This window comes from Pseudomonas sp. Root401 (genome assembly GCF_001425105.1).
GTDB lineage: Bacteria > Pseudomonadota > Gammaproteobacteria > Pseudomonadales > Pseudomonadaceae > Aquipseudomonas > Aquipseudomonas brassicacearum.
Genome location: NZ_LMDO01000012.1, coordinates 512,136 through 623,055 on the forward strand (window position 1 = coordinate 512,136; position 110,920 = coordinate 623,055).

108 protein-coding genes (2 of these 108 only partly in view) are annotated in these 110,920 nt (G+C 62.1%); 55 read left to right on the forward strand and 53 right to left on the reverse strand.

Annotated features, from left to right (window positions below; all coding sequences use genetic code 11):
* A protein-coding gene (locus ASC85_RS12220; RefSeq protein ID WP_057449493.1) for an OprD family porin crosses the window boundary here: on the forward strand, positions 1–1,223 show its 3' portion. It extends 97 nt beyond the left edge of the window; the window shows 1,223 of its 1,320 coding nt (coding positions 98–1,320); its start codon lies beyond the left edge, outside the window; it ends in the stop codon at positions 1,221–1,223.
* 84 nt (positions 1,224–1,307) lie between these two features.
* Here ASC85_RS12220 and hepT read toward each other — a convergent pair whose 3' ends face one another.
* Both hepT and mntA read right to left on the reverse strand, forming a co-directional pair.
* Positions 1,308–1,736, reverse strand: coding sequence for a type VII toxin-antitoxin system HepT family RNase toxin (gene hepT, locus ASC85_RS12225; RefSeq protein ID WP_057449494.1), 429 nt, complete (start codon positions 1,734–1,736; stop codon positions 1,308–1,310).
* Positions 1,726–2,121, reverse strand: coding sequence for a type VII toxin-antitoxin system MntA family adenylyltransferase antitoxin (mntA, locus tag ASC85_RS12230; protein ID WP_057449495.1), 396 nt, complete (start codon positions 2,119–2,121; stop codon positions 1,726–1,728). Before mntA ends, hepT begins: the two co-directional genes overlap by 11 nt.
* Positions 2,122–2,454: 333 nt before the next feature.
* On the opposite strand from mntA, the gene ASC85_RS12235 reads away from it, so the two are divergent.
* The 7 genes from ASC85_RS12235 to ASC85_RS12265 all read left to right on the forward strand — a co-directional run bounded on the left by ASC85_RS12235 (position 2,455) and on the right by ASC85_RS12265 (position 8,147).
* Positions 2,455–3,093 carry a peroxiredoxin gene (locus ASC85_RS12235; protein ID WP_003206652.1) on the forward strand — a complete coding sequence of 213 codons (639 nt, stop codon included), beginning with the start codon at positions 2,455–2,457 and terminating at the stop codon, positions 3,091–3,093.
* Between the two features lie 316 nt (positions 3,094–3,409).
* Positions 3,410–4,003, forward strand: coding sequence for an NADPH-dependent FMN reductase (gene ssuE, locus ASC85_RS12240; RefSeq protein ID WP_057449496.1), 594 nt, complete (start codon positions 3,410–3,412; stop codon positions 4,001–4,003).
* A 90-nt stretch (positions 4,004–4,093) separates the two neighbouring features.
* A complete protein-coding gene (locus ASC85_RS12245) occupies positions 4,094–5,059 on the forward strand; it encodes a sulfonate ABC transporter substrate-binding protein (protein WP_057449497.1) in 966 nt (321 codons plus the stop codon).
* A 24-nt stretch (positions 5,060–5,083) separates the two neighbouring features.
* Positions 5,084–6,232, forward strand: a complete 1,149-nt coding sequence (ssuD, locus tag ASC85_RS12250; protein ID WP_003206647.1) for an FMNH2-dependent alkanesulfonate monooxygenase — start codon at positions 5,084–5,086, stop codon at positions 6,230–6,232.
* Positions 6,233–6,239: 7 nt separating this feature from the next.
* Positions 6,240–7,022, forward strand: a complete 783-nt coding sequence (ssuC, locus tag ASC85_RS12255; protein ID WP_057449498.1) for an aliphatic sulfonate ABC transporter permease SsuC — start codon at positions 6,240–6,242, stop codon at positions 7,020–7,022.
* Positions 7,019–7,825, forward strand: coding sequence for an aliphatic sulfonates ABC transporter ATP-binding protein (ssuB, locus tag ASC85_RS12260; RefSeq protein WP_057449499.1), 807 nt, complete (start codon positions 7,019–7,021; stop codon positions 7,823–7,825). The genes ssuC and ssuB overlap by 4 nt, the downstream gene beginning before the upstream one ends.
* 106 nt (positions 7,826–7,931) lie before the next feature.
* A complete protein-coding gene (locus ASC85_RS12265) occupies positions 7,932–8,147 on the forward strand; it encodes a TOBE domain-containing protein (RefSeq protein ID WP_003177394.1) in 216 nt (71 codons plus the stop codon).
* Between the two features lie 160 nt (positions 8,148–8,307).
* Here the strand turns inward: ASC85_RS12265 and ASC85_RS12270 are convergent, their stop codons facing one another.
* Both ASC85_RS12270 and ASC85_RS12275 read right to left on the reverse strand, forming a co-directional pair.
* Positions 8,308–8,940 (reverse strand): TetR/AcrR family transcriptional regulator, encoded by a 633-nt coding sequence (locus ASC85_RS12270; RefSeq protein WP_057449500.1) that lies wholly within the window; start codon positions 8,938–8,940, stop codon positions 8,308–8,310.
* Positions 8,941–9,270: 330 nt separating this feature from the next.
* On the reverse strand, positions 9,271–10,647 hold the full coding sequence (locus ASC85_RS12275) for a glutamine synthetase family protein (RefSeq protein WP_003177396.1): 1,377 nt from the start codon (positions 10,645–10,647) through the stop codon (positions 9,271–9,273).
* A 278-nt stretch (positions 10,648–10,925) separates the two neighbouring features.
* Here ASC85_RS12275 and ASC85_RS12280 point away from each other — a divergent pair, with 278 nt between their 5' ends.
* The 8 genes from ASC85_RS12280 (at position 10,926) to ASC85_RS12315 (ending at position 20,090) form a co-directional block, all read left to right on the forward strand.
* A complete protein-coding gene (locus tag ASC85_RS12280; RefSeq protein WP_057449501.1) occupies positions 10,926–11,702 on the forward strand; it encodes a gamma-glutamyl-gamma-aminobutyrate hydrolase family protein in 777 nt (258 codons plus the stop codon).
* Positions 11,703–11,742: 40 nt separating this feature from the next.
* Positions 11,743–13,101 (forward strand): glutamine synthetase family protein, encoded by a 1,359-nt coding sequence (locus tag ASC85_RS12285; RefSeq protein WP_018610575.1) that lies wholly within the window; start codon positions 11,743–11,745, stop codon positions 13,099–13,101.
* A 57-nt stretch (positions 13,102–13,158) separates the two neighbouring features.
* Positions 13,159–14,523, forward strand: coding sequence for an aspartate aminotransferase family protein (locus tag ASC85_RS12290; protein WP_057449502.1), 1,365 nt, complete (start codon positions 13,159–13,161; stop codon positions 14,521–14,523).
* Between the two features lie 182 nt (positions 14,524–14,705).
* Complete coding sequence (locus tag ASC85_RS12295) at positions 14,706–15,803, forward strand: polyamine ABC transporter substrate-binding protein (RefSeq protein ID WP_057449503.1); 1,098 nt, start codon at positions 14,706–14,708, stop codon at positions 15,801–15,803.
* A gap of 184 nt (positions 15,804–15,987) precedes the next feature.
* On the forward strand, positions 15,988–17,085 hold the full coding sequence (locus ASC85_RS12300; protein WP_057449504.1) for a polyamine ABC transporter substrate-binding protein: 1,098 nt from the start codon (positions 15,988–15,990) through the stop codon (positions 17,083–17,085).
* Positions 17,086–17,146: 61 nt separating this feature from the next.
* Positions 17,147–18,289, forward strand: a complete 1,143-nt coding sequence (locus tag ASC85_RS12305) for an ABC transporter ATP-binding protein (RefSeq protein ID WP_014340741.1) — start codon at positions 17,147–17,149, stop codon at positions 18,287–18,289.
* Positions 18,286–19,206, forward strand: a complete 921-nt coding sequence (locus ASC85_RS12310) for an ABC transporter permease subunit (RefSeq protein WP_057449505.1) — start codon at positions 18,286–18,288, stop codon at positions 19,204–19,206. Before ASC85_RS12305 ends, ASC85_RS12310 begins: the two co-directional genes overlap by 4 nt.
* On the forward strand, positions 19,203–20,090 hold the full coding sequence (locus tag ASC85_RS12315) for an ABC transporter permease subunit (RefSeq protein ID WP_057449506.1): 888 nt from the start codon (positions 19,203–19,205) through the stop codon (positions 20,088–20,090). Before ASC85_RS12310 ends, ASC85_RS12315 begins: the two co-directional genes overlap by 4 nt.
* 835 nt (positions 20,091–20,925) lie before the next feature.
* Here the strand turns inward: ASC85_RS12315 and ASC85_RS12325 are convergent.
* From ASC85_RS12325 to ASC85_RS12335, 3 genes are all read right to left on the reverse strand, one after another.
* A complete protein-coding gene (locus tag ASC85_RS12325) occupies positions 20,926–21,267 on the reverse strand; it encodes a carboxymuconolactone decarboxylase family protein (protein WP_003206631.1) in 342 nt (113 codons plus the stop codon).
* 102 nt (positions 21,268–21,369) lie between these two features.
* Positions 21,370–23,775 carry a penicillin acylase family protein gene (locus tag ASC85_RS12330; RefSeq protein WP_057449508.1) on the reverse strand — a complete coding sequence of 802 codons (2,406 nt, stop codon included), beginning with the start codon at positions 23,773–23,775 and terminating at the stop codon, positions 21,370–21,372.
* A 118-nt stretch (positions 23,776–23,893) separates the two neighbouring features.
* Complete coding sequence (locus ASC85_RS12335; protein ID WP_057449509.1) at positions 23,894–24,469, reverse strand: DUF6436 domain-containing protein; 576 nt, start codon at positions 24,467–24,469, stop codon at positions 23,894–23,896.
* Positions 24,470–24,577: 108 nt separating this feature from the next.
* On the opposite strand from ASC85_RS12335, the gene ASC85_RS12340 reads away from it, so the two are divergent.
* The gene (locus ASC85_RS12340) at positions 24,578–25,525 is read left to right on the forward strand and encodes an alpha/beta hydrolase (RefSeq protein ID WP_057449510.1); all 948 of its coding nucleotides are present in this window, start codon (positions 24,578–24,580) and stop codon (positions 25,523–25,525) included.
* 96 nt (positions 25,526–25,621) lie between these two features.
* Here ASC85_RS12340 and ASC85_RS12345 read toward each other — a convergent pair whose 3' ends face one another.
* Positions 25,622–26,365: a DUF2059 domain-containing protein gene (locus tag ASC85_RS12345; protein WP_057449511.1), complete on the reverse strand. Its 744-nt coding sequence runs from the start codon at positions 26,363–26,365 to the stop codon at positions 25,622–25,624.
* A gap of 153 nt (positions 26,366–26,518) precedes the next feature.
* On the opposite strand from ASC85_RS12345, the gene ASC85_RS12350 reads away from it, so the two are divergent.
* Together ASC85_RS12350 and ASC85_RS12355 are read left to right on the forward strand one after the other, a co-directional pair.
* Positions 26,519–27,151, forward strand: coding sequence for a 2OG-Fe(II) oxygenase (locus ASC85_RS12350; RefSeq protein ID WP_057449512.1), 633 nt, complete (start codon positions 26,519–26,521; stop codon positions 27,149–27,151).
* Positions 27,152–27,153: 2 nt separating this feature from the next.
* The gene (locus ASC85_RS12355; protein WP_057449513.1) at positions 27,154–27,645 is read left to right on the forward strand and encodes a DUF523 domain-containing protein; all 492 of its coding nucleotides are present in this window, start codon (positions 27,154–27,156) and stop codon (positions 27,643–27,645) included.
* Positions 27,646–27,788: 143 nt separating this feature from the next.
* Here the strand turns inward: ASC85_RS12355 and ASC85_RS12360 are convergent, their stop codons facing one another.
* Both ASC85_RS12360 and ASC85_RS12365 read right to left on the reverse strand, forming a co-directional pair.
* The gene (locus ASC85_RS12360; RefSeq protein ID WP_057449514.1) at positions 27,789–29,162 is read right to left on the reverse strand and encodes a GTPase/DUF3482 domain-containing protein; all 1,374 of its coding nucleotides are present in this window, start codon (positions 29,160–29,162) and stop codon (positions 27,789–27,791) included.
* Positions 29,155–30,522, reverse strand: coding sequence for a DUF2868 domain-containing protein (locus ASC85_RS12365; protein ID WP_057449515.1), 1,368 nt, complete (start codon positions 30,520–30,522; stop codon positions 29,155–29,157). Before ASC85_RS12365 ends, ASC85_RS12360 begins: the two co-directional genes overlap by 8 nt.
* Positions 30,523–30,608: 86 nt before the next feature.
* Between ASC85_RS12365 and ASC85_RS12370 the strand changes: the two genes are divergently transcribed.
* Positions 30,609–31,121: a dihydrofolate reductase gene (locus ASC85_RS12370; protein ID WP_046063218.1), complete on the forward strand. Its 513-nt coding sequence runs from the start codon at positions 30,609–30,611 to the stop codon at positions 31,119–31,121.
* 119 nt (positions 31,122–31,240) lie between these two features.
* Here the strand turns inward: ASC85_RS12370 and ASC85_RS12375 are convergent, their stop codons facing one another.
* Positions 31,241–32,632 (reverse strand): L-cystine transporter, encoded by a 1,392-nt coding sequence (locus ASC85_RS12375; RefSeq protein ID WP_057449516.1) that lies wholly within the window; start codon positions 32,630–32,632, stop codon positions 31,241–31,243.
* 243 nt (positions 32,633–32,875) lie between these two features.
* On the opposite strand from ASC85_RS12375, the gene ASC85_RS12380 reads away from it, so the two are divergent.
* Positions 32,876–33,931: a phosphorylcholine phosphatase gene (locus tag ASC85_RS12380; protein ID WP_057449517.1), complete on the forward strand. Its 1,056-nt coding sequence runs from the start codon at positions 32,876–32,878 to the stop codon at positions 33,929–33,931.
* 145 nt (positions 33,932–34,076) lie between these two features.
* Here the strand turns inward: ASC85_RS12380 and ilvD are convergent, their stop codons facing one another.
* The 6 genes from ilvD to ASC85_RS12410 form a co-directional block, all read right to left on the reverse strand.
* Positions 34,077–35,918, reverse strand: coding sequence for a dihydroxy-acid dehydratase (ilvD, locus tag ASC85_RS12385; protein ID WP_057449518.1), 1,842 nt, complete (start codon positions 35,916–35,918; stop codon positions 34,077–34,079).
* A gap of 268 nt (positions 35,919–36,186) precedes the next feature.
* The gene (locus ASC85_RS12390; protein ID WP_057449519.1) at positions 36,187–37,392 is read right to left on the reverse strand and encodes an MFS transporter; all 1,206 of its coding nucleotides are present in this window, start codon (positions 37,390–37,392) and stop codon (positions 36,187–36,189) included.
* On the reverse strand, positions 37,385–38,338 hold the full coding sequence (locus ASC85_RS12395) for a diiron oxygenase (RefSeq protein ID WP_057449520.1): 954 nt from the start codon (positions 38,336–38,338) through the stop codon (positions 37,385–37,387). The genes ASC85_RS12390 and ASC85_RS12395 overlap by 8 nt, the downstream gene beginning before the upstream one ends.
* Positions 38,335–39,417, reverse strand: a complete 1,083-nt coding sequence (locus tag ASC85_RS12400) for a SagB/ThcOx family dehydrogenase (protein ID WP_057449521.1) — start codon at positions 39,415–39,417, stop codon at positions 38,335–38,337. Before ASC85_RS12400 ends, ASC85_RS12395 begins: the two co-directional genes overlap by 4 nt.
* A 406-nt stretch (positions 39,418–39,823) precedes the next feature.
* Positions 39,824–41,020 (reverse strand): class I SAM-dependent rRNA methyltransferase, encoded by a 1,197-nt coding sequence (locus tag ASC85_RS12405; protein WP_003206543.1) that lies wholly within the window; start codon positions 41,018–41,020, stop codon positions 39,824–39,826.
* Between the two features lie 312 nt (positions 41,021–41,332).
* Positions 41,333–41,872, reverse strand: a complete 540-nt coding sequence (locus tag ASC85_RS12410) for a type 1 glutamine amidotransferase domain-containing protein (RefSeq protein ID WP_057449522.1) — start codon at positions 41,870–41,872, stop codon at positions 41,333–41,335.
* A 232-nt stretch (positions 41,873–42,104) separates the two neighbouring features.
* Between ASC85_RS12410 and ASC85_RS12415 the strand changes: the two genes are divergently transcribed.
* From ASC85_RS12415 to ASC85_RS12425, 3 genes are read left to right on the forward strand one after another with little or no spacing between them, the layout of a single operon-like run.
* A complete protein-coding gene (locus tag ASC85_RS12415) occupies positions 42,105–42,920 on the forward strand; it encodes an HDOD domain-containing protein (RefSeq protein ID WP_172681424.1) in 816 nt (271 codons plus the stop codon).
* A 30-nt stretch (positions 42,921–42,950) separates the two neighbouring features.
* A complete protein-coding gene (gene mutM, locus ASC85_RS12420; RefSeq protein WP_057449523.1) occupies positions 42,951–43,763 on the forward strand; it encodes a bifunctional DNA-formamidopyrimidine glycosylase/DNA-(apurinic or apyrimidinic site) lyase in 813 nt (270 codons plus the stop codon).
* A gap of 47 nt (positions 43,764–43,810) precedes the next feature.
* Positions 43,811–44,131, forward strand: a complete 321-nt coding sequence (locus tag ASC85_RS12425) for a hypothetical protein (RefSeq protein ID WP_014340695.1) — start codon at positions 43,811–43,813, stop codon at positions 44,129–44,131.
* 164 nt (positions 44,132–44,295) lie between these two features.
* Here ASC85_RS12425 and ASC85_RS12430 read toward each other — a convergent pair whose 3' ends face one another.
* From ASC85_RS12430 to ASC85_RS12450, 5 genes are all read right to left on the reverse strand, one after another.
* Positions 44,296–44,547: a YfhL family 4Fe-4S dicluster ferredoxin gene (locus ASC85_RS12430; protein ID WP_003206534.1), complete on the reverse strand. Its 252-nt coding sequence runs from the start codon at positions 44,545–44,547 to the stop codon at positions 44,296–44,298.
* A 137-nt stretch (positions 44,548–44,684) separates the two neighbouring features.
* A complete protein-coding gene (coaD, locus tag ASC85_RS12435; protein ID WP_003177462.1) occupies positions 44,685–45,164 on the reverse strand; it encodes a pantetheine-phosphate adenylyltransferase in 480 nt (159 codons plus the stop codon).
* Positions 45,165–45,279: 115 nt separating this feature from the next.
* Positions 45,280–46,875, reverse strand: coding sequence for a GMC family oxidoreductase (locus ASC85_RS12440; protein WP_057449524.1), 1,596 nt, complete (start codon positions 46,873–46,875; stop codon positions 45,280–45,282).
* A gap of 144 nt (positions 46,876–47,019) precedes the next feature.
* Positions 47,020–47,565, reverse strand: a complete 546-nt coding sequence (locus ASC85_RS12445; protein ID WP_057449525.1) for a hypothetical protein — start codon at positions 47,563–47,565, stop codon at positions 47,020–47,022.
* Positions 47,566–47,592: 27 nt separating this feature from the next.
* Positions 47,593–49,023, reverse strand: a complete 1,431-nt coding sequence (locus tag ASC85_RS12450) for a coniferyl aldehyde dehydrogenase (RefSeq protein ID WP_057449526.1) — start codon at positions 49,021–49,023, stop codon at positions 47,593–47,595.
* Positions 49,024–49,171: 148 nt separating this feature from the next.
* Here ASC85_RS12450 and ASC85_RS12455 point away from each other — a divergent pair, with 148 nt between their 5' ends.
* Both ASC85_RS12455 and ASC85_RS12460 read left to right on the forward strand, forming a co-directional pair.
* Positions 49,172–49,843 carry a TetR/AcrR family transcriptional regulator gene (locus ASC85_RS12455; RefSeq protein WP_003206524.1) on the forward strand — a complete coding sequence of 224 codons (672 nt, stop codon included), beginning with the start codon at positions 49,172–49,174 and terminating at the stop codon, positions 49,841–49,843.
* Between the two features lie 33 nt (positions 49,844–49,876).
* Entirely contained in the window at positions 49,877–50,731 is an 855-nt protein-coding gene (locus tag ASC85_RS12460; RefSeq protein ID WP_057449527.1) for a sulfurtransferase, read from the forward strand.
* Between the two features lie 185 nt (positions 50,732–50,916).
* Here the strand turns inward: ASC85_RS12460 and ASC85_RS12465 are convergent, their stop codons facing one another.
* Genes ASC85_RS12465 through ASC85_RS12480 form a run of 4 tightly spaced genes read right to left on the reverse strand, consistent with a single transcriptional unit; the run spans position 50,917 to position 55,396 of the window.
* On the reverse strand, positions 50,917–51,915 hold the full coding sequence (locus ASC85_RS12465) for a hydrolase (protein WP_057449589.1): 999 nt from the start codon (positions 51,913–51,915) through the stop codon (positions 50,917–50,919).
* Positions 51,916–51,946: 31 nt separating this feature from the next.
* Positions 51,947–52,558 (reverse strand): 16S rRNA (guanine(966)-N(2))-methyltransferase RsmD, encoded by a 612-nt coding sequence (gene rsmD / locus ASC85_RS12470; protein WP_057449528.1) that lies wholly within the window; start codon positions 52,556–52,558, stop codon positions 51,947–51,949.
* A complete protein-coding gene (locus ASC85_RS12475; protein ID WP_057449529.1) occupies positions 52,558–54,048 on the reverse strand; it encodes a M16 family metallopeptidase in 1,491 nt (496 codons plus the stop codon). Before ASC85_RS12475 ends, rsmD begins: the two co-directional genes overlap by 1 nt.
* Complete coding sequence (locus tag ASC85_RS12480) at positions 54,041–55,396, reverse strand: M16 family metallopeptidase (RefSeq protein ID WP_057449530.1); 1,356 nt, start codon at positions 55,394–55,396, stop codon at positions 54,041–54,043. The genes ASC85_RS12475 and ASC85_RS12480 overlap by 8 nt, the downstream gene beginning before the upstream one ends.
* 344 nt (positions 55,397–55,740) lie before the next feature.
* Between ASC85_RS12480 and ftsY the strand changes: the two genes are divergently transcribed.
* From ftsY to rpoH, 4 genes are all read left to right on the forward strand, one after another.
* Positions 55,741–57,174: a signal recognition particle-docking protein FtsY gene (gene ftsY, locus ASC85_RS12485; protein WP_057449531.1), complete on the forward strand. Its 1,434-nt coding sequence runs from the start codon at positions 55,741–55,743 to the stop codon at positions 57,172–57,174.
* Positions 57,171–57,842 (forward strand): cell division ATP-binding protein FtsE, encoded by a 672-nt coding sequence (ftsE, locus tag ASC85_RS12490; RefSeq protein ID WP_003177474.1) that lies wholly within the window; start codon positions 57,171–57,173, stop codon positions 57,840–57,842. Before ftsY ends, ftsE begins: the two co-directional genes overlap by 4 nt.
* Positions 57,839–58,861, forward strand: a complete 1,023-nt coding sequence (gene ftsX, locus ASC85_RS12495) for a permease-like cell division protein FtsX (protein ID WP_014340685.1) — start codon at positions 57,839–57,841, stop codon at positions 58,859–58,861. The genes ftsE and ftsX overlap by 4 nt, the downstream gene beginning before the upstream one ends.
* Before the next feature lie 114 nt (positions 58,862–58,975).
* Positions 58,976–59,830, forward strand: coding sequence for an RNA polymerase sigma factor RpoH (gene rpoH / locus ASC85_RS12500; RefSeq protein WP_003177476.1), 855 nt, complete (start codon positions 58,976–58,978; stop codon positions 59,828–59,830).
* 203 nt (positions 59,831–60,033) lie between these two features.
* On the opposite strand, the gene mtgA is transcribed toward rpoH, so the two are convergent.
* On the reverse strand, positions 60,034–60,756 hold the full coding sequence (gene mtgA, locus ASC85_RS12505) for a monofunctional biosynthetic peptidoglycan transglycosylase (RefSeq protein ID WP_057449532.1): 723 nt from the start codon (positions 60,754–60,756) through the stop codon (positions 60,034–60,036).
* 73 nt (positions 60,757–60,829) lie between these two features.
* Here mtgA and ASC85_RS12510 point away from each other — a divergent pair, with 73 nt between their 5' ends.
* The 4 genes from ASC85_RS12510 to trmB all read left to right on the forward strand — a co-directional run bounded on the left by ASC85_RS12510 (position 60,830) and on the right by trmB (position 63,086).
* Positions 60,830–61,210 (forward strand): DUF423 domain-containing protein, encoded by a 381-nt coding sequence (locus ASC85_RS12510; protein WP_057449533.1) that lies wholly within the window; start codon positions 60,830–60,832, stop codon positions 61,208–61,210.
* Positions 61,211–61,301: 91 nt separating this feature from the next.
* Positions 61,302–61,502, forward strand: coding sequence for a sulfur carrier protein ThiS (gene thiS, locus ASC85_RS12515; protein ID WP_018609493.1), 201 nt, complete (start codon positions 61,302–61,304; stop codon positions 61,500–61,502).
* 54 nt (positions 61,503–61,556) lie between these two features.
* Positions 61,557–62,351, forward strand: coding sequence for a thiazole synthase (locus ASC85_RS12520; protein WP_003177480.1), 795 nt, complete (start codon positions 61,557–61,559; stop codon positions 62,349–62,351).
* A gap of 9 nt (positions 62,352–62,360) precedes the next feature.
* Positions 62,361–63,086, forward strand: a complete 726-nt coding sequence (gene trmB / locus ASC85_RS12525) for a tRNA (guanosine(46)-N7)-methyltransferase TrmB (protein ID WP_014340682.1) — start codon at positions 62,361–62,363, stop codon at positions 63,084–63,086.
* A gap of 164 nt (positions 63,087–63,250) precedes the next feature.
* On the opposite strand, the gene ASC85_RS12530 is transcribed toward trmB, so the two are convergent.
* The 10 genes from ASC85_RS12530 to ASC85_RS12575 form a co-directional block, all read right to left on the reverse strand.
* A complete protein-coding gene (locus ASC85_RS12530; RefSeq protein ID WP_014340681.1) occupies positions 63,251–63,574 on the reverse strand; it encodes a DUF3392 domain-containing protein in 324 nt (107 codons plus the stop codon).
* Positions 63,575–63,592: 18 nt separating this feature from the next.
* Positions 63,593–64,792 (reverse strand): radical SAM family heme chaperone HemW, encoded by a 1,200-nt coding sequence (gene hemW / locus ASC85_RS12535; protein ID WP_057449534.1) that lies wholly within the window; start codon positions 64,790–64,792, stop codon positions 63,593–63,595.
* A complete protein-coding gene (gene rdgB / locus ASC85_RS12540; protein ID WP_057449535.1) occupies positions 64,789–65,385 on the reverse strand; it encodes an RdgB/HAM1 family non-canonical purine NTP pyrophosphatase in 597 nt (198 codons plus the stop codon). The genes hemW and rdgB overlap by 4 nt, the downstream gene beginning before the upstream one ends.
* Positions 65,382–65,816, reverse strand: a complete 435-nt coding sequence (locus ASC85_RS12545; protein ID WP_057449536.1) for a DUF4426 domain-containing protein — start codon at positions 65,814–65,816, stop codon at positions 65,382–65,384. The genes rdgB and ASC85_RS12545 overlap by 4 nt, the downstream gene beginning before the upstream one ends.
* Positions 65,817–65,842: 26 nt before the next feature.
* The gene (gene metW / locus ASC85_RS12550; RefSeq protein WP_057449537.1) at positions 65,843–66,463 is read right to left on the reverse strand and encodes a methionine biosynthesis protein MetW; all 621 of its coding nucleotides are present in this window, start codon (positions 66,461–66,463) and stop codon (positions 65,843–65,845) included.
* Positions 66,464–66,470: 7 nt separating this feature from the next.
* The gene (gene metX / locus ASC85_RS12555) at positions 66,471–67,610 is read right to left on the reverse strand and encodes a homoserine O-succinyltransferase MetX (protein WP_057449538.1); all 1,140 of its coding nucleotides are present in this window, start codon (positions 67,608–67,610) and stop codon (positions 66,471–66,473) included.
* Between the two features lie 190 nt (positions 67,611–67,800).
* A complete protein-coding gene (locus ASC85_RS12560; protein WP_057449539.1) occupies positions 67,801–68,094 on the reverse strand; it encodes a DUF167 domain-containing protein in 294 nt (97 codons plus the stop codon).
* A 5-nt stretch (positions 68,095–68,099) separates the two neighbouring features.
* The gene (locus ASC85_RS12565) at positions 68,100–68,690 is read right to left on the reverse strand and encodes a YggT family protein (RefSeq protein ID WP_057449540.1); all 591 of its coding nucleotides are present in this window, start codon (positions 68,688–68,690) and stop codon (positions 68,100–68,102) included.
* A 10-nt stretch (positions 68,691–68,700) separates the two neighbouring features.
* Complete coding sequence (gene proC / locus ASC85_RS12570) at positions 68,701–69,519, reverse strand: pyrroline-5-carboxylate reductase (protein ID WP_046063239.1); 819 nt, start codon at positions 69,517–69,519, stop codon at positions 68,701–68,703.
* Positions 69,520–69,554: 35 nt separating this feature from the next.
* Positions 69,555–70,241, reverse strand: coding sequence for a YggS family pyridoxal phosphate-dependent enzyme (locus ASC85_RS12575; protein WP_057449541.1), 687 nt, complete (start codon positions 70,239–70,241; stop codon positions 69,555–69,557).
* 53 nt (positions 70,242–70,294) lie between these two features.
* On the opposite strand from ASC85_RS12575, the gene ASC85_RS12580 reads away from it, so the two are divergent.
* Positions 70,295–71,329 carry a type IV pilus twitching motility protein PilT gene (locus tag ASC85_RS12580; protein WP_057449542.1) on the forward strand — a complete coding sequence of 345 codons (1,035 nt, stop codon included), beginning with the start codon at positions 70,295–70,297 and terminating at the stop codon, positions 71,327–71,329.
* Positions 71,330–71,507: 178 nt separating this feature from the next.
* Here the strand turns inward: ASC85_RS12580 and ASC85_RS12585 are convergent, their stop codons facing one another.
* Positions 71,508–72,119, reverse strand: a complete 612-nt coding sequence (locus ASC85_RS12585) for a C40 family peptidase (protein WP_057449543.1) — start codon at positions 72,117–72,119, stop codon at positions 71,508–71,510.
* Positions 72,120–72,368: 249 nt separating this feature from the next.
* Here ASC85_RS12585 and ASC85_RS12590 point away from each other — a divergent pair, with 249 nt between their 5' ends.
* Positions 72,369–72,797 (forward strand): NINE protein, encoded by a 429-nt coding sequence (locus tag ASC85_RS12590; RefSeq protein WP_057449544.1) that lies wholly within the window; start codon positions 72,369–72,371, stop codon positions 72,795–72,797.
* A 133-nt stretch (positions 72,798–72,930) separates the two neighbouring features.
* Here ASC85_RS12590 and ASC85_RS12595 read toward each other — a convergent pair whose 3' ends face one another.
* From ASC85_RS12595 to gshB, 7 genes are all read right to left on the reverse strand, one after another.
* Positions 72,931–74,202 (reverse strand): dihydroorotase, encoded by a 1,272-nt coding sequence (locus tag ASC85_RS12595; protein WP_057449545.1) that lies wholly within the window; start codon positions 74,200–74,202, stop codon positions 72,931–72,933.
* Positions 74,199–75,203 carry an aspartate carbamoyltransferase catalytic subunit gene (locus ASC85_RS12600; RefSeq protein ID WP_003177495.1) on the reverse strand — a complete coding sequence of 335 codons (1,005 nt, stop codon included), beginning with the start codon at positions 75,201–75,203 and terminating at the stop codon, positions 74,199–74,201. The genes ASC85_RS12595 and ASC85_RS12600 overlap by 4 nt, the downstream gene beginning before the upstream one ends.
* A gap of 24 nt (positions 75,204–75,227) precedes the next feature.
* Positions 75,228–75,734: a bifunctional pyr operon transcriptional regulator/uracil phosphoribosyltransferase PyrR gene (gene pyrR / locus ASC85_RS12605; RefSeq protein ID WP_003206474.1), complete on the reverse strand. Its 507-nt coding sequence runs from the start codon at positions 75,732–75,734 to the stop codon at positions 75,228–75,230.
* An 84-nt stretch (positions 75,735–75,818) separates the two neighbouring features.
* Positions 75,819–76,256, reverse strand: a complete 438-nt coding sequence (ruvX, locus tag ASC85_RS12610; RefSeq protein ID WP_003177497.1) for a Holliday junction resolvase RuvX — start codon at positions 76,254–76,256, stop codon at positions 75,819–75,821.
* A complete protein-coding gene (locus ASC85_RS12615) occupies positions 76,256–76,825 on the reverse strand; it encodes a YqgE/AlgH family protein (RefSeq protein WP_003206472.1) in 570 nt (189 codons plus the stop codon). Before ASC85_RS12615 ends, ruvX begins: the two co-directional genes overlap by 1 nt.
* Before the next feature lie 223 nt (positions 76,826–77,048).
* Entirely contained in the window at positions 77,049–77,945 is an 897-nt protein-coding gene (locus ASC85_RS12620; protein ID WP_057449546.1) for an energy transducer TonB, read from the reverse strand.
* Between the two features lie 96 nt (positions 77,946–78,041).
* Entirely contained in the window at positions 78,042–79,013 is a 972-nt protein-coding gene (gene gshB / locus ASC85_RS12625) for a glutathione synthase (protein WP_057449547.1), read from the reverse strand.
* A 224-nt stretch (positions 79,014–79,237) separates the two neighbouring features.
* Here gshB and ASC85_RS12630 point away from each other — a divergent pair, with 224 nt between their 5' ends.
* The 6 genes from ASC85_RS12630 to ASC85_RS12655 all read left to right on the forward strand — a co-directional run bounded on the left by ASC85_RS12630 (position 79,238) and on the right by ASC85_RS12655 (position 89,461).
* Positions 79,238–79,666 (forward strand): response regulator, encoded by a 429-nt coding sequence (locus ASC85_RS12630; protein ID WP_003206467.1) that lies wholly within the window; start codon positions 79,238–79,240, stop codon positions 79,664–79,666.
* A 48-nt stretch (positions 79,667–79,714) separates the two neighbouring features.
* Positions 79,715–80,080, forward strand: coding sequence for a twitching motility response regulator PilH (gene pilH, locus ASC85_RS12635; protein WP_003206465.1), 366 nt, complete (start codon positions 79,715–79,717; stop codon positions 80,078–80,080).
* 10 nt (positions 80,081–80,090) lie between these two features.
* The gene (locus ASC85_RS12640; RefSeq protein WP_014340665.1) at positions 80,091–80,630 is read left to right on the forward strand and encodes a chemotaxis protein CheW; all 540 of its coding nucleotides are present in this window, start codon (positions 80,091–80,093) and stop codon (positions 80,628–80,630) included.
* Between the two features lie 172 nt (positions 80,631–80,802).
* Positions 80,803–82,866 (forward strand): methyl-accepting chemotaxis protein, encoded by a 2,064-nt coding sequence (locus ASC85_RS12645; protein ID WP_057449548.1) that lies wholly within the window; start codon positions 80,803–80,805, stop codon positions 82,864–82,866.
* A 186-nt stretch (positions 82,867–83,052) separates the two neighbouring features.
* The gene (locus ASC85_RS12650) at positions 83,053–88,986 is read left to right on the forward strand and encodes an Hpt domain-containing protein (protein WP_057449549.1); all 5,934 of its coding nucleotides are present in this window, start codon (positions 83,053–83,055) and stop codon (positions 88,984–88,986) included.
* Complete coding sequence (locus ASC85_RS12655) at positions 88,979–89,461, forward strand: chemotaxis protein CheW (protein WP_046063247.1); 483 nt, start codon at positions 88,979–88,981, stop codon at positions 89,459–89,461. Before ASC85_RS12650 ends, ASC85_RS12655 begins: the two co-directional genes overlap by 8 nt.
* 450 nt (positions 89,462–89,911) lie before the next feature.
* On the opposite strand, the gene ASC85_RS12660 is transcribed toward ASC85_RS12655, so the two are convergent.
* On the reverse strand, positions 89,912–90,406 hold the full coding sequence (locus ASC85_RS12660) for a hypothetical protein (RefSeq protein WP_057449550.1): 495 nt from the start codon (positions 90,404–90,406) through the stop codon (positions 89,912–89,914).
* 969 nt (positions 90,407–91,375) lie between these two features.
* Here ASC85_RS12660 and mdcA point away from each other — a divergent pair.
* The 9 genes from mdcA (at position 91,376) to madM (ending at position 98,629) form a co-directional block, all read left to right on the forward strand.
* Positions 91,376–93,046 carry a malonate decarboxylase subunit alpha gene (gene mdcA / locus ASC85_RS12665; RefSeq protein WP_057449551.1) on the forward strand — a complete coding sequence of 557 codons (1,671 nt, stop codon included), beginning with the start codon at positions 91,376–91,378 and terminating at the stop codon, positions 93,044–93,046.
* On the forward strand, positions 93,047–93,922 hold the full coding sequence (locus tag ASC85_RS12670) for a triphosphoribosyl-dephospho-CoA synthase (RefSeq protein WP_046063249.1): 876 nt from the start codon (positions 93,047–93,049) through the stop codon (positions 93,920–93,922).
* Positions 93,922–94,221, forward strand: a complete 300-nt coding sequence (locus ASC85_RS12675) for a malonate decarboxylase subunit delta (protein ID WP_003206454.1) — start codon at positions 93,922–93,924, stop codon at positions 94,219–94,221. The genes ASC85_RS12670 and ASC85_RS12675 overlap by 1 nt, the downstream gene beginning before the upstream one ends.
* Positions 94,214–95,065 carry a biotin-independent malonate decarboxylase subunit beta gene (locus ASC85_RS12680; RefSeq protein ID WP_057449552.1) on the forward strand — a complete coding sequence of 284 codons (852 nt, stop codon included), beginning with the start codon at positions 94,214–94,216 and terminating at the stop codon, positions 95,063–95,065. The genes ASC85_RS12675 and ASC85_RS12680 overlap by 8 nt, the downstream gene beginning before the upstream one ends.
* A complete protein-coding gene (gene mdcE, locus ASC85_RS12685; protein ID WP_057449553.1) occupies positions 95,062–95,865 on the forward strand; it encodes a biotin-independent malonate decarboxylase subunit gamma in 804 nt (267 codons plus the stop codon). Before ASC85_RS12680 ends, mdcE begins: the two co-directional genes overlap by 4 nt.
* Entirely contained in the window at positions 95,862–96,482 is a 621-nt protein-coding gene (locus tag ASC85_RS12690) for a malonate decarboxylase holo-ACP synthase (protein ID WP_057449591.1), read from the forward strand. Before mdcE ends, ASC85_RS12690 begins: the two co-directional genes overlap by 4 nt.
* Complete coding sequence (gene mdcH, locus ASC85_RS12695) at positions 96,479–97,399, forward strand: malonate decarboxylase subunit epsilon (RefSeq protein WP_057449554.1); 921 nt, start codon at positions 96,479–96,481, stop codon at positions 97,397–97,399. The genes ASC85_RS12690 and mdcH overlap by 4 nt, the downstream gene beginning before the upstream one ends.
* Positions 97,400–97,466: 67 nt before the next feature.
* A complete protein-coding gene (gene madL / locus ASC85_RS12700) occupies positions 97,467–97,859 on the forward strand; it encodes a malonate transporter subunit MadL (protein ID WP_014340653.1) in 393 nt (130 codons plus the stop codon).
* A 5-nt stretch (positions 97,860–97,864) separates the two neighbouring features.
* Positions 97,865–98,629 (forward strand): malonate transporter subunit MadM, encoded by a 765-nt coding sequence (gene madM / locus ASC85_RS12705; protein WP_046063311.1) that lies wholly within the window; start codon positions 97,865–97,867, stop codon positions 98,627–98,629.
* A gap of 111 nt (positions 98,630–98,740) precedes the next feature.
* Here madM and ASC85_RS12710 read toward each other — a convergent pair whose 3' ends face one another.
* On the reverse strand, positions 98,741–99,655 hold the full coding sequence (locus ASC85_RS12710; RefSeq protein ID WP_046063253.1) for a LysR family transcriptional regulator: 915 nt from the start codon (positions 99,653–99,655) through the stop codon (positions 98,741–98,743).
* Positions 99,656–99,907: 252 nt separating this feature from the next.
* Between ASC85_RS12710 and trhA the strand changes: the two genes are divergently transcribed.
* Positions 99,908–100,525: a PAQR family membrane homeostasis protein TrhA gene (gene trhA / locus ASC85_RS12715; protein ID WP_018609564.1), complete on the forward strand. Its 618-nt coding sequence runs from the start codon at positions 99,908–99,910 to the stop codon at positions 100,523–100,525.
* A 23-nt stretch (positions 100,526–100,548) separates the two neighbouring features.
* Here the strand turns inward: trhA and ASC85_RS12720 are convergent, their stop codons facing one another.
* Positions 100,549–101,268 carry a 16S rRNA (uracil(1498)-N(3))-methyltransferase gene (locus ASC85_RS12720; RefSeq protein ID WP_057449555.1) on the reverse strand — a complete coding sequence of 240 codons (720 nt, stop codon included), beginning with the start codon at positions 101,266–101,268 and terminating at the stop codon, positions 100,549–100,551.
* 133 nt (positions 101,269–101,401) lie between these two features.
* Entirely contained in the window at positions 101,402–102,808 is a 1,407-nt protein-coding gene (locus tag ASC85_RS12725; RefSeq protein WP_057449556.1) for an adenosylmethionine--8-amino-7-oxononanoate transaminase, read from the reverse strand.
* 247 nt (positions 102,809–103,055) lie between these two features.
* Here ASC85_RS12725 and ASC85_RS12730 point away from each other — a divergent pair, with 247 nt between their 5' ends.
* The 3 genes from ASC85_RS12730 (at position 103,056) to ASC85_RS12740 (ending at position 106,284) form a co-directional block, all read left to right on the forward strand.
* Positions 103,056–104,813: a flavin monoamine oxidase family protein gene (locus ASC85_RS12730; RefSeq protein WP_057449557.1), complete on the forward strand. Its 1,758-nt coding sequence runs from the start codon at positions 103,056–103,058 to the stop codon at positions 104,811–104,813.
* Positions 104,814–105,103: 290 nt separating this feature from the next.
* On the forward strand, positions 105,104–105,655 hold the full coding sequence (locus ASC85_RS12735; RefSeq protein ID WP_057449558.1) for a cytochrome b: 552 nt from the start codon (positions 105,104–105,106) through the stop codon (positions 105,653–105,655).
* Positions 105,656–105,687: 32 nt separating this feature from the next.
* A complete protein-coding gene (locus ASC85_RS12740) occupies positions 105,688–106,284 on the forward strand; it encodes a YceI family protein (RefSeq protein ID WP_003206427.1) in 597 nt (198 codons plus the stop codon).
* A 246-nt stretch (positions 106,285–106,530) separates the two neighbouring features.
* Here the strand turns inward: ASC85_RS12740 and ASC85_RS12745 are convergent, their stop codons facing one another.
* From ASC85_RS12745 to ahcY, 4 genes are all read right to left on the reverse strand, one after another.
* Positions 106,531–108,399, reverse strand: a complete 1,869-nt coding sequence (locus ASC85_RS12745; protein WP_057449559.1) for a DEAD/DEAH box helicase — start codon at positions 108,397–108,399, stop codon at positions 106,531–106,533.
* Positions 108,400–108,665: 266 nt separating this feature from the next.
* Positions 108,666–109,442 (reverse strand): substrate-binding periplasmic protein, encoded by a 777-nt coding sequence (locus ASC85_RS12750; RefSeq protein WP_057449560.1) that lies wholly within the window; start codon positions 109,440–109,442, stop codon positions 108,666–108,668.
* A 198-nt stretch (positions 109,443–109,640) separates the two neighbouring features.
* Positions 109,641–110,486, reverse strand: coding sequence for a methylenetetrahydrofolate reductase [NAD(P)H] (metF, locus tag ASC85_RS12755; protein ID WP_057449561.1), 846 nt, complete (start codon positions 110,484–110,486; stop codon positions 109,641–109,643).
* A gap of 186 nt (positions 110,487–110,672) precedes the next feature.
* A protein-coding gene (gene ahcY / locus ASC85_RS12760; protein ID WP_057449562.1) for an adenosylhomocysteinase crosses the window boundary here: on the reverse strand, positions 110,673–110,920 show its end. 1,162 nt of this gene lie beyond the right edge of the window; only the last 248 of its 1,410 coding nucleotides appear in the window; its start codon lies beyond the right edge, outside the window; its stop codon occupies positions 110,673–110,675.

A 110,920-nucleotide genomic window follows, 5' to 3' on the forward strand; every position in this document is an offset into this window, starting at 1 on the left:
GTTCTCGTACGTTGTATTTCAATAACGATAACCGTGAGACGGGCAAAGAGGACCTGCGCGAAACGGGTACCGGCCTCAAGTTCGACTACAAGTCCGGCTTCACGCAAGGTGTTGTGGGTTTCGGTATCGACGCTCAGGCGCTGGTGGGTATTCGTCTCGATGGGGGGGACGGGCGTAACAACGGTTCCTATATGCCAGCCGATACTGATGGTTCGGCGGTACATGAATGGAGCCGTTTGTCCGGTAACGTAAAGGCGCTTTTCTCCAAGACCGAAGCTCACGTGGGTGGCGCACTGGCGCCTAACCTGCCGATTCTGGTGGCCAACGATGCCCGTCTGCTGCCGCAGACCTTTGAAGGTGGCACCATCACCTCCAAGGAAATCGACAACGTAACCTTCAATGCCGGTCAACTGGAACATGCCACTGGTCGTGCGTCGAGCAACAGCACCGGTCTGGCAGTGGCAGGTGGTACTCAGGACAGCAACCAGTTCCGTTACGCCGGTGCTGACTGGAAGGTCACCAAGGACCTGACCCTGCAGTACTACTACGCCAACCTGCAGGATTACTACAAGCAGCACTTCCTGGGTGCGGTTCATGTGTTCCCGATCAGCGAAGGCCAGTCGTTCAAGACTGACCTGCGTTACTTCGACAGCAGTTCGGATGGCCGTAACGGGGACTCCACCCATTTTTTCAACAATAACCTCGGATATGCCAAGAACCCGGGCGAGGTCGATAACAAGACCTGGAGCGCCATGTTCACTTACACCTTGGGCGGCAGCGCCTTCCTGCTGGGTCACCAGCAAGTCGGTGATGACGGTGGCTTCGTATACCTGAACCAGGCCAACGTAGTTGACGGCAACGGTCGTCCGGAAGGTGCCGGTGGCGCGAGCTTCTACCTGTTCACCGACAGCATGATCAACGGGTTTGTCCGTGCCGGTGAAAACACCACCTTCGGCCAATACTCCTACGACTTCGCTTCCTTGGGCGTTCCTGGCCTGAAAGCCTCGGTTTCCTACCTGCGTGGTGACGACGTCAAAACCACCAGCGGCGCAAGCGATTACTCCGAGTGGGAACGCGACATGCGCGTGGATTACGTCATCCAGCAGGGCGCGTTGAAGGGCTTCGGCACCACTCTGCGTCAGGGTACCTACCGCAGCAGCGGTGCAGGCGACAGCCAGGATCAGACCCGCCTGATCTTCAACTACACTTACAACTTCATGTAAGACGTAGCGAAGTAAAAAAAGCCCCGCCCGGCAGCACGCCGGGCGGGGCTTTTGCGTTTTCTGGGAACGCGAGAGGGTTCTCCGCTATCCTGCAGACTTCGCCGCGTCCTTAAGCAGGATGAATGAACTGAACGCTAGAAAATCATCCAAATGTCCGGTAATGATCGCGACCATGATCGGCAATTGCAGGGCTTGGTAGTCATGCACGGCGATATTCCTGAAACCCACCATGTTCTTCAGGTTTTTCACCAGACCTTCTTCCACCCAACCTCCTTGGAAAAGCAACTCGAATGTATCGCGGGCACTTTGCGGGACACCCAATCGCTCACGTCGAATCAAATGCTGTCCCATATCCAGTGCCGCTTCACACGCACGCTGGATGTTCAGGACTGCCGAGTCCTGGCGAGTGAAATCGGTGGCAAACGTAGCGGGATCTTTCGCGTATTCCTCCCGCACCCTGGCGACGCAACGCTCGATGCTCGCAGCTTTGTTGATCAGTACGTCATCGGCCATACACGCTGCCTTCTTCCTGAATATCCTTGAGCAGGCCTGCCCGAGCCTCGTCGAGAGCGGTTTTTTCGCTGAGAATAAAACACTCGAACAACCCCGCCTGTACGTCGCGGGCCCAGAGTCTCTGGCCTCGGGTCACGATCTGATATTGCATGACGGTGCTTGCCGCACGTAGGTCAATCAGATCCACCGGACTGCCGGCGATATCCGCCAAATCCCCTGAAAGCTGCCATAACGATACAGGGTCGATCTCGCCGGACAAGAGCACGGCCAAATCGACATCACTGTCAGGCCCGGCCGTCCCCTGTGCATGGCTACCAAACAGGTAAACCGCCAGCAGACCAGGGAGTTGGTTTTGCAGATGAGTCAACAAGGCTTGAGTGTTCATGCTGCCTATCCTAGCCGCTCGTCCTGAAATCGCGTCAATAATTTCCGTAGTGTGGGTACAAAACAAAAAAAGCCCCGCCCGGCAACACGCCGGGCGGGGCTTTTGCGTTTCGGGTCTGGCCCACCCCTGTAGCCTTCCCCGAACCTTCTCCTCTTTTCAGCAACTCGAGGCCTTCTCGAACCTCGGAAATGATCTTGGGCCGCTATGCGCCAGGGCGCCAGTGAACAGTTTTTTATATTCACTAATGATCTAAATAAATGGGTATTCATTCTTTTTAAAGCAATGAAAACCGGTGCACAGTTGGTCCCACAACAACCATCCAGGAGCCGCACCATGAGCCTCAGACTCGGCGACATCGCCCCCGACTTCGAACAGGATTCCAGCGCCGGCAAGATCCGCTTCCACGAATGGCTCGGTGACAGCTGGGGTGTGCTGTTTTCCCATCCGGCGGATTTCACGCCCGTATGCACCACCGAGTTGGGCCTCACCGCCAAGCTCAAGGACGAGTTCGCAAAGCGCGGGGTCAAGGCCATTGCCCTTTCGGTCGACCCGGTGGACTCGCACCACAAGTGGATCGAGGACATCAACGAGACCCAGAACGCCGTGGTCAATTTTCCGATCCTGGCCGACGCCGACCGCAAGGTGTCGGACCTGTACGACCTGATCCATCCCAACGCCAGCGACACTTTGACTGTGCGCTCCTTGTTCGTGATCGACCCGAACAAGAAGATCCGCCTGACCATTACCTACCCGGCCAGCACCGGGCGCAATTTCAATGAGATCCTGCGGGTGATCGACTCGCTCCAACTGACCGACAACTACAAAGTCGCCACCCCGGCCAACTGGCAGGACGGTGATGAAGTGGTGATCGTGCCGTCGCTCAAGGACGAAGAGGAACTCAAGCAGCGCTTTCCCAAGGGCTACCGCGCCGTGAAGCCTTACCTGCGCCTGACCCCGCAGCCCAACAGGTAGCCATCGACGACGATCGTTCCCACGCTCTGCGTGGGTACGCCTCAACGGACGCTCCGCGTTCGGCTTTCGGGACGCAGAGCGTCCCTGGCTGCATTCCCACGCAGAGCGTGGGAACGATCAGTACCTGTGCACCAAGGGTTTTGGCCGTTTCGACGGCCTTTTTTATTGCGTCAAGGAAAGTGAATTTCATATCTCTAAATTGAATAACCAAATGAATAAATATGATTTAAAGATATATTGATCCCCTGTTATGGTTTGACCCATACAGCGAGATCGCCCACCGCGAATCGCACGTGACAGTTAAGGAATAGCAGGCATGTTGGTCGTCTCACTCGGTGGCAGTCCCAGCCAACGCTCCCGCTCCGGGGTGCTGCTGGAGCGCTCGCAACGCTGGTTGCAGCAGCAAGGTGTGGAAGTGGTGAGCTATCAGGTGCGCGACTTCCCGGCCGAAGATCTGCTCCATGCCCGTTTCGACAGCCCGAAGGTGATCGACCTGCTCCAGCAGATCGAAAATGCCGACGGCCTGTTGATTGCCACGCCGGTGTACAAGGCGTCTTTTTCCGGTGCGCTGAAGACTGTGCTGGACCTGCTGCCTGAGCGCGCCCTGGCCCATAAAGTGGTGTTGCCGATGGCAACCGGCGGCAGCATCGCCCACATGCTGGCGGTGGATTACGCCCTCAAGCCAGTGTTGTCGGCGCTCAAGGCCCAGGAAATGCTCCACGGGATCTTTGCCGAAGACAACCAGATCGCTTACGGCGAAGGCAGCGCCCAGGCGCAATTGGCACCGGCCCTGCAACAGCGCCTGGACGAGGCGCTGGAACAGTTTTTCAGCGCCATGGCCCGTCGGCCCAGGCCGCTGGACCCCAGTGTATTGAACGAACGTTTGTTGAGTGCTCGCTGGAGCATTTGACCCCCGAACACCCTGATTCAACTCACCTTACTCAGCCGCCAACGGCCCAGCAGGTGCAGCCAAAACCCCACAGCAAAAAGGAGAGGCGCCATGCGCACTGTCATTTTGCGTCGCGGGCTGGTCGCTCTGTTTGCTGCGGCTGTGTCCCTCGGCGTCATTACTCAAGCTCAAGCCGAGACCTTGCGGATCGGTTATCAGAAATACGGCACCCTGGTGCTGCTCAAGGCCAAGGGAACATTGGAAAAACGCCTCGCCGCCCAAGGCGTGGACGTGCAATGGACCGAGTTCCCCGGCGGCCCGCAGCTGCTTGAAGGCTTGAACGTCGGCTCCATCGACTTTGGCGTGACCGGTGAAACCCCACCGGTGTTTGCCCAGGCCGCAGGCGCCGACCTGCTTTATGTCGCCTACGAACCACCGGCGCCCACCAGCGAGGCGATCCTGGTGCCCAAAGGCTCGGCGATCCAGTCGGTGCAGGACCTCAAGGGCAAGAAAGTCGTGTTGAACAAAGGCTCCAACGTCCACTACCTGCTGGTGCGGGCGCTGGAAGATGCTGGCCTGAAGTATTCCGATATCCAGACCGTTTTCCTGCCGCCGGCCGACGCCCGCGCCGCGTTCGAGCGGGGCAGCGTCGACGCCTGGGTGATCTGGGATCCGTACCAGGCGGCCGCCGAACAGCAGTTGCAGGCGCGCACCCTGCGTGACGGCAAAGGCATCGTCGACAACCACCAGTTCTACCTCGCCACCAAACCCTATGCGCAAAAAAATCCCCAGGTCATCACGACCCTGGTGGAAGAAGTGCGCGCAGTGGGGGAGTGGTCCAAGGCCAATCCTGATGACGTGACCAAGCAGGTCTCGCCGCTGCTTGGCCTACCGGCGGACATCACCCTGACGGCGGTGAAACGCCAAGGCTACGGGGCGTTGTTCCTCACGCCGGAAGTGGTGGCGGCGCAGCAGAAAATCGCCGACAGCTTCTATCAGCTCAAATTGATTCCCAAGCCCTTGAGCATCAAGGACGTGATCTGGACGCCGCCGGCGGCCGTTGCGAACGCGCAGTAATTCGACCCCTTAGGAGACCACTCCATGAGCCTCAATATTTTCTGGTTCCTGCCTACCCATGGCGACGGCCATTACCTTGGTACTGCCGAAGGCGCTCGCGCCGTCGATCACGGTTACTTGCAACAGGTCGCTCAAGCAGCGGATCGACTGGGTTTCGGCGGCGTGTTGATCCCCACCGGGCGTTCCTGCGAGGACTCCTGGTTGGTGGCTGCCTCGTTGATTCCGGTGACCCAGCGCCTGAAATTCCTCGTTGCCCTGCGCCCCGGGATCATTTCCCCGACGGTGGCCGCGCGTCAGGCCGCGACCCTCGACCGGTTGTCCGGCGGACGTGCGTTGTTCAACCTGGTGACCGGTGGCGACCCGGATGAGTTGGCCGGCGACGGCCTGTTCCTCGACCACGAGCAACGCTACCAGGCGTCGGTGGAGTTCACCCGCATCTGGCGCCGCGTGCTGGAAGGCGAAACCGTGGATTACGACGGTGAGCACATCAGTGTGAAAGGCGCCAAGCTGCTCTATCCACCGATCCAGCAACCGCGTCCGCCGCTGTATTTCGGTGGTTCGTCGGAAGCCGCCCAGGACTTGGCAGCCGAGCAGGTGGAAATGGTGCTGACCTGGGGCGAGCCGCCCGCAGCCGTGGCGGAAAAGATCGAACAAGTGCGGGCCAAGGCTGCGAAATTGGGACGCACGGTACGCTTCGGCATCCGCCTGCATGTGATCGTGCGGGAAACCAACGCCGAGGCCTGGCAAGCGGCCGACCGGCTGATTTCCCACCTGGACGACGACACCATCGCCCGTGCCCAGGCGTCCCTGGCGCGCTTCGACTCGGTGGGTCAGCAACGCATGGCTGCCCTGCACGGTGGCCGTCGCGACAAGCTGGAGGTCAGCCCCAACCTCTGGGCCGGTGTCGGCCTGGTTCGCGGCGGTGCCGGTACGGCGCTGGTGGGTGATGGCCCGACCGTGGCGGCGCGGGTCAAGGAATACGCCGATCTTGGCATCGACACCTTTATCTTCTCCGGTTATCCACACCTGGAAGAGTCCTACCGCGTGGCGGAACTGCTGTTCCCTCACCTGGACGTGGAGCGCCCGGAGTTGCCCAAGAGCCAGGGCTATGTGAGCCCGTTCGGTGAAATGGTCGCCAACGATATTCTTCCCAAAGCCGCGTCCCAGAGCTGAGGCGGCCATGAAGAAAATCATCCACACCCTCGCGCCCTGGGCGGTGCCGCTGCTGTTGCTGGCGGTATGGCAACTGTCGGTATCGGCCGGTTGGTTGTCCACGCGGATCCTGCCAGCACCCGTGGCCGTGATCGAGGCCGGAGTCGATCTGGTGCGCAGCGGCGAGATCTGGACGCACCTGGCAATCAGCGGTTGGCGCGCAGCGGTGGGCTTTCTGATCGGCGGTGGCATCGGCCTGGCCCTGGGCTTCATCACCGGTTTGTCGAAATGGGGCGAACGTCTGTTGGACAGTTCCGTGCAAATGCTCCGGAACATCCCGCACCTGGCGCTGATTCCGTTGGTGATCCTGTGGTTTGGCATCGATGAGTCGGCGAAGATTTTCCTGGTGGCCCTGGGCACGTTGTTCCCGATCTACCTCAACACCTACCACGGCATTCGCAACGTCGACCCGGCGCTGGTGGAAATGTCCCGCAGCTACGGCTTGTCCGGCTTCAGGCTGTTTCGCCAGGTGATCCTGCCGGGCGCCCTGCCTTCGATCCTGGTGGGCGTGCGCTTTGCCCTGGGTTTCATGTGGTTGACGCTGATCGTAGCGGAAACCATCTCGGCCAGCGCCGGCATCGGCTATCTGGCGATGAATGCCCGGGAGTTCCTGCAAACCGATGTGGTGGTGCTGGCGATCCTCCTGTACGCCGTGCTGGGCAAATTGGCCGACCTTGCCGCCCGTGGGCTTGAGCGGGTCTGGCTGCGCTGGCACCCGGCCTACCAAGTGAGCAAGGGAGGTGCCGCATGACCGCCCAACAACCTCCGCGCCTGCTGCGTGGCATCCCGCTGGCGGTGTGCAAGCTGCAAAAAACCTTCGGCACGCGCCAGGTGTTGCGCGACATCGACCTGCATATCCCGGCCGGGCAGTTCGTGGCCGTGGTCGGTCGCAGTGGCTGTGGCAAAAGTACCTTGCTGCGGTTGCTGGCCGGCCTCGATCAACCCACCGATGGCCAACTGTTGGCGGGCTCGGCAGCGTTGAGTGCCGCGCAACAGGACACGCGGTTGATGTTCCAGGAAGCGCGTTTGCTGCCCTGGAAAAAAGTCATCGACAACGTCGGCCTTGGACTAAAGGGCGACTGGCGCCCGCAGGCGCTGCAGGCACTGGAAGCCGTCGGCTTGGCCGACCGTGCCCATGAGTGGCCGGCGGCGCTGTCCGGCGGGCAGAAACAACGAGTGGCCCTGGCCCGCGCGCTGATTCATCAGCCACGGTTGTTGCTGCTCGACGAACCCTTGGGGGCGCTGGACGCACTGACCCGTATCGAGATGCAGCAACTGATCGAAAACCTCTGGCAGCAGCACGGCTTCACGGTGTTGCTGGTGACCCACGACGTCAGCGAGGCGGTAGCGATTGCCGACAGGGTGATCCTGATCGAGGACGGCCAGATCGGCCTCGACCTGCCCATCGACCTGCCGCGCCCACGGGCTCGCGGTTCTCATCGCCTGGCGAGCCTGGAAACCGAAGTCCTCAACCGTGTGCTGTCCTTGCCCGGCCAACCGCCGGAACCGGAACCCGTTTCACCCTTGCCTACGCAATTGCGTTGGGCGCAATGAAGCAGCTTCAAGCGGCAAGCTACAAGCCGCAAGAAGAAATGCGGTGCTTTTACTTGCAGCTTGTAACTCGAAGCTTGCAGCTCATTTCTACCCCAGGAGAAATCGTATGACCATCAAAGCCATCAACGTACGCAACCAGTTCAAAGGCACCATCAAGGAAATCGTCGAAGGCGACGTGCTGTCGGAAATCGACGTGCAGACCGCGTCGGGCATCGTCACTTCGGTCATCACCACTCGCTCGGTCAAGGAGTTGGAACTGGCGATCGGCAGCGAAGTGATCGCCTTCGTCAAATCCACCGAGGTGTCTATCGCCAAGTTGTGAGCGATGCGTCACCCACAGCCCCGGATGGCGTGAGCCCTTCGGGGCTTATCGTTCCCACGCTCTGCGTGGGAATGCCTCTACGGACGCTCCGCGTTCGGCTCTTGGGGACGCGGAGCGTCCCTGGCTGCATTCCCACGCGGAGCGTGGGAACGATCAACGATCAAGCGGAGCGCTTGGGCAGATACGGCGGCAGATACAGCCCCAGGTACGCGTCGAACACCCGCATGCCTTCTTCGGCCATGCGCGGGGTGATCTGGCCGTGTTGTTGTACCGAGCGGGCGTAGACGCGGTCGCCCAGTTCCATGGCCAGGGCGAACACGTCGACGTCTTTGGGCAAGCTCGGCAGTTCGAAATGGTGGTTGAACACCTTATGCATCAGGTCGCCCAGCTCGAGGTCGTGCTGGCGGTCGGCCTGGGTGACTTCGGTCAGGCCGTGCTGGGCCAGGATCAATTGGCGAGCGGCGGCGTCCTGGCTGTAGATGGTGAGCATGCGCTGTTCCACCAGCCGTGACAGGTCGTGCCAATGGTTCAACGCCCCATGATCGATCGGTGCTTGCAGGCAGGCGCGAAAGGCGGCGTGGACGTCGGCGGTCAGGGCTTCGAGCAGGGCCGGGACGCTGGCGAAGAAGTGGTACACGGAAGAGGGCGGGATCCCGGCGCGCTCGGCGACGCTGTAGATCGACAGGCTGGCCACGCCTTCGGCGGCAAGCAGCGTACGGGCGGCATCAAGAATGGTGTCGATCCGGGCCTGGCTGCGTGCGCGGGGTTTGCGGGGGGTGGCGATGCGCGTCATGGACGTCTCCTGCGGGGCTGCCGGGCATTGTACGAGTCGATTTCTGTGTTGTCTGCCAGGCCCTCATCGCGGGCAAGCCTTGCTCCCACAGAGCAATACATTGTGAATCAGACCAAATGACCACAAAGCCCCCCTGTGGGAGCTTCGTGAATGAGACCAAATGATCACAAAACCCCCCTGTGGGAGCTTTGTGAATGAGACCAAATGATCACGAAGAACCCCTGTGGGAGCTGAGCTTGCTCGCGATCCGCCGAAGGCGGCCATCCCCCCAGATACAAAAAAACGCCGCAGGCCATAAGGCCTGCGGCGTTTCTTGTTTACCACAACCGCTTACACGGTATGCAGGTACCAGTTGTACTCGAGGTCGGAGATGGAGTGTTCGAACTCCTCCAGCTCGCTCTCCTTGCAGGCCACGAAGATATCGATGTATTTCGGGTCGATGTACTTGGCCATGACTTCGCTGTCGTCCAGCTCGCGCAGGGCATCGCGCAAGTTGTTCGGCAGGCTTTGCTCGTTCTGCTCGTAGCTGTTGCCTTCCACCGGCGCACCGGGCTCGATCTTGTTGGTCAGGCCATGGTGTACGCCCGCCAGCACGGCGGCCATCAACAGATAGGGGTTGGCATCGGCACCGGCGACGCGGTGCTCCAGGCGCACGGCATCGGCCGAACCGGTAGGGACGCGCAAGGCCACGGTGCGGTTGTCCAGGCCCCAGGTCGGCGAGTTCGGCACGTAGAACTGTGCGCCGAAACGACGGTAGGAGTTGACGTTCGGGCAGAGGAAAGCCATCTGCGCGGGCAGGGTCTCGAGCACACCGCCGATCGCGTGACGCAGTGCGGCGTTCTGCTCGGGATCCTCGCTGGCAAAGATATTCTTGCCATCTTTATCAAGAATCGAGATGTGGACGTGCAGACCATTACCCGCCTGGCCCGGATAAGGCTTGGCCATGAAGGTGGTGTCCATTTCATGGTCGTAGGCGATGTTCTTGATCAGCCGCTTGAGCAGGACCGCATAGTCGCAGGCCTTGATCGGGTCGGCCACGTGGTGCAGGTTCACTTCGAACTGCGCCGGGGCACTTTCCTTGACGATGGCGTCGGCGGGAATGCCTTGCTCCTTGGCCCCTTCCAGAATGTCCTGGAGGCAATCGACGTATTCGTCGAGGTCATCGATCAGGTAGACCTGGGTCGAGTGCGGGCGTTTGCCGGAGATCGGCGAGCGAGGCGGTTGTGGGCGTCCATTCACGTTCTCCTGGTCGATCAGGTAGAACTCCAGCTCGAATGCGGCGCAGATGGTCAGGCCCAGTTCATCAAACTTGGTCACGACTTGGCGCAGGACTTCACGCGGGTCGGCGAAGAAAGGTTCGCCTTCGAGTTCGTGCATGGTCATCAACAGTTGCGCAGTAGGGCGCTTCTGCCAAGGTTCGTTGCACAGGGTGTCAGGGATTGGATAGCAGATCCGGTCGGCATCGCCGATGTCCAGACCCAGGCCGGTGCTTTCCACCGTAGAGCCGTTGATATCCAGGGCAAATAAAGAGGCCGGCAGGTTGATGCCTTTCTCGTAAACCTTGTGGAGGCTGGTGCGTTCTATGCGCTTGCCGCGCACCACACCATTCATATCCGCAATCAGAAGGTCAACGTACAGAACCTCAGGATGTTCCTTAAGGAACGCGTTCGCTTCGTTAAGCTGAACGGCACGCGGGGGTACCGACATGATGCAACACCTTTGTTGTTAAAAATATCAATCATTGATCTCTTCGAAAGCCAGTCAACCCGAACGGCATGCCGAAGTCAAGCAGGGCCTTTTTTGCCCTAAAAAAGCACCTTCAGGGCTTTTTTGAGGCAATTTAGGGCGTTTTTTTCCCTTTAAGGGTCTTGGCGCCCGCGGGCTTGAGCGGGCCGTGTTGTATTTTTTACGGGGGTGTTGTGTAAAAAAATGAACAAGGCTAAGCTCGATTCAAACCCATAACAGCAATAATACCGGGGTGCTTCATGTCTCGCCTGCCGTTAATCGGCGTCACCACCTGCTCCAGGCAGATTGGTCTGCATGCATATCACATCAGTGGCAATAAATATTCCCGGGCTGTCGCGACAGCCGCCAAGGGCCTGCCCGTGCTGCTCCCGTCCCTGGCGGATCTGTTCCCACCGTCCGATATTCTGGACGCCCTGGACGGTATTCTCTTTACCGGCTCTCCTTCCAATGTAGAACCTTTTCATTACCAGGGCCCGGCCAGTTCGCCGGGCACTGCTCATGATCCTGCACGGGATGCCACCACCTTGCCGCTGATCCGCGCCGCTGTCGAGGCGGGCATCCCGGTGCTGGGCATTTGCCGAGGCTTCCAGGAGATGAACGTAGCCTTTGGCGGCAGCCTGCATCAGAAAGTTCATGAAGTCGGAACGTTCATCGATCATCGTGAAGACGATACTCAAGCGGTGGATGTTCAATACGGCCCGGCCCACGCCGTGCATATCCAGCCTGGCGGCGTACTTGCAGGGCTGGGACTGCCCCAGCTAATAGAGGTCAACTCGATCCACAGCCAAGGCATCGAGCGCCTGGCACCGGGGTTGCGGGCCGAAGCGGTGGCCCCCGATGGCCTGATCGAGGCTGTTTCGGTGCCAGAAGGCAAGGCTTTTGCTTTAGGTGTGCAATGGCACCCCGAATGGGAGGTAAGCTCTAACCCGCACTACCTTGCGATTTTCCAGGCATTTGGCGATGCCTGCCGAGCAAGGGCAATACAACGCGACGCCGATGCGTCAAACAACGCCTGACGACTAATAGCAGTCAGGAAACTCACGCCTAGAGGCATTTATGAGTAACAACCTCGACCAGCTCACCGATTGGTTGAAAGACCACAAGATCACAGAAGTCGAATGCATGATTGGCGACCTCACCGGTATCACCCGGGGCAAGATCTCGCCGACCAACAAGTTCATTGCCGAGAAAGGCATGCGCCTGCCCGAGAGCGTTCTGCTCCAGACCGTTACGGGCGACTATGTCGAAGACGACATCTATTACGAACTGCTCGACCCCGCCGACATCGACATGATCTGCCGCCCGGACGAGAACGCAGTCTTCCTTGTGCCCTGGGCCATCGAGCCCACAGCCCAGGTTATCCACGACGCCTACGACAAGCAGGGCAACCCCATCGAGCTGTCGCCGCGCAACGTGCTCAAGAAAGTGCTCAAGCTCTACGCCGACAAGGGTTGGCAGCCGATCGTCGCGCCGGAAATGGAGTTCTACCTGACCAAGCGCAGCGACGACCCGGACTTTCCGCTGCAACCGCCCGTTGGCCGCTCCGGTCGCCCGGAAACCGGTCGCCAGTCCTTTTCTATCGAAGCGGCCAACGAATTCGACCCGCTGTTCGAAGACGTCTACGACTGGTGCGAACTGCAGGAGCTGGACCTCGATACCCTGATCCACGAGGACGGCACGGCGCAGATGGAAATCAATTTCCGTCATGGCGATGCCCTGTCCCTGGCTGATCAGATCCTGGTGTTCAAGCGCACCATGCGCGAAGCGGCACTCAAGCACGACGTGGCCGCCACCTTCATGGCCAAGCCCATGACCGGCGAGCCGGGCAGTGCGATGCACCTGCACCAGAGCATCATCGACAAGGAAACCGGCAAGAACGTCTTCTCCAATGAAGACGGGACCATGAGCGATCTGTTCCTGCACCACATCGGTGGCCTGCAGAAATTCATCCCCGAGCTGTTGCCGCTGTTCGCCCCCAACGTCAACTCGTTCCGCCGCTTCCTGCCGGACACGTCGGCGCCGGTGAACGTGGAGTGGGGCGAAGAGAACCGCACCGTGGGCCTGCGCGTGCCGGATGCCGGGCCGCAGAACCGTCGGGTGGAAAACCGCTTGCCGGGTGCCGATGCCAACCCGTACCTGGCGATTGCCGCCAGCCTGCTGTGTGGCTTCATTGGCATGGTCGAAGGCATCAACCCGAGCGCGCCGGTGGTGGGCCGAGGCTACGAGCGCCGCAACCTGCGTTTGCCGCTGACCATCGAAGACGCTCTGGAACGCATGGAAAACAGCACCACCATCGAGAAATACCTGGGCAAGAAATTCATCACAGGCTACGTCGCGGTCAAGCGGGCCGAGCATGAAAACTTCAAGCGCGTCATCAGTTCGTGGGAGCGGGAATTCCTGCTCTTCGCCGTCTGAAGCGCCGGGCGGGGCTGCCTCGGCAGCTTCGCCCTCACCGATAAAAGGAGAATTGGCATGACCCGCAACAATCCGCAAACCCGTGAATGGCAGGCCCTGAGCAACGATCACCACCTGGCGCCGTTCAGTGACTTCAAGCAGCTCAAAGAGAAAGGCCCGCGCATCATCACCCACGCCAAGGGTGTCTACCTCTGGGACAGTGAAGGCAACAAGATCCTCGACGGCATGGCCGGCCTCTGGTGCGTGGCCGTCGGTTATGGCCGCGAGGAACTGGCCGACGCCGCCAGCCAACAGATGCGCGAGCTGCCGTACTACAACCTGTTCTTCCAGACGGCCCACCCGCCGGTGCTGGAATTGTCCAAAGCCATCGCCGACATCGCCCCTGAAGGCATGAACCACGTGTTCTTCACCGGTTCCGGCTCCGAAGGCAACGACACCATGTTGCGGATGGTCCGCCACTATTGGGCGATCAAGGGGCAGCCGAACAAGAAAGTCATCATCAGCCGCAAGAACGGTTATCACGGTTCGACCGTGGCCGGCGCGAGCCTGGGCGGCATGACCTATATGCATGAACAGGGCGACTTGCCGATCCCGGGCATTGTCCACATCGCCCAGCCTTACTGGTTCGGTGAAGGCGGCGACATGAGCCCCGAAGAGTTCGGTGTGTGGGCGGCCAACCAGTTGGAAGAAAAGATCCTGGAGCTCGGCGTGGACAACGTCGGCGCCTTCATCGCCGAGCCGATCCAGGGCGCCGGCGGCGTGATCGTGCCGCCGGACAGCTACTGGCCGCGCATGAAGGAAATCCTCGCCAAGTACGACATCCTGTTCGTGGCCGACGAAGTGATCTGCGGCTTCGGTCGTACCGGTGAGTGGTTCGGTACCGACCATTACGGGTTGAAACCGCACATGATGACCATCGCCAAGGGCCTGACCTCCGGCTACATCCCCATGGGCGGGCTGATCGTGCGTGACGACGTGGTCGCGGTGCTCAACGAAGGCGGCGACTTCAACCACGGGTTTACCTATTCCGGTCACCCGGTGGCCGCTGCGGTGGCCCTGGAAAACATCCGCATCCTGCGCGACGAAAAGATCATCGAGCGCGTCCATGCTGAAACGGCACCCTATTTGCAGAAGCGTTTGCGGGAACTGAACGATCATCCGCTGGTGGGTGAAGTGCGCGGTGTCGGTTTGCTGGGGGCGATCGAGCTGGTTGAGGACAAGGCCACGCGCAAGCGCTACGAAGGCAAGGGTGTGGGCATGATCTGCCGGCAGTTCTGTTTCGATAACGGGCTGATCATGCGCGCGGTGGGCGACACCATGATCATTGCGCCGCCGCTGGTGATCAGCAAGGCCGAGATCGATGAATTGGTGACCAAGGCGCGGCAGTGCCTGGACCTGACGCTCAGTGCGTTGCAAGGCTAAGTGCTAGGCTCTGAGCGAGGCGCCTGCAAGGGCCTCGCCCAGCGAGAATAAAAGGCTGGGCTTGTGTTGAAAGCCTGGCCTGTAACTTGCCAGACTACCGGCTGTTCAAGTCGCCCGTGAGCCGGCTACTGAACTGTGGCTAAGAAGAATAACTGGAGCATTTTTTCATGAAGGCATTAGGTATGAAGATAGCTGGCAAGACCCTCCTCGCCATGTCCCTGATGGGCGTGATGGCGGGTGCTGTTCAGGCGGACGACAAAGTGCTGCACGTCTATAACTGGTCCGACTACATTGCGCCGGACACCGTCGCCAAGTTCGAGAAAGAATCGGGGATCAAAGTCGTCTACGACGTGTTCGACAGCAACGAAACCCTGGAAGCCAAGTTGCTGGCCGGCAAATCCGGTTATGACATCGTGGTGCCGTCGAACAACTTCCTGGCCAAGCAGATCAAGGCCGGGGTCTACCAGAAACTCGACAAGTCCAAGTTGCCCAACTGGAAAAACCTGAACACCGACCTGCTCAAGGCTGTTTCGGTGAGCGATCCGGGCAACGAACACGCCTTCCCGTACATGTGGGGTTCGATCGGCATTGGTTTCAACGCCGAGAAGGTCAAGGCGGCCCTGGGTGCCGACGCGCCGACCAACTCGTGGGACCTGCTGTTCAAGCCGGAAAACGCCGCCAAGCTGAAAGCCTGCGGCATCAGCTTCCTCGACTCGCCGACCGAGATGATCCCGGTGGCGCTGCACTACCTGGGCTATCCGACCGACAGCCAGGACAAGAAACAACTGGCTGAAGCCGAGGCACTGTTCCTCAAGATCCGTCCTTCGATCGGCTACTTCCACTCTTCCAAGTACATCTCCGACCTGGCCAACGGCAACATCTGTGTAGCGGTCGGCTACTCGGGCGACATCTACCAGGCCAAGTCCCGTGCTGCCGAAGCCGGCGGCAAGGTTAAAGTCAGCTACAACATTCCGAAGGAAGGTGCTGGCAGCTTCTTCGACATGGTCGCCATCCCCAAGGATGCCGAGAACGTCGAGGGTGCCTACAAGTTCATGACCTTCCTGCAAAAGCCGGAAATCATGGCTGAAATCACCGACACCGTGAGCTTCCCGAACGGCAACGCGGCCTCTACGCCGCTGGTCAGCAAGGAAATCACCAGCGACCCGGGCATCTACCCGCCGGCGGACGTGCAAGCCAAGCTCTACGCGATTGCCGACCTGCCAGCCGTGACCCAGCGGATCATGACTCGCAGCTGGACCAAGATCAAATCCGGTAAATAAGCCGGCCTGAAGCATCTTCCTGTTGTCGCTGCCATCGCGGCGGCGGCAACAGGAGCAATTAAATAATTAAAAGTTTTGCTGGATCGGTTTATCGAGGGTAAGTTGCGCGCCGGTTTTGTTGCAGGGCCTCTCTTGGCCAAGTAACGGGGGCAACTTGGGCCCAACTATTTAAGAGGACCTCCACGTGCCAGTCTTTTCTTTGTTACGCAACGCCTTGCTGGTCGGCGCCGGCTTGACGCTCGCCGTCAGCGTCCAGGCCGCCTCCACCGTGCATATTTATAATTGGTCGGACTACATCGGCGAGACCACCCTGGCGGATTTCGAAAAAGCCACTGGCATCAAGCCGGTGTATGACGTGTTCGACTCCAACGAAACCCTGGAAGGCAAGTTGCTGGCCGGGCGCACCGGTTACGACGTGGTGGTGCCGTCCAACCACTTCCTGGGCAAGCAGATCAAGGCCGGGGCGTTCCAGAAGCTCGACAAGGCGCAGTTGCCCAACTACGCCAACCTCGACCCTGTGCTGCTCAAGCGCCTGGAAAAGAACGATCCGGGCAACCAGTACGCCGTGCCTTACCTGTGGGGCACCAACGGCATCGGCTACAACGTCGAGAAGATCAAGGCAGTCCTGGGCGTCGACAAGATCGATTCGTGGGCCATGCTGTTCGAGCCGGAAAACATCAAGAAGCTGTCCAGTTGCGGCGTTTCGTTCCTCGACTCGGGCGACGAGATGATCCCGGCGATGCTCAATTACCTGGGCCTGAATCCCAACAGCGAAGACCCTGAAGACTACAAGAAGGCCGAGGCCCAGCTCCTCAAGATCCGCCCTTACGTGACCTACTTCAATTCCTCCAAATACATCTCCGATCTGGCCAATGGCGAGATCTGCGTGGCCGCCGGTTTCTCCGGCGACATCTTCCAGGCCCGCGAACGTGCCAGCGAAGCCGGCAAGGGCGTCGATATCGCCTACGTGATTCCCAAGGAAGGTGGCAACCTGTGGTTTGACATGCTGGCGATCCCGCGCGACGCCAGCAACGTCAAGCAAGCGCTCGCGTTCATCAACTACCTGCTCAAGCCTGAGGTGATCGCCCAGGTCAGCGATGTCGTCGGTTATGCCAACCCGAACCCCAAGGCTGGCGAACTGATGGACCAGAAAGTACGCACCGACGAAGCGGTTTATCCACCGCAAGCGGTCGTCGACAAGCTCTACGTCAACTCCGAGTTGCCGCCCAAGATCCAACGACTCATGACTCGCAGCTGGACCAAGGTCAAGTCGGGTAAATAACGTCAACACTCTTAGGTTCGTCCGCGTGGGGCGAACTGCAAATTCTGTGGGAGTTTCGTAAATGGCAGTTGCCTCCGGCGCCTATAAGAAAGCCCTCGAGGGCGACCAGACACCCAAGCAGGTGTTGGTCAAAATCGACCGGGTCACGAAAAAGTTCGACGAGACGATTGCCGTGGACGATGTGTCCCTGGAAATCAAGAAAGGTGAGATCTTCGCCTTGCTCGGCGGTTCGGGATCGGGCAAATCCACCTTGCTGCGCATGCTGGCCGGTTTCGAGCGGCCTACCGAAGGGCGGATTTTCCTCGATGGCGTGGACATCACCGATATGCCGCCCTACGAGCGGCCGATCAACATGATGTTCCAGTCCTACGCTTTGTTCCCCCACATGACTGTGGCGCAGAACATCGCCTTTGGCTTGCAACAGGACAAGATCCCGAAAGCCGAGGTCGATGCCCGCGTGGCTGAAATGCTCAAGCTGGTGCAGATGAGCCAGTACGCCAAGCGCAAGCCGCACCAGCTCTCCGGCGGCCAGCGCCAGCGTGTAGCCCTGGCCCGTTCCCTGGCCAAGCGGCCGAAGCTGTTGTTGCTCGACGAGCCGATGGGGGCGCTGGACAAGAAGCTGCGCTCGCAAATGCAACTTGAGCTGGTGGAGATCATCGAGCGGGTTGGCGTGACCTGCGTCATGGTGACCCACGACCAGGAAGAGGCCATGACCATGGCCGAGCGCATCGCGATCATGCACCTGGGCTGGATCGCCCAGATAGGCAGCCCGATCGACATCTACGAAACCCCGACCAGCCGGCTGGTCTGCGAGTTCATCGGCAACGTCAACATCTTCGAGACCGAAGTGGTGGACGACGCCGAAGGCCACGCGGTGCTGACCTGCAAGGACCTGGACCGCAACATCTACGTGGGCCACGGCATCAGCACCTCGGTGCAGGACAAGTCTGTGACCTACGCCATTCGCCCGGAAAAGCTGCTGGTCACGTCCGAGCAGCCGACCTGTGAGCACAACTGGTCCAGCGGCAAGGTCCATGACATCGCCTACCTGGGCGGCCATTCGGTGTTCTACGTCGAGTTGCCGAGCGGCAAGCTGGTGCAGTCCTTCGTCGCCAACGCCGAACGCCGCGGCCAGCGTCCGACTTGGGGCGACCAGGTATTCGTCTGGTGGGAAGACGACAGCGGCGTGGTACTTCGCTCATGAACATGCGCAAACTCAAACGCCGACTCGATCGAATAACGCCCGGTGGCCGCCAGTTGGTCATCGGGGTGCCCTTCATCTGGCTGTTCCTGTTCTTCATGCTGCCGTTCTTCATTGTCCTGAAGATCAGCTTCGCCGAAGCCGACGTAGCCATCCCGCCGTACACCGAGATCTACAGCTACGTCGACCAGAAGCTGCAGGTGCTGCTCAACCTCGCCAACTACGCGATGCTGAGCGAGGACGAGCTGTACATCGCCGCCTACCTTGGCTCGCTGAAGATGGCGCTGATCAGCACCGTCTTGTGCCTGCTGATCGGTTATCCGATGGCCTACGGCATCGCCAATGCCCGCAAAGAGATGCAGACGGTGCTGGTGCTGCTGATCATGATGCCGACTTGGACCGCGATCCTGATCCGCGTCTATGCGTGGATGGGCATCCTCAGTAACAACGGTTTGCTCAACGGCTTTTTGCTGAGCATGGGTTGGATCAGCGAACCGCTGCAAATCCTCAACACCAACCTGGCGGTGTATATCGGGGTGGTCTACTCCTATCTGCCGTTCATGATCCTGCCGTTGTACGCCAACCTGGTGAAACATGACGCCAGCCTGTTGGAGGCCGCGTCGGACCTGGGTTCGAGCACCTTCAACAGCTTCTGGAAAATCACCGTGCCGCTGTCCAAGAACGGCATCGTCGCCGGTTGCATGCTGGTGTTCATCCCCGTGGTGGGCGAGTTCGTGATCCCGGAACTGCTGGGCGGCCCGGAAACCCTGATGATCGGCAAAGTGCTGTGGCAGGAATTCTTCAACAACCGTGACTGGCCGGTGGCATCCGCCCTGGCGGTGGTGATGCTGGCGATCCTGATCGTGCCCATCATCCTGTTCAACCGCAGTCAGGCCAAAGAAATGGAGGGCAAGGAATGAAGCGCTTCAGTTTTTCAAGCCTGATGCTGGTGCTGGGTTTGCTGTTCATCTACGCGCCAATGTTGATCCTGGTGATCTACTCGTTCAACGCCTCGAAACTGGTGACGGTATGGGGCGGCTGGTCGATCAAGTGGTACGTCGGCCTGCTGGACAACAGCCAACTGATGGGTTCGGTGTTGCGCTCGCTGGAAATCGCCTGCTACACGGCGATTGCCGCGGTGGCCCTGGGTACGCTGGCGGCTTTCGTGCTGACCCGCATCACCCACTTCAAGGGCCGCACGCTGTTCGGCGGCCTGGTCACCGCGCCGTTGGTGATGCCGGAAGTGATTACCGGTCTGTCGCTGTTGCTGCTGTTCGTGGCCATGGCCCAGATGATCGGCTGGCCCCAGGAGCGTGGCATCGTCACGATCTGGATCGCCCACACCACGTTTTGCGCGGCCTATGTGGCGGTGGTGGTCTCGGCGCGCTTGCGTGAGCTGGACCTGTCCATCGAAGAAGCGGCCATGGACCTCGGTGCGCGGCCGTGGAAGGTGTTCTTTTTGATCACCATCCCGATGATCGCGCCGTCACTGGCGGCGGGGGGCATGATGTCGTTCGCGCTGTCCCTGGATGACCTGGTACTGGCGAGCTTCGTCTCCGGCCCCGGCTCGACGACCTTGCCGATGGAAGTCTTCTCGGCGGTGCGCCTGGGGGTGAAACCGGAAATCAACGCCGTGGCGAGCCTGATCCTGCTGGCGGTGTCGCTGGTGACTTTCCTGGTCTGGTTCTTCAGCCGCCGCGCCGAAGAAAATCGCAAGCGCGCGATCCAGCAAGCCATCGAAGAAAGCGCCGCCGACTCCTGGAAACAACCGGAAGTACGCCGGGCAGAGACCGCGCCGGTCTAAGTGTGGGAGCGAGCCTGCTCGCGATAGCGGTGTGTCAGTCAGCGAAGATGCTGAATGTCAGGCCGCCATCGCGAGCAAGCTTTGCTCCCACAGGTTTTTTGGGGCGCCTATAAATCTGCGGCCAAACGCAGATCCCATTGTGGGAGCGAGCCTGCTCGCGAAAGCGGTGTGGCAGTCAATGAAGAGTTGAATGTCAGGCCGCCATCGCGAGCAAGCTTTGCTCCCACAGGGTTTTTGGGGCGCCTATAAATCCGTGGCCAAACGCAGATCCAATGTGGGAGCGAGCCTGCTCGCGATGTCAGGCCGCCATCGCGAGCAAGCTTTGCTCCCACAGGGTTTTTGGGGCGCCTATAAATCTGCGGCCAAACGCAGGTCCCATTGTGGGAGCGAGCCTGCTCGCGATAGCGGTGTGTCAGTCAGCGAAGATGCTGAATGTCAGGCCGCCATCGCGAGCGAGCTCGGCTCCCACAGGTTTTTTGGGGCGCCTATAAATCTGCGGCCAAACGCAGATCCCATTGTGGGAGCGAGCCTGCTCGCGATAGCGGTGTGGCAGTCAATGAAGAGTTGAATGTCAGGCCGCCATCGCGAGCAAGCTTTGCTCCCACAGGTTTTTTGGGGCGCCTATAAATCCGCGGCCAAACGCAGATCCAATGTGGGAGCGAGCCTGCTCGCGATAGCGGTGTGTCAGTCAGCGAAGATGCTGAATGTCAGGCCGCCATCGCGAGCAAGCTCGGCTCCCACAGGTTTTTTGGGGCGCCTACAAATCCGCGGCCAAACGCAGATCCCATTGTGGGAGCGAGCTCGCTCGCGATAGCGGTGGGCAGGTATTGGCCTTTCACTTCTTCAACGCGTCATGGGCCTCCAGCGCGCGCAGGGAGTAGATGTACGCCGCGCCGGCATTCAGGGACACCGCGGTGGCCAGGGTGGCGGCGATTTCTTCGCGGGTGGCGCCGGCCTTGATGGCGGCGTCGGTGTGTACGCCGATGCAACCGTCACAGCGCGTGGTGATGGCGACGGCGATGGAGATCAGCTCACGGGTCTTGGCATCGAGCACGTCGTTTTCAGCCGCGGCTTCATCCAGGGCCATATAGGCCTTGACCATCTTCGGATTGCTTTTGCCCAGGGCGCCAAAGGCGCTCTTGATGGTAGGCAGCAGCTCGGACCAATTGTTGAACATAGCGTTGACTCCTAGTGGGAAAGGCGGGATTGCGCCCTTGTAGTCTTGACCATCAATGACGACCAAGCCCGGGTGGCGATGAAAAAGACTTGCGCGCCCGCTTCAGGGCGCCCGGGCCGGCAACAGTTTCAAGGTGCCATGGGTATTGGCCGTCACTTCTTCCTCGGCCAGGTGCGCCTGGTGATACAGCCCCTCTATGTACGCCTCGGCCTGGTCTTCGTAATGCTTGTCGAACGGCACGCCGCTCTGGCCGACGGGGTTGATGGTGACGCTGTGGGTCGGGTCGGCGAAGTCGATGATGCGCCGCGTCGAAGGCCCATAGGTCACCGGCCACGGCGCCGGGCCGATTTTGGCGGAGAGGTTGTTGGGCACCTCGTGGGTGCCCGGTGCCGCGAACGGGCCGACGTTGAAGATCCGGTCCAGCGGCTTTTGCAGGCCCAGCGGGTGGCCGTGGGTCAGGGTATGGGCCATGCCCCATTGCCATTGCGTGGCATCGTCGCCGAAGGTGGCCTTCAGGTGCGCCAGGCTCTTGTCCCAGGCCTTTTTCACGGTGTCGGCGCGGGTCTCCGTGCCAAGGGTCGTGCGGTCATCCCACCACGGTGAGTCTTCGGAGGCCGCCAGGCGTGGAAGGGCTGCGTCGATCACCCGGGTCGACAGGGCGGTTTCGAAGAAGCCGTCGCCCAGTTCATCGTGCAGGGCCGCGTCGGCCAGGTTGAACAGGAACTGGTTGAACAGCGTGGCGCTGGTGGAGTCCAGGGGGTAATCGCCCGGCCATTGGGCCAGTTGTTCCACCCATTTGCGTTCCTGTGGGTCGTTGACCACCTCACGCAGCACCGGCAGCAAAGGCGCGAGCAGGCGAGGGCCGTAGGCGGTGGTGGTGCCCAGTTGCAGTTTCTGGGTGCTCTCCAGGTCCCACTTCGCCTGCTTGTCGCTGAGCTGCTGGTTGAGTTGCTGGCCGCGGTCGGCGAGGTTGTAGTAACCCGGGATCTCGATGCCGCTGGCCGACACCGGCTGGAAATTGGCCGAGACGATGTAGCCCCGCGCCGGGTTCTCTTCCTGCGGGTTGCTGCTGAACGGATAGAAACCTTCCTTTTCCGCCTCCGGGCTGCTGCCGTCGAGGATGAAGCCAGGCTTCACGTCGGCTGGCCGCTTGGGCAGTTGCGCGGCGGCCCACCAGCCGATGTCCCCCTTGGCGTTGGCCCACACCACGTTCAGCCCGGGTGCGTGGATCTTGGCCGAAGCGCCGCGAGCCTTGGTGAGGGTGTCGGCGCGGTTGAGCTGGTAAAAGGCCTCGAGGATCGGGTTGCGGCTTTCCAGGAATCCCCACCACATGGCGACCGGGGTCTTGCCGGCGTTCGCACCGAGGGCATCGTTGACGATCGGACCATGGGGCGACTGGCGCAGCACCAGCGTCATCGGCGCCTGGCCCTTGACCGCGATCTGCTGCTCGCTGCGGGTCATGTCCACCCATTGGTCGCGATACCAGACCTGTTCGGGATTGTCCGGGTTGACCTTCTCGGCGATCAGGTCCAGGTCGTCGTTCTGGAACATGGTGACGCTCCAGCCGAAATCCCGGTTCATGCCCAGCGTCGCAAAGGGCAGCAGCGCCTGGTACTGCCCATAGAGTTCGAACCCCGGGGCCGACAAGTGCGCCTCGTACCACACCGAAGGCGTGGAGAAACGGATGTGCGGGTCACCCGCCAGCAACGGCTTGCCGCTGTGGGTGCGGCTGCCGGAAACCGCCCAGGCATTGCTGCCCTCGAACTGCGGCAGGCCGTTGTCGGCCAGGGCCTGCTCGCTCAGGCGGGCCAGGGCATTAAGGTCTTTCCAGTCGGCGGCCGCCAGCGGCAGGCCGCTTTTGCGACCTTCGGCCAGCACGCCCTGAGGCTGCCAGTCGAGGTCGAAAATGTTCAGGTAGTTGGCACCCAGCACATCGCGCACGTAGGTCAGCAGGGGTTCGGTGCGAAAGGCCGCGGCGAAGCTGTAGGCCATGTAGCCGGTAACGCTCACGGTGTCTTCGGCGGTGAACGGGCGCTTGGGAATGCCCAGCACATCGAACTCCACGGGCCGGGTGTGGCTGTCCTGGTAGGCGTTGATGCCGTCCAGATAGGCTTGCATGGCGATCCAGGCCGGGGATTGTGGGTCCTGCTCGGTCACGTAGGCCGCGGCACGCTCACGGATGCGCAGGCTGCGCATCAGCTTGTCGGTGTCGAGCAGTTTCGGCCCCAGCACCTCGGCCAGCTCACCACGGGCGAGGCGGCGCATGATCTCCATCTGGAACAGCCGATCCTGGGCATGGACGTAACCGAGGGCGCGGTACAGGTCGGTTTCGTTCTCGGCGCGGATATGCGGCACACCGCGTTCGTCGTAGCGCACTGTCACCGAGCCATGCAGCCCTTGCAACTGCACCGTGCCTTGGCGGGTGGGCTGCTTGCTGTAGAGGTAGCCGCCCGCGACGATGATCGCGGTGACGACCAATGACAGGAAGGCGATGAGGGTGCGTTTCATGGTGATTCCTTATTCTGGTGACAGCGGTCCCAGGGCCTCGCTGTTTATTCCATGTTTAACATGTCGCTACGCGACTTCGCATCGCTCCTCGGGGGGATTCGCCGTCTTATTCCTTTCCCTATTTGTCCTGGGCCCACGGACAATAGCAACCCACCGCCATTGTGTGGGTTGCATTGACCGCTCGACCACCGCTCAACGCCTCGAGAATCGGCTCGATGAAGCTGTTGCTCGAATTGCAGGTCAAACCTTCGCTGTAGGGACCGAAATACGCGAGCTGGCCGCTGCGATCCCAGATCGCCACGGCCGGGCTGGCGGGAATCTGGTTTGAGCCGGGCAGGCTCGGGAGCGGCTTGAGGCTATTCAAGGTGGCCGGCAATTGACCCTGGCTGCCGGGCTTTTGTACCGCATAGAACTCGACGCCTTGCGGTACATATTTATCGACCAGCTCGGAAAGGTGTTGCTGGTTGCCGACGTTGCACGGGCACGCTGGGTCCCAGAAATGCACCAGGCGTATCGCGCCAGGGCCGGCCAGATCGGCAGGCAGACGCAGCGGGTCGCCGGAAAACACCGCCGTGTGTTGGCTGAAGGCCCGCAGGAAACGGCCTTGGAACCAGTCATAGGCCGTCCACAAGACGACGGCGCATCCGAGGGCAAGCAGGCTGGCAAGCAAGGTCGTGCGGTGGGACGGGCGCATGGAGTCGATCCTCTGAAGCCGCGTAGCTTGCCATGCCTGCCGCGACAGATGAATATCGCAGGCCTACAAAGTCTGTTTCGCGCGATGCGCCTATGCCTGGAAATCTTGATGCCTGCCACTTTCGACCCCGATCTCCTGCGAGCCAGCCTGCAGCCGCTGGCCCAGTGGCAAGCCCTGTCCGAGCAAGCCCAGGCCTACCAGCGGTTCTATGGCCTGGACTTTCCCCAGCGCAGCGTGCGCAAGGGATTGGGGCGTTTCGAGGTGGGTGGGTATGAGTTGGTCAGCCAGGTCTGGTGGCCGGAAAAAGCCGTGGCGACCTTGTTTGTGTTCCACGGTTATTACGATCACATGGGGCTGTATCGCCACTTGATCGAGTGGGCCCTGGAGCAGAAATTCGCAGTGATCGCCTGCGACCTGCCGGGCCACGGCCTGTCCAGTGGCGAGCGCGCCAGTATCGAGGATTTTGCCGAGTACCAGGCCACCTTGCAGGGCCTGTTGGCCGAGGCCGGGACGCTGGGCCTGCCGCAACCCTGGCATCTGTGCGGGCAAAGCACCGGCGGGGCCATCGTCGTCGATCACGTGCTCAACCAGGGTGCGCAGAGCCCGGCCCAGGGCCAGGTCATCCTGCTGTCGCCCCTGGTGCGGCCGCGGGCCTGGGGCTGGTCGCGCCTGAGTTATTACCTGCTCAAGCCCTTCGTGAGGGGGATTGCGCGACGCTTCAGCGAGAACTCCACCGACCCGGACTTCCTGCCGTTCCTGCAAGCCGACCCGCTGCAACCGCTGCGCCTGCCCACCGCCTGGGTGGGCGCGCTGGGGCAATGGATCAAACGTATCGAAGCCGCCCCGAGCAGCCAGCGCCAACCGTTGATCGTGCAGGGGCAGGCGGACATGACGGTGGATTGGGCGCACAACCTGCAAGTGCTGCGCAGCAAGTTCGACCGGCCGCAGGTGTTGATGTTGCCCGAGGGACGCCATCATCTGGCGAATGAGGCGCTGGCGTTGCGGCAGGAGATGTTTGGTTTTCTGACGAAGCGGATGAGCCGAGTTCGGCGGTGACTGGGTTATTGCTATCGCGAGCAAGCTCGCTCCCACAGGGTATTGAGCTGCTAGATCCAATGTGGGAGCGAGCTTGCTCGCGATGGCGGCGCTGAACTACTGCCCAAGATTCTGCCCCACCGCCAACCCCGCCCGAATCGCCGCCAGGGCCGCTTGATAATAAGCCTGGCCCTCGGTCGATTCGGCGAAGGTGGCGAACTCTTCCAGCTCGGTATCCGTGAGGTCACGGTAGACGTACAACAGCGTGTTGTTCAGGTCCGCGCCGATCTGTTCCATTAACCGTTGGCGTTGTCCATTCAACATGCCCTGGGCCTGGCCTGCACCCAAGAGCCCCGGGATCATCGAACTGAGGCTGTCGGCCGCCACGCCGGCGATCGCCAGGCTGACTTCGGCGCCGGCCTCGCGTGCTGGCAGGGCCTGGGCCAGGTGGCCGATGATCAACAGGCGGTTGTCGCTGGCGGGCATCTTCGGCAGGCCCTTGGCGTTTTTCGCCAATTGATCACGCCGGGTCGCCAGCAACTCAGCCGCGACGACCTTGCGGCCCAGGGGTGACTGGAAAAAGCTCAGGGCCGGGCTGGGGTCACGCAGATTCTTGCGCATCTGCGTCTCGGCCCGCTGGTCCATGGCCTGGGGGGCGAAACGTTGATTGCTGTTGTTCACCAGGGCCTGGAACACTGCCGGCGGGAGGCTGCTCTGATAGCGCTGCTGGGCGGCGCTCAAGGCGTCATTGAAATGCGCCCGCTGTTCCGGCCAGCCGGCGACCTTGTACAACTGGTCGTAGCTGTCTGCCCAGGCGGGCAAAACGCAGAACATCAACAGTGAGAAAAGCAAACGGCGCATAGGGACTCCTGTCAGCAGCCGACTATTCTCCGTGGGGTGTGGGGTCTTGTCGAGAATTCGTATCAAGTTCGTACGGCGGTGCAATTTGACGCAGCGAACCGACACAGCGAACCCGCTGCGTGGCGCTGTCGGTTTTGCAGGCACAGGCATACTATGCGCGCCATGCAAATACCTTCTGATCACCCGCTGCTGTTACGTATCGTCGACGACCTGGCCGAGCGCGGCTGGTCGCAGCAGAACCTCTTCCTGCCGGATGCGCTGACGCGCGCCCTGGCGGCCGAATGCCGCCAGCGTGCCGTCGAGGGCGAACTCGCCCCGGCAGCGGTCGGGCGCGGGCCGTTCTCGGAGATCCGCGAAGGGATCCGGGGTGATCACATCCAGTGGATCGAACCCGGCCAGGCGCAAGCCTGCGACCATTACCTGGCGCTGATGGACAGCCTGCGCGAGGCGATGAATCGCGGGTTGTTCCTGGGCCTGGAAGACTTCGAAAGCCACTTTGCCCTCTATCCACCCGGCGCGTTCTACCTCAGGCACGTCGACCGCTTCCGCGATGACGACCGCCGCATGGTCTCGGCGGTGCTCTACCTCAATGATGACTGGTTGCCGGAACACGGCGGCCAGTTGCGCATGTACCTGGACGAAAGCCTCGAACAGGACGTGGTGCCCATTGGCGGTTGCCTGGTGGTGTTCCTGTCGGGGGACATTCCCCATGAAGTACTGCCGGCCACGCGCGATCGCCTGTCCTTGACCGGTTGGTTCCGCCGTCGCGGCAACGAGTTGTTCTGACGATGGAAAAGATCCTGGTCAGTCGCTGCCTGCTCGGGCATCGCGTGCGTTACGACGGCGGTGCCAGCGGGCCGTTCGATCAACTTCAGCAGTGGCTCGACGAAGGCCGGATCGTGCCGCTGTGCCCGGAAGTCGCCGGCGGCTTGCCCACGCCTCGGGCGGCGGCGGAGATTCCAGGCGGGCAGGGCGGACAAGTGCTCGACGGCCAGGCACTGGTTATCACCACCGACGGCGAGGATGTGAGTGCGCAGTTCCTGTCGGGCGCGTATCAAGCGCTGGAACGGGTGCGTGAAAACGGCATCCGCATCGCCGTGCTCAAGGCCAACAGCCCGTCGTGCGGCAACCTGTTGACCTATGACGGAACGTTCAGCGGGGTGAAGGTCAGCGGCGAAGGCGTGACGGCGGCGTTGCTCAAGCGGCATGGCGTGAAGGTGTTCAGTGAGCTGGAGTTGCCTGAAGCGGCGGCGGCCCTCAAGGCCCTGAACAACAAGTAACCTTGAGCCGCGCAGTTCTCAGCGGCAAGGAACTCTCTGTGGGAGCAAGGCTTGCCCGCGATACAGGCGCCTCGGTCTCTGAAAGACCGCATCGCTTTCATCGCGGGCAAGCCTTGCTCCCACAAAATCTCTTGCTACAGGGGCTATAGCTGCTCAGCCAACTGCTCAATCAGCTCCTGGCGTTCTGCCTGGCTCAATCGCGGTTGAGTATTCAGGGATGACCATTGCGGATGTGCCCGCGCCTTGTTCAAGGCTTCGGGCAGCTTGCCTTCGCGCCAGGTCTTGTCCTGGGGCGTGGCGATGCGGATGCTGTCCATTGCCGCATGGCCGCGCTGGTTGAGGGCTTGCAGCAGTTGGCATTGGCGCAGGGCCAACAGGCGCAGCACGCTGTCGTCCACCGTCAATTCCCGTTGCCCCTTGAGCTTGCCCATCAGCCGGTTGCCATAGCTGCGGGCGGTTTGCAGGGTGCCGCCGACAATGGCCCCGGCCAGGGCGGCGGCGCCAAGGGTCAGGCCGCCCACCAGCAAATCCACGCCGGCCCCGGCCGCCGCACCCGCCGCGATCCCGCCACCGACGCGTACGCCCAGTTGCTTGAGGGTCTCGGGGTTGAACAGATCATCGCCCCAACGCCCGTCGAGCAGCGGCAAATCGCTGGCGGCGGCGTCCTGAGGACGGAAAGCATAGAGCTTGAGCAGGGCCTCGACGCAGCGCTGCTCGCGCTGACGCACCGCGTTGCGCAGTTCGCTAATGGCCTCGCGTTCCAGTTCGGCGTCGCTGGCGACGCTGCGTCGGCAGGCGGCGCAGTCAATCAGCAGTTCGGCGATCAAGCGTGCCGCGCTCTGCTGGCGGGCCAGGCGTTGGGCTTGTTGGTCGGCGACCAGGCGTTCCAGCTGCCCGCGGGCGCTTTCCAGCAACAGCGCGAGGCTCTCATACAGACGTCGCTCGCCGTCCTCGGGCGGGGCGACGCTGTCAAAGCGCACCAGGGCGTGCAGCCCCAGTCGCGCCAGGGCTTCGCGCCAGTCGGGCTCGCGATGGTGGGCGCTGCTGACGAAATTCAACACCGGCAGCAGCGGCTTGCCACAACTGGCGAGGACTTCCAATTCGTCGCGGTACTTGGCCAGCACCGGTTCCCGGGCGTCGATCACATACAGCCCGGCGTCGCTGGCGAGCAGTTGCCGCAGCACTTTGGCTTCCTGTTCGAAGCGTTGCCGCGCCTCGCTGCCCTCGAGGAAGCGGGCCAGGCGCGCCGGACCGTCGAGGCGTTCGCCAGGACGCTCAAGACGCTCGAGGTAATCGAGCAGGGCGATGGCGTCTTCCAGGCCCGGCGTGTCGTACAGCTCCAGCAGCGCTTCGCCGTCCACCGACAGGCGCGCACCCTCGACATGCCGGGTGGTGCTCGGGCGATGGGACACTTCGCCGAAGCCGACGTCGCGGGTCAAGGTACGCAGCAGCGAGGTCTTGCCGACATTGGTGTGGCCGACCACGGCCAGCTTCAGCGGCTTCATGGGCTCAGTCATGGCCGGTCTCCAGCCAGTTCAAGGGCATGCAGTCGGCGAAGGGCAACTGCAACTGTTGCAGTGCGGTGTGCCAGTCGCCCAGGCGCTCGGCATCCAGCGCTTCGCCGGGCGGCGCCTGCAACAGCCAGACGCGGGTGGCGCTGGCGCTGCGGGCCAGCTCGGCGATCAGCGCCAGGCTGCCGCGGTCCGGTGAACGGCGTGGGTCGCAGGCAATTGCCAGGCGTGCCGGCGGAAAGCGCGACAGTTGTTCGAGGAGTTTGTGGCGCGACTCGCGGCTGTCGAGAATGCCGGCGCTTTTTACGGTTTCGGGCAGCTTGGGCGGCCAGGGCCGGTCGTCCAACTCGATTGCCACCAGCAGCGCGCCGTCGCTGTTCATGGCGCTGACAGCACTTTCGATGGGATGCAGTTGCGCGGGGGCGGCGTCGTTGACGCCCAGTCGCTCGCTGCTGGGCATCAGCCGTTCACGCAATTGGGCGTAGCCCGGCAGGTTCAGGTCCAGGCGCAGCGTGGCGCGGCCGCGCCGCCAACGCCACAGGCACAGCAGTGCCAGGCCCAGGCGCGGCAACAGGCCATAGACCAGCAGCACACCGACCAGCCAGCCAGCCCAGGCCTGGCGGGCGCTCTCGATGTTCAGGGCGGCGTCGCCACTGGCGCGGATCATTTCCACCGTCGGCACGCTGAAGCCCAGCAGGGCGGGCAGCGCGCCGAGGGCCTGGGTCATGGCGACGAAGGTCTCGCCGCCGAGGATGGTGGTTTCCCAGACGAAGCCATAGCGCCGGGTCGCCATCAGCAGCAGGACGATGACCAGCGCGCTGAGCATCGCCAGCAGCCACAGGCCATTGACCAACACGCCGAGGGCCCAGCGATTGAGTTTGTGCCGTTGCAGCAACAGCAGCAGGGCCGGCGCCAGTTGGGCGGCCTTGGCGTCGCGGGCGAATTTTTCGCTGAGCCACAGCCACAGGCGTCCCAACGTGGCACCTTGCTCGCCAGCGAAGATCAGGCCCAAGGCCCAGCCGCTGAGCAGGATCAGGTTCAGCCCCAACAGGCTGCCCAAGGCCCAGAACACATTGACCGTTGCCTGCCCGTTGCCAAGTGCGGCAAAGCCCAGGCCGGCGCCGCTGACGACGGCGAGCAGCGCCAATGCGATCAGCGCCAGGCGCGCCCCTTGCAGCCAATGGCGCAGGGCTTCGGTGAGGCCATCGCGTTCGGCCAGCCAGCGGGCGCGGTGGCGGATGCGCGTGGCTAAGTCGCCGCCGGCCCCACGGGCCAGGCGATTGGCTTCCTGGTCCTCGAGCGGGCCGGCGTGTTCTTCACGCAGGCGTATCGTCTCGGTCAACCAGAGGTTCTGCAGTACTGTCACGAGTGCTTCCGTTGCTCGAATGAGGGTTGAGCATAACCGCTGTGATGCCTGTCGGGGTACGCCGAGCCTCTGGTATCCTCGCGGCCATGAACAAAACTCTCCCCTTAAGCCTGATCGCAGCCCTCGGTGAAAACCGTGTGATCGGCGTCGACAACAGCATGCCCTGGCACCTGCCGGGGGATTTCAAATACTTCAAGGCCACCACCCTGGGCAAGCCGATCATCATGGGGCGCAAGACCTGGGACTCCCTCGGTCGACCGTTGCCGGGACGCCTGAACATCGTGGTCAGCCGCCAGTCGGGCCTGGTGCTGGAAGGCGCGCAAGTGTTCTCCACCCTGGAGGCTGCGGTGGCGCGGGCCGAGGCGTGGGCACTGGAACAGGGCGTCGACGAGTTGATGTTGATCGGCGGTGCCCAACTGTACGCCCAGGCCCTGGAACAGGCGGATCGACTGTACCTGACCCGCGTGGCGCTGAGTCCTGAGGGTGACGCGTGGTTTCCTGAGTTCGATTCGAGCCAGTGGACGCTGGTTTCGAACCAGCCGAACCCGGCCGAAGGGGACAAGCCGGCCTATAGCTTTGAGGTGTGGGAAAAGCTGTAAGCCCTGTGTGAGCAATGCCTGTGGGAGCAAGGCTTGCCCGCGATCCGGGCGCCTCGATCCATGGAAGACCGCGTCGCTTTCATCGCGGGCAAGCCTTGCTCCCACAGGTATCAGGGCAATCAAGCGTGCACCAGCTCCCCATGCTCCTCGGTATCGAGCAACGCCTTGTCAGTCTGCTGCATCACCTGGCTGGTAATCGCCCCGGCGGTGATTGAGCCGCTGACGTTCAACGCTGTACGGCCCATGTCGATCAGCGGTTCGACGGAAATCAGCAACGCCACCAGCGAGACCGGCAAGCCCATGGCCGGCAGCACGATCAGCGCGGCGAACGTCGCGCCGCCACCGACCCCGGCCACCCCGGCCGAACTCAACGTCACGATCGCCACCAGCGTCGCGATCCACACCGGATCCAGCGGATTGATGCCCACCGTCGGCGCGACCATCACCGCCAGCATGGCCGGATAAAGGCCGGCACAACCGTTCTGGCCGATGGTGGCGCCGAACGAGGCGCTGAAGCTGGCAATCGCCCGTGGAATGCCGAGGCGGCTGGTCTGGGCTTCGATACTCAACGGGATGGTGGCCGCGCTGGAGCGGCTGGTGAAGGCGAAGGTCAGCACCGGCCAGATCTTGCGGAAAAAGCGCAACGGGTTGATCCCGGCAGCGGACACCAGCAGGCCATGGACCACGAACATCAGGCCCAGCCCCAGGTACGACACCACGACAAAACTGCCGAGCTTGATGATGTCCTGCAGGTTGGAACCAGCCACCACCTTGGTCATCAGCGCCAGTACACCGTACGGCGTCAATTTCATCACCAGGCGCACCAGGCGCGTCACCCAGCTTTGCAGGGTGTCGATGGCGTTGATCACTTTCTGGCCTTTCTCCACGTCGTCCTTGAGCAACTGCAACGCCGCGACCCCGAGGAACGCGGCGAAGATCACCACGCTGATGATCGAGGTCGGCTTGGCCCGGGCCAGGTCGGCAAAGGGGTTCTGTGGGATGAATGAAAGCAGTAATTGCGGGATGTTCAGGTCGGCGACCTTGCCGGCGTAGTCGTTCTGGATCACTTGCAGGCGCGCCAGTTCCTGGGTGCCGGCCACCAGGCCTTCGGCGGTGAGGCCGAACAGGTTGGTCAGGCCAATGCCGATCAGCGCGGCGATGGCGGTGGTGAACAGCAGCGTGCCGATGGTCAGGAAGCTGATCTTGCCCAGGGACGAGGCGTTATGCAGGCGGGCCACGGCGCTGAGGATCGAGGCGAAGACCAGCGGGATTACGATCATTTGCAGCAACTGTACGTAGCCGTTGCCCACCAGGTCGAACCAGCCGATCGAGGCCTTGAGCACCGGGTTGCCGGCGCCATAAATCGTGTGCAGGGCGAGACCGAACACCACGCCCAGTACCAATGCCAGCAGGACTTTCTTGGCCAGGCTCCAGGTGCGGTGACGGGTTTGTGCCAGGCCGAACAGCAAGGCGAGGAACACCAGAAGATTGAGGATCAGCGGCAGATTCATCAAAAGAGACTCCGATAAGACGTGCCAGTCGCCCGAAGCCGCGACTGTGAGCCGGGAAGCCTAACAGCCTGATAACTAATGAATTAATACTAAAAACGCATGTGGATTGTCGTTTATGGAATAAGGCTGCGACGTTTACGGATATGTCGCTGGCGCAATCAAGACGCAAGCGGTCGCGGGTAGGCGAGGACTGTCACAAGCATTTGTTAGCGTCGAGTTCTTTTGAACCCGGGAGAAATGCCGATGAAGCTCGTACCTCGTTTTCTTGCTGTCGCCTTGAGTCTTGGTCTCGCCGGCCAGGCACTCGCCACCGATCTCAAACACTGGCCGGCGGAACAAGCCAAGGCCCTGGAGACGATGATCGCGGCCAACGCCAACAAGGGTAACTACGCGGTGTTCGACATGGACAACACCAGTTACCGCTACGATCTGGAAGAGTCGTTGCTGCCGTTCATGGAGAACAAGGGCCTCATCACCCGGGAAACCCTGGACCCGTCTTTGAAGCTGATGCCGTTCAAGGACACCGCCGACCACAAGGAAAGCCTGTTCAGCTACTACTACCGCCTGTGCGAAGTCGATGACATGGTCTGCTACCCGTGGGTGGCCCAGGTGTTTTCCGGCTTTACCCTCAAGGAGCTCAAGGGCTATGTCGACGAGCTGATGGCGTCCGGCAAGCCGGTGCCGACCACCTATTACGATGGCGACAAGGTGGTCCAGTACAACGTCAACCCGCCGAAAATCTTCACCGGCCAGGCCGAGCTGTACAACAAGCTGATGGAAAACGGCATCGAGGTCTATGTCATGACCGCCGCTTCCGAAGAGTTGGTGCGCATGGTCGCCTCGGATCCGAAGTACGGCTACAACCTCAAGCCGCAGAACGTGATCGGCGTGACCACGCTGCTCAAGGACCGCAAGAGTGGCGAGCTGACCACCGCCCGCAAGCAAATCACCGCGGGCAAATATGACGAGAAGGCCAACCTTGGCCTGGAGTACACACCTTACCTGTGGACCCCGGCGACCTGGATGGCCGGCAAGCACGCGGCGATCCTGACGTACATCGATGAATGGAAAAAACCGGTGCTGGTGGCGGGTGACACGCCGAGCAGTGACGGCTACATGCTGTTCCACGATGTGGACGTGGCCAAGGGCGGTATCCACCTGTGGGTCAACCGCAAGGACAAATACATGACCCAGATTAACGGCATGATGGCCAAGCACGCTGCCGCCCAGGCCAAGGAAGGACTGCCGGTGACGGCGGACAAGAACTGGGTGATCGTCAAACCGGAAGATATCCAGTAAGCCAGCAATGATCGTTCCCACGCTCTGCGTGGGAATGCATACCGTGACGCTCCGCGTCACTGGACGCAGAGCGTCCCTTGAGGCATCCCCACGCAGAGCGTGGGAACGATCAGAATCCGCCTCCTACTCGATGCGTTGTCGACGCTTACAAGCCGTCAAGCATCGCCTTGTTACGCACCGCGCCCTTGTCGGCGCTGGTGGCGAGCAGGGCGTAGGCCTTGAGGGCCGTGGTGACTTTGCGTGGACGCACTTCCACCGGTTTCCAGCCCTTGTTGTCCTGTTCGACGCGGCGCCCGGCCAGTTCTTCGTCGCTGATCAACAGGTTGATCGAGCGGTTCGGAATGTCGATCAGGACCTTGTCACCGTCCCGTACCAGACCGATGGCGCCGCCAGCGGCTGCCTCCGGCGAAGCGTGGCCGATGGACAGGCCCGAGGTGCCGCCGGAGAACCGGCCGTCGGTCAGCAAGGCGCAGGCTTTGCCCAGGCCCTTGGACTTCAGGTAGGAGGTTGGGTAGAGCATTTCCTGCATGCCCGGGCCGCCTTTCGGACCTTCGTAGCGAATGATCACGATGTCGCCGGCCTTCACTTCGTCAGCGAGGATGCCGCGCACGGCGCTGTCCTGGCTTTCGAAAATCTTCGCGTTGCCTTCGAACACATGGATCGACTCGTCGACGCCTGCGGTTTTCACCACGCAGCCATCCAGGGCGATGTTGCCGTACAGCACGGCCAGGCCACCTTCCTTGGAGTACGCGTGCTCGACGCTGCGGATGCAGCCGTTTTCACGGTCGTCGTCCAGGGTTTCCCAACGGGTCGACTGGCTGAACGCGGTTTGCGTCGGAATGCCCGCCGGGCCGGCCTTGAAGAAGTGATGCACGGCCTCGTCGGTGGTCTGGGTGATGTCCCACTTGGCGATGCCTTCGGCCATGGTCTTGCTGTGCACGGTCGGCAGGTCGGTGTGCAACAGGCCGCCACGGGCCAGGGAGCCGAGGATGCTGAAGATCCCGCCGGCACGGTGCACGTCTTCCATGTGGTACTTCTGGATGTTCGGCGCGACCTTGCACAGTTGCGGCACGTGACGGGACAGGCGGTCGATGTCGCGCAGGTCGAAATCGATCTCGGCTTCCTGGGCAGCGGCCAGCAAGTGGAGGATGGTGTTGGTGGAACCGCCCATGGCGATGTCCAGGGTCATGGCGTTTTCGAACGCCTTGAAGTTGGCGATGTTGCGCGGCAGCACCGACTCGTCGTTCTCACCGTAGTAGCGCTTGCACAGCTCGACGATGGTCCGGCCGGCCTGGAGGAACAGCTGTTCGCGATCGCTGTGGGTGGCGAGGGTCGAACCGTTGCCCGGCAGGGCCAGGCCCAGGGCTTCGGTCAGGCAGTTCATCGAGTTGGCGGTGAACATGCCGGAGCACGAACCGCAGGTCGGGCAGGCGCTGCGCTCGTACTCGGCAACCTTCTCGTCAGAAGCGCTGGAGTCGGCGGCGATCACCATGGCGTCGACCAGGTCGAGGCCGTGGCTGGCGAGCTTGGTCTTGCCGGCTTCCATCGGGCCGCCGGAGACGAAGATCACCGGGATGTTCAGGCGCAGGGCGGCCATGAGCATGCCCGGGGTGATCTTGTCGCAGTTGGAGATGCACACGATGGCGTCGGCGCAATGGGCGTTGACCATGTATTCGACGGAGTCGGCGATGATCTCGCGGCTCGGCAGCGAATAGAGCATGCCGTCGTGGCCCATGGCGATGCCGTCGTCCACGGCGATGGTATTGAATTCTTTCGCTACGCCGCCGACACGTTCGATTTCCCGGGCAACCAGTTGGCCGAGGTCCTTGAGGTGGACGTGGCCCGGTACGAACTGGGTGAAGGAGTTGGCAATGGCGATGATCGGCTTCTTGAAGTCGTCATCCTTCATCCCCGTGGCGCGCCACAAGGCACGGGCGCCGGCCATGTTGCGGCCATGGGTGGATGTTTTCGAGCGGTAATCAGGCATGGAGCACTCCGGGCGGCTAATCAGGTACTTATCAGGTATCAATGGGGAAGTGAGCTTCTGTCGACGTCTGGAGCACCCGGGTTTGGCCGTGTGTCCGCAAGTGGCTGATGACTTTGCAGGATCACTGCGCGCCTCAGCATGAGCTCATAAACCCGCCGGGGATGAATGGCGATGAATGTCGCGATTCTACACCGCTGGCGCCAGGATGAAATGACGCAAAGCGCTGATCGGGCGCCAATGTCGTGCGCGGGATGACGACTGGCAGGCTTCAGTCGGCCAACAACCCCCGGTAGCGATGCCGGACCAGGGCATTGAGTGCCAGCCCCAGCAGGCTAAGCAGGATCAGGCAGAGGGCCAGGGCCAGCTGTAAGTCCAGCGGGGTGAGGCTGATCACGGCACTGGTTAGCCCGCCGACAATAAAGATCAGTACGCTACCGGCCGAGGCGGACGTGCCGGCCTGCGCCGGAAATAGCGTCATGGCTTGGTTGTTGGCTGCCGCCCTGGCAATGGTCGTTCCGGCGGTGCAAACGATCATGGGCGCTAACAGAGTAGTGATCGACAAGCCTAGGTAATTGGCGAGCCCCAGCATCAGGAGGCCTGCGGCAAGGATCAGGCCCAGACCCGTGACGATTTGCGCCTGTGGATCGATTCGATTGCTCAGCACGGACGCCACCGCGCCCCCGCCGATATAGGCCAGACCATAGCCCAGCAGTACCAGCGAAAAAGCCTCGGGCGATAAGTGCAACCGGTCGATCAGGACCAGCGGTGAAATGACGATGAACGAAAAATGGCAGGAAAAAGCCAGCGCCGAGGTTAACCAATAAGCGACGAAACTGAAGTCACCGAAGACCTTTCGATAGGATGCGATGATATTGAAACGCCTGGGTTGACTGCCGGCCGGGGGGCATTCAAGCAAATGACAGGCGCTTGCGAATACGCCAGCTGCCAGGGCAATGAACACCAGGAAGCTGCCGCGCCAGCCCATCCAGCTTTGCAGCCCGGTGCCAGCCAGGGGCGAAACGGAAATAAAAATCCCGCCGCAGGTGACCAGCAAGACTCGCAATCGCTGCTGTTCCTGTCCGGTGAACAGGTCCTGGATCAACGCTTGGGACAGCACGAAACAACCGCACCCCAAGGCCTGGACGACACGGAAGAAGAGAAAGGACCAGTAACTGTCGGCGAGTACGCAACCTGTTGCTCCAACCGCTGAAACGGCGATCCCGATCAACAGCAGGTTTTTTCGTCCCATAACGTCGGAAAGCGGACCGATCAGCAGTTGCGAAAGGGCGATGCCCACCGCGAACAGGCTGACAGACAGGGCGATATCGGATGATGGGCTCTGAAAGTGTTCGGACAGTGCAGGGAACGAGGGCAGCACTACATCTATCGGAAACACGCCAAGCAAGGCCAGCGTCAGTAGCAAACCGACGGCAGCAGGTTTGCGGGTCTGCGTAAGGATCTTGGTGTCAGCCATCGATAAACCCCGCTTGAGAAAAAAGCTGTCGGTTGTGTTCGTTGTCGAAGAAGCGCGCCTTCTTCATGGCTGCGAACGTCGATACCGTGCCGGAGCGAAGCCGTTGTATATGGGCGTCTGGTTGCAAGAGATCTGCGATGATCAGTCGGGATGACTGCTCGTCGAAGCCTACGCTGGCAAGGCTACTCATTAGCCAGGACACGTCTGGTTCGAAATAAAGCCCTATGATCTCCAGTAACATCCTTGCGGCCTGATCGCGCTGTGGTGAGGCCAGGACGGCCCACAGAAACTGGAACACTTCGCTAAAGTAGCGACTGTGGCGTGCTTCGTCCTCAAGATGATTCCTGAGCATTCGGTACACCGTGGAAACCAAGCTTTCGCGGGTGATGGCCAGCAGCTCTTTGGCGATTATTGTTTCAGAGACGAATCCCATCAGGAACCATGCCAGGGGACGATGCGTCGAATGGATTGTGTCGATCATGCCCAGCAGCCGTTCAATGCGTCTCGGCGTTTGACGATCACCGATGCCATACATGGCGGCAACCTGCTCGGCTACTTCATTGGAGAACAGCGCGTGATAGCCTTCATCGGTATAGAGCTGCAGCGCGGCAGTTTTCATCATGTTCGGAATCGTCACGTCAAGTTCGCCATGAACGATGGTCTCCACGGAACGGTTGACGACCCGGTGTTCCAGCAACGTGGTGTAGTCTAAGAAATACACTAGGTGATTAGCCTCAAGACGCTGGACGATGGAACGTCCAGCTGCCTTGATCAGCGGGTGTTCGATATAGGGGACGAACGCCGGCGGGAACCAGTCCTTGACCCGCAGCTGTTGCTCCAGATCCTCGGGAAGGCGGTAGTCGTCCTTGCGCACGCGCACCGCTGCCTTGTTGTCCCAGTCGCCTAGGGTGTAGCAAGGCGTTTGCGTAAAGGTTGAGCCAGTCATGGGGTAATGTCCTGGGTATTGGCCAATGCCCTCAGTGCTTCGCAATGCACTTGCCCGTCGCCCCGGCCACAACCGACAAAAAACAATGGTTGCTCGGGACTTTCTTTAAGTCCCAGCAGTTGTTCCACCTTGCAATCGGTTAGCGCTCCGGTCAGCCACGTATCGAGTCCAAGACCGGTCGCGACCATCAGGAATACCTGAGACACGTGTCCCACTTCGATAAAAGCCATCCGATAGGTGCGGGAGTGTTCGTATTTCCACCAGAGTTTGTCGAATCGGGAGGTGAGGAATAGCCCGAATGGCAGCGCATTGATGAAATGTTGTCCGCTTAACAACAGGCCCAAAGGTTCTGCCGGTAGCGGGCCGATCAGGCTCAAGGCATGTTTATCCGGGTAATAAGCGTAGACACCGGCTTTCAACCCCTCGACGTTGCGCACGTAAAGGTAGCCATCGCAGGCATTCAAACCTCCACCAGAGGGACTGCTGCGTCGCGCGCCCAAGGTTTCCGGCTGCTCAGCTCCGGGAACGAAAGGTCGTTCGTTCAGGTAACCTAGCGTCAGATAAAGCAGGGTGCTGACCTGCTTTAGCGAAATGGACTCTTCGCTGAATGAGCGAGACGTGCGGCGGTCGACAAGCGTCTGCGCCAGAGAAACCTCCTGGAGGTCCTCCCACGAGCAGGGCGAAAGGAAAATAAGCTCGCTCAAGTCCGGTTTTATCTTGGCCGGAGGTGCTGGCGACTCGAGGACTTCGTTGCAATGTTCCAGATAAAGCTTTGCCCATTCGTTCACGTTTTGGGGAACAGTTTCGCAAGGAATATTTTTTGTGCCGATATGGAATATCTTAGACAATGAATCCCATTTCCAATCTAAAGATTTTTTGGGTTCTGCTATAAGTATCCCAGCTTCTAATAGATCGACATCAATGGGATTGTGCTTGTCGAATAAAGTGGGGTCACTAATGAGTTGAGCTAGACGTGTAGAATAGTCGAGTTCGAGTTCATGCTGGGTGTGGTGTTCGTAGTTCCAGACAATCTGGCATGGCGGGTGCGCAAGTATAAAGAGGCTCGGATTTATATACATTGATTTTGATCCCGCAGTGGCTCATAAGTTGAATGGGGCTGAGTTGCCGGCACTCCTCGGCCCCACTTATTACTTACTTAGCGGCTTTTGGAACGATCAGGCTCGCCAGGTTTGCAATTTTATTAGCTTCTAGATGAATTGTTTTCATTGTTAAACTCCTTTACTTTGTTGATGTGTTTTTTCTATGGGGTGTCACTTGCGTTGTGACAGTTTGATCATAGTTATTAATGAGTAATTGGCAAATAAATTTTGAGTAGGAAAGTTCTAATAATGTCGTGGGGAGCTTCTTACAGAAACTTCAATGCAGTACTTTCCAGACGCGCAAAAAAAATCGCAGCCAAGGCTGCGATCAGAATGCAATTGGAGTGTGCGGGGCACAGCGCTACGGCCCTGGCCCCGTCCGGCCTCAGCTGTTGGGCAACAACCGGCAGGTGATGCTCTTGATGTAGCGGGTTTCGGCAATGGCCGGGTGTACCGGATGGTCTGGCCCCTGGCCGCCGCGTTCGAGCAGTTGAATGTTGCGGTCCAGGTGGCGAGCGCTGGTCAGCAGGATGTTTTGCAGGTCGTCTTCGGGCAGGTGCATCGAACACGACGCGCTGACCAGGATGCCGTCCTTGCTGAGCAGGCGCATGGCTTGTTCGTTGAGGCGGCGATAGGCGCCTTCACCGTTTTTCAGGTCTTTCTTGCGCTTGATGAAAGCGGGTGGGTCGGCCACGATCACGTCGAAACGTTCTTCGCTGGCCTTGAGCTCCTTCAGGGCTTCGAACACGTCGCCCTCGATGCAGGTCAGCTTCTCGGCGAAGCCGTTCAGCGCGGCGTTGCGCTCGACACCGTCGAGGGCGAAGGCCGAGGCATCGACGCAGAACACTTCACTGGCGCCGAACGCCGCGGCTTGCACGCCCCAGCCGCCGATGTAGCTGAACAGGTCCAGGACGCGCTTGCCCTTGGCGTACGGGGCCAGGCGTGCGCGGTTCATGCGGTGGTCGTAGAACCAGCCGGTTTTCTGGCCTTCCATGACCGGCGCTTCGAACTTCACGCCGTTCTCTTCCAGGGCGACCCATTCCGGCACCAGGCCGAACACGGTCTCGACGTAGCGGTTCAGGCCTTCGGCGTCACGGGCCGCGGAGTCGTTCTTGAACAGGATGCCGCTGGGCTTGAGCACCTGGGTCAGGGCGGCGATCACGTCGTCCTTGTGGGCTTCCATGGTGGCCGAGGCGATCTGCACCACCAGGATGTCGCCGAAACGGTCGACCACCAGGCCTGGCAACAGGTCGGAATCACCGTAGACCAGGCGATAGAACGGCTTGTCGAACAGCCGCTCGCGCAGGGACAACGCCACGTTGAGGCGATGCACCAGCAGGGACTTGTCCAGCGGCAGCTTCACGTCGCGGGACAGCAGCCGGGCGCAGATCAGGTTGTTGGGGCTCATCGCAACGATGCCCAGCGGCTTGCCGCCGGCGGCTTCGAGGATGGCCTGGTCGCCGGCCTTGAAGCCGTGCAGCGGGGTGGCGGCTACATCGATTTCGTTACTGTAGACCCACAGGTGGCCGGCGCGCAGGCGACGGTCGGCGTTGGCTTTGAGGCGCAGGCTAGGCAGGGACATGACGTCGCTCCGGAAAAAAGAGCGGGAGTATACCGTGTTGCAACCTTGGCGGGGCTCGTGGTGGACATGTGGTGAGCAAGCACACTCTCGCTTGGCCATAGAAGCTATGTAGAAGCTATGTAGAAGCTATGTAGAAGCTGTGTAGGAGCTGTCGAGTGAAACGAGGCTGCGATCTTTCCCCAGACACTTGAATCGTAAGTCAAGATCAAGATCAAGATCAAGATCAAGATCAAGATCAAGATCAAGATCAAGATCAAGATCAAGATCAAAAGATCGCAGGCTTCGCCAGCTCCTACACAGAGCGCAGCAGGCTCAGGCGGACAACGCGCTGATCAACTCGCGGTTGAACGCCGGAATGTCATCGGGCTGACGGCTGCTGATCAACGTGCCGTCCTTGACCACTTCCTTATCGACCCAGTTCGCGCCGGCGTTGACCAGGTCATCCTTGAGGGTCTTGTAGCTGGTCATGGTCTTGCCCTTGACCAATCCGCTCGACACCAGCAGCCAGCCGCCATGGCAAATCACCGCGATGGGCTTGCCCGCCGCCTCGAAGCCCTTGACCAGTTTCTGGGCCTCGGCGTCGATGCGGATGGTGTCGGAGTTCTGCACGCCACCGGGCAGCACCACGGCGTCGTACTGTTCGACATTGGCGGCCTTGAAGGTCAGGTCGATCCGGAAGTCGTCGGCCGGCTGGTCATGGTTCCAACCTTTGACCTGGCCTTCGCGGGCCGAAACGATGTCTACCTTGACGCCGGCCTGTTCCAGCGCCCGTTGGGGGCCGGTCAGTTCGGCCTGTTCAAAACCATCGGTCACGAGGATGGCGACACGTTTGTTGTTCAGGGAGCCAGGCATGAAAAATCTCCTCAAGCTGAGTGGCTGGATTGCCGACTCAAGCCTTATGCAGGCTTGGCTGTCGGCCCTGTAAAGTCCGAAGCCGATGCCTGAAGGAAAGTTCCGCCGATCTACCCGGCGGTGTATCGGATCCATCTTTAAGGGTTAGAATCCCCGCCTGACACCGGAGTGTGTACTCATGTCCAAAGAACTTTCCGCCGAACAGATCCAACAGTCCTTGCAAGGCATCAGCGTGCCGCCCCAACCGCAGATCATGGTGGATCTGCAGATGGAGCAGTACATGCCCGACCCGGACCTGGAGACCATCGCCAAGCTGATCTCCCACGACCCGGGCCTTTCCGGGGCCTTGCTCAAGATCGTCAACTCGCCGTACTACGGCCTGCGCAACAAGATCACCTCGATCCAGCGCGCGGTGAACCTGTTGGGCAGTCGTTCGATCATCAACCTGATCAATGCACAGTCGATCAAGGGCGAGCTGCACGACGACGCCATCGTTACCCTGAACCGCTTCTGGGATACCGCCCAGGATGTGGCGATGACTTGCCTGACCCTGGCCAAGCGCGTCGGTCTGGAAAACGGTGACGAAGCCTATGCACTGGGGTTGTTCCACGACTGCGGCGTGCCGTTGATGCTCAAGCAGTTCCCCAACTACATGGGCGTGCTGGAAGAGGCCTACGCCAATGCCAGCGCCGAGTGCCGGGTGGTGGACACCGAGAACCGTGAGTTCAACACCAACCATGCCGTGGTCGGTTACTACACCTCCAAATCCTGGCGCCTGCCGGATCACGTCAGCCAGGCCATCGCCAACCACCACAACGCCCTGGCGATCTTCAGCGACGAGTCTTCACGCAACAACAGCCAGTTGAAGAACCTGCTGGCGATCCTGAAGATGTCCGAGAACATCTGTGCGTCCCACCGGGTGCTCGGCAATCAGGCCGAAGACCACGAGTGGGATAGCGTCGGGAGCCTTGTGCTCGATTACATCGGGTTGTCGGAATACGACTTCCAGACCCAGAAACAGGAAATTCGCGACCTCGCCACTCGTTGAGTGCGGGGCTTCGCCTGACTCGAGAGCCTCATGCCAGAACTGCCGGAAGTCGAAACCACCCGTCGCGGAATCGCGCCCCATCTTGAAGGCCAGCGGGTCAGTCGCGTGGTGGTCCGCGACCGCCGCCTGCGCTGGCCGATCCCGGAAGATCTCGACGTGCGGCTTTCGGGCCAGCGCATCGTGCAGGTGGAGCGGCGGGCCAAGTATCTGTTGATCAATGCCGAGGTCGGCACGTTGATCAGCCACTTGGGCATGTCCGGCAACCTGCGCTTGGTGGAAGTCGGCATGCCGGCCGCCAAGCACGAGCATGTGGACATCGAGCTGGAATCCGGCCTGGCCTTGCGCTACACCGACCCGCGACGCTTTGGCGCGATGCTCTGGAGCCTCGACCCGTTCAATCACGAGCTGTTGATTCGCCTGGGTCCCGAGCCGTTGACCGACCTGTTCGATGGCGAACGGTTGTTCCAGCTTTCGCGGGGGCGTTCCATGGCGGTCAAGCCGTTCATCATGGACAACGCGGTGGTGGTGGGGGTGGGCAATATCTACGCGACCGAGGCCCTGTTCGCCGCCGGGATCGACCCACGCCGGGCTGCCGGAGGCATTTCCCGGGCGCGTTACCTGAAGCTGGCGATCGAGATCAAGCGCATCCTCACCCATGCCATCGAGCGCGGTGGCACCACGCTGCGGGACTTTATCGGTGGGGACGGCCAGCCCGGCTATTTCCAGCAGGAGCTATTCGTCTATGGCCGGGGCGGGGAGCTGTGCAAAGTCTGTGGCACGGGGCTGCGGGAAATCCGCCTGGGCCAGCGTGCGAGCGTCTGGTGTCCACGCTGCCAGAGCTGATTTGTCCTACGGTCTATAGTCAGTAGTATTTAGCCGAAGGATCGCCCATGAAACTGCTTCGACCTGTCGTTCTAGCGCTGCTGCTGAGTGTCGGTTTGCCTGCCCTGGCAAGCGACGGCAGCGGCGACCCGCGCTACACCATCCAGAACCCGCCGGCCTTCGCCATGCTCGGCGACCTGCTGATCGCCCGACCGCTGCTGCTGGCCGCCACAGTGATTGGCGCCGGGGCATTCGTGGTGTCGTTGCCCTTTACCGCGCTGGGCGGCGGGGTCGGCGATGCGGGCAAGGCGCTGGTGGTGGACCCGGCGAAGGCCACCTTTGTGCGGTGCCTGGGGTGTATTGGGGAGGGGTTTGAGCGGCAGGAGTAGTCGTCAGGTATGTGCATTTATGGTGTAGCTGCTGGCCCTATCGCGAGCAGGCTCGCTCCCACAGGGATCTACTGAGTTCACATGGTCTGTGTCCTAAGCAAATCCCTTGTGGGAGCGAGCCTGCTCGCGATAAGGCCGGTACAGACGCTAAAGAACTACCTGGCTCAAGCCTTGCCAGTAATCTTGCGATACTTCGCCATCAACTGTTCTTCAGTTTCCGGATGAGCCTCGTCCAGAGGGATGCAATCCACCGGGCAGACCTGCTGGCACTGGGGTTCGTCGTAATGGCCGACGCACTGGGTGCACAAGTTCGGGTCGATGACGTAGATCTCTTCGCCTTGGGAAATGGCCTCGTTCGGGCATTCGGGTTCGCAGACGTCGCAATTGATGCAGTCGTCGGTGATGATCAGGGACATGCAGGCTCCTGCCGGGGCGTTGGGCCCGGGCATATGAAAAACGTATGGGCGCAATTGTGCCGCATTGGCGAGCGCAGTGCACGCGGGCGCGATGGACTGCGCTGTGCTGGGCCGCGAAGTGGGTCGCAGCCCGCGGGTTATTTCTTGAAGCGCAGGGTCAGCGCATCGGCCACGGCCGGGTGGACGAACTTGGTGATATCTCCGCCCAACGCCGCGATTTCCCGGACCAGCGTCGAGGAAATGAAGGAGTAGCGCTCCGACGGCGTCAGGAACAGGCTCTCGACGTCCGGTGCCAGTTGGCGGTTCATGTTAGCCAGTTGGAACTCGTACTCGAAGTCCGAGACCGCCCGCAGGCCGCGCAGGAACACATTGGCGTTCTTTTCCTTGGCAAAGTGCGCCAAAAGCGTCGAGAAACCGACCACTTCCACGTTGGGCAGGTGCTTGGTGACCTCGCGGGCCAGTTCCACACGTTGTTCCAGCGGGAACAGCGGGTTTTTCTTCGGGCTGGCGGCGACGGCAATGATCACATGGTCGAACAGGCGCGCGGCGCGTTCGACCAGATCGCCATGGCCCTTGGTAATAGGGTCGAAGGTACCTGGGTACAACACTCGGTTCATCGCGTCGTCCTGGCGGGAGTCCGTTGGGGAGTCGGATGGTATCGCAGCCTTCTCGGTCGGCCAAGTCGGCTGTTGTGTAAGAAAGCACTATAGACGGTGCGAATAATCCGGATATTCATGGATTTTTCAGGCGTTCGGCCAGGGCCGTCGCCAATTGCGCGGTCAGCCCGTACACCGATAATTGCGGGTTGGCGCCGATACTGGTGGGGAACAGCGATCCGTCATGGATCGACAGGTTGGCCAGTTGGTGATGACGGCCAAGGCTGTCGGTGACGGCGGTTTTCGGATCTTCGCCCATGGCGCAACCGCCCATCACGTGGGCGCTGCCCAGGCGCGTGCGGTACAAGGCCAGGTCGAGTCCGTCGATCAGTGTGCGGGCTTCGGCCAGGGTCGTTACGTAGCGGGCATCGCTGTGCAAAGGCATGACTGCCTTGGCGCCGCCGGCAAACTGGATCTCGGCCATGCTGTGGAAGGCCCGGCGCAAGCCATCCCAGGCATACGGCGTAACGGGATAATCGAGCACGGGTGTGCCGTCGCTGCGCAACTCGACGCTGCCGCCGGGGCTGTCCGGATGAAAACCGTCGCGCAACAGCGCCAACATGGCGTGGGTATGGGGCAGTCGGGACATGTGCAAAGCGTTCTCGGGGCCGAACCCGCCCAATAGCGTGGCGGCGAGGGCCGGGTGCAAGGGCGGGACTTCAAGCTTGTAGGACATTTTGCCGGTGGTGCCGTCCTGCCATTGGAAATGATCCGAATAAATCGATTGCGGCGCGCCGTAGAACGGGTTGATCACCTCGTCGAATTGCCCGGCGGACATGTTCACCAAGTGCAGGAAGGTGCGTTTGCCCACGCGTTCATGCGGGTCTGGCGCATCGGAGCGCAGCAGCAATCCGGGGCTATTGATGCCGCCGCCCGCCAGCACGTAATGCCGCGCCTTGACGGTGATGCGCCGCCCGGTCGGCGCCACGCAACGTTCGTCCATGGCTTGGCACTCGAGGCCGATGACGGCATCGTTCTTGATCGTCAGACGCTCGGCCCGCGCCAGGTAAAGCAGCGCGCCGCCCTTGTCCAGGGTGGCCGGGATGGTGGTGACCAGCATCGACTGCTTGGCGTTGGTCGGGCAGCCCATGCCGCAATAGCCCAGGTTCCAGCAGCCGCGTACGTTGCGCGGGATGACGTGCCAGGCGTAGCCCAATTGTTCACAACCTTTGCGGATCACGTCGTTGTTGGCATTGGGCGGAATCAGCCATGGCGCCACGCCCAGGCGTTGTTCCATCTGCGCAAACCAGGGCGCCATTTCAGCACGACCGTGGCCTTTTACGCTGTGCTCGGCGGCCCAGTGGTCGAGGGTCTGGTCGGGCGTGCGGAAGCTGGAGGTCCAATTGATCAGCGTCGTGCCGCCGACGGCCCGGCCCTGGAGAATGGTGATGGCGCCGTCCTTGCTCATGCGCCCGAGGCCTTCCTGATACAGGCTGCTGTAGGCCTGGTCTTCGAGCAGCGTGAAGTCATGACTGGTCTTGAGCGGACCTTCCTCGATCAGCAACACGCGGTAGCCGGCGGCGCTGAGAATTTCTGCCGTGGTGCCACCGCCAGCACCGCTGCCGACGATGGCCACGTCCGCTTCCAGGGTCAGGTCCTGGGTCAGCTGCGCGCCGTTGTAGGTGGTCCAGCCACGGGCCAGGCCTTCGCGGAAGGGATCGGGTACGGGCATGTTCAGGGCTCTCTTATTGTTATGAGTTTGCGGTACCCCTGTGGGAGCGAGCCTGCTCGCGATGGCGTCGGATCAGCAGCAACTGTATTGACTGACGCACCGCAATCGCGAGCAAGCTCGCTCCCACAGGGTTTAACTTGGTTTTCAGACCGTTGGCGGTCCTGGATAGCCGCAGTGCGCCCAGGCTTCGGATTGGGTGTACCAGGCCATCATCACCAGTTGCAGCAACGAGCTGTGGCCTTGTCGCAGCAGGTCCAGCGAGCTGTTTTCCCACCGTTCGAGGAACTGGTGGATGTCATCGGCGCTGGCGTTTTCCCACGGGCCCCAGACCCCGGTCAGCGGCCCGCGGGTAATGCCCAGCGTGAGCACGTCGAACAGCTGGCGCGTGAGCTTGAGCATGGCGGGGGACAGGTGGGCCAGGCTGCTGTCCAGGCTTCGCAAGGTCGCGTCAGTGGCGGCAGTAATCTGTCCGACGGCCACTGCGCCATCCAGCATCACGGGGATGACGCTGCGTAAAAATGGCAGGTCGCTGTCGCGCAGGGCCGCCAGGCCGTTGGCCGGTTGGCTTGGCGAGCAACCGCTCAGGCTGGCGCCCACACCGACGGTGGCCAGGAAGGCGCTGGCGCCGAGGCCGAACTTCAGCAGGCCGCGCCGTGACAGCGCGGGTGTATCGGTGAGGCTTGGGTTCATTATTGTGATTACCCGGGAAGAGACGCGTCAGCGGACAAACAGCTTCTGGATCAGTTTCTGCAACGGCTTGCCGTAAGGGGGATAAATCAGCTTCGCGGCGTTGAACCGCTGTTTGGTCAGCACGCCCTTGGCCTTGCTGAAGGTCAGGAAACCCTCATGCCCGTGGTAATGCCCCATTCCCGAGGGGCCGATGCCGCCGAATGGCAAGTCGTCCTGGGCGACATGCAGCAGCGTGTCGTTCAAGCAGACGCCACCGGAATGGGTTTCGTGGAGTACGCGATTCTGTTCGGCCTTGTTGTAGCCGAAGTAGTAGAGCGCCAGCGGGCGGGGTCGCTGATTGATGTAGGCAAACGCCTGGTCCAGATGCTCGTAAGGCACGATGGGCAGCAGCGGGCCGAAGATCTCGTCCTGCATGACGGTCATTTCATCGCTGACGTTGAGCAGCAGGCTGTGGGCCATGCGACGGTCCTGGCCCTGGTCGAACAGTTCGATCAGCAGCGCGCCCTTGCTGGTGGCGTCGCTGATGTAGCCGTTGAGCCGCGCCAGCTGTCGTTCGTTGATGATTGCGGTGTAGTCCGGGTTGTTCGCCAGGGTCGGATAAAACCCGCGAACCGCCTCGCGATACGCTTCAACGAACCCGCCGACGCGGTTCTGCGGTACCAGCACGTAGTCCGGGGCGACACAGGTTTGCCCGGCATTCAGGGTCTTGCCGAAAGCGATGCGTTCGGCGGCGTCCTTGAGCGGCACATCGGTCGACACGATGGCCGGCGACTTTCCACCCAACTCGAGGGTGACCGGGGTCAGGTTTTCGGCAGCGGCACGCATGACATGCTTGCCGATGCTGGTGGCGCCGGTGAACAGCAGGTGATCGAAGGGCAGCTTGGAAAACGCCATGCCGATTTCCGCCTCGCCAAGCACCACGCAGACCAGGTCCTGGGGGAAGACCCGGGCCAACAATTGCTTGAGCAGCAAGCCGGTCGCCGGTGTCGATTCGCTGAGCTTGAGCATCACCCGGTTGCCCGCCGCCAGCGCCCCCGTCAGCGGCCCGATGGCCAGGAACAGCGGGTAGTTCCACGGCACGATGACGCCGACCACGCCCAGCGGCTGGTACACCACTTTGGCCGATGCCGGCTGGAAGGCCATGCCCACCTTGCGCCGGGAGGGTTTCATCCAACCCTGGAGATGTCGGCTGGCGTAATGGATTCCGTGCAGGCTTGGCATCAGCTCGGCCAGCAGTGTTTCGTCGGCGCTGCGGTGGCTGAAATCCTGGCTGATGGCGTCGATCAAGGCTTGTCGTTCGTTGCTCAATACCTCGCGCAGTGCCTTGAGCCATTGTCGGCGCTGTTCGGCTGGGGGCCTTGGATGGGCGGCGTAGGCCTGGCGCTGGGCATCGAAGAGAGACTGCAGCTCGTCCAGTTGTTGTTGAGACTCGTGCAGGTAGGCAACGTCGGCAGGCATCGTCGGGCACCGGATATTATTAGAGTGAGTGTTTTCTAGAGCTTATACTCTAGAAAGTCAATGGCATCCGTAACGGCGATGGGTTTTTCCTGTGACCGATAGGTCGTAAGATGCCGATCAATGCCTTCGTCGAATTAAAGCCCAAACCATGGCCCCACGAATGAAAACCAGCGAGCGCATCGTGCAAAACAGCCTCGAGCTGTTCAACCAGCAAGGCGAGCGCAGCGTCAGCACCAACCACATTGCCGCCCACATGGACATGTCGCCGGGCAACCTCTATTACCACTTCCCCAACAAGCAGGCGATCATCGCCGTGTTGTTCAGTGAATACGAGAACCTGGTGGACAGTTTCTTGCGCCCGCCCCAGGGCCGCGCGGCCACGGTGGAAGACAAGCGTTTCTATTTGCAGGAGCTGCTGGCGGCCATGTGGCGCTACCGTTTTCTGCACCGGGATCTGGAACATCTGCTCGACAGCGACCCGGACCTTGCGGCGCGCTATCGACGGTTCTCCCAGCGCAGCCTGATCCACGGCACTGCTATTTATGAAGGCTTCGTTGCCGCCGGCATCCTGAAGATGGACCGGGTGCAGATCGAGTCCCTGACCCTCAACGCCTGGATCATTCTTACGTCCTGGGTGCGGTTCCTGTGCACCACGCGGGAAAACTTCAGCCACCTGAGCGAGCAGGCCATCAAGCGTGGCGTGTATCAGGTGCTGGTGTTGGAGGCCGGTTTCGTGACCGATCAGGCCCGCGAAGAGGTGGATGCACTGTTCAAAGAGTATTACGTCCCCCTGGCCCAGACCCTGGAGGAAGGGCAGTAGGATCGACCCCCGACTTAGCCACAGGAGCTCACCATGCCCATTGCGCAACTCATCAGCCCTCAAGCCCTCGAACAGCGGCGATCACAGCCCGGGCTGGTCATCCTCGATTGCCGTTTTGCCCTGGAAGACCCCGATTACGGTCAGCGCAGTTATGCCGAGGGCCACATCGCCGGTGCAGCGTTTGCGGACCTTGAGCGTGACCTGAGCGGGCCGGTGACCAAAGGTGTGACCGGGCGTCATCCGCTGCCGGAGCCCGAGGCGTTGATCGAGCGCCTCAAGGCCTGGGGGATCGATAACGATAGCGATGTCGTGCTGTACGACGACGGTCCCGGCGCCTATGCCGCGCGGGCTTGGTGGTTGCTGGCCTGGCTGGGCAAGCGCGATGGCGTGTACATCCTCGATGGTGGGCTCAAGGCCTGGCACTCCGCTGGCTTGCCTTTGAGCCTGGATCCGCCGCAGAACAGTCGCGGAACCTTCAGCGGGGCACCGGATGCGAACTTGGTGCTCAGCGCCCAAGCGCTGCAACAACGCCTCGGCCAACCGGACATGACCCTGCTGGATGCCCGGGCATTGCCGCGTTTCAAAGGTGAAGTCGAGCTGATCGACCCGATAGCCGGGCATATCCCGGGCGCCCAGTGCGCGGCCTTCACCGACAACCTGGGTGCCGATGGCCGCTTCTTGCCGGCCGACCAGCTCAAGCAGCGCTTCGCCGAAAAACTGGGCGAGCGCTCGCCCACCGACCTGGTGGCCTATTGCGGCTCCGGCGTGACGGCGTGTCATAACCTGTTTGCCTTGTGCCTGGCAGGCTATCCGCTGGGGGGGCTGTACGCCGGCTCGTGGAGTGAGTGGATCAATGATCCCCAGCGGGGAGTGGCGACGGGCGAATAACAAACACCCGGAACCAATGTGGGAGCGGGCTTGACCGCAGATTTATAGGCAACCCAGATACCCTGTGGGAGCAAAGCTTGCTCGCGATGGCGGCCTGACATTCAACATCTTCACTGACTGCCATACCGCTTTCGCGAGCAAGCCCGCTCCCAAAGGGGATGTGTGTTGGTCATGAACCATAGCGCTCAGCCGCGCCCCAGGCTGGCCAGCCAATCGGGAATCCGCCGCTCCAGGTAATACCCCGGGCGCCGCAGGGTTCCGTCGACAAACCCCACATGCCCGCCCCGGGCGTGCAGTTCAATCCGGGTCGAGGCGGATAATTCGTCCGGTTCTGGCAGACTGTGAGGAAACACAAAAGGATCGTCGGCGGCCTGGATGACCAGGGTCGGCGTGCTGATACCAGCCATGAAATAACGGCTGGAGGCACGGCGGTAGTAATCCGCGGCATCGGAGAACCCGTGCAGCGGCGCCGTCACCCGGCCGTCAAAATCCCAGAAGGTGCGCATGTTTTCCAACGGGCCAAGCGCCGCCAGGGTCGCCAGGCCTTCGTGGCGTCCGTCGTGCTGGAACTGGCGTTGCTTGTTGCGCACATAGGCCACGAGCTGACGCATGAAATGCGCCTGGTAGAACCTGGAAAATCCCTGGCCGATGCGATCGGCACACTGGTCGAGGCGAAACGGCACCGAGACCGCCACCGCCCCTTGCAACTGGCTGTCGCGGCCGGTTTCCCCCAGGTGCTTGAGCAGCACATTGCCGCCCAGTGAATAACCCACCGCAAACAGTGGCGCCAGGGGGCGTCGGGCGCGCAAGTGGGTGATGGCGGCGGCCAGGTCTTCGCTGACGCCCGAGTGGTAGCTGCGGGGCAACAGGTTCGGCTCACCCGAGCAGCCACGCCAGTTCAAGGCTGCACTGGCCCAACCCTGGCGACCAAGGGTCTGTTGCAGCCCGGCCACGTAAGGCGAGTTGGAAGAGCCGGTCAGCCCGTGAAGCACCAGCACCAGTGGTGCCTCGGCGCTGTGGGGGCCGTGCCAGTCAAGGTCGAGGAAATCACCGTCTTCCAGCCACAAGCGCTCGCGTTGGCGCTCGATGTGGGTGGTCTGGCGCCACAATGGGCCCCAGAGGGTTTGCAAGTGCGGGTTGCCAAGGCCCGGGGCAGGGACGAAACGTTCGGATGCGGCGGACATCATTATTATTCTCGATGCACTGGTCAGCCGTTCAGTCAATGTCCTTTGCCAAACGCTGCCACAACGCGTAATACACCCGTCCGGATTTCTGCTCGCGATGCAAGCGCCAATTGCCCGGCAAGCCCAGGGTGGACGGGGCAGTCTCGCTTTCAGTGTAGACCCAGGCATCCTCGGCCAACCACTGACGTTCCTCGAGCAAGGCGCAGACCGTCGGCAACAGGTTCTGGTTGAAAGGCGGGTCGAGGAACACCAGGTCGAAAGGCGTCGCCGGTTGGCTGTCCAGGTAGCGCAGGGCGTCGGCGGTCTGCACCTGGCCGACGGTGCAGCGAAGCGTGCCCAGGTGTTCTTTCAGGCTGGAGACCGCCAGGTTGCTGGCGTCCAGCGCCTGGCCCATGGCGGCGCCACGGGACAGGGCCTCGAGAAACAGCGCGCCGCTGCCGGCGAACGGGTCGAGCACCCGGGCACCTGCCACATAGGGTGCGAGCCAGTTGAACAGGGTTTCGCGCACGCGGTCGGGAGTGGGGCGCAGGCCCGGGGCATCCGGGAAGCTCAGGCGCCGGCTGCGCCATTCGCCGCCGATGATGCGCAACTGGTTCACACCATTGTGCACGGGTTTCTTGCTGGTATTCGATGGGCGGGCCATTAGTGCTCCGGAACCCCGAGCGGCTGCTCGGCAGGTTTGTCAGTGGGGGGCGGCAGCGGCTTTTGCGGCACGCTCGGACCGGCGGTGACGATGACCATTTTATCGGTGCTCAAGTGCTTGTTCAGCGCGGCCTTGACTTGCTCGACCGTCAGTTCCTGGGACTGACGCATGAAGTCCTCCAGGTAGCTCAGCGGCAAGTCATAGAAACCCATGGCGCCGAGCTGGCCGACGATGTCCGCATTGCTGGCGGTGGACAGCGGGAAGCTGCCGGCCAACTCACGCTTGGCGTCATCGAGTTCTTTCTGGGTGGGACCGTTCTTGAGGTAGTCGGCGAACACGTCTTGCACCAGTTTCAAGGTGCCTTCGCTCATCTCCGCACGGGTCTGCAGGTTGATCATGAACGGGCCGCGGGCTTGCATCGCCGTGAAGCCGGAGTACACGCCGTAGGTCAGGCCGCGCTTTTCCCGCACCTCGGTCATCAGCCGAGTGCCGAAGCCGCCACCGCCGAGGATCTGGTTGCCCAGGGACACGGCGGCATAGTCCGGATCGTCGCGGTCGATGCCCAGTTGCGCGAGCATCAGGTTGGTCTGTTTGGACGGGAATTCGATGTGGCCAATGCTCGCCTTGGGCTCCATCGGTGGCGGGGTTTTCGCCAGGGCCGGGCCTTTGGGCAACGCGGCGGATACCTGGTTGGCAACCGCTTCGGCTTCGGCGCGGGACAAATCCCCCACCAGCGCGATCACTGCGTTGCCGGCGGCATAGGCCTTGGCGTGGAAAGCCCGGGCCTGGGCCAGGGTGATCGGTGGGATGCTGTCGGCGGTGCCGTCGCTGGAATGGGCATAAGGATGCTCGCCGTACAGGCGCTTCATCAGTTCGAGGCCGGCCAGTTTGCCTGGGTTCTGTTTCTGGTATTCGAAACCGGCGAGCATCTGGTTCTTGATGCGGGCGAAGGAGTCGGCAGGGAAGGTCGGTTTGCCGACGACCTCGGCGAACAGCTTCAATGCCGGCTCACGCTTGTCGGTTGCGCTGAGACTGCGCAAGGAGGCCACGGCCATGTCCCGGTAGGCGCCGTTGCCGAAGTCTGCACCGAGGCTTTCGAAGCCTCGGGCAATGGCGCTGACGTCCTTGCCGGCCACGCCCTCGTTGAGCATGGCGTTGGTCAGCAGGGCGAGGCCGGGGGCTTCGCCGTCCTGGCTGCTGCCAGCGGCGAAGGTCAGGCGCAGGTCGAACATTGGCAATTCCCGGGCTTCGACGAACAGCACCTTGGCGCCGTCGGCGGTTTTCCAGGTCTGCACGTCGAGCTGGCGGTGGCTGGGGGCCTTACCGTCCAGTTCCGCCAATGATTGCAGCTGTTTGCCGGACTTGGCGTTATCCAATGCCTGGCTGGCGGTGACGTCGGTGGTCGGCGACAGATAGAACGCCAGGGAGCCGGCCAGGACGATGAGCGCCAGGCCGATCAGCACCGGGCGCCGTGATTTGCGCTCACTCATGAGCTTTCTCCTCGGGCAGGACATGCGCAACGCTCAGGCGCGAGCGGGTGAAATACAGCTGGGCTGCCTTCTGGATATCTTGCGGGGTCACGCTTTGCAGTTCGGCGAGTTCGGTGTCCATCAGCTTCCAGGACAAACCGACGGTCTCCAACTGGCCGATGGCGGTGGCCTGGCTGGTGATCGAGTCGCGCTCATAGACCAGGCCGGCGATGACCTGGGCGCGCACGCGTTCCAGTTCTTCGGCGGTCGGCGCGGTGGTTTTCAACTGTTCAAGCAAGCGCCACAGGCCGGCTTCGGCTTGGGCGATGGTTTTGTTTTTCTGCGTGTTGGGCGTCGCCGACAACGTGAACAACGTGTCGCCACGGGTGTAGGCGTCGTAGCTCGACGAACCGCCGGACACCAGCTCTTCGCCGCGCTCCAGCTGGGTCGGGATCCGCCCGCTGTAGCCGCCGTCCAGCAGGGCCGAGATCAGCCGCAGCGCGTTGACTGAACCCTTGTCCGTCGCGGTGGCGATGCTCGGCACATTGAAGGCCAGTATCACGCTGGGCAGTTGGGTCTGCACATGCAGGGTGATCTGGCGCTCGCCGGGTTCGGCCAGTTCCAGGGGGATTTTCGCCACCGGCACCGCGCGCCGGGCAATCGGGCCGAAATAGCGCTGGGCCAGGGACTTGACCTCGTCCGGCGTCACGTCGCCGACCACCACCAGGGTCGCGTTGTTCGGGGTGTACCAGGATTCGTACCAGTGACGCAGCTCCTCGACGGTCATCCGGTCCAGGTCGGCCATCCAGCCGATGGTCGGCGTGTGGTAGCCGCTGGCCGGGTAAGCCATGGCCTTGAAGCGCTCGTAGGCCTTGGACATGGGCTTGTCGTCGGTGCGCATGCGGCGCTCTTCCTTGATCACCTCGATCTCGCGGCTGAACTCCTCCGGCGGCAGGCGCAGGCTGGCCATGCGGTCGGCTTCCAGTTCGAAGGCCACGCCCAGGCGGTCGCGGGCCAGTACCTGGTAATAGGCGGTGAAGTCATCGCTGGTGAAGGCGTTCTCTTCGGCGCCGAGGTCGCGCAGGATCAGCGACGCTTCGCCGGGACCGACTTTTTCACTGCCCTTGAACATCATGTGCTCAAGGGCGTGGGACAAACCGGTCTGGCCTGGCGTTTCGTAGCTGGAGCCAACCTTGTACCAGACCTGGGAGACCACCACCGGCGCACGATGGTCTTCGCGCACGACGACCTTCAGGCCGTTGTCGAGGGTAAATTCGTGGGTGGGTTGTGGGTCGGCAGCCAAGGCTGAAAAGGGCAGACAAACTGTGCTGAGCAGCAGGCCTGCGGCGCGGCGGGCAAGAGCATTCATTCGTGTTTAAACCTGTTGGGTTGCCTGCTAGGTCTTAGCGTCGGCAGGCGAGAGGGTGCTAGGATAACGGTCCGTTTTACTGGCGGCCACGCCTATCGGGCCTTTTATCGGCCCGGGGTTGTCTGGGTTCCCCGGAGAAACATCGGGTTTGCTCGTTGATCCCGGCGTTTTCGCCGATGATGCCGTACCAGTCCTTCGAAAAAATCGACTTTGGGGTGTCCTTGGGACGCCTCGACAAAATGTTGCGCGTGAACAAGCTGGATGAAACGCAGTCTGTTCAGCATTGAATATTTATCACCGAGGCGCCCTTGTGGCGCGTCGCTACCGTGAGATAGCCGTCCTCCATGTTTGGTTCCAACGACGACAAGAAGACCCCAGCTGCGGCTGGCGAGAAAAAAGGCCTGTTCGGATGGCTGCGCAAGAAGCCGCAGGAAACCGTCGTCGAACAGCCACAACCGCTGCCTGAGCCCGCCGCCGAGGCCGTGGCCGAAGAAACCGCGCCCATCGTCCTGCCGATTGCCGAGCCGGTGCTGCAACCGGTCGAGCTTGAGACCGCTGCTGAGCCGGTGGCCGAGCAACCGCTGACCCCGCCCTCCGAGCAAACCCCCTGGCTGACCTTGCCGGTGGCGGAAGAGCCGGTCGCGCTGGTCGAGGAAACGGCGCCCCATATCACCCCGCCGATTCCAGCGTCGACGCAGGTTGTCGAGGCGCCAGTCGTCGACGCTGTCATTGAGCCGCCGGTTGCCGTCGTTGCACCCGTGGTTGCGCAAGCCGCGCCCGAGCCGGCACCTGCCCTGTTGGAAACCATCGCCCCCGTCGAGCCCGTCCGTAGCGCCGAGGAAAACAAGGTCGGCTTCTTCGCCCGCCTCAAGCAGGGCCTGTCCAAGACCAGCGCCAGCATCGGCGAAGGCATGGCCAGCCTGTTCCTGGGCAAGAAAGTCATCGACGACGAATTGTTGGAGGACATCGAAACTCGCCTGCTGACCGCCGACGTCGGTGTCGAGGCCACCTCGGTGATCATCCAGAGCCTGACCCAGAAGGTCGCGCGCAAGCAGCTGACCGACGCCGATGCACTGTACAAATCCCTGCAAGGCGAGCTGACCAGCCTGCTCAAGCCGGTGGAAAAACCGCTGGTGATTGCCTCGCAGAACAGGCCGTTCGTGATCCTGGTCGTCGGTGTCAACGGTGCTGGCAAGACCACCACCATCGGCAAGCTGGCCAAGAAGCTGCAGCTCGAAGGCAAGAAAGTCATGCTGGCGGCGGGCGACACCTTCCGCGCCGCCGCGGTCGAACAGCTGCAAGTGTGGGGCGAGCGCAACAAGATCCCGGTGATTGCCCAGCACACCGGCGCCGACTCCGCTTCGGTGATTTTCGACGCCGTGCAGGCCGCCAAGGCCCGTGGCATCGATGTGTTGATCGCCGACACGGCCGGTCGCCTGCACACCAAAGACAACCTGATGGAAGAATTGAAGAAGGTGCGCCGAGTGATCGGCAAGCTCGACGCCGACGCACCTCACGAAGTGCTGCTGGTGCTGGACGCCGGTACCGGCCAGAACGCCATCAACCAGGCCAAGCAATTCAACCAGACCGTCGAACTGACCGGGCTGGCCCTGACCAAGCTCGACGGCACCGCCAAGGGCGGGGTGATTTTCGCCCTGGCCAAGCAGTTCGGCCTGCCTATCCGCTATATCGGCGTGGGTGAAGGCATCGACGACTTGCGCACTTTTGAAGCCGAGCCCTTTGTCCAGGCACTGTTTGCCGAACGGGAGCATTCATGATTCGTTTCGAACAGGTCGGTAAACGCTATCCGAACGGTCACGTCGGCTTGCATGAGCTGAGCTTTCGGGTCCGTCGGGGCGAGTTTCTGTTTGTCACCGGCCATTCCGGCGCCGGTAAAAGTACCTTGCTGCGCCTGCTGCTGGCGATGGAACGGCCCTCCACCGGCAAACTGCTGTTGGCCGGCCAGGACCTGAGCACCATCAGCAATGCCCAGATCCCCTACCTGCGGCGGCAGATCGGCGTGGTGTTCCAGAATCACCAGTTGCTGTTCGATCGCACGGTGTTCAACAACGTGGCGTTGCCGTTGCAGATCCTGGGCCTGTCCAAGGCCGAGATCATCAAGCGCGTGGACTCGGCCCTGGAGCGTGTGGCCCTGTCGGACAAGACCGACCTGTACCCGGGCGACCTGTCCACCGGCCAACAGCAACGCGTCGGCATCGCCCGCGCCATCGTCCATCGCCCGGCCTTGCTGCTGGCGGACGAACCCACCGGTAACCTCGACCCGCGCCTGGCGGCGGAGATCATGGGCGTATTCGAAGACATCAACCGCCTGGGCACCAGCGTGCTGATTGCCAGTCACGACCTGGCGTTGATCGCGCGTATGCGCCACCGCATGCTCACGTTGCAGCGCGGACGCCTGATTGGTGACGGGGAGGCTGGCGTATGAGTGCTACTCGCAGCCCGAAAGTGGCCGAACGCGTGGCCCCGAAGGCCTCCGATCCGCAGCCGCAAAAGAAAAAACGCGACGATGACGACGGCCCGGACTTCGCCACGCTGCTGCGCGCCTGGATCGAAAGCCATCGCGCCAGCCTGCTGGACAGCCTGCGGCGCCTGGGCAAGCAACCCATCGGCAGCTTCTTTACCTGCATGGTGATGGCGGTTGCCCTGAGCCTGCCCATGGGCCTGTCATTATTGCTAAGTAATGTGGAGCGCCTGGGCGGCTCCTGGCAGCGCGCGGCGCAGATTTCCCTGTACCTGCAGATGGACGCGAGCCCCGGCGAAGGCCAGGCGTTGCGCGAGCAGATCAAGGCCATGCCGGGCGTGGCCGATGCCGAATACATCGGGCGCGAACAGGCGCTTGAGGAATTCCAGCAGCAGTCCGGCCTGGGCGAAGCCCTCAAGGAACTGCCGGAGAACCCGCTGCCGGGCGTGGTGCTGGTGACGCCAAATGAAGTCGACAAGCCGACCCTTGAAGCATTAAGACAAAGACTTTCCGAGTTGCCGAAGGTACAACAGGCGCAACTTGATCTAGTCTGGGTCGAGCGTCTTGCGGCGATCCTCAAGCTCGGCGACCGGTTTGTCTTCGGTCTGACGGTGCTGCTGGTTTCTGCATTACTTTTGGTGATAGGCAATACCATTCGTCTTCATATTGAAAACCGCCGCACCGAGATAGAAGTGATTAAACTCGTCGGCGGTACGGACAGTTATGTACGCAGGCCCTTCCTTTATATGGGCGCGCTATATGGCTTCGGTGCCGGGATTCTGTCCTGGGGTGTATTGGCGTTCGGCCTGGATTGGCTGAACGATGCGGTAACAGGGCTGGCCGGTTTGTACGGCAGTGATTTCTCGCTGGCCGGTGTGCCAGCCGCCGACGGTCTGTCGCTCTTGCTTGGCGCGGTGCTGTTGGGTTATATCGGTGCATGGATTGCGGTCGCACGCCACTTGCGTGAGCTTGCGCCAAAATAAGTGTTTTTTTGCGTGTATTGACCTTTCAGTTTTTGTGGGAACTTGTCCTAGGGTTCCCGGTCAATTTTCGCAGTGCTGAACTGCACGAGTTATGTGAGTCGGAGGTTTTTTCGTATGACCACTTCTTTGCAACCTGCTTATGCTCTGGTCCCGGGTGCGAACCTGGAGGCCTATGTGCACACGGTCAACAGCATTCCATTGCTGACCCCCGAGCAGGAGCGTGAACTGGCCGAGAGTCTCTATTATGAGCAGGATCTTGAGGCGGCTCGGCAGATGGTGCTCGCCCACCTGCGTTTTGTCGTACATATCGCCCGCAGCTATTCCGGCTACGGGCTGGCCCAGGCCGACCTGATCCAGGAAGGCAACGTCGGCCTGATGAAGGCGGTCAAGCGTTTCAACCCGGAAATGGGTGTGCGCCTGGTGTCGTTTGCGGTGCACTGGATCAAGGCGGAAATCCACGAGTTCATCCTGCGCAACTGGCGCATCGTGAAAGTCGCGACCACCAAGGCCCAGCGCAAGCTGTTCTTCAACCTGCGCAGCCAGAAGAAGCGCCTGGCCTGGCTGAACAACGAAGAAGTCCATCGTGTTGCCGAGAGCCTGGGCGTAGAGCCTCGGGAAGTGCGCGAGATGGAAAGCCGCCTGACCGGCCATGACATGGCCTTCGACCCGGCCGCCGAAGCGGACGACGACAGCGCTTTCCAATCGCCGGCCAACTACCTGGAAGACCACCGGTACGACCCGGCGCGTCAACTGGAAGACGCCGACTGGAGCGACAACTCCAACACCAACCTGCACGAAGCCCTGGAAGTGCTGGACGAGCGCAGCCGCGACATCCTCTACCAGCGCTGGCTGGCCGAGGAAAAAGCCACGCTGCACGACCTGGCGCAGAAGTACAACGTGTCGGCCGAGCGGATTCGTCAGCTTGAGAAGAGCGCGATGAACAAGCTCAAGGTGTCGATCGCTGCCTGACTGCGATAGCGGCCATAAAAAACGCCCCGATCAGTGATGATCGGGGCGTTTTTGTGTGTGCGATGCAATCCCCTGCTGTGATCGTTCCCACGCTCTGCGTGGAAACGCATCCTGTGACGCTCCGCGTCACGCTTTGGGACGCGGAGCGTCCCGTGCTGCATTCCCACGCGGAGCGTGGGAACGATCATTTGCGGTGTCTTGGTTTACTGGGCCCAAGGCGCTCGCCGCGAATTATTGAGTTCCAGCAAATAACTGTCGCCCCCCAACTGGCTCATCTGCTGGCGAATCCAGCTCGCCCGCCGCAGTACGTAAGGGCTCGGCCGGCTGGCGCTCCATTTCCGCGGGTTGGGCAATACCGCCGCCAGCAGGCTGGCCTGTTGCCGGGACAAGGCGTCGGCGCTTACGCGAAAATGATGCCGTGCTGCCGCTTCGGCCCCGAACACGCCGTCATCCCACTCGACGCTGTTGAGGTACACCTCGAGGATCCGCTGCTTGGGCCAGAACACTTCGATCAGTGCGGTGAACCAGGCCTCCAGCCCCTTGCGCAGCCAACTGCGGCCCGACCACAGGAACAGGTTCTTGGACACTTGCTGGCTGAGGGTACTGGCGCCGCGAATCGAACCGCCACGCCCATTGTGGGCGAACGCGGCCTGGATCGCGCCGATGTCGAAGCCCCAGTGCTCTGGGAATTTCTGGTCTTCGCCAGCAATCACCGCCACTTTCAGGCTATCGGAGATCTGGTCCCAAGGCTGCCAGGTGCGTTGCAGGTCGATGGGTTCGCCGCCGAACCAGGATTCAACCTTGCGCTCGATCATCAGCGCCGTGAACGGCGGCGGTACCACCCGAAACAACAGCACGAGCACAACGCTGCCAACGGCGAACCAGAGCAGGGCTTTAAGGAATCGTCGAAATAATAAACGCAGCATAGAGATGGCTTGGCCGAACCCGTCGAGCGGGCCATTATACAGACCCTGTCCACCGAGTCTGACTGGAGTTCTCATGCTGCGTAGCTTTCTGATGCTGGCTGCTTTTTTCGGCTTCACGGGCGTGGCACTGGGGGCGTTTGCCGCCCATGGCCTGAAAGGCCGCCTGAGCGCCGACTACCTGGCGATTTTCCACACCGGTGTCACCTATCAACTGGTGCATACCCTGGCGCTGCTCGGTGTCGCGCTGCTGGCTACGCACATCCCCGGCCGAATCGTCACATGGGCCGGGACTTCGTTCGTGATTGGCATCCTGCTGTTCTCCGGCAGCCTGTATTTGCTGACCCTCACCGGGATCAGCAAGCTAGGCATCATCACCCCGTTCGGCGGTGTGGCCTTCCTGATCGGCTGGTTGTGCCTGGGCATTGCGGCCTGGCGCTTGCAACTTGCGGTTTGAAGCTTGTCGCTCGTAGCTGACCAAGGGGCTTGGGTCACCCAGACTGATCGGGCTAGAATGCCAGCCCCTAAAAATGATGGCGGCATCCTGCATGCGCATTCAGTTGAACGGCGAACCCCTTGATCTGCCCGACGGTGAAACCGTTGCGGCCCTGCTGACCCGTCTGGAACTCACCGGACGCCGCGTCGCGGTGGAACTCAACCTGGATATCGTCCCGCGCAGCCAGCACGCCGAAACCACGTTGAACGATGGTGACAGCGTCGAAGTGGTCCACGCCATTGGTGGCGGCTAGTCGCCTCGGTTTCGCAGCATTTCGCAAGAACCTCACCCCAACAGAGGATTTCCCATGAGCATCGTTCGTAGCGACAAGCCCTTCGTCCTGGCCGGTCGTACCTACCAGTCGCGTTTGCTGGTAGGCACCGGCAAATATCGCGACATGGAAGAAACCCGCCTGGCCATCGAAGCCTCGGGCGCCGAAATCGTGACCGTCGCCGTGCGCCGGACCAACATCGGCCAGAATCCGGGCGAACCGAACCTGCTGGATATCCTGCCGCCGGACCGCTACACCATCCTGCCGAACACCGCCGGTTGTTTCGACGCTATCGAGGCCGTGCGCACCTGCCGCCTGGCCCGTGAGCTGCTCGACGGCCACAACCTGGTGAAGCTGGAAGTGCTGGCGGACCAGAAAACCCTGTTCCCCAACGTGATCGAAACCCTCAAGGCCGCTGAAACGCTGGTCAAGGAAGGCTTCGACGTGATGGTCTACACCAGCGATGACCCGATCATCGCCCGTCAATTGGCGGAAATCGGCTGCATCGCGGTCATGCCGCTGGCCGGCCTGATCGGCACAGGCCTGGGGATCTGCAACCCGTACAACCTGCAGATCATCCTGGAAGAAGCCAAGATCCCGGTGTTGGTGGATGCCGGTGTCGGTACCGCTTCCGACGCCACCATCGCCATGGAACTGGGTTGCGAAGCGGTGCTGATGAACTCGGCCATCGCCCACGCCCAGCAGCCGATCCTCATGGCCGAAGCCATGAAGCACGCCATCGTCGCCGGTCGCCTGGCGTACCTGGCTGGCCGCATGCCGAAAAAACTTTACGCCAGCGCCTCCTCGCCGCTGGATGGTCTGATCAAGTAAGAGCCATTGATGACTGAATCGAACGACACGCCGGTCCTGCCGGAAGAAGGCGAAGAGCGCCAGCACCGCCGCATCAAGAGTTTCGTGATGCGCGCCGGGCGCATGACTGAAGGCCAGCAGCGCGGCCTGGAGCAGGGCGCGCCGCTGTTTGTCCTGCCGCTGGCCGATGCCCCGGTGGATTTTGACCAGGTCTTCGGCCGCTCGGCCCCGCGCTCGCTGGAAATCGGCTTCGGCATGGGCCATTCGTTGCTGGAAATGGCCGCCGCTTCGCCGGAGCAGGATTTCATCGGTGTGGAAGTCCACCGTCCTGGTGTCGGTGCGCTGCTCAATGGCGTGTTGACCCAAGGGCTGACCAACTTGCGGGTCTACGATTGCGACGCCATCGAAGTGCTCAACCGCTGCGTGGCCGACAACAGCCTCGACCGGCTGATGCTGTTCTTCCCGGACCCTTGGCACAAAAGCCGCCACCACAAGCGCCGTATCGTCCAGGCGTCGTTCGCTGAACTGGTGCGCAGCAAGTTGAAGGTCGGCGGTGTGTTGCACATGGCCACCGACTGGGAACCCTACGCCGAATACATGCTGGAAGTGATGAACGTCGCCCCGGGCTATCGCAACCTGGCCGAAGACGGCAAGTGCGTGCCACGCCCGGCCGAACGGCCGATCACCAAATTCGAGCGCCGAGGCGAACGCCTTGGGCACGGGGTTTGGGATTTGAAGTTCGAGAAGGTGGCTTAAACATCACGCAATACTCAATGTGGGAGCTGAGCTTTTGTGGGAGCAAGGCTTTGTGGGAGCAAAGCTTGCTCGCGATGCAGGCAACTCGGGTTCAAGTGGGTACCGAGGCGCTGCTATCGCGGGCAAGCTTTGCTCCCACATTTCGTTTTGCGGCGTATTGAAGTTCAGCGTCGATCCGCGACTACGCCTATCAACACCAGCACCACCAACAACACCGGCGCCAGGCTGTAGTTGTTGAACTGGCTCAAGCCCCTGACGATCCACGGCGTGGCGTAAATCAGTGCCGCACCGCTGCCGATCATGCACAGCAGGGCGATCAGCGGGACGCGCAAGGCGCCGGCGATGCTGCCCAGGCGTTGTTCGACCCAGCCCTTGATATCGGCACCAAACAGCACCAGCAGGCAGCCTACCAATGCCAGGGAGATTTCCGACAGGTTGCTGCGGCTCCAGCGGGACACGGTGGCCAGCAGGTCGAGTACCAGATCCATTCGATTTCCTTGTTTTTATCAGCTCAGAAATGTCTGCAGCAAGTCGTTGAGAAACAGCTGTCCGCGCTCGGTGGCCGCCAGACGTGTCGGTTCGACCTGCAACAACCCGCTTTGTTCGGCCTCGCGCCGGCCTTCGGCCAGGCTTTGCAGGGGCAATCCGGTGCGCTCCGGGTACAGCCGCGCTTCCACGCCCTCGGTCAGGCGCAGGGCATTCATCAGGAACTCGAACGGCAGCTCTGCGTTGGCCAGGGTTTTCTCGCCGGCCTGGAAGCTCTTGGCCGGGTTGAGGTAGTCCTTGGGCAGGCGGGTCTTCCAGGTGCGCACGATGCGCCCGTCCGGATGGCTGAGCTTGCCGTGGGCGCCGGCACCGATGCCGATGAAGTCACCGAAGCTCCAGTAATTGAGGTTATGCCGCGCCGCCCAGCCGGGTTGGGCGTAGGCCGAAACCTCGTATTGGGCGTAGCCGTGTTCGGCCAGCAAGGCTTGCCCGGCTTCCTGGATGTCCCACAGCGTGTCGTCTTCGGGCAATGTCGGCGGCTGGTTCCAGAACACCGTGTTCGGCTCCAGCGTCAGCTGGTACCAGGACAAATGCGTCGGCTTCAAGGCGATGGCCTGGCGCAGGTCGCTCAAGGCGTCTTCCAGGGACTGGTCGGGCAAACCGTGCATCAGATCCAGGTTGAAATTGTCGAAACCGGCCTGACGGGCCATGCCAGCGGCGCGCACCGCCTCGTCGCCGTTGTGGATCCGGCCCAGGGCCTCGAGCTTGGCCTGCTGGAAACTCTGGATACCGATGGACAGGCGATTGATGCCCAAGGCTCGGTAAGCGACGAATTTTTCTTGCTCGAAGGTGCCGGGGTTGGCTTCCAGGGTGATTTCAATGTTCTGGGCGAACGGTATCCGCGCTTCCACACCCTTGAGCAATCGCCCCAGGGCTTGGGCGCTGAACAGGCTCGGGGTGCCGCCGCCGAAAAAAATCGAGCTCAACGGCCGACCATGAACCGCGTGCAAATCCTGGTCGAGGTCGGCCAGCAAGGCGTCGACATATTCCTCTTCCGGCAACTGTGGGCTGGCGGTGTGGGAGTTGAAGTCGCAATACGGGCATTTGCGCACGCACCACGGGATGTGGACGTACAACGCCAGGGGCGGCAGCACCGGTAGCGGTGCCCGAGGCGTTTGTACACCGCCATGAATCAGCGGTGCGGGAGCGTCGTCGATCATTGCAGGCCCAGGCGTTGACGCAGCAGGGCCATGGCGCGGGCGCGGTGGCTCAGTTGGTTCTTTTCCACCGGCCCCAGCTCGGCGCTGGAGCAATTGCGCTCCGGCACCCAGAACAACGGGTCATAGCCAAAACCGTGCTCGCCGCTGGCTTCGGTGAGGATGCGCCCGTGCCACAGGCCTTCGCAGAGGATCGGCAATGGATCATCGGCATGGCGCACCAGGGCCAGCACGCACACGAACTGCGCGCCGCGCTCGGCTTCGGGCACGTCCTTGAGGGCGTCGAGCAGCTTGGCGTTGTTCGCCGCGTCACCTTTGCCGTCGGCGTAGCGGGCCGAGTAAATGCCCGGCGCGCCGCCCAGGAAGTCCACGGCCAGCCCGGAATCGTCGGCCAGCGCTGGCAGGCCCGAGATGCGTGCGGCATTGCGGGCCTTGAGGATGGCGTTCTCGACGAACGACAGGCCGGTCTCTTCCGGTTCCACCTGGCTGAACTCGCCGATCGAGCGCAACTGCGCCGACCCGCCGAGCATGGCTTGCAGTTCCTTGAGTTTGCCGGCGTTGTGGCTGGCCAGTACGAGTTGGGTGAAGTTGATCATTGGCCCGGGAACAGTTCCTGGTTGAAGTTGATGGTGTTGATCTTGTCGCCGGTTTGCACCTTGATTTCGAAGGTCCGGACTTCCTGTTGATCCACCGGATACTGGGCGATGTAGTAGATCGCGCCTGGCTCGGTCACCTGCTTGAACTGCAGCGGGACGCTCTGGCTGGTGAGGTCTTTTACCGTGCCGCTGACCTGGGCCATCAAGGGTTTGCCATCCTTGAGCACCGAAATGTTGATCACGCCTTGTTGCTTGCTGCGAATCAGCTCGGCGGCCTTGGCGATGTCCGGTGTCAGGAAAGTGGAGTTGAAGGTGTTGTAGTGCACGGTGATATCACCGAACACTTCCTTGCGCTCGCCCTTGATCGCGTCGGCGGCCATGGCGCCAACGCTCAGGCAAGCGGTGATGAGAAACAACGCTAGACGGTTCATGTCATGCTCCTGGTAAGGCCGGGGGCTTACACCGCGACCTGATAATCGGTAAGGCTCGGGCTGCTGACCCGATAGATGCCTATCTCACCTAACAGATTAGGCCATAGCTTGCTGGCCCACCCGTGGCGGTGCTGTTGGTCCACGGCCAGGCGATCGATGACCTTGGCTTCACGCTCGCGGCACAGCGCCTCGAAATCCTCGAAGGTGCAGAAGTGGATGTTCGGCGTGTTGTACCAGGTGTAGGGCAGGAACTCCGAAACCGGCATGCGGCCCTTGCTCGCCAGGTACCAGCGGCAACGCCAGTGGCCGAAGTTGGGGAAGGTGATGATGCACTGGCGTCCAACCCGCAGCATTTCGTCGAGGATCTTGTCCGGGTAGTGCACTGCTTGCAGCGCCTGGGTCATGACCACGATGTCGAAGCTGTTGCTGGCAAAGTTGCCCAGGCCCTTGTCCAGGTCCTGCTCGATGACGTTGATGCCCTTGGCGACGCACTCGGCAATGTTGTCCGGGTCGTTTTCCAGGCCGTAGCCGCTGACTTGCTTGTTGTCCCGCAGCCAGGTCAGCAGTTCGCCGTTGCCGCAGCCCAGGTCGAGCACGCGGCTGCCGGCGGGGATCCATTCCTGGATGATTTCCAGATCGGCTCTCATGGCGTCCTCACAGCGTTATACGGTTCATGTAGTTGCCGAACGCCTGCAGGTAGCGCGGGATCGGGATCAAAAAGGCGTCGTGTCCCTGGGGCGCGTCGATTTCCAGGTAGCAGACGTCCTTGCGCGCGGCCATCAGCGCGTCCACCAGCTCCCGCGAGCGCGCCGGGGAGAAGCGCCAGTCGGTGGTGAACGACATCACGCAGAACTTGGCGGTGGCGTTGGCGAAGGTTTTCGCCAGGTTATCGTCGAAGTTCGCCGCCGGATCGAAGTAGTCCAGTGCCTTGGTCATCAGCAGGTACGTGTTGGCGTCGAAACGCCCGGAGAACTCTTCACCCTGGTAACGCAGGTAGCTTTCGACCTGGAACTCGACGCTGTGGAAGTCGTAGTTGAGCTTTTCGCTCTTGAGGCCACGGCCGAATTTCTCGCCCATGGAGTCGTCGGACAGGTAGGTGATGTGCCCGACCATCCGCGCCAGCATCAGCCCGCGCTTTGGGATCACGCCGTATTCCTGGAACGAGCCGCCATGGAACTCCGGGTCGGTGAGGATCGCCTGGCGCGCCACTTCGTTGAAGGCGATGTTCTGTGCCGACAGCTTGGGCGCCGAGGCGATTGCCAGGCAGTGGCGCACGCGGTCCGGGTAGGTGATGGTCCATTGCAGGGCCTGCATGCCTCCCAGGCTGCCGCCGATCACGGCTGCCCACTGGCCGATCCCGAGGCGGTCGGCCAGGCGCGCCTGGCTGTGGACCCAGTCTTCCACGGTCAGCACCGGGAAATCGGCACCGAAGGGTTTGCCGGTGTCCGGGTTGAGGCTGCTGGGGCCGGTGGAGCCGTTGCAGCCGCCCAGGTTGTTCAGGCTGACCACGAAGAACTTGCTGGTATCGATGGGCTTGCCCGGGCCGATGCAGCTGTCCCACCAACCGGGCTTGCGGTCGTCGACGCTGTGGTAGCCGGCGGCGTGGTGATGCCCCGACAAGGCGTGGCAAATCAGCACGGCATTGCTCGCCGTGGCATTGAGGGTGCCGTAGGTTTCGTAGATCAGGTCATAGGCTGGCAACGAACGGCCGCAGGCCAGGGCCAGGGGCTCGCTGAAATGCGCCGTTTGCGGCGTCACCAGACCAACGGAATCGGGGGGAAAGGCAGCTGGCATCGACCCTGCTCGCGTTGAAATGAGGCGTAAGTCTAAAGACCGCTGTGGCAGGCGGCAACCAAGGAAATCATAGACTGCGCCGATCGTTCCCACGCTTTGCGTGGGAATGCTGCCAGGGACGCTCCGCGTTCCGCTCAGGGTGTGACGCAGAGCGTCGCGGGATGCATTTCCACGCGGAGCGTGGGAAGGATCATTGGCGGGGGACGAGGCCCGGCAACTCCGGCAGTTTCTTCGGCGAATGGATGCGCACCCGTTTCTGCCGGTTCAATTCGCCGCTGATCAGGCTGACCTGGCTCTTGGACACGCCAAACGCCTTGGCCAGGAACGCCATCAGGTACGCGTTGGCCTTGCCCTCGACCGGTGGGGCGGTGAGGCGGATCTTCAGGCGGTCACCGTGCAGCCCCGCGAAATCATCGCTGCGGGCGGCCGGTTGCAGGTGACACTCCAGGATCAGGTCGTCGCCATCCCAGCGAAAGTAGCTCACCCGGGTCAGATCAACAGGCGCAGGATTTCCGGCATCATGGTTATCGCCGCCAGGTTGTTGATCACCAGCATGTCGATCAGCTTGAGCACCATGAACGCCAGGATCGGCGAGATATCCAGGCCACCGAGGTTCGGCAGGATGCGGCGGAACGGCGCCAGGGCCGGCTCGCAGATCTGGTTCACCAGCTCGGCACCCGGGTTATGGCTGCCCGGTGCGACCCACGACAGGATCACGCTGATGATCATGGCGAAGAAGAAAATCTTCAGGAACAGCGCGGTCACGCCAATGAGCGACCAGATCAGCAGTTGCAGCGGGTTGCCGGTGGTGCCGTAGGTCAGCAGCAGGGTCAGGGCCATCAGCGCCAGTTGCACGAGGATCGCCAGGACCAGCGACGACATGTCCAGGCCGAACAGGCTCGGGATGATCCGGCGCAGGGGCTTGAGCAGTGGCTGGGTGGCCTTGACGATGAACTGGCACAGCGGGTTGTAGAAGTTGGCGCGCACCAGTTGCAGCACGAAGCGCAGCAGCACGATCAGCAGGTACAGGCTGCCGAGGGTTTGCAGCACGTAGACCGCTGCAGTGTTCAATCCAATCATGAATGGCTCCTTATTGGCCCAGTTGTTCGGCCATTTCGGCCGAGCGGTGCGCGGCGGCGCCGAGTGCTTTTTCCACCAGGGCTTCGAAGCCCCCGGCCTGGAACGATTTGATGGCCGCTTCGGTGGTGCCGGCCGGCGAGGTCACGCGGCGACGCAGCTCGGCCGCATCGACGTCGCTGGACACCGCCATGTGCGCGGCACCGAGGGCGGTCTGCAAGGTCAGCCTGGCGGCGGTTTCCCGGGGCAGGCCGAGTTTCTCGCCGGCGGCGGTCATGGCTTCGATCAGCAGGAAGAAGTACGCCGGGCCCGAGCCGGAGACGGCGGTGACGGCGTCCAGTTGCTGTTCGGTGTCCAGCCACAGTGCCAGGCCGACAGCCGACAGCAGTTCCTCGGCCTGCTGGCGTTGTGCAGCGGACACTTGGGAAGTGGCGAACAGGCCGCTGACGCCCTGGCGCAGCAGTGCGGGGGTATTGGGCATGCAGCGTACGATCGGCTGCTCGCCGAGCCAGTTGTTCATGCTGGCGCACGTGATGCCGGCGGCAATCGACACCACCAGTTGATGAGGCTTGAGACTTGGGCGCAGGGCTTCGCAGACGGTTTTCATCGCCTGCGGCTTGACTGCCAGCACGATGACGTCCGCGCCGTCGATGGCCTGGGCGTTATCGGCGAAGGTTTCGATGCCGTGTTCGCTGCTCACCCGGGTGCGGGTCTCTTCACCCGGATCGCTGGCGCGGATCAAAGAAGCGTCCAGGCCCTTGGCCCGCAGGCCGCCGATCAGGCTGGCGGCCATGTTGCCGGCGCCGATGAAAGCAATACGCGTGTTGCTCATGACAGGTCCTTATAAAGAGATGAGTCGGCCATGTTTCAGGATTGACCGTAGTCGCGGGCGCCAAACAGGGCAGTACCGATGCGCACCCAAGTGGCGCCCTGGGCAATGGCCGACTCGAGGTCGTGGCTCATGCCCATGGAAAGCGTGTCCAGCGGCAGGTCCAGGCTGGTTTGCAAGCGTTGAACGGCGGCGAAGGCGGCATCCTGGGCGGCACGTTCTTCGGTGGGTTCGGGAATCGCCATCAGCCCGCGCAGTTTCAGGCGGGGTAGCGCGCTGATGGCGTTGGCCAGGGCGGGCAGGTCCGCCGGGGTGCAGCCGGATTTGCTGGCTTCACCGCTGACGTTGACCTGAATGCAGATGTTCAGCGGTGGCAAGTCGGCTGGACGTTGCTCGGACAGGCGCTGTGCAATTTTCAAGCGATCCACGGAATGCACCCAGTCGAAATGTTCGGCGATAGCGCGCGTCTTGTTCGATTGAATGGGGCCGATGAAGTGCCAGATCAAGGGCAGGTCGGTCAGTTCGAGCTGTTTGCCCAAGGCTTCTTGCAGGTAGTTCTCGCCGAAGTCCCGCAGGCCGGCGGCATAGGCTTCGCGCAGGGCCTGGACGGGTTTGGTCTTGCTCACGGCCAGCAGTTGGACGCTGTGTTCGGCACGCTGGGCGGCCTGCTCCGCAGCGCGGATGCGCGAACTAACCTGAGCGATGTTGTCTGCTATCGTGGACATAAAGAAGCGCCAGCGGTGAGGTTCGCGGCATTCTACTGGAATTGAGGAGCGCTATGGATATCACTGAGTTACTGGCGTTCAGCGCCAAGCAGGGCGCGTCGGACCTGCACCTGTCCGCCGGGCTGCCACCGATGATCCGCGTCGATGGCGATGTCAGGCGCATCAACCTGCCAGCACTGGACCACAAGCAGGTTCATGAACTGATCTACGACATCATGAACGACCGGCAACGAGTAGATTACGAAAAGTTTCTGGAGACCGATTTTTCCTTCGACGTGCCGGGCGTGGCGCGGTTCCGGGTCAACGCCTTCAACCAGAATCGCGGTGCGGGAGCAGTGTTCCGCACCATTCCGTCGAAAGTCCTGACCATGGAAGACCTGGGGATGGGCGAGGTGTTTCGCAAGGTGACCGAATCGCCGCGCGGGCTGGTGTTGGTGACCGGGCCGACCGGGTCAGGCAAATCCACCACCCTGGCGGCCATGATCGATTACTTGAACAGCCACAAGCACCATCACATCCTCACCATCGAAGACCCTATCGAATTCGTTCACGAACCGCGCAAATGCCTGATCAACCAGCGTGAGGTGCACCGCGACACCCAGGGTTTCTCCACGGCCCTGCGTTCGGCCCTGCGGGAGGACCCGGACGTGATCCTGGTGGGGGAGATGCGCGACCTGGAAACCATTCGCCTGGCGCTGACCGCCGCGGAAACCGGGCACCTGGTGTTCGGCACCCTGCACACCACGTCGGCGGCCAAGACCATTGACCGGGTGGTGGACGTGTTCCCCGGGGACGAGAAGTCCATGGTCCGCTCGATGCTGTCGGAATCGTTGCAGGCGGTGATTTCCCAGACGCTGGTCAAGAAGATCGGCGGCGGCCGGATCGCGGCGCATGAAATCATGCTGGGGACCGCGGCCATCCGGAACCTGATCCGCGAAGACAAGGTGGCGCAGATGTACTCGGCGATCCAGACCGGCGGTTCGCTGGGGATGCAGACGCTGGACATGTGCCTGAAGGACTTGGTGAACAAAGGGCTGATCAGCCGCGAGCATGCGCGGGAGCGGGCGCGTACGCCGGATAATTTCTAGAGAGGCCGGGAGGTGGTAGTCCCTGTAGGAGCTGTCGAGTGCAACGAGGCTGCGATCTTGTCCCAGACAATTGAGTCGAGAGCGAAAGATCAAGATCAAAAGATCGCAGGCTTCGCCAGCTCCTACAGAGCCCAGCGGGAGCAAGCTCCCTCGCCACAGCGGCCATGTACACCTTGAATCAGCGCTGAACCACGCGCATCGCACCTGGCTCTTTCGGCAGCACACGTTTGGCCACCACGTAGTGGGTGTTCCAGTACGGTTTGTTCAAGGTGTCGATGCTCACCGACTTGCCACGGCGCGGGGCGTGGATGAAGCGGTCGTTGCCCAGGTAGATGGCCACGTGGTTGACCCGGCGGCTCTTGAGCTTGAAGAAGATCAGGTCGCCGGGCTTGAGGTCCTTGCGCTCGACTTTCTCGCCATGACCGGCGGCCATGGCGTTGGAGGTGCGCGGAAGGTCGAAGGTGGCGTCGTTGAAGGCGTATTTCACCAGTCCGCTGCAATCGAAACCTTTACTTGGGCTACTGCCGCCCCAACGATAAGGTGTGCCAAGTACATTCACGGCGCGACTCAACACATTGCTGCTCGCTTTGGTCGCCATCGGCGGGACCAGCTTGCTGTTGGCTGTGCTCACGCGCTGGGCGCCTGGCTTGTTCTTGCTCAAGGAAGCAGAAACATGGGATTTCGGGGTATAGCCGTTGACGTTGGGAAGACGTTGCTCACGATTGGTGGCGTGGGCGGCCAGTGGCAATAATAGGCAAATGGTTAGCCATGTCTTGAAAAATGGACGCATTAGGCAAGGCTCTTAAAGGTTAGCGCGCAACTTTATAACAGCTTTTTTTGCGTTTCCGAGGCCGTTTGTCGATTCGAAACGCAGCGCAAAACCCAGCAAAATGCGACAAATTGACCTGATTGTCCGACAGAGCCCCTATACCACGGGGCTTTCGTCGGTCCGAGTCGCCCAGGACCGCTTGTCGGTCAGACACGAAAAAGTCACAAAAACTCCGAAAAAATTTATCTATCGAGGCAAAAGAGGCCATTCATGAACAGCTATCAGCAGGATGCAATCCGCGATACTCACAGCAAGGTCATTGGGTATCTGCTGTGGATTTTCGGTTTCACCGGTGCCCATCGTTTCTATTACGGCAAGCCGGTCACGGGCACGATCTGGTTCTTCACCTTCGGCCTGCTGGGCATTGGCTGGCTGATCGACTTGTTCCTGATTCCGGCCATGGATCGCGAAGCGGACCTGCGTTTCACCCCGGGGCCTATCGAATACAGCGTGGCGTGGATTCTGCTGACGTTTCTCGGGGTGCTGGGCGTACACCGCATGTACCAGGGCAAATGGCTCAGCGGGATTCTCTACCTGCTGACCGGCGGGGTGTTTTTCCTGGGGGTGCTGTATGACTTCTGGACGCTGAATGATCAGGTGTCGATTCGTAATGCGCAGAAGCGTGGGGCTTTTCATTAATCAGTCAGACCGAGTTGCCTGCATTCGCGAGCAGGCTCGCTCCCACAGGGATCTTCAGTGAACACATTATTTTGTGAACACCTCCAATCCAATGTGGGAGCGAGCCTGCTCGCGAAGCAGGCGACGCAGTTTTTCAGGCCTGGTGGGTAATCCGCCCATCCATCAGGGTGTAGCGCACCACCCCCGGCAGGCTATGGCCGAGGAACGGGCAGTTGTCACCCTTGGAACGCCAGGCTTCACCGGCCACGGTGGAGGCGGCAGGGTCGAACAGCACCAGGTCCGCCGCGGCGCCAACCGCGAGTTTCCCCGCCGGCAGTTGCAGCGCCTGGGCCGGGCCGGCGCTCAGGCGCGCGAGCAGGGTCGGCAGGTCCAGCAAACCGTCTTCCACCAGCGTCAAGGCCAGCGGTAGCAGCAGTTCGACGCTGCTGATGCCCGGCTCGGTGGCGCCGAACGGTGCCAGCTTGGCATCGCGCTCATGGGGTTGGTGATGGCTGGAGATGGCCGAGATCACCCCGGATTTTACCGCCTCACGCAGGCCATCGCGGTCGGCGCGGGTGCGCAGCGGTGGCTGGACATGGTAGACGCTGTTGAAATCGATCAGCGCTTCGTCGGTCAGGATCAACTGGTACAGCGCCACATCGGCGGTCACCGGCAAGCCGCGGGCCTGGGCCTGGGCGATCAGTGCCGCACCGCGAGCGCTGGTCAACTGGCTGAAGTGGGCGTGCACGCCGCTTTGCTCGACCAATAGCAGGTCCCGGGCCAAGGCTACGGTCTCGGCGGTTTCCGGGATGCCCGGCAGGCCGAGGAAACTGGCGGTCGGGCCTTCGTGGGCCAGGCCGCCTTCGGCCAGGTCGTGGTCCTGGGAGTTGAAGATCACCGTCAGGCCGAAGGTTGCCGCGTATTCCAGGGCGCGGCACAGGGTGCGGGTGTTGCGGAAACTGTTCAGGCCGTTGCCGAACGCCACGCAACCGGCGTCACGCAGGGCGATGAGCTCAGCCAGTTGCTCGCCGTCCAGGCCTTTGCTCAGTGCGCCAATCGGGAAGACCTTGGTGTTGCCGGCCTCGCGGGCACGGTCGAGGATCAGTTCGGCCACGGCCGAGGTGTCCAGCACCGGTTTGGTCTGCGGCGGGCAGCACAGGCTGGTCACGCCACCGGCAGCGGCGGCCCGGGTTTCGCTGACGATACTGCCTTTGCGGCTGTAGCCCGGTTCGCGCAGTGCGACGTTCAGGTCCACCAGGCCGGGAGCGGCCACCAGGCCTTGGGCGTCGAGGGTCTCGACCGCGACGAAACCGGCCGGCGCCGCGCCAAGGGCGACGATCTTGCAGGCATCGATATGGATATCAGTCACTTGATCCAGGCCACTGGCTGGATCGATCACGCGTGCGCCGAGAATGCTGAGCTTCACTGGGCGTTCTCCTGGTCGAATTGGCGCTGGGCCGTTTGCCCGCTCATGGCCATGGACAGCACGGCCATGCGGATGGCGATGCCGTAGGTCACCTGGTTGAGAATCACCGAGTGCGGCCCGTCGGCCACCGCCGACTCGATCTCCACGCCACGGTTGATCGGCCCCGGGTGCATGACGATGGCGTCCGGCTTGGCCCCGGCCAGGCGCGCCGTGGTCAGGCCGAACAGGCGGTAGAACTCGCCTTCGCTGGGCAGCAGGCCGCCGGTCATGCGCTCGCGTTGCAGGCGCAGCATGATCACCACGTCCACATCCTTGAGGCCTTCGGTCATGTCGGTGTAGACCTTCACGCCGTATTGCTCGACGCCGATGGGCAGCAGGGTTTTCGGCGCGATCACGCGGATGTCCGGGCAGCCGAGGGTCTTGAGGGCCAGCATGTTCGAGCGGGCCACCCGCGAGTGCAGGATGTCGCCGACGATGGCCACAGACAGGTTTTCGAAGCTGCCCTTGTGCCGACGGATCGTCAGCATGTCCAGCATGCCCTGGGTCGGGTGGGCATGACGGCCATCGCCACCGTTGATGATCGCCACTTGCGGGCAGACGTGTTCGGCAATGAAGTGCGCCGCGCCGGAGTCGCCGTGGCGCACGACGAACATGTCGGCGGCCATGGCTTCGAGGTTGCGCAGGGTGTCGAGCAGGGTTTCACCCTTGCTCGCCGAGGACGTGGACACGTTGAGGGTGATCACGTCCGCCGACAGCCGCTGGGCCGCCAGTTCGAAGGTGGTGCGGGTGCGGGTGGAGTTTTCGAAGAACACGTTGCACACGGTCTTGCCGCGCAGCAACGGGACTTTCTTCACCGCCCGGGCACCGACTTCGAGGAACGAGTCGGCAGTGTCGAGGATTTCCGTCAGCAGCTCGCGGCGCAGGCCGTCGAGGGACAGGAAGTGCCGCAGCTGGCCCTGATCGTTGAGCTGCAGCGGGCGCTTGGTTTCGAGAGGCGTCATCGCGATGGACTCTTACAAGGGCAGTTAAAGGGCAAGGTCTTGCAGTTCGAGTTGCAGCGGCGACGGGCCGGAGAGCTTGACTCGCTCGTGGGCGGCCAGCGTCAGCGTCGCACCGACCACGTTCGGCCGGATCGGCAGCTCGGCGGCGTCCAGGTCCAGCAGGCATACCAGTGTCACGCTGGCCGGGCGGCCGTAGTCGAACAGTTCGTTCATGGCGGCGCGGATGGTCCGGCCGCTCATCAGCACGTCGTCGATCAGTACCAGGTGCTGGCCTTCGATCTCGAACGGCAGGGCCGAGGGGCGCACTTGTGGGTGCAGGCCGTTCTGGCTGAAGTCGTCGCGGTAGAAGGACACGTCCAGGGTGCCCAATGGCGATTGGCTGCCCAGTGCTTCGAGCAAGGCCTGGGCGACCCAGACGCCACCGGTGCGAATACCGATGTAGCGCGGGTCGCTGATGCCGCGGTGTTCCAGGTGTGCCTTGAGACGAATCGCCATCTGGCTGATCAGTTCGGCAGGATTGGGCAGGCTCATGCTGGCTCCTTCAGGTTCCCGGGCCGGTGGTGAATGGCGCGGTCTATCGCTAAGAGAAAGCGCCTTGGCGGCGCTTTCAAAAAATCAGGTTTCGAACAGGGCGGCGTTGGCGTCGAGCCAGCCTTGCAGCAGCAGGGCGGCGGCGATGGCGTCCACCGGGTTGTCGCGGTAACTGCCTTTTTGCCCGCCGCGCACCAGGCGCTCGCCCTTGGCCTCGAAGGTGGTCAGGCGCTCGTCATGGGTATAGAAGGGCAGGTTGTAGCGGCCATTGAGGCGGCGGGCGAACTTTTCGGCGCGCAGGCACATGTCGCTGGGCGTGCCGTCCATGTTCAGCGGCAGGCCGACCACCACGGCATCGGGTTTCCACTCCTTGATCAGCGCTTCGACCTGGTTCCAGTCCGGAACGCCATTCTGCGCCTTCAAGGTGCACAACTCGCGGGCCTGGCCGGTAATGACCTGGCCGACCGCTACGCCGATCTGTTTGGTGCCGTAATCGAAGCCCAGCAGCAAGCGCAGGGCCATCAGGCGTGTCCTGCCTGGCTGGTGAGCAGGCTGAGGTTGACCCCCAACCGGCTGGCCGCCGCTTCCAGGCGCAATTCGCTGCTGGTGTTGAACAGGATATCGGCGTCGAACGGGCAGGTCAGCCAGGCGTTGTCGGCCAGTTCGGCTTCCAGTTGCCCGGGTTCCCAACCGGCATAGCCGAGGGCGATCAGGCTTTTCTCAGGGCCGACGCCGTCGGCGATGGCGAACAGCACGTCCTGGGAGGTGGACAGCGACACCCCGTCCAGATCCACGGTGGCCTGGTATTTGGGGCCCGACGGATGGAGCACGAAACCGCGGTCGGTCTGCACCGGGCCGCCGATGAAAATCGGCACGTGCTGGCACAAGAGTGGCGGTTCCACTTCGGGGCGCAACTGCTCCAGGATGTCCGCCAGGTTCAATTCCTGCGGGCGATTGATTACCAGCCCCATGGCCCCGTTGGCCGTGTGCTCGACGATGTAGGTCAAGGTGTGGGCAAAATTCGGATCGGCCATGTGCGGCATGGCAATCAGGAAGTGATGCTTGAGGTAGGTGGGGCTGACGTTTTTCATAGACGCTAGTGTGGCGGGGCGGGGGCGAACTGACAAGCCGGGAAATGCCTGGGACTGTCACCCATCCCCTGTGGGAGCGAGCTTTGTGGGAGCAAAGCTTGCTCGCGATCCAGGCGCTGCGGTCCTCAAGAGACTGCGGCGTTTTCATCGCGGGCAAGCCTTGCTCCCACACAGCTCGCTCTCACATTCGATCTGGGGTAAGCCTGCAGGGCTCGGCGGCGGTTCAGTTACTGGAAAGCCGGTCGCCGCGAGCGAACTTCCAGGTGCGGATGATTTCCAGCCGGTCGATGTCCGACAAGTCCCCGGTAAACGGTGCGAACGGTGCGGCCAGGCGCACGATCCGTTGGGCGGCCTGGTCCAGCAGTGGCTGGCCGGAGGATTCGAGCACCAGCACTTCATACAGCGAGCCGTCGCGGTTGATCGAGACCATTAGCCGCAGGTTGCCGTAGATCTGTTTGCGCCGGGCTTCGTCGGGATAGTTGAGGTTGCCGATGCGCTCGACCTTCTTGCGCCATTCGTCTTTGTACCAGGCACCCTTGTCGCGCATGGTCGAGGCAGCGCTCAGGCGGTGGATACGCGGGCGCTTGGCATAGAGCTGTTGCTCCTGGGCCAGTTCGGCTTCCAGGCTGGCGATGTCGCTGGACAACTGCGAGCTGTCGAAGGTGGGTTCGGGGGCCTTGGGTTTGGGATCAGGCTTGACCTCTTCCTTGACCGGGGCCTTTTTCGGCTTCGGCGCCACGGTGGTCACGGCTGCCTTGGGCGCCGTCTCCTGCACTTCGGGCTTGGCGGCTGGCGGCGGGGTGACTTTTTGTACCTTGGTGTCCTGGAACGGCGCGATCTCGGTGGTCTTGGGGATCGCCTTTTTTTCCAGGGTGCCGCTGCCTTGCTGGTTTTCCTGGGCGAGGAAGTCGGCCTTCTTGGGTTTGGTCTCGCTCTTGAAGGTGGCCAGGGTGATTTCCAGGGTCTGGCTGATCTGCTTGGGCTCGACCGTGGCAAAACCGACGCCCAGCAGCAGGGCCAGGTGGATCAGCGCCGCCAGGAACAGGGTAAAACCGAGGCGATCGGCCGGGCGCACGCCACGATGGGCGAGCTCTTGGGGCAGATCGGACGGGAGTGTCATGACAAAAAAACCAACATCGCGGGTTTCACAGGCCGGGCATGATAACGCAATGTTGGTTTTTAGCTTCAAGCCTCAAGCTGCAAGCGACAAGCTGCATCAAACTTGCCGCTTGAAGCTTGCCGCTTGCAGCTTCTTGTCTATGGCCTCCATCAGCATGCCACCGATGTCGGTGCCAAAGGCATTGTCGATCTCGCGGATGCAAGTCGGGCTGGTGACGTTGATTTCCGTCAGGTGCTCGCCGATCACGTCCAGGCCCACGAACAGCAGGCCTTTTTCGCGCAGGGTCGGGCCGACCTGGGCGGCGATCCAGCGATCCTTGTCGGTCAACGGACGCGCCTCGCCACGCCCGCCAGCCGCCAGGTTGCCGCGGGTTTCGCCGGCTGCCGGGATGCGCGCCAGGCAATAGTCCACCGGTTCGCCGTCGATCATCAGGATGCGTTTGTCGCCATCGACGATGGCCGGCAGGTAACCCTGGATCATGATCTGCTGCTTGCCGTGCAAGGTCAGGGTTTCCAGGATCACCGAGAGGTTCGGGTGGCCGGCGGTGTGGCGGAAGATCGAGGAGCCGCCCATGCCGTCCAGGGGCTTGAGGATCACGTCGCCGTGATGGTCGGCAAATTCGCGCAGCACGTCCGGGCGACGGCTGACGATGGTCGGCGGCGTGCACTGCGGGAACAGCGTGGCGAACAGCTTTTCGTTGCAGTCGCGCAGGCTCTGGGGCTTGTTGACCACCAGCACGCCGGCGTTTTCAGCCTGCTCCAGCAGGTAGGTGGAGTACACGAACTCCATGTCGAACGGCGGATCCTTGCGCATCAGGATCACGTCCAGGTCGCTCAGCAGCGCGTCGCTCTCGGTGCCCAGCTCAAACCACTTCTCGGGGTTGGCGAAGACTTTCAATGGCTTCATCCGCGCCCGAGCCTGGCCTTCGGCCTGGTAGAGGTCGCGCTGCTCCATGTAGAACAGCTCCCAGCCGCGCTTCTGAGCGGCCAGCAGCATGGCCAGCGAGCTATCCTTTTTATAGGAAATGCTGGCGATAGGGTCCATGACAATGCCGACGCGTACGCTCATGGCTTGGTTCCTCGAAATGTGATGGGCACATATTGGTGCGAAAAAGTGGCGTCAGAGTGGCGCCCGGAAGATTGGCGGTCAAGGAAAAACCACCGCGCCGAGCGGCCGATAGATCGGCGATGGAGACTGTGCTAAAAAGGCTGCCATGTGACGTGCGGGCCTTGAACATCAAGGGTTTGCGCTGTCGATCACACTTACGCGTTAAAAACCGGTTCGCAGTGGCAATGGCAGAGCATCTCACGCAGCAGCAACCCAGCGCCTTGAAGGTCATGGTCATCGACGACTCGAAGACCATCCGCCGCACCGCCGAAACCTTGCTGCGCAACGTGGGCTGCGAGGTGATCACGGCCGTCGATGGTTTCGATGCCCTGGCCAAGATCGCCGACCATCATCCGGGCATCATTTTTGTCGACATCATGATGCCGCGCCTCGATGGCTACCAGACCTGTGCCCTGATCAAGAACAACAGCGCGTTCAAGGCCACGCCGGTGATCATGCTGTCGTCCCGCGACGGGTTGTTCGACAAGGCCAAGGGACGCATCGTCGGTTCCGATCAGTTTTTGACCAAGCCGTTCAGCAAGGAAGAACTGCTGGGCGCGATACAGGCCCATGTTCCGGGCTTTGCCGCTGTCCAGCCGCACCAGGCACATTAATGACACTTGGCCAACGGGCCTGGGGTCAACAAGAAAATGGGGAACACCATGGCACGAGTTCTGATCGTCGATGATTCGCCGACTGAAATGTACAAACTGACCGGCATGCTGGAAAAGCACGGCCATCAGGTCCTGAAGGCCGAGAATGGCGCCGATGGCGTGGCCCTGGCCCGCCAGGAAAAACCCGATGCGGTGCTGATGGACATCGTCATGCCCGGCCTCAACGGTTTCCAGGCCACGCGCCAGCTGACCAAGGACCCGGACACCGGCCACATCCCCGTGATCATCATCACCACCAAGGACCAGGACACCGACAAGGTCTGGGGGACGCGCCAAGGGGCGAAGGACTACCTGACCAAACCGGTGGACGAAGAAACCCTGATCGCGACCCTGAACAAAGTGCTGGCTGGCTGACGGCGCGGCCATGAGCCAATCCCTGACCGCATTCGAACTGCTGCTGCAGATCGACCGGCGCTGCCGGTTGCTGGGGGCGGACCTGCCCTCCCAGCCGACCCATCGCGCCGGTTGGAGCGGCATCGGCTTTCGCTTGGGCGAGCACTGGTACGTGGCGCCGATGGGCGAAGTCAGCGAAGTGCTGCACGAACCACGTCACACGCACTTGCCCGGGGTCAAGCCGTGGGTGCGTGGAGTGGCTAACCTGCGCGGGCGCTTGTTGCCGTTGATGGACTTGTGCGGGTTCTTTGGCCACGAGCTGTCGAGCGTGCGCAAGCAGCGGCGCGTGTTGGTGGTGGATCACGACGAGGTGTTCGCCGGGTTGTTGGTGGACGAGGTCCTCGGGCTGCAGCATTTTGCCCAGGACAGCCTGGAACCGACGCTGGTGGACGACCTCGACGGCCCGGAAGCGGCCTTCGTCAAGGGCCGGTTTGGCGGCGAGCGCGAGTGGCAAGTGTTCAGCCCGTTTGCCCTGGCGCGGTCGCCGGGGTTCATGGATGTGGCGATTTAGGTGACTGCACAACTCAGGGTAGGAGCTGCCGAAGGCTGCGATCTTTTGATCTTTCCAACAGACAGCTTGCTTTGACATAAGCCCTAAGATCAAAAGATCGCAGCCTTCGGCAGCTCCTACGGGAATTTGGTCGGGCTTGGAATTGTGGATTGGGCAGTACAGGCGAGAACCGATGATCAAAGCAAAAACAGGCAAGCCACTGGAAGCGTCGCGCAGTCGTTCGCAGATCATCGTGCTGTTCGTCGCGCTGATCGTCTTCATCATGCTGCTGTTCGCCAACTTCGCTTACCTCAACACCCAATCCACCTATGACAAACAGTACATCGGCCACGCCGGTGAGCTGCGGGTGCTGTCCCAGCGCATCGCCAAGAACGCCACCGAGGCCGCCGCCGGCAAGCCCGCGGCGTTCAAGCTGCTGAGCGATGCGCGCAATGACTTCGCCCAGCGCTGGGGCTCCCTGAAACAGGGCGACCCGGTGACCGGCCTGCCCCCTGCGCCGGCCACCCTGCGTCCGCAGATGCGCGCCGTGCAGCTGGATTGGGAGCGCCTGCTCAAGAACACCGATGCCATCCTCTCCAGTGAACAGACCGTGTTGTCGCTGCACCAGGTGGCGGCGACCCTGGCCGAAACCGTGCCGCAGTTGCAGGTCGAGTACGAAAAAGTCGTCGAGATCCTGCTGCAACGCGGCGCACCGGCCGCCCAGGTGGCCATGGCCCAGCGCCAGTCGTTGCTGGCCGAGCGGATCCTCGGCGCGGTGAATACCGTGCTGGCGGGGGACGAAAACGCCAGCCAGGCCGCTGATACCTTCGGTCGCGACGCCGCGCGTTTTGGCCAGGTACTCAATGGCATGTTGCAAGGTGACCCGGCCCTGAAGATATCCCAGGTCCAGGACCGCGATGCCCGGGCACGCCTGAGCGAAATCAGCGAGCTCTTCGAGTTCGTCTCCGGTTCGGTGGACGAAATCCTCGAGACCTCCCCGGAGCTGTTCAAGGTCCGTGAATCGGCCGGCAACATCTTCAACCTGTCGCAGACCCTGCTCGACGAGGCCTCGCACCTGGCCACGGCCTTCGAAAACCTCGCCGGTGGGCGTTCCGTCAATACCATCGGCGGCTATGTGCTGGGTTTGCTGGCGCTGATGTCGATCATCCTGATTGGCCTGGTGATGGTCCGCGAAACCAACCGCCAGTTGCACGAAACCGCACAAAAGAACGAACGCAACCAGAACGCGATCATGCGGTTGCTGGATGAAATCGAAGACCTGGCCGATGGCGACCTGACCGTCACGGCCTCGGTCACCGAGGACTTCACCGGCACCATCGCCGACTCCATCAATTACTCGGTGGATCAACTGCGCGATCTGGTGGCGACCATCAACCTCACCGCCGGCCAGGTCGCCGCTGCGGTGCAGGAAACCCAGGCCACGGCGATGCACCTGGCCCAGGCCTCCGAGCACCAGGCCCAGCAAATTTCCGAAGCTTCGACTTCAATTAATGAAATGGCCCAGTCCATCGACCAGGTATCGGCCAATGCCGCCGAGTCGTCGGCGGTGGCCGAGCGGTCAGTGGAGATTGCCAACAAGGGCAACGAGGTGGTGCACAACACCATTCATGGCATGGACAACATTCGCGAGCAGATCCAGGACACCGCCAAGCGTATCAAGCGCTTGGGTGAGTCATCCCAGGAAATCGGCGACATTGTCAGCCTGATCGACGACATCGCCGACCAGACCAACATCCTGGCCCTCAACGCCGCCATCCAGGCGTCCATGGCCGGTGATGCCGGGCGCGGGTTCGCGGTGGTGGCCGATGAAGTGCAGCGCCTGGCCGAGCGCTCTTCGGCGGCGACCCGGCAAATCGAGACCCTGGTGCGGGCGATCCAGGCCGATACCAACGAGGCGGTGATTTCCATGGAGCAGACCACCACCGAAGTGGTGCGCGGTGCGCGACTGGCCCAGGACGCCGGCGTTGCCCTGGAAGAAATCGAAGGCGTGTCCAAGACCCTGGCGGCGCTGATCCAGAGCATTTCCAACGCGGCGCAGCAACAGACCACCTCGGCGGGGCAGATTTCCTTGACCATGAACGTGATCCAGCAGATCACCTCGCAGACCTCGTCCGGTTCCACCGCCACCGCCGAGAGCATTGGCAACCTGGCGAAAATGGCCAGCCAGCTGCGTCGTTCGGTGTCGGGGTTCACGTTGCCGGCGGCGGCAGCGGCTGGCGATGAGGAAAAAGGGTGACCAACCGGATCCATCCGTTGGAAAAGGCTTTTTGTGGCGAGGAGGTTTCTGTGGGAGCAAGGCTTGCCCGCGATGAAGATAACGCGGTACTTCGGGCACCGAGGTGTTTGCATCGCGAGCAAGCTTTGCTCCCACAGGTAAATCCCTTCCCCGCAGGCCTGTTGTGTTCTCCTGATTGGAGTGGTTATGGGTGATCGGCACGACTATGTGGCCCTGGAATGGGTCAAGGGCGAGATTGCCGAAACGCTGAAGCAGGCTCATCTGGCCCTCAACCGCCTGGTGGACGATCCGCAGGCGTCGGATGCCCTAGGGCAATGCCTGGCCTGCATTCACCAGGTCCACGGCGGCCTGCAGATGGTCGAATTCTACGGTGCGGCGCTGCTGGCCGAGGAGATGGAGCAGCTGTGCGCCGCCCTGCAGGACAACCGCGTCACCCATCGCGACGAAGCCATCAGCCTGTTGAGCCAGGCCCTGGGGCAGTTGCCGATCTACCTGGACCGCGTACAAGGTGCCCGTCGCGACCTGCCGCTGGTGGTGCTGCCCTTGATCAACGACCTGCGCAGTGCCCGGGGCGAGAGCCTGTTGTCGGAAACCAGCCTGTTCAGCCCCGAGTTGCCCGATATTGCGCCGCTCAGCGACGAGGCCTTGCAGCGCCTCGAACCCGCTGACCTGCCAAACACCTTGCGCAAATTGCGCCAGACCCTGCAAATGGCCCTGGTGGGCCTGCTGCGCGAACAGGATGACGCGACCCACCTCGGTTACCTGGCCAAGGTCTTCCATCGCCTGGAAACCTTGTGTGTTGGGGCACCGCTCAATGCGTTATGGCAGGTGGCCTCGGCGCTGGTCGAAGGCATGCGTGACGGGCGTATCGCCAACAGCCCGGCGCTGCGCAGCCTGTTCAAGGAAGCCGACAAGGAACTCAAGCGCCTGCTGGATCAAGGCATGCCAGGCATCAATCAGCCGGCACCGCCCCACCTGCTCAAGAGTTTGTTGTTCTATATTGCCAAGGCCGAACATCCCAGCGGGCAGATGCAGATCATGAAAGAACGCTACTCACTGGACGACGCGCTGCCCGACAGCGCCATGGTCGACGAAGAACGCGCGCGCCTGGCCGGGCCCGACCGCGATGCCATGCGCTCGGTGCTTGCCGCGCTGTGCGAGGAGTTGGTCCGGGTCAAGGAGCGCCTGGACCTGTTCGTGCGCAGCGATCGCCAGCACGCCTCGGAGTTGGACAGCCTGTTGGCGCCGCTGCGGCAGATCGCCGACACCCTGGCGGTGCTCGGTTTCGGCCAGCCGCGCAAGGTCATCATCGATCAACTGGCGGTGGTCCTGAGCCTCGCCCAGGGCCAGCGCAAGCCGGATGACGCGACCCTCATGGACGTCGCCGGGGCCTTGCTCTACGTCGAGGCGACCCTGGCCGGCATGGTCGGCACCGTCGAGCCCGAGAGCCGCGAAGACACCCACCTGCCCACCACTGACCTGACCCAGATCCACCAGATCGTCATCAAGGAAGCCCACACCTGCCTGCAACAGGCCAAGGACATGATCGTCGACTACATCGACGCGGACTGGAACCGCGAGCAACTGCAGCCCTTGCCGGCGCTGCTGACCCAGGTGCGCGGCGCGCTGGCGATGATTCCCCTGAGCCGTGCCGCCAGCCTGGTGGAGGCCTGCAACGGTTTCATCCGCGACCACCTGTTGCTGGACCAGGCCCAGCCGGGTTGGGAAGAACTCGACCACCTGGCCGACGTGATCACCGGCCTCGAGTACTACCTGGAGCGCTTGAGCGAGGACCCGGAAACCCCCGGCGAGCCGTTGCTCGACGGGGTCGAGCGGAGCCTGGCTGCGCTCGGTTATTTTCCTGACGAAGCGCGTGTGCCGGTGCTCGACGATGTGTTGAGCCCCAACGAAGCCCAGGTCATGCAGGACTTGCAGGAATGGGATGACCCGCAGACGGTGCAATCCTTGGCCGAGGTGCTGGCCAGCCCGATCTCGGCGGTCAATCCGCCGGCCAAGAGCACCCCGGGCAGCCTGTTGCCGCCACCGTTGGATGAAAGTCCGGTGGACGACGAGTTGCGCGAGGTCTTCCTCGAGGAAACCGGCGAGGTACTGGACGTCCTGCGTGAATACCTGCCGCGCTGGATCGCCCATCCCGACGACCACGGCGCCCTGAGCGAACTGCGCCGGGCCTTCCATACCCTCAAGGGCAGTGGCCGGATGGTCCGGGCGCTGGTGCTGGGTGAGCTGGCCTGGGCCGTGGAAAACCTGCTCAACCGGGTCCTGGAGCGCAGCGTCGAGCCGCAGGCCTCGGTCCGCCAGTTGATTGAAGACACGGTGCAGTTGTTGCCGGCCCTGGTGGCCGAATTCGCCGCCAATCACCAGCGCCAGCGCGACGACGTCGACCGCTTGGCCGCCCGCGCCCATGTCTTGGCCAAGGGCGGCGACGAGGACGATGAAGACGAACAGGACGTGGCCGCTCTCGATCCGCTGCTGTTGAAGATCTTCGACAACGAAGCCCAGGGCCACCTCGCCAGCCTCAATCGCTTTCTCGATCAGTCGGCCGACCACCTGCCGTTGCAGGCCAGTGATGAGTTGCAGCGGGCCTTGCATACGCTCAAGGGCAGCGCGTCGATGGCCGGCGTGCTGCCGATCGCCGAGCTGGCCGGGGCGATGGATGAGCTGGCCCGGGAATACCGGGCGCACCTGATTGCCCTCGACCTGGATGAGGTCGAACTGCTGCTGGAAGCCGAAGGGTTGCTGCGCCGCGGCCTGCGCCAGTTGCACAGCGAGCCGCTGGCAGCGATCCCCGGCGCCGAGGATCTGATCCAGCGCGCCCAGGCCCTGCTGGCCGAGCGTCTGCACGCCGCCAACAGCGCGCCGGACAAAGCGCTGCGGACCAAGCGCGACCCACAACTGATCAACAACTTCCTCGCCCAGGGCATGGACATCCTGCTGGACGCCGAAAGCCTCTTGCAGCGCTGGCAGCAGCACCCCGGCGAAGGCCAGGAGCTGAGTGCGCTGCTCGATGAGCTGACCACCCTCGGCGAAGGCGCGCACCTGGCCGACTTGCACCCGGTAGACGAACTCTGCGAAGCCTTGCTCGACCTCTACGGTGCGGTAGAGGAAAGCAGCCTGGCGGTCAGCGATGAATTTTTCCAGGAGGCCCAGCGCGCCCATGAAGCGCTGATCGACATGCTCGATGAGCTGGCGGCCGGGCAGCATGTGCATCCGCAGCCCGAACGGGTACAGGCCTTGCGCCGCTTGCTCCAGGAGAGCCTTGACCCGTCAGCCACCGGCCTGATCCGCAGCGACGGCAGCCGCACCCTGAGCATCCGCGAACTGGGCCACGCGACGGCGCAAATGGAGCGTGACGCGCCCGTCGATACCTCGATGGACGATGACCTCGCGGCGATTTTCCTCGAAGAAGCCCAAGACATCCTCGAAAGCGCCGCCCAGGCCTTGCAACGATGGTTGGCCGATCCGGATAACGGCGCGCCGCTGTCCTCGCTGCAACGTGACTTGCACACCCTCAAGGGCGGTGCGCGAATGGCCGACATCCGGCCGGTGAGCGATCTGGCCCAGGAGTTGGAAAACCTTTACGAAGGACTGGTGGACCGGCGTTACAGCTACAGCGAGGAGTTGGCGCAACTGCTCGCCAGCAGCCATGAACGCCTCGACCTGTTGCTTGGGCAGTTGCAACAGGGCCAGCCGTTGGGCGATCCCGTTGCGCTGATCGACGCCATTCGAAGGTTCCGCCAGGACAAGCCGAACGCCATCGAGACGAGCGCAGCGGCCCAGGCCGACGGCGCCGGCCATGATCCCGAGTTGTTGGAAATCTTCCTTGAAGAAGGCTTCGACATCCTCGACAGCTCGGGCGCGGCGCTGTTGCGCTGGCAGGAAGAACCGTCGAATCGCCAGGCCGTGGAAACCTTGCTACGGGATTTGCACACCCTCAAGGGCGGTGCGCGCATGGTGGAAATCGGGCCCATCGGCGACCTGGCCCACGAGTTGGAAAACCTCTACGAAGGCCTGTCGGCCGGCCTGCTTCAGCCGACCCCGGCGTTGTTCACCTTATTGCAAAGCAGCCATGACCGACTGGCGCAGATGCTCGATGCAGTACGTGCCGGCCACCCGTGCCCGCTGGCGGACCGGCTGATCGCGCAGATCCAGGCGGTGAATCATTCCCAGGAGAATGCTGCACTGCAGGCTGTCTCGGCACCGGAACCGCTGCCCACTCCCATCGTCAGCCCGCCTGCGGCGCCTGCAAGACCGGACCCCGGCGCGGCGGGCGACGGTGCGGACATGGTCAAGGTCTCCGCCGAACTGCTCGACGACCTGGTGAACCTGGCGGGCGAAACGTCGATCTTCCGTGGGCGTATCGAACAACAGGTCAACGACGGGCGCGTGGCCCTGGGCGAAATGGAAACCACCATCGAGCGCATGCGTGATCAGTTGCGGCGCCTGGATACCGAAACCCAGGGGCGGATTCTCAGTCGCCAGCAGGTCGAGGCCGAGCGCCTGGGCTATGAAGAGTTCGACCCGCTGGAGATGGACCGCCACTCCCAGTTGCAGCAGTTGTCCCGGGCACTGTTCGAGTCCGCCTCGGACTTGCTCGAGCTCAAGGAAACCCTTGATCGCAGCAATCACGATGCCGAGGTCCTGCTGCAACAGCAGGGGCGGATCAACACCGAGCTCCAGGAAGGCCTGATGCGTACGCGCATGGTGCCGTTCGAGCGCATGCTGCCGCGGCTCAAGCGCATCGTCCGGCAAGTGGCGCAGGAGTTGGGCAAGGACGTGGAGTTCCTGGTCGGCAACGCCGACGGCGAGATGGACCGCAACGTGCTGGAGCGCATGGCTGCGCCCCTGGAGCATATGCTGCGCAACGCCGTCGACCACGGCCTGGAGCCGGCCGACGTGCGCATCGCCGCCGGCAAGCCGGCCCGAGGACGTATCAGCCTCGATTTGTCCCGGGAAGGCGGCGACATCATTTTCGACATCCGCGACGACGGCGCCGGCGTGCCGCTGGAGGCCGTGCGCAACAAGGCCATCAAGCGTGGCTTGCTGGCGCCGGACAGCGACATCAGCGACCGCGACGTGCTGCAGTTCATCTTGCAGCCAGGGTTTTCCACTGCCGAGAAAATCACCCAGATCTCCGGGCGCGGCGTCGGCATGGACGTGGTCCACGAAGAGGTTCGGCAACTGGGCGGCAGCATGGTCATCGATTCCACGCCGGGGCAGGGCGTGAATTTCCGCATTCGCCTGCCGTTTACCGTGGCGGTGAACCGGGCGTTGATGGTGCACTGTCACGAAGACCAATACGCGATCCCGCTGAACACCATCGAGAGCATTGTCCGGGTGTTGCCCGCCGAGCTGGACGGCTATTACCAGCTTGATCCGCCGACCTACACCTACGCCGGGCAGCGTTACGAGTTGTGCTACCTCGGTGAGCTGCTGAAAACCGGCGCCCGGCCGAAACTGCTGGGCCAGAGTCAACCATTGCCGGTGCTGCTGGTGCAGTGCAACGAGCGGCATGTCGCCGTGCAGGTGGACGCTACCGCCGGGACCCGGGAAATCGTGGTCAAGAGCCTCGGCCCGCAGTTCTCGGCGGTACAAGGCCTGTCCGGGGCGACGATCCTGGGGGACGGCCGGGTGGTGTTGATTCTCGACCTGCTGGCGCCGATCCGCGCCTTGCCCCACCAGGTCCCGCGCCGCCAAGTGCCGGTAGAAGGCGAGGGCGAATCGCAACGGCCGTTGCTGGTGCTGGTGGTGGACGACTCGGTGACCGTGCGCAAGGTCACCAGCCGCCTGCTGGAGCGCCACGGCATGCACGTCCTGACCGCCAAGGATGGCGTGGATGCCATGGCGCTGCTGGCCGAGCACGCCCCGGACCTGATGCTGCTGGACATCGAGATGCCGCGCATGGACGGCTTCGAAGTGGCCACCCAAGTGCGTAACGACCCGCGCCTGGCGCATTTGCCGATCATCATGATCACCTCCCGCACCGGCCAGAAACACCGCGACCGCGCCATGGCCATCGGCGTCAACGACTACCTGGGCAAGCCGTACCAGGAATCGGTGCTGCTCGACAGCATCGCGTACTGGAGCAAAACCCATGCATGACCTGCATCTTCACTCGCGCACCAGCCCGCTCACTGGCCTGTTGTTGCCATTGGCTGACCGGCACCTGGTGTTGCCCAACGTGGCCGTGGCCGAACTGATCGACTACCAGAGCAGCGTATTCGATATGGACACCCCGCCGTGGTTCCTGGGCTGGGTGAGCTGGCGCGAACGGCAAATCCCGTTGCTGAGCTTCGAGTCGGCCTGCGGCCAGAAGACCGTGATTGGCGAGCGCGTGCGCATCGTCGTGCTCAACGCCCTCGGCGGAAGGCCGGAGCTGCGTTTCATTGCCCTGCTGGTGCAAGGCATCCCGCGCTCCTACAAGCTCGACAGCCAATTGAGCTACGTCGACGTGCCGCTGTGTGGGTTGGAACAGGCTGCAGTGCAAGTTGGGGAACACGTGGCGAAAGTGCCGGATTTGTTGGCGCTGGAGGAGTTGGTGATGGCTGCGGGCCTGATTCAACCCTACAAAACCTGAGACATACGAAGTTCCAATGTGGGAGCGAGCCGACCTGTTTCTCCCGGTTGTACTTCGATCAAACTGTGGGAGCGAGCTTGCTCGCGATGGCGGCCTGACAGCCGACCTGACTCTTGCGGGTGTACCCCAACCAGACTTGTGTGAGCAGAACCTGAGGGAGCAAAGCTTGCTCGCGAGGCGGCCTGACAGCCGACCTGCTATTGGCAGGTGTACCCCAATCAAATGGTGTGCGGGCTTGCTCGCGAAGGCGGCACATTCTGCATTTGCAATCTGACCCATCGCTATCGCGAGCAAGCTTGGCTCCCACAGGATTAGCGGTGGGCACTGATCTTATAAACGACCTGTGTGGGAGCGAGCAAGCTCGCTCCCACAGGGTCATCATTTCAACTTGATAGGGTCTGGCTCTGCTGGGTAAAAACACCTGCAAGTCAGCCAGCCGTTCGTGAGTTTCTATTTACTATCGGGAACTCGCACAACCGTGATGTCGTCGATGTCCACCTTACGGGACAAAGCGTCTCCGAAATCCGTACCGATCAATACATGGGCCCTGCTACCGGAGTAGCGAACTCCGATTCGATTACTTTGCAGCCACTTGCCGGTTGGAGTTCCCCGGTCTATAGGAAAAGCGGAATAGCCCAGTGATACGTTCGCAGTAACAACGATTGCGGTTTCTGTTGCTTCCCCCGGCTCGGGTGGGTGGACACGGTATCTGAAGCTTGTGAAAAGAGACCCTTTCTCCTGTTCCCCGCCAGGAAGGGTAAACATCTTGGCGAGCGATGGCTGAAAGATGTATGGGGGCCTCCATTCCAGCTTGCCGGACCAGAAAGTATTCGAGCCTTCTGCCGTTTCTTCCGTTTTGAGTACCCCATCCAGGGATCCAACGTCATTTTCCCAGCCGTTCCTTTCTCCATCTTCAAAATCGTGCCCGTACTTGTCGTGGTTCATGTTGTTTCTCCAGTCACCGCGCTTTTGATCCTGCCCGAGGAAACCGGGGCATTGATGATCGCAGCGCAACTTATTCGGCGCTGCAACTGGTTGATTGGCTACTGTCAAAGATGACAGGTCGAAGCGGTTACCCGACAAGTGGTGCGGTGCGACACCTCGCTAGATCCCCTCGCAACAAATTCGAGTCGAACCACATACCTTTGTGGGCGCGAGCAGGGGGATGTGTTGATCATTGGAATTCAGGCATGCCGTCAATCCGGCGTCGTGTCCACCAGCGACCGGGCCATGTGGATCAAGTGGGCCACGTTGAGCGTCAGATGCTTGTTTTGTCGACTGACGATCAGCCCCAAACTGGGACCGATCAGGCCCTTTTGGGGACTCGCTATTCATACTGCAAGGAAATTCGCCGGACTCGGATGTTATCAATGTCCACCTTACGGAATGTCTCGAAGTCTGACCCGCCTCGTGTACCAATCCAGATTTGCTTCGAGCCATCCGCGAACAGCATACCGATAAAGCCCCAACTGACTGAATGCCACTTATTGAGTTCAGCGTCAGGCTCCGTCCAGTTATTGAACCGAGCATGGAAGGTCGTAGCACCAACTATTGGGCGCCGTAAATGACGGGCGGGATACTGTCAGGATTGACAGGTCAGAGCGGTCATTCGACAAGCGGTTGCGCATTGACGGAGCGGTTCCAGGGCCGCTTCGCGCCCCAACGGGGATAAATCCCCTCGCCACAGGATCAGAAGCCAACCCCTTGACCCTGTGGGAGCGAGCTTGCTCGCGATGGGGGCAGTACATTCGATACCCCGTTGGCTGACCCACCACTATCGCGAGCAAGCTCGCTCCCACCAGGATGGCGTTCAACCATTACTCCAACCGTAACGATCCACCGTCGAGCTTGATTGATGCCCGCGCCACAACACTCCTAATGTGACCCCCACGACAGCGAACCCGTGGAGTGGTCATGACAACAACAATATCCCCCGACTCGCGCTGGACGCGGCGGCGCAGCGAAAAGCAGCGGCGTCTCGGGCTGGTGAAGGGGCTGGCCAACGGTGTGGTGTTGCCCACCGACAATATCGTCGCGGCGCTGGAGGCGTTGATCCTGCCCGGCGACCGTGTGGTGCTGGAGGGCAATAACCAGAAGCAGGCGGACTTCCTTTCCCGCTCCCTGGCGAAAGTCGATCCTTCGAAGCTGCACGATTTACACATGATCATGCCCAGCGTTGGACGGTCCGAACACCTGGACCTGTTCGAGCGCGGCATCGCCCGCAAGCTCGATTTCTCCTTCGCCGGCACCCAGAGCCTGCGCATCAGCCAGTTGCTCGAAGATGGCTTGCTGGAAATCGGCGCGATCCATACCTATATCGAACTCTATGCCCGGCTGGTGGTGGACCTGATTCCCAACGTGGTGCTCTCGGCCGGTTTCATGGCCGACCGCGCCGGCAATATCTATACCGGCCCCAGCACCGAAGACACACCGGCACTGATCGAGCCGGCGGCCTTCAGCGACGGCATCGTCATTGTCCAGGTCAACCAGTTGGTGGATGACGTCAGCGACCTGCCGCGCGTCGACATCCCGGCGTCCTGGGTCGATTTCGTGGTGGTGGCCGACAAGCCGTTCTACATCGAGCCGCTGTTCACCCGCGACCCGCGCCACATCAAGCCTGTGCATGTGCTGATGGCGATGATGGCGATCCGCGGGATCTACGAAAAGCACAACGTCCAGTCCCTCAATCACGGCATCGGTTTCAACACTGCCGCGATTGAGTTGATCCTGCCGACCTACGGCGAATCCCTCGGCCTGAAGGGCAAGATCTGCCGTAACTGGACGCTCAATCCGCACCCGACCCTGATCCCGGCCATCGAAAGCGGTTGGGTGGAAAGCGTGCATTGCTTTGGCACCGAGCTGGGCATGGAAAACTATATTGCCGCCCGGCCGGACGTGTTCTTCACCGGCCACGACGGCTCGCTGCGCTCCAACCGCATGGTCTGCCAACTGGCCGGGCAGTACGCAGTGGACCTGTTCATCGGCGCCACCCTGCAAGTGGACGGCGACGGCCATTCCTCCACCGTGACCCGTGGCCGCTTGGCCGGCTTCGGCGGTGCGCCGAACATGGGCCACGACCCGCGCGGTCGTCGTCACGGCACGCCAGCCTGGCTCGACATGCGCCACGGCGATGGCGAGGCGCCGTTGCTCGAACGCGGCAAGAAGCTGGTGGTGCAGATGGTCGAGACGTTCCAGGAGGGCGGCAAACCGACCTTCGTCGAGACCCTCGACGCGGTGGACGTGGCGAAGAAAGCCGGCATGCCCCTGGCGCCGATCATGATTTACGGCGATGACGTCACCCACCTGCTGACCGAAGAGGGCATCGCTTACCTGTACAAGGCCCGCTCCCTGGAAGAACGCCAGGCGATGATCGCCGCCGTGGCCGGCGTCACCGCCATTGGCCTGCGCCATGACCCGAAAGACACCGCGCGCATGCGCCGCGAAGGGCTGATTGCCTTGCCCGAAGACCTCGGTATCCGCCGCACCGACGCCACCCGCGAACTGCTTGCGGCCAAGAGCGTGGCCGATCTGGTGGAGTGGTCCGGTGGCCTCTACAACCCGCCCGCCAAGTTCAGGAGCTGGTAAATGCACGCCTTCAACCTGCAACCGAAAAAACTGTCCTTGGCCGAGCGCCTGGCGGATATGGCGGTGGATGCGCTGATCGACGAAGCCGACCTGTCACCTAAACCGGCCTTGGTGGACCGTCGTGGCAATGGCGCCCATACCGACCTGCACCTGGGCCTGATGCATGCTTCGGCGCTGTCGCTGTGGCCGGCATTCAAGGAAATGGCCGAAGCCGCCCTCGACTGTGGCGAGATCGGTTTGCCGCTGCGCGAAGCCCTCGGGCGCATCGGCCGTGAGGGTGAAACCGCGATGCTCACCACCACCGGCGGGGTGAATACCCATCGCGGGGCGATCTGGGCCTTGGGCCTGTTGGTCGCTGCAACGGCGCTGGAACCTGAATCCAGTGCCGCCAGTGCAGTCGCTTTACGCGCTGCCCGCCTGGCCTTGCTCAACGACCGTTATGCGCCCCAACCCATGAGCCACGGCGCCCAGGTAGCCCAGCGCTACGGCGTGCGCGGTGCCCGGGAGGAAGCGCAACTGGCGTTCCCGGCGGTCACCGGCCTGGGCCTGCCGCAACTCAAGCGCAGTCGCGCGGCGGGCGCGGGAGAGCAGAACGCCCGGCTCGATGCCTTGCTGGCGATCATGACCACCTTGGCCGATACCTGCGTGCTTTATCGCGCCGGCGAGCCGGGTTTGCAAGCCATGCAACAGGGCGCCAAGGCGGTGCTCGATGCCGGTGGCAGCGCGAGCCTGGGCGGTCGTCGCCAATTGCACGCGCTGGACCAACAACTGATTGCCTTGAACGCCTCGCCCGGTGGCGCTGCCGACCTGCTCGCCGCCTGTCTGTTCCTCGATCGTATCGAGCGCGGCGATGGCCTCTTCCCTGGAGTGTGCTGATGGAAACCTTATCCTTTGAATTCCCCGCCGGGCAGCCGCCACGGGGCCGGGCGCTGGTGGGCTGTGTCGGCTCGGGCGACCTGGAAGTGCTGATCGAACCCGGTCTGGCGGGCAAGTTGACCATCCAGGTGCAGACCTCGGTCAACGGCAGTGAACAACGCTGGCAGCACCTGTTCGCCCGCATGTTCGACGGCCAGACACCGCCGGCCTTGTCTATCGACATCCACGATTTCGGCGCCACCCCCGGCGTGGTGCGTTTGCGCCTGGAGCAAGGCTTCGAGGAGATCGGCCATGACTGACAGTGCAGCGTTGCTCAACAAGCACAGCTTCGTCGAACTCGGTGCCCGGCAACGGGCCAAGGCCTTGCTCGATGAGGGCACTTTCCGTGAACTGCTCGACCCGTTCCAGCGAGTCATGTCGCCGTGGCTGTTGCGCCAGGGTGTGGTGCCGCAAAGCGATGACGGCGTGGTGATCGCCAAGGGCACGCTCGACGGCCTGCCCGTGGTGATCGCGGCCATCGAAGGCGCGTTCCAGGGCGGCAGCCTCGGCGAAGTCGGCGGGGCGAAGATTGCCGGTGCGCTGGAGCTGGCCGCCGAGGACAACCGCAAGGGCATCCCGACCCGTGCCGTGTTGCTGCTGGAAACCGGCGGCGTGCGTTTGCAGGAGGCCAATCTCGGGTTGGCGGCGATTGCCGAGATTCATTCGGCGATTGTCGACTTGCGCCAATACCAACCGGTGGTCGGTGTGGTGGCCGGCAGCGTCGGCTGTTTTGGTGGCATGTCCATCGCCGCCGGGCTGTGCAGTTATCTGCTGGTGACCCAGGAAGCGCGGCTGGGCCTGAACGGCCCGCAAGTGATCGAACAGGAGGCCGGGATCGACGAATACGACTCCCGCGACCGGCCGTTCATCTGGAGCCTGACCGGCGGTGAACAGCGGTTCGCCACGGGATTGGTGGATCGTTATGTGGCCGACGATGTGACGCAGATCCGCCAACAGGTCGGCCAGTTGCTGCACCTGGGCGTTGCCGCGCAACACCGCAGCGGCCAGGCCGAGCTGTTCCTGCAACGCCTGGCCCGCTTGGACACTGACGTGCAAATCGAACCGGCCACGGTTCGCCAGCTGTATCAGGGAGAACGCTCATGAGTGCCTATTCATTGAGAGGCTTGCGCTGGTTCGAAGCCTTGAGTGGCGACGCCAAACCGCTGGAAGGCCTGCCGGCTTCGTTGAAAGTCGCTGACACCAGGCTGGGCGAGCAAACCGTGCGCCTGCTGGCGGTGGTGGCGGATCCCGACAGTCGCTTTCCCCGTGCTCGCAATGGCGAAGTCGGTTTGCTGGAGGGCTGGGGGTTGGCCAAGGCGGTGGATGACGCCATCGACGCCGACCGCGATGCAGTCAACAAACGTCCGCTGATCGCCGTTGTCGATGTACCGAGCCAGGCCTACGGCCGGCGCGAAGAAGCCCTGGGCATTCATCAGGCCCTGGCCGGCGCGGCGGACAGCTACGCCCGTGCGCGACTGGCCGGGCATCCGGTGATCGGTTTGCTGGTGGGCAAGGCCATGTCGGGGGCGTTCCTGGCCCACGGCTACCAGGCCAACCGCCTGATCGCCCTGCGCGACCCGGGCGTGATGATCCACGCCATGGGCAAGGCCTCGGCGGCGCGGGTCACCCTGCGCAGCGTCGAGGAGCTTGAGGCGTTGGCTGCCAGCGTGCCGCCGATGGCTTATGACATCGACAGTTTTGCCAGCCTGGGTCTGCTGTGGGAAACCTTGTCGGTGGAGCAAATCGAGCAACCGACGGCGGCGGATCTGGCCCGGGTGACGGATTGTCTGCAACAGGCGATCAACGATGTGGCCGCTGCGCCTCGCGATTTGAGCAGTCGCCTCGGTGCGACTCATCGCGCGGCTTCCAGCACCGTGCGCCAACTGCTGAGAGCACAGTGGTGAATACGTATCTGGCCCATGACCTGCTCTGGGGGATGACCCCGGAGCAGGTGCCTGCGGGTGCGCCGGCATGGGTGGTCGAATCGATTGCCGCGGGTCAACCGGTGGTGGTTCGGCGCTCGCTGATGGCGCCGGGTCAAATCGCGGTTGGCGTGCGCGGGCGCTTGCGCGAGCAGCGTTATGCAACATCGATGGCGGTCGCGGCGATTGCCCGTCGCGTCAGGCCGGAAGACCTTTGTCACGTCCCGTCGACTCGCGACTTGCCAGCCCTGCAAGCGCTGTCCTGCCTGCGTTCGCTGCTCGATGCCAGTGGCTGGGCCTGGGGCGTCAGCGGCAGCGCCGGGTTCGAGCTCGCCACCGGTATCGAGGCGTTGCATGAGCGCAGCGACCTGGATTTGATTCTGCGGGTGCCGCATCTTCTCGATCGGCTCCAGGCCAGGGAGTTGCTGGCGCAACTGGATGCCTCGGTTTGCACCGTGGATATGCAATTGCAAACGCCCTGCGGTGCCGTCGCCTTGCGCGAGTGGGCGGGTTCGTCGCGGCGGGTCTTGCTCAAGGATGACGTGCAGGCACGGCTGGTGAGCGATCCTTGGCAGCCTTCATTGGAGCAAGTCGCGTGAGCAGCCTCTTCGTCTTTCCCGGCCAGGGTGCGCAGCGCGTGGGCATGCTCCATGGCCTGGCGCCACAAGTCCTCGACGAAGCGGGTGAGGTGCTTGGTGAGGACGTCTTGCAGTTGGACAGTGCCGAGGCGCTGCAATCGACCCGCGCGGTGCAGCTGTGTTTGTTGATCGCCGGTGTGGCGGCGTCTCGTCAACTGTTGGAGCAGGCACCTGCCCCGGACTACGTGGCGGGGCTGTCCATCGGCGCGTATCCGGCGGCGGTGGTGGCTGGAGCGCTGGGGTTCGAGGATGCGTTGCGGCTGGTCAGCCTGCGGGGCGAATTGATGCAGCGTGCATATCCGCAAGGCTACGGCATGACCGCGATCATCGGCCTCGACCTCGCGGCAGTGGAAGTGTTGCTGGCGCAGGTGCACAGCGACCGCACTCCGGTCTACCTGGCCAACATCAACGCGGATAACCAAGTGGTCATCGCCGGCAGTGACGAGGCCATGAGCAACGTTGCCAGGCAGGCGCGAAGCCTGGGCGCCGGGAAGGCCTGTCGGCTGGCGGTGAGCGTGCCGTCCCATTGCCCGTTGCTGGAAGCACCGGCCCGGGCATTGGCCCAGGCATTTGCCGACGTGCCGTTGAAAGCACCAGCCTTGGGTTATCTCAGCGGTAGCCGCGCGCGACCGCTGATCAACACCGAGGCCTTGCGCGACGACCTGGCGTTCAACATGTGCCGGGTGGTGGATTGGCGCGGTACCGTGCAAAGCGCCTACGAGCGCGGCGTGCGACTACAGATCGAACTGCCGCCCGGTGCGGTGCTGACCGCCCTGGCGCGCCGGGTGTTCGAGCAGGGCACCGTCATGGCTTTCGACGGCGCGCGGCTCGACACCCTGCAGGCGCTGTTGCATGAGGAGGGAAACCGCCAACCCTAAACCACCGACTCAAGCTGGCGAAGCACAAAAACAACAACTTCGACGATGCACTTTGAGGACTACAACAATGATTATCTACGGTGTGGCATTTTTGGCCTTTTGTACCCTGGCGGGTATTTTTATCGGTGAACTGCTGGGCAAATTGATCGGCGTGCCGGCCAACGTCGGCGGCGTCGGCATTGCGATGCTGTTGTTGATCGGCCTGGGCAGTTACCTGAGCAAGCGTGGCCTGTTCAAGGGCAAATCCGAGGCCGGCGTGGAATTCTGGAGCGCGGTCTACATCCCCATCGTGGTCGCGATGGCGGCGCAGCAAAACGTCTACGGCGCGCTCAAGGGTGGGCCAATGGCGATCCTGGCCGGGACCCTGGCGGTGGTGATTGCCTTTGCGTTGGTACCGGTGCTGGTGCGCATTGGCAACAAAGGGCCCCAGGGCGACGTTTCCGTTAAGACGGTCGGGTGATTGCCATGTACGAATCCATGATGAAAGTCATCACCGGCTACGGCCTGATCAGCGGTTTCGCCATTGTCGGCATCACCATGTGGGTGTCCTACTGGATCAGCAACACCTTCACTAAAGGCCGCCTGCATGGCTCGGCCATCGCCATTCTCCTGGGGCTGGTGCTCTCCTACATCGGCGGGGCAATGACCGGTGGGCAGAAGGGCGTGGTGGATATTCCACTGCTGTCCGGGATCGGCTTGCTGGGCGGTGCGATGCTGCGGGACTTTGCCATCGTCGCCACGGCGTTTGGCGTGAGTATCGAAGAACTCAAGCGAGCCGGTTTCGTTGGGGTGCTGGCGCTGTTCGTCGGGGTCGGTACGTCGTTCATTGCTGGCGTGGGTGTGGCGATGGCGTTTGGTTACACCGATGTGGTGAGCCTGACCACCATTGGCGCCGGGGCGGTGACCTACATCGTCGGGCCGGTGACCGGGGCGGCGATTGGTGCCAGTTCCGAAGTGATGGCGCTGTCCATTGCTGCCGGGTTGATCAAGGCGATCCTGGTGATGGTGGCGACGCCGTTCGTGGCGCCGTTGATTGGCCTGAATAATCCACGCAGCGCGGTGATTTTCGGTGGCTTGATGGGCACCTCCAGCGGTGTGGCCGGTGGGTTGGCGGCCACCGATCCGAAGCTGGTGCCGTATGGCTGCCTGACGGCGGCGTTCTATACGGCGCTTGGATGCTTGTTGGGGCCTTCATTGTTGTTTCTGATCATGCGGGGGTTGATGGGCTAGGGCTTAGTCTCTTCGTTGACAGGACTGTCCCCATCGCGAGCAAGCTCGCTCCCACAGTTGACCGCGTGTCCCTGTGGGAGCGAGCCTGCTCGCGATGAAGGCAACACGGTCTCACACCTGGCGATTGGCATACATCCGGCACTCAGCCAACAGCGCCAGCAGATTCGGATCACGCTCCTTGGCTTTCAGGAACACCACGCCAATGCGCTGTTGTAGCCGATACCTCTCCTGCAACGGGATCAGTTTCACCCGGTTCTCATACACCGCCGCAATCCTGCCCGGCAGCAACGCATAGCCCACCCCGGAGCTGACCATGCTCAGCAGGGTGAAGATGTCGTTGACCTGCATCGCCACCTTCGGTTCGAACCCCGCCTGCTTGAACACCCGGATGCCGTCCTGGTGCGTGGCAAAACCCTGGGTCAGGGTGATGAACGTCTCGTCGCGCACCTCGGCCAGGTCGACCTCGCTGCGCTGGGCAAAGGGCGAGTCGGCCGGCGTGGCGAGGAAGATGTCATCGGAAAACAGCTCGATATGCTCGCAGTCAGGGTCGTTTACGCTGTCGTCCAGGGAGATCAGGATCGCGTCCACCTCCATGTTCTTGAGCTTGTACAGCAGGTCGATGTTCGAGCCCAGGATCAGGTCGATATTGAGCTCGCTGCGACGGATTTTCAGGCCCATGATCAGTTGCGGCACGGTCTTGACCGTCAACGAATACAACGAGCCGAGCTTGAAGCGTTCGGCGGAGAAGCCGGCGGCTTCGCGGGTCAGGCGTACGCTTTCGACCACGTCCTGGATCAGCTTCTGCGCCCGCTCTTCCAGCACATAGGCGCTTTCCAGCGGCGTGAGGTTGCGGCCTTCGTGCTTGAACAACGGGCAACGCAGGGCGCTCTCCAGCGAGTGAATGGCCCGGTGCACACTGACATTGCTGGTCTGCAACTCGGCCGCCGCCCGCGCCAGGTTGCCGGTGCGCATGAAGGCCAGGAATACCTCGAGTTTCTTCAGGGTCAATTCTTCGTCGATCAGCATGGGGCGGACTCTTATTCGTATTGCCCGATTGTGCCCCATTAGGCCTAGGGATGTGATCGTTCCCACGCTCTGCGTGGGAATGCCTCAACGGACGCTCTGCGTCCGCTTCGGGACGCGGAGCGTCCCCGGCTGCATTCCCACGCGGAGCGTGGGAACGATCATTAGCCTTGCTTCCACAGCAAGCAAAGCATTGCACTTTGACGCGCCAGGCCTGAGCCTTGGCGTCTGTTCTGGAATGTGAGGTAGGACTGGATGTATCACGGGGAACGACTCAACGCCTGGACGCACTTGGTCGGGGCGGTGGCGGCTTTTATCGGGGCGGTGTGGTTGCTGGTGATTGCCGGGATGGCGGGCGATCCGTGGAAGATCGTCAGCGTGGCGATCTACGGGTTCACCCTGCTGGTGCTGTACAGCGCTTCGACGGTTTACCACAGCGTGCGCGGGCGCAAAAAAGCCATCATGCAGAAGGTCGATCACTTTTCGATCTACCTGCTGATCGCCGGCAGCTATACGCCGTTTTGCCTGGTGACCCTGCGCGGGCCGTGGGGCTGGACCTTGTTCGGGATCGTCTGGGGGCTGGCGCTGATCGGGATCCTGCAGGAGATCAAGCCGCGCTCCGAAGCGCGGATCCTGTCGATCGTCATCTACGCGGTGATGGGCTGGATCGTGCTGGTGGCGGTCAAGCCGTTGCTGGCGGCCCTGGGCAGCGCCGGGTTTGCCTGGCTGGCCTCGGGCGGCGTGTTGTACACCGTGGGCATTATCTTTTTCGCCCTCGACCATCGGCTACGCCACGCCCACGGCATCTGGCACCTGTTTGTCATTGCCGGCAGTTTGCTGCACTTCGTGGCGATTCTGTTCTACGTGCTCTAGCGCCATGGGTTCAACATTTGACTCTAGAAATCCCCCCATAGCTGCTGCGCCACCGCCAGTGCCACAACCGGCGCGGTTTCAGTGCGCAGCACGCGAGGGCCGAGGCGGGCGGCGTGGTAGCCGGCGGTCTTGGCCTGTTCGACTTCGGCGTCCGACAAGCCGCCTTCAGGGCCAATCAGGAACGCCAGCGTCGACGGTTTGTCATGGCTGACCAAGGGCTCGGCCACCGGATGCAGCACCAGCTTGAGCTCGGCCTCGGTCTGTTTCAGCCAGTCAGCCAGCAGCAGCGGCGGGTGGATCACCGGCACGCTTGAGCGCCCGCACTGCTCGCAGGCACTGATTGCCACCTGGCGCCAGTGCAGCAGGCGCTTGTCGGCGCGTTCGTCCTTGAGGCGCACTTCGCAGCGTTCGCTGAAGATAGGCGTGATCTCGCTGACGCCCAGCTCCGTGGCTTTCTGGATCGCCCAATCCATGCGCTCGCCTCGGGACAGGCCTTGGCCGAGGTGGATGCGCAGCGGCGATTCAGGTTGTCCGGCGAACTGCTCGTCCAATTGCACTCGAACGCGTTTCTTGCCGACTTCGGCCAGGGTGCCGCGAAACTCCTGGCCCGAGCCATCGAACACCTGCACCGCATCGCCCTCGGCCATGCGCAGCACCCGGCCGATATAGTGGGCCTGGGCTTCAGGCAGTTCGTGGTCGCCGAGGCTCAGGGGCGCGTCGATGAAGAAGCGGGACAGTCTCATGTTTTGTTCTCTCGATCGTTCCCACGCTCTGCGTGGGAATGCCGCCATGGACGCTCTGCGTCCGCTGTGGATGTGACGCGGAGCGTCACGGGATGCATTCCCACGCAGAGCGTGGGAACGAGAAGTTCAGGGCTCAGCCCGGATCGCGATACCCCGGGTGAAAATCCTTCGGCACCGCCACGCTGACCTTGTCCCGGGTGGCGATGTCGATGCCTTCGCTGGCGACTTCGGCCAGGAAATCGATCTGCTCCGGGGTGATGACATACGGCGGCAGGAAATACACCACGCTGCCCAGCGGCCGCAGCAAGGCACCACGCTCCAAGGCATGCTGGAACACACTCAGGCCACGCCGTTCCTGCCACGGATAGGCGGTTTTGCTGGCCTTGTCCTTGACCATCTCGATGGCCAGCACCATGCCGGTCTGGCGCACTTCGGCGACGTTCGGGTGATCGGCCAGGTGCGCGGTGGCACTGGCCATGCGCTGGGCAAGGGCCTGGTTGTTTTCGATGACGTTGTCTTCTTCGAAGATATCCAGCGTCGCCAGGGCCGCCGCGCAGGCCAGCGGGTTGCCGGTGTAGCTGTGGGAATGCAGGAAGGCGCGCAGGGTCGGGTAGTCGTCGTAGAACGCGCTGTAGACCGAGTCGGTGGTCACGCACGCGGCCAGCGGCAGGTAACCGCCGGTCAGGGCCTTGGACAGGCAGAGGAAATCCGGCGTGATGCCGGCCTGCTCACAGGCGAACATCGTCCCGGTACGGCCAAAGCCGACGGCGATTTCGTCGTGGATCAGGTGCACGCCATAGCGGTCGCAGGCCTCGCGCAGCAACTTCAGGTACACCGGGTGATACATGCGCATGCCGCCGGCGCCCTGGATCAGCGGTTCGACGATCACCGCCGCCACCGTGTCGTGGTGCTCGGCCAGGGTCTGTTCCATGGCCGCGAACAGGTTGCGCGAATGTTCTTCCCAGCCCATGCCGTCAGGGCGGTGGTAGCAGTCGGGGCTCGGCACCTTGATCGTGTCCAGCAGCAAGGCCTTGTAGGTTTCGGTGAACAACGGCACATCGCCCACCGACATCGCCGCGATGGTTTCGCCGTGGTAACTGTTGCTCAGGGTGACGAAGCGCTTCTTGTCCGGCCGGCCGCGATTGATCCAGTAATGGAAGCTCATCTTCATCGCCACTTCGATGCAGGATGAGCCGTTATCGGCGTAGAAGCACCGGGTCAGGCCTTCGGGCGTCATCTTCACCAGGCGCTCGGACAACTCAATCACCGGCTGATGGCTGAAGCCGGCGAGAATCACATGCTCCAGCTGATCGACCTGGTCCTTGATGCGCTGGTTGATGCGCGGGTTGGCGTGGCCGAAAACGTTGACCCACCAGGAGCTGACGGCATCGAGATAGCGCTTGCCTTCAAAATCTTCCAGCCACACGCCTTCACCGCGCTTGATGGGGATCAGCGGCAGCTGTTCGTGGTCTTTCATCTGGGTGCAGGGATGCCATAGCACCGCGAGGTCGCGTTGCATCCACTGGTTATTCAGGCCCATTTACAGTCTCCTCGAGGCGGCTCGCGGCGGGCGCGGGCAAAACAATCGCGCAAGCCTATGCAATGGCGGCCCCGCGGACAACCCATTGTGTCATTCCCACTACTTTGAACGAGGCGATAGACGCCGCTGGCGGCGTTTTGATGGCTGACGTATTCTTCGCCGTTCCCTGAGCCGACTGGCTCGAAAAACCGCGAGCCGCCAGGCTCCAAAACTGAAATTTCCTACGTTTTCATCCGGAGTTCGTTGAATGTCTGCTGGTTGGCTGCGCGCCTGTGCGCTGGTGATGATAGGGCTGTTCAGCGTTTCGGCGCTGGCCAAGGACAAACAACCGACGGCCATCGTCATTGGCGGCGGCCTGGCGGGGCTCACCGCAGCCTATGAGTTGCAGAACAAAGGCTGGGCGGTGACACTGCTGGAAGCCAAACCGAGCCTGGGCGGTCGTTCGGGCATGGCCACCAGCGAGTGGATCGGCAACGAGAAGACCCAGCCGGTGCTGAACAAGTACGTCTCCACTTTCAAGTTGAGCACCACGCCGGCTCCGGAGTTCGTGCGCACCCCCAGCTACCTGATCGACGGCATCTATTTCAGCGCGGCGGACCTGGCGAGCAAACAGCCGGCCACCGCCGAAGCCCTCAAGCGCTACGAAACCACCCTGGACGACCTGGCGCGCTCCATCGAAGACCCGCTGAACCCGGCGGCGACCAGCACGCTGCACGCGCTGGACCAGATCACTGTGTCCAACTGGCTCGACCGCCTGCAACTGCCGGCCACGGCGCGGCAGTTGGTGAACCAGGAGATTCGCACCCGCTATGACGAACCTTCGCGTCTGTCGCTGCTGTATTTCGCCCAGCAGAACCGCGTCTATCGCGGTGTCTCCGACCGCGACCGGCGGGCCTCGCGCCTGCTCGGCGGCAGCCCGGTCCTGGCCCAGGCGTTCGTCAAGCAACTGAAAACCATCAAGACCAATTCGCCCGTGTCGGCCATCTCCCAGGACAAGGACGGGGTGACCGTCAAGGTTGGCGCCGTTGGCTACCAGGCTGACTACGTGGTGCTGGCGGTGCCGTTGCGGGCGCTGAACAAGATCCAGTTGACCCCGGCCCTGGATGCCCAGCATCAAGGCGCGATCAAGGGCACCAACTACGGCTGGCGCGACCAGATCATGCTCAAGTTCAAGACCCCGGTCTGGGACAGCAAGGCGCGCATGTCGGGTGAGATCTACAGCAATGCCGGCCTGGGCATGATGTGGATCGAACCGGCCTTGAAGGGCGGTGCCAACGTGGTCATCAACCTGTCCGGCGACAACGCCCGGGTGATGCAGGCCTTCGGCGACAAGCAGATGGTCGATCAGGTATTGATCCGTCTGCACGCGTTTTATCCACAGGCCCGTGGCGCGTTCACCGGCTACGAAATCCGCCGCTACAGCACCGACCCGTCCATGGGGGGTGCGTATCTGGCCTTTGGCCCGGGCCAGATCAGCAAGTACTGGCGCTTGTGGGAAAAGCCATTGCAACGCGTAGCCTTTGCCGGTGAACACACCGACACCCTGTATCCGGGCACCCTGGAAGGCGCGCTGCGCAGCGGTCAACGGGCCGCCAGCCAGGTTGAAGACCTGGCGGCGGGCAAGTCGTTCGAGCCGGCCAAGGTCGCGCCAGTTGCAACGGCAGCAGCTGCGGGTGCGGTGGCGGCGAAGAAGGGCAACTTCTTCACCAACCTGTTTGGTGGCTCGGATGACGACAAGAAGCCAGAGCCGGTCAAGGCACCGGAGCCGGTAGCGCCTGCTCCAGTGCCTGCACCCGCTCCTGCGCCGGCACCGGTGGAACCACCTGCACCGGCCCCGGCAAAGGTTGAGCCAGCCAAGAAAGCAGCGACCAAACCGGCAGCGAAAAAACCAGCCGCCAAGGCTCCGGCTAAAAAAGCGCCAGTGAAGAAAACCACTCCGGCGAAGAAACCGGCGGCCAAGCCGGCAGCGACAACACCGGCGGCGACTGAGACCAAGGCCCAGTAAGGCTCGGCGGCAGAAAAAGCGCGGCGTATCAGCCGCGCTTTTTTTTGCCCGTAGAACCGCTATCGCGAACAAGCTCGCTCCCACAGGGATTGCGCTCGGCCAGTGTGGGAGCGTGCTTGCTCGCGATGGGGCCCTTCCTGATATAACGCCTTGTATTGGTTTTAATCTTTCCTTAACCCACCCCCTCCAGACTGATGATCGTATTTCTCGATATTTCAAAGCGAAATTTTCCGCTTTAAATCGATAGATAACTCGCTAGTCTTGATCGCAGTTTTTACAGGAAATGAGCAATGCAGCTACGCAACTCTTCTTCTCGCTATGGCTGGGTCAGTATCTCTATGCACTGGGGCGTTGCGCTGGCGGTGTACGGGCTGTTCGCCCTGGGCCTGTGGATGGTTGGCCTGGATTACTACAGCACCTGGCGCAAAGACGCACCGGACCTGCACAAGAGCATTGGCCTGGTGCTGCTGGCGGTCATGCTGCTGCGGGTGATCTGGCGCGTTGTCAGCCCGCCGCCACCGACCCTGCCGACCTATGGCCGCCTGACCCGCGCCGGCGCCAAGCTCGGTCATAGCGCACTGTATCTCGGGTTGTTCGCCGTGATGATTGCCGGTTACCTGATTTCCACCGCAGACGGTGTCGGGATCCCGGTGTTTGGTTTGTTTGAAGTACCCGCGCTGGTGTCCGGACTGCCCGACCAGGCAGACGTCGCTGGCCAGATTCACCTCTACCTGGCGTGGGCGTTGGTAATTTTCTCCGGCCTTCATGCGTTGGCAGCATTGAAACACCACTTTATCGACCGTGACGCGACCCTCAAGCGAATGCTGGGGCGCCAAGCCTGATGTTCAACCTCGACTCCAAAGGAATAGAAAGCATGTTGAAAAAGACGCTCGCCGCCCTGGCAATCGGTTCTGCCCTGCTGTCGGCCGGCCAGGCCATGGCTGCTGACTACGTAGTCGACAAGGAAGGCCAGCACGCCTTCGTCGACTTCAAGATCAGCCACCTGGGCTATAGCTACATCACCGGTACCTTCAAGGACATCGACGGCAAGTTCAGCTTTGACGCCGCCAAGCCTGAGGCCAGCAAGATCGAGTTCAACGTACGTACCGCCAGCGTGTTCACCAACCACGCCGAGCGCGACAAGCACATCGCCAGCAAGGACTTCCTGGACGTAGGCAAGTTTGCCGATGCCAAGTTCGTGTCCACCAGCGTCAAGTCCACCGGCAAGAACGCTGATGGCAAAGACACTGCCGACGTGACGGGTGACCTGACGCTGCACGGCGTGACCAAGCCAATCGTGGTCAAGGCCACGTTCCTGGGCGAAGGCAAGGATCCATGGGGCGGCTACCGTGCTGGCTTCGAGGGCACCACCAGCATCAAGCGTTCCGACTTCGGCAAGATGATGGACCTGGGGCCACAATCCGACGCCGTTGAGCTGTACATCTCGTTTGAAGGTGTCAAAGCGAAGTAACCTTCGCGCCTGACAAAAAACGCCCCTGGTCTTGCGATCAGGGGCGTTTTTTATTCCGCGGATTCGGGCAACACAGAGAACCCTGTGGGAGCGAGCTTGCTCGCGATGGCGTCATACCAGCCGACTTCGATGTTGACTGACATACCGCTATCGCGAGCAAGCTCGCTCTCACATTTGGAATTGTGTTGGGCCAAAAAAATGCCCCAGGTCGCGAGACCTGGGGCATTTTTCAAGGCTTGGAAAAACTCAGCGATTGCGTGTCAGCAATGCCGGTTTTTCGCCCCGTGGACGGCTTGGCAGTTGATCCAGCTGTTCAGGCGTCGGGAAGCGATCGGCTTTCGATTCCTTGTGCATGATCTTCGGCTGGTTGCCGCGCGGGTTCTGCACGGCGGGTTCCTGACGAGGCTGGTCCTCACGGGCCGGACGGCGCGGGCGGGTGTCGTCGCGACGGGCCTGGCCGTCACGCGGGGCGCCGTTGCGTGGGCCGCTGCGCTTGGCCGGTGGTGTGCCGGTGGACGAGCCGTTGCTGTTGCGCGGACCATTCTGGCGACCTTGTGGCTGGCCGCTGCGCGGCGCGCCTGCAGCTGCACCCTGTGCCGGGGCACCCGGGCGACGACCACGGCCCTGGGCCGGTTTCTGCTGTGGCACGTAGTCGACGCGGTTACCGAAGTTATCGATATCGTCGTCCAGGAACTCGTCCGGGGCACGATCGGCTGCGGCGCGCGGGGCTGGACGCTGCTGTTCACGGGCTGGCGTGCCTTCGCGGGGCTTCTGCTCGCGGGCTGGGCGTTCGCCGCGGCCATTGCTGTTGCTGGCCGGTTTTTCCTTGCCCTTGTCCTTGCCTTTGTCCTTGCGGCCGCCGCCACCACCGCCGCCATTCGGACCGTCGCCGCGCGGGCCACGGGCATTGCGCGGATTGCGCACGTCCGGACGTTCGCGCACTTCAGGCTTCTCGGCCTCGATGGTGCTGGCGTCGAAGCCCATCAGGTCGCCGTCGGCAATTTTCTGCTTGGTCATGCGCTCGATGCTTTTGAGCAGCTTTTCTTCGTCCGGCGCGACCAGCGAGATCGCTTCGCCCGAACGACCGGCCCGGCCGGTACGGCCGATACGGTGCACGTAGTCTTCATCGACGTTCGGCAGCTCGAAGTTGACCACGTGAGGCAACTGGTCGATGTCCAGGCCACGGGCCGCGATGTCGGTGGCCACCAGGATGCGCACTTCGCCGGCCTTGAAGTCGGCGAGGGCTTTGGTGCGGGCGTTCTGGCTCTTGTTGCCGTGGATCGCCACAGCCGGCAGGCCGTGCTTGTCCAGGTACTCGGCCAGGCGGTTGGCGCCGTGCTTGGTGCGGGTGAACACCAGGACCTGTTCCCAGGCGCCGGCGGTGATCAGGTGCGCCAGCAGGGCACGCTTGTGGCTGGCCGGCAGGCGGAAGACGCGTTGCTCGATGCGCTCGACCGTGGTGTTCGGTGGCGTGACTTCGATGCGCTCCGGGTTGTGCAGCAGCTTGCCAGCCAAATCGGTGATGTCCTTGGAGAACGTCGCCGAGAACAGCAGGTTCTGACGCTTGGCGGGCAGGCGAGCGAGGACTTTCTTCACGTCATGGACAAAGCCCATGTCGAGCATGCGGTCGGCTTCGTCCAGCACGAGGATTTCCACGTGGGACAAATCGACGCTGCCCTGGCCGGCCAGGTCCAGCAGGCGACCGGGGCAGGCAACCAGTACATCGACGCCACGGGACATGGCCTGGACTTGGGGGTTCATGCCCACGCCGCCAAAAATGCAGGCGCTGACGAACTTCAGGTCGCGAGCGTAGACCTTGAAGCTCTCGTGTACCTGGGCCGCCAGTTCGCGGGTTGGGGTCAGGACCAGCACGCGCGGTTGGCGCGGGCCATGACGCTGGGACTTGTCTGGGTGACCGTTGGGGAACAACCGCTCCAGGATCGGAAGGGCGAAACCGCCGGTTTTACCAGTACCTGTCTGCGCCGCGACCATCAGGTCGCGACCTTGCAACACGGCGGGAATGGCCCGCTGTTGCACCGGGGTAGGCTGGGTATAGCCGGCGGCTTCGATGGCGCCGACTAAAGCCTCGGAGAGACCGAGGGAAGCAAAGGACATGAGTAATCCTGTTTTAGTGAGGGCCTGGCCCAATGGGATAGTCTTGCCGGGCGCGAATGACGTTCAACAAGAAGACGTCATCCCGTCCGGTCCTGCCGGGCCAAGAAGGCGGATCCGGACAAGGCTCGCGCGGGCCGTAGGCGGCGCTGTAGCGGTGTCGGGATGCCTTTTGCAAGGCCGGGCGTCCGGGCGTGAGCCTGGCGGGAAGGCCGGAGTATAACAGAGCAAACGCCGTGCGCCGCTTTCCTGCTGCTCAACGGTTTATTTCAACGTTGACCCAGCCCGGGCGAGATGACCTCGACCACTGGGCCGGCGCCGTAGCGGGCGCTCAGTTCGGCATAGGCGGGTTCGCGCTTGAAACGCTTGAGTTCGGCACTGAAGCGTTGCACCAGCAAATCCATCCCGGCGTTGCGCCGCACCGCCAGGTATTGGCTTTGACGGCTCACGACCATCGGGTTTTCGGTGATCTGGTCGCCCAACTGCATTTGTTGGAGCACATGTCGGCCCACCCTGCGGTCGGTGATGAGCAGGTCGATGCGTCCCAACTGCAACTTGCCGAAATTGGCTTCGTGGGTGGGCGCCGTTTCCCGGGTGAACAGGGTCGACTCACTGAAGGCCTGGCTGTAGAGATAACCGGGTGAGGTGCCGACGGTCAGGCCGCCCAGGTCATCGAGCGTGCGAAACGGATGGGGCCGGGCATTGGCGTAGAACATCACGAACTCTACGTCCGACAGCGGTTCGCTGGGGTAAAGCAGCATGGAATCGCGTTCATTGCTGTGGAAAATGTCCAGCGCACCGTCCGCCAACCCTTGCTCCAGCATCGCCAGGCAGCGCTTCCACGGCAGGAACTGCCATTCCACGTCGATACCCAGGCGCTTGAACACGATGGCCGTGGTTTCGTAGTCCAGGCCGAGCATCTTGCCGTTCTCTTCGTAGACATACGGCGCCCAGGGTTCGGTGACAATGCGCAACTTCTCGGCCTGGGCAGTCATGCTCAGGCACAAGAGAACAAGGGTGGTCAGCAGCTGGACAATGACGGGCATGGCCTGAGGTTACGACGAGAGCTCATCAAATAGCTAGAGCGCTCTGGCCAGCGCCCTGGTGGCCCGCCTCCAGTGCTCATGGATGGCTTGGCGGCGCCCACCGATGCGGCGCATTGCAGGGGTGGGCCGTTGCGCTCACTGAATGAAAAAGACCTTGGTGTTTGCCAAGGCCTTTTTTGTTCCACCGCGTTGCATCATTCAGCGTGGCAGCTTGAGGTTGTTCCATACCGCGAGGCTGGGTTCGGCCTGGTTAAGCGTATAAAAATGCAGCCCCGGTGCACCGCCTTGCAGCAAACGCTCACACATTTGTGTGATGACGTCCTCGCCGAAGCTTTGGATGCTGGAGGAGTCATCACCGTAGGCTTCCAGCTGCTTGCGGATCCAGCGTGGGATTTCTGCACCGCACGCGTCGGAGAAGCGCGCCAGCTTGCTGTAGTTGGTGATCGGCATGATTCCCGGCACCACAGGAATGTCGACGCCCAACTTGCGTATGCGCTCGACGAAGTAGAAGTAACTGTCGGCGTTGAAGAAGTACTGGGTGATCGCGCTGTTGGCGCCAGCGTTGGCCTTGCGGACGAAGTTGCGCAGATCGTCTTCGAAATTGCGCGCCTGGGGATGCATTTCCGGATACGCAGCCACTTCGATGTGGAAGTGATCGCCGGTTTCTTCACGAATGAAGCTCACCAGTTCGTTGGCGTGGCGCAGCTCGCCGCTGGCCATGCCCATGCCTGATGGCAGGTCACCGCGCAGGGCAACGATGCGCTTGATGCCAGCGGCCTTGTACTGGGTCAGCAGGTTGCGCAGGTCGTCCTTGCTGTCGCCCACGCAAGACAGGTGGGGGGCGGCCGGGACTTTGACTTCGCTTTCGAGCTGCAACACGGTGTTCATGGTGCGGTCACGGGTCGAGCCGCCGGCGCCATAGGTGCAGGAGAAGAAGTCGGGGTTGTAGCTGGCCAGCTGACGGGCAGTGGCGATCAGTTTTTCATGCCCAGCATCGGTCTTCGTCGGGAAGAACTCGAAGCTGTAGCGACGGTCTTGGGACATGGAGGGGGCCTCCAGCTGCAAGCTACAAGCTACAAGCCGCAAGAGGGCGGTGCGCCGAATTCTTGTGCTTAATAAGCTTGCAGCTCGCGGCTGCGTAATAGCGACAAAGAAGTAAGCCTCAAGCCTCAAATCGCAAGTAAACAAACCGCGCTTACTTGCCGCTTGAAGCTTGAAGCTCGCAGCTGCTTAGTAACGATAAGCGTGCGGCTTGAACGGGCCTTCGACGGTGACGCCGATGTAGTCAGCCTGTTGCTTGGTCAGTTTGGTGACCACGCCGCCGAAACCGCGGACCATTTCCAGGGCCACTTCTTCGTCGAGTTTCTTGGGCAGTACTTCCACGGTCAGGCGCTCGGCTTTCTGGGCCGGTGACAGGTCGGCGTATTTCTGGCCGAACAGGAAGATCTGGGCCAGGACCTGGTTGGCGAACGAGCCGT

What these genes read in the sequence shown, in the direction of transcription:
- hepT (WP_057449494.1), bottom strand. Translation starts at nt 1,736, where the DNA reads ATGGCCGATGACGTACTGATCAACAAAGCTGCGAGCATCGAGCGTTGC.
- mntA (WP_057449495.1), bottom strand. Translation starts at nt 2,121, where the DNA reads ATGAACACTCAAGCCTTGTTGACTCATCTGCAAAACCAACTCCCTGGT.
- ASC85_RS12235 (WP_003206652.1), top strand. Translation starts at nt 2,455, where the DNA reads ATGAGCCTCAGACTCGGCGACATCGCCCCCGACTTCGAACAGGATTCC.
- ssuE (WP_057449496.1), top strand. Translation starts at nt 3,410, where the DNA reads ATGTTGGTCGTCTCACTCGGTGGCAGTCCCAGCCAACGCTCCCGCTCC.
- ASC85_RS12245 (WP_057449497.1), top strand. Translation starts at nt 4,094, where the DNA reads ATGCGCACTGTCATTTTGCGTCGCGGGCTGGTCGCTCTGTTTGCTGCG.
- ssuD (WP_003206647.1), top strand. Translation starts at nt 5,084, where the DNA reads ATGAGCCTCAATATTTTCTGGTTCCTGCCTACCCATGGCGACGGCCAT.
- ssuC (WP_057449498.1), top strand. Translation starts at nt 6,240, where the DNA reads ATGAAGAAAATCATCCACACCCTCGCGCCCTGGGCGGTGCCGCTGCTG.
- ssuB (WP_057449499.1), top strand. Translation starts at nt 7,019, where the DNA reads ATGACCGCCCAACAACCTCCGCGCCTGCTGCGTGGCATCCCGCTGGCG.
- ASC85_RS12265 (WP_003177394.1), top strand. Translation starts at nt 7,932, where the DNA reads ATGACCATCAAAGCCATCAACGTACGCAACCAGTTCAAAGGCACCATC.
- ASC85_RS12270 (WP_057449500.1), bottom strand. Translation starts at nt 8,940, where the DNA reads ATGACGCGCATCGCCACCCCCCGCAAACCCCGCGCACGCAGCCAGGCC.
- ASC85_RS12275 (WP_003177396.1), bottom strand. Translation starts at nt 10,647, where the DNA reads ATGTCGGTACCCCCGCGTGCCGTTCAGCTTAACGAAGCGAACGCGTTC.
- ASC85_RS12280 (WP_057449501.1), top strand. Translation starts at nt 10,926, where the DNA reads ATGTCTCGCCTGCCGTTAATCGGCGTCACCACCTGCTCCAGGCAGATT.
- ASC85_RS12285 (WP_018610575.1), top strand. Translation starts at nt 11,743, where the DNA reads ATGAGTAACAACCTCGACCAGCTCACCGATTGGTTGAAAGACCACAAG.
- ASC85_RS12290 (WP_057449502.1), top strand. Translation starts at nt 13,159, where the DNA reads ATGACCCGCAACAATCCGCAAACCCGTGAATGGCAGGCCCTGAGCAAC.
- ASC85_RS12295 (WP_057449503.1), top strand. Translation starts at nt 14,706, where the DNA reads ATGAAGATAGCTGGCAAGACCCTCCTCGCCATGTCCCTGATGGGCGTG.
- ASC85_RS12305 (WP_014340741.1), top strand. Translation starts at nt 17,147, where the DNA reads ATGGCAGTTGCCTCCGGCGCCTATAAGAAAGCCCTCGAGGGCGACCAG.
- ASC85_RS12310 (WP_057449505.1), top strand. Translation starts at nt 18,286, where the DNA reads ATGAACATGCGCAAACTCAAACGCCGACTCGATCGAATAACGCCCGGT.
- ASC85_RS12315 (WP_057449506.1), top strand. Translation starts at nt 19,203, where the DNA reads ATGAAGCGCTTCAGTTTTTCAAGCCTGATGCTGGTGCTGGGTTTGCTG.
- ASC85_RS12325 (WP_003206631.1), bottom strand. Translation starts at nt 21,267, where the DNA reads ATGTTCAACAATTGGTCCGAGCTGCTGCCTACCATCAAGAGCGCCTTT.
- ASC85_RS12330 (WP_057449508.1), bottom strand. Translation starts at nt 23,775, where the DNA reads ATGAAACGCACCCTCATCGCCTTCCTGTCATTGGTCGTCACCGCGATC.
- ASC85_RS12335 (WP_057449509.1), bottom strand. Translation starts at nt 24,469, where the DNA reads ATGCGCCCGTCCCACCGCACGACCTTGCTTGCCAGCCTGCTTGCCCTC.
- ASC85_RS12340 (WP_057449510.1), top strand. Translation starts at nt 24,578, where the DNA reads ATGCCTGCCACTTTCGACCCCGATCTCCTGCGAGCCAGCCTGCAGCCG.
- ASC85_RS12345 (WP_057449511.1), bottom strand. Translation starts at nt 26,365, where the DNA reads ATGCGCCGTTTGCTTTTCTCACTGTTGATGTTCTGCGTTTTGCCCGCC.
- ASC85_RS12350 (WP_057449512.1), top strand. Translation starts at nt 26,519, where the DNA reads ATGCGCGCCATGCAAATACCTTCTGATCACCCGCTGCTGTTACGTATC.
- ASC85_RS12355 (WP_057449513.1), top strand. Translation starts at nt 27,154, where the DNA reads ATGGAAAAGATCCTGGTCAGTCGCTGCCTGCTCGGGCATCGCGTGCGT.
- ASC85_RS12360 (WP_057449514.1), bottom strand. Translation starts at nt 29,162, where the DNA reads ATGACTGAGCCCATGAAGCCGCTGAAGCTGGCCGTGGTCGGCCACACC.
- ASC85_RS12370 (WP_046063218.1), top strand. Translation starts at nt 30,609, where the DNA reads ATGAACAAAACTCTCCCCTTAAGCCTGATCGCAGCCCTCGGTGAAAAC.
- ASC85_RS12375 (WP_057449516.1), bottom strand. Translation starts at nt 32,632, where the DNA reads ATGAATCTGCCGCTGATCCTCAATCTTCTGGTGTTCCTCGCCTTGCTG.
- ASC85_RS12380 (WP_057449517.1), top strand. Translation starts at nt 32,876, where the DNA reads ATGAAGCTCGTACCTCGTTTTCTTGCTGTCGCCTTGAGTCTTGGTCTC.
- ilvD (WP_057449518.1), bottom strand. Translation starts at nt 35,918, where the DNA reads ATGCCTGATTACCGCTCGAAAACATCCACCCATGGCCGCAACATGGCC.
- ASC85_RS12390 (WP_057449519.1), bottom strand. Translation starts at nt 37,392, where the DNA reads ATGGCTGACACCAAGATCCTTACGCAGACCCGCAAACCTGCTGCCGTC.
- ASC85_RS12395 (WP_057449520.1), bottom strand. Translation starts at nt 38,338, where the DNA reads ATGACTGGCTCAACCTTTACGCAAACGCCTTGCTACACCCTAGGCGAC.
- ASC85_RS12400 (WP_057449521.1), bottom strand. Translation starts at nt 39,417, where the DNA reads ATGTATATAAATCCGAGCCTCTTTATACTTGCGCACCCGCCATGCCAG.
- ASC85_RS12405 (WP_003206543.1), bottom strand. Translation starts at nt 41,020, where the DNA reads ATGTCCCTGCCTAGCCTGCGCCTCAAAGCCAACGCCGACCGTCGCCTG.
- ASC85_RS12410 (WP_057449522.1), bottom strand. Translation starts at nt 41,872, where the DNA reads ATGCCTGGCTCCCTGAACAACAAACGTGTCGCCATCCTCGTGACCGAT.
- mutM (WP_057449523.1), top strand. Translation starts at nt 42,951, where the DNA reads ATGCCAGAACTGCCGGAAGTCGAAACCACCCGTCGCGGAATCGCGCCC.
- ASC85_RS12425 (WP_014340695.1), top strand. Translation starts at nt 43,811, where the DNA reads ATGAAACTGCTTCGACCTGTCGTTCTAGCGCTGCTGCTGAGTGTCGGT.
- ASC85_RS12430 (WP_003206534.1), bottom strand. Translation starts at nt 44,547, where the DNA reads ATGTCCCTGATCATCACCGACGACTGCATCAATTGCGACGTCTGCGAA.
- coaD (WP_003177462.1), bottom strand. Translation starts at nt 45,164, where the DNA reads ATGAACCGAGTGTTGTACCCAGGTACCTTCGACCCTATTACCAAGGGC.
- ASC85_RS12440 (WP_057449524.1), bottom strand. Translation starts at nt 46,875, where the DNA reads ATGCCCGTACCCGATCCCTTCCGCGAAGGCCTGGCCCGTGGCTGGACC.
- ASC85_RS12445 (WP_057449525.1), bottom strand. Translation starts at nt 47,565, where the DNA reads ATGAACCCAAGCCTCACCGATACACCCGCGCTGTCACGGCGCGGCCTG.
- ASC85_RS12450 (WP_057449526.1), bottom strand. Translation starts at nt 49,023, where the DNA reads ATGCCTGCCGACGTTGCCTACCTGCACGAGTCTCAACAACAACTGGAC.
- ASC85_RS12455 (WP_003206524.1), top strand. Translation starts at nt 49,172, where the DNA reads ATGGCCCCACGAATGAAAACCAGCGAGCGCATCGTGCAAAACAGCCTC.
- ASC85_RS12460 (WP_057449527.1), top strand. Translation starts at nt 49,877, where the DNA reads ATGCCCATTGCGCAACTCATCAGCCCTCAAGCCCTCGAACAGCGGCGA.
- ASC85_RS12465 (WP_057449589.1), bottom strand. Translation starts at nt 51,915, where the DNA reads ATGTCCGCCGCATCCGAACGTTTCGTCCCTGCCCCGGGCCTTGGCAAC.
- rsmD (WP_057449528.1), bottom strand. Translation starts at nt 52,558, where the DNA reads ATGGCCCGCCCATCGAATACCAGCAAGAAACCCGTGCACAATGGTGTG.
- ASC85_RS12475 (WP_057449529.1), bottom strand. Translation starts at nt 54,048, where the DNA reads ATGAGTGAGCGCAAATCACGGCGCCCGGTGCTGATCGGCCTGGCGCTC.
- ASC85_RS12480 (WP_057449530.1), bottom strand. Translation starts at nt 55,396, where the DNA reads ATGAATGCTCTTGCCCGCCGCGCCGCAGGCCTGCTGCTCAGCACAGTT.
- ftsY (WP_057449531.1), top strand. Translation starts at nt 55,741, where the DNA reads ATGTTTGGTTCCAACGACGACAAGAAGACCCCAGCTGCGGCTGGCGAG.
- ftsE (WP_003177474.1), top strand. Translation starts at nt 57,171, where the DNA reads ATGATTCGTTTCGAACAGGTCGGTAAACGCTATCCGAACGGTCACGTC.
- ftsX (WP_014340685.1), top strand. Translation starts at nt 57,839, where the DNA reads ATGAGTGCTACTCGCAGCCCGAAAGTGGCCGAACGCGTGGCCCCGAAG.
- rpoH (WP_003177476.1), top strand. Translation starts at nt 58,976, where the DNA reads ATGACCACTTCTTTGCAACCTGCTTATGCTCTGGTCCCGGGTGCGAAC.
- mtgA (WP_057449532.1), bottom strand. Translation starts at nt 60,756, where the DNA reads ATGCTGCGTTTATTATTTCGACGATTCCTTAAAGCCCTGCTCTGGTTC.
- ASC85_RS12510 (WP_057449533.1), top strand. Translation starts at nt 60,830, where the DNA reads ATGCTGCGTAGCTTTCTGATGCTGGCTGCTTTTTTCGGCTTCACGGGC.
- thiS (WP_018609493.1), top strand. Translation starts at nt 61,302, where the DNA reads ATGCGCATTCAGTTGAACGGCGAACCCCTTGATCTGCCCGACGGTGAA.
- ASC85_RS12520 (WP_003177480.1), top strand. Translation starts at nt 61,557, where the DNA reads ATGAGCATCGTTCGTAGCGACAAGCCCTTCGTCCTGGCCGGTCGTACC.
- trmB (WP_014340682.1), top strand. Translation starts at nt 62,361, where the DNA reads ATGACTGAATCGAACGACACGCCGGTCCTGCCGGAAGAAGGCGAAGAG.
- ASC85_RS12530 (WP_014340681.1), bottom strand. Translation starts at nt 63,574, where the DNA reads ATGGATCTGGTACTCGACCTGCTGGCCACCGTGTCCCGCTGGAGCCGC.
- hemW (WP_057449534.1), bottom strand. Translation starts at nt 64,792, where the DNA reads ATGATCGACGACGCTCCCGCACCGCTGATTCATGGCGGTGTACAAACG.
- rdgB (WP_057449535.1), bottom strand. Translation starts at nt 65,385, where the DNA reads ATGATCAACTTCACCCAACTCGTACTGGCCAGCCACAACGCCGGCAAA.
- ASC85_RS12545 (WP_057449536.1), bottom strand. Translation starts at nt 65,816, where the DNA reads ATGAACCGTCTAGCGTTGTTTCTCATCACCGCTTGCCTGAGCGTTGGC.
- metW (WP_057449537.1), bottom strand. Translation starts at nt 66,463, where the DNA reads ATGAGAGCCGATCTGGAAATCATCCAGGAATGGATCCCCGCCGGCAGC.
- metX (WP_057449538.1), bottom strand. Translation starts at nt 67,610, where the DNA reads ATGCCAGCTGCCTTTCCCCCCGATTCCGTTGGTCTGGTGACGCCGCAA.
- ASC85_RS12565 (WP_057449540.1), bottom strand. Translation starts at nt 68,690, where the DNA reads ATGATTGGATTGAACACTGCAGCGGTCTACGTGCTGCAAACCCTCGGC.
- proC (WP_046063239.1), bottom strand. Translation starts at nt 69,519, where the DNA reads ATGAGCAACACGCGTATTGCTTTCATCGGCGCCGGCAACATGGCCGCC.
- ASC85_RS12575 (WP_057449541.1), bottom strand. Translation starts at nt 70,241, where the DNA reads ATGTCCACGATAGCAGACAACATCGCTCAGGTTAGTTCGCGCATCCGC.
- ASC85_RS12580 (WP_057449542.1), top strand. Translation starts at nt 70,295, where the DNA reads ATGGATATCACTGAGTTACTGGCGTTCAGCGCCAAGCAGGGCGCGTCG.
- ASC85_RS12585 (WP_057449543.1), bottom strand. Translation starts at nt 72,119, where the DNA reads ATGCGTCCATTTTTCAAGACATGGCTAACCATTTGCCTATTATTGCCA.
- ASC85_RS12590 (WP_057449544.1), top strand. Translation starts at nt 72,369, where the DNA reads ATGAACAGCTATCAGCAGGATGCAATCCGCGATACTCACAGCAAGGTC.
- ASC85_RS12600 (WP_003177495.1), bottom strand. Translation starts at nt 75,203, where the DNA reads ATGACGCCTCTCGAAACCAAGCGCCCGCTGCAGCTCAACGATCAGGGC.
- pyrR (WP_003206474.1), bottom strand. Translation starts at nt 75,734, where the DNA reads ATGAGCCTGCCCAATCCTGCCGAACTGATCAGCCAGATGGCGATTCGT.
- ruvX (WP_003177497.1), bottom strand. Translation starts at nt 76,256, where the DNA reads ATGGCCCTGCGCTTGCTGCTGGGCTTCGATTACGGCACCAAACAGATC.
- ASC85_RS12615 (WP_003206472.1), bottom strand. Translation starts at nt 76,825, where the DNA reads ATGAAAAACGTCAGCCCCACCTACCTCAAGCATCACTTCCTGATTGCC.
- ASC85_RS12620 (WP_057449546.1), bottom strand. Translation starts at nt 77,945, where the DNA reads ATGACACTCCCGTCCGATCTGCCCCAAGAGCTCGCCCATCGTGGCGTG.
- gshB (WP_057449547.1), bottom strand. Translation starts at nt 79,013, where the DNA reads ATGAGCGTACGCGTCGGCATTGTCATGGACCCTATCGCCAGCATTTCC.
- ASC85_RS12630 (WP_003206467.1), top strand. Translation starts at nt 79,238, where the DNA reads ATGGCAGAGCATCTCACGCAGCAGCAACCCAGCGCCTTGAAGGTCATG.
- pilH (WP_003206465.1), top strand. Translation starts at nt 79,715, where the DNA reads ATGGCACGAGTTCTGATCGTCGATGATTCGCCGACTGAAATGTACAAA.
- ASC85_RS12640 (WP_014340665.1), top strand. Translation starts at nt 80,091, where the DNA reads ATGAGCCAATCCCTGACCGCATTCGAACTGCTGCTGCAGATCGACCGG.
- ASC85_RS12645 (WP_057449548.1), top strand. Translation starts at nt 80,803, where the DNA reads ATGATCAAAGCAAAAACAGGCAAGCCACTGGAAGCGTCGCGCAGTCGT.
- ASC85_RS12650 (WP_057449549.1), top strand. Translation starts at nt 83,053, where the DNA reads ATGGGTGATCGGCACGACTATGTGGCCCTGGAATGGGTCAAGGGCGAG.
- ASC85_RS12655 (WP_046063247.1), top strand. Translation starts at nt 88,979, where the DNA reads ATGCATGACCTGCATCTTCACTCGCGCACCAGCCCGCTCACTGGCCTG.
- ASC85_RS12660 (WP_057449550.1), bottom strand. Translation starts at nt 90,406, where the DNA reads ATGAACCACGACAAGTACGGGCACGATTTTGAAGATGGAGAAAGGAAC.
- mdcA (WP_057449551.1), top strand. Translation starts at nt 91,376, where the DNA reads ATGACAACAACAATATCCCCCGACTCGCGCTGGACGCGGCGGCGCAGC.
- ASC85_RS12670 (WP_046063249.1), top strand. Translation starts at nt 93,047, where the DNA reads ATGCACGCCTTCAACCTGCAACCGAAAAAACTGTCCTTGGCCGAGCGC.
- ASC85_RS12675 (WP_003206454.1), top strand. Translation starts at nt 93,922, where the DNA reads ATGGAAACCTTATCCTTTGAATTCCCCGCCGGGCAGCCGCCACGGGGC.
- ASC85_RS12680 (WP_057449552.1), top strand. Translation starts at nt 94,214, where the DNA reads ATGACTGACAGTGCAGCGTTGCTCAACAAGCACAGCTTCGTCGAACTC.
- mdcE (WP_057449553.1), top strand. Translation starts at nt 95,062, where the DNA reads ATGAGTGCCTATTCATTGAGAGGCTTGCGCTGGTTCGAAGCCTTGAGT.
- madL (WP_014340653.1), top strand. Translation starts at nt 97,467, where the DNA reads ATGATTATCTACGGTGTGGCATTTTTGGCCTTTTGTACCCTGGCGGGT.
- madM (WP_046063311.1), top strand. Translation starts at nt 97,865, where the DNA reads ATGTACGAATCCATGATGAAAGTCATCACCGGCTACGGCCTGATCAGC.
- ASC85_RS12710 (WP_046063253.1), bottom strand. Translation starts at nt 99,655, where the DNA reads ATGCTGATCGACGAAGAATTGACCCTGAAGAAACTCGAGGTATTCCTG.
- trhA (WP_018609564.1), top strand. Translation starts at nt 99,908, where the DNA reads ATGTATCACGGGGAACGACTCAACGCCTGGACGCACTTGGTCGGGGCG.
- ASC85_RS12720 (WP_057449555.1), bottom strand. Translation starts at nt 101,268, where the DNA reads ATGAGACTGTCCCGCTTCTTCATCGACGCGCCCCTGAGCCTCGGCGAC.
- ASC85_RS12725 (WP_057449556.1), bottom strand. Translation starts at nt 102,808, where the DNA reads ATGGGCCTGAATAACCAGTGGATGCAACGCGACCTCGCGGTGCTATGG.
- ASC85_RS12730 (WP_057449557.1), top strand. Translation starts at nt 103,056, where the DNA reads ATGTCTGCTGGTTGGCTGCGCGCCTGTGCGCTGGTGATGATAGGGCTG.
- ASC85_RS12735 (WP_057449558.1), top strand. Translation starts at nt 105,104, where the DNA reads ATGCAGCTACGCAACTCTTCTTCTCGCTATGGCTGGGTCAGTATCTCT.
- ASC85_RS12740 (WP_003206427.1), top strand. Translation starts at nt 105,688, where the DNA reads ATGTTGAAAAAGACGCTCGCCGCCCTGGCAATCGGTTCTGCCCTGCTG.
- ASC85_RS12745 (WP_057449559.1), bottom strand. Translation starts at nt 108,399, where the DNA reads ATGTCCTTTGCTTCCCTCGGTCTCTCCGAGGCTTTAGTCGGCGCCATC.
- ASC85_RS12750 (WP_057449560.1), bottom strand. Translation starts at nt 109,442, where the DNA reads ATGCCCGTCATTGTCCAGCTGCTGACCACCCTTGTTCTCTTGTGCCTG.
- metF (WP_057449561.1), bottom strand. Translation starts at nt 110,486, where the DNA reads ATGTCCCAAGACCGTCGCTACAGCTTCGAGTTCTTCCCGACGAAGACC.